The organism is Sphingomonas arenae (assembly GCF_016924655.1).
Taxonomy (GTDB): Bacteria; Pseudomonadota; Alphaproteobacteria; order Sphingomonadales; family Sphingomonadaceae; genus Sphingomicrobium; species Sphingomicrobium arenae.
Genome location: NZ_JAFFJU010000001.1, coordinates 223,890 through 333,730, shown reverse-complemented (window position 1 = coordinate 333,730; position 109,841 = coordinate 223,890). Strand labels below are relative to the sequence as shown.

The 109,841-nt window shown below is 65.5% G+C and carries 117 protein-coding genes, 3 tRNA genes, 2 pseudogenes and 2 riboswitches (2 of these 124 cut by a window edge); of the genes and pseudogenes, 44 read left to right on the top strand and 78 right to left on the bottom strand.

All coding sequences use genetic code 11. The annotated features are described in order from the left end of the window. A protein-coding gene (locus JT720_RS01690) for a PAS domain-containing protein (protein ID WP_237219611.1) crosses the window boundary here: on the bottom strand, positions 1 to 2,327 show its 5' portion. Its footprint begins 163 nt before the window's first position; only the first 2,327 of its 2,490 coding nucleotides appear in the window; the start codon lies at positions 2,325 to 2,327; the stop codon falls past the left edge of the window. Between the two features lie 251 nt (positions 2,328 to 2,578). Between JT720_RS01690 and JT720_RS01685 the strand changes: the two genes are divergently transcribed. Continuing rightward, the gene (locus JT720_RS01685) at positions 2,579 to 4,447 is read left to right on the top strand and encodes an ABC-F family ATP-binding cassette domain-containing protein (RefSeq protein WP_205478933.1); all 1,869 of its coding nucleotides are present in this window, start codon (positions 2,579 to 2,581) and stop codon (positions 4,445 to 4,447) included. A gap of 9 nt (positions 4,448 to 4,456) precedes the next feature. Here JT720_RS01685 and JT720_RS01680 read toward each other — a convergent pair whose 3' ends face one another. Continuing rightward, the gene (locus tag JT720_RS01680) at positions 4,457 to 5,203 is read right to left on the bottom strand and encodes a hypothetical protein (RefSeq protein WP_205478932.1); all 747 of its coding nucleotides are present in this window, start codon (positions 5,201 to 5,203) and stop codon (positions 4,457 to 4,459) included. 209 nt (positions 5,204 to 5,412) lie between these two features. Here JT720_RS01680 and JT720_RS01675 point away from each other — a divergent pair, with 209 nt between their 5' ends. From JT720_RS01675 to JT720_RS01660, 4 genes are all read left to right on the top strand, one after another. Further along, on the top strand, positions 5,413 to 5,955 hold the full coding sequence (locus JT720_RS01675) for an RNA polymerase sigma factor (RefSeq protein ID WP_205478931.1): 543 nt from the start codon (positions 5,413 to 5,415) through the stop codon (positions 5,953 to 5,955). 97 nt (positions 5,956 to 6,052) lie between these two features. Next, positions 6,053 to 7,729: a vWA domain-containing protein gene (locus JT720_RS01670; RefSeq protein WP_205478930.1), complete on the top strand. Its 1,677-nt coding sequence runs from the start codon at positions 6,053 to 6,055 to the stop codon at positions 7,727 to 7,729. A 111-nt stretch (positions 7,730 to 7,840) separates the two neighbouring features. Continuing rightward, complete coding sequence (locus JT720_RS01665; RefSeq protein ID WP_205478929.1) at positions 7,841 to 8,848, top strand: hypothetical protein; 1,008 nt, start codon at positions 7,841 to 7,843, stop codon at positions 8,846 to 8,848. A 51-nt stretch (positions 8,849 to 8,899) separates the two neighbouring features. Then, positions 8,900 to 9,325, top strand: coding sequence for a hypothetical protein (locus tag JT720_RS01660; protein ID WP_205478928.1), 426 nt, complete (start codon positions 8,900 to 8,902; stop codon positions 9,323 to 9,325). Between the two features lie 24 nt (positions 9,326 to 9,349). Here the strand turns inward: JT720_RS01660 and JT720_RS01655 are convergent, their stop codons facing one another. Both JT720_RS01655 and JT720_RS01650 read right to left on the bottom strand, forming a co-directional pair. Next, positions 9,350 to 9,628, bottom strand: coding sequence for a hypothetical protein (locus tag JT720_RS01655; RefSeq protein WP_205478927.1), 279 nt, complete (start codon positions 9,626 to 9,628; stop codon positions 9,350 to 9,352). Then, entirely contained in the window at positions 9,625 to 10,296 is a 672-nt protein-coding gene (locus JT720_RS01650) for a PspA/IM30 family protein (RefSeq protein ID WP_205478923.1), read from the bottom strand. The genes JT720_RS01655 and JT720_RS01650 overlap by 4 nt, the downstream gene beginning before the upstream one ends. 132 nt (positions 10,297 to 10,428) lie before the next feature. Between JT720_RS01650 and JT720_RS01645 the strand changes: the two genes are divergently transcribed. Continuing rightward, entirely contained in the window at positions 10,429 to 11,004 is a 576-nt protein-coding gene (locus JT720_RS01645) for a LemA family protein (protein ID WP_205478915.1), read from the top strand. A gap of 22 nt (positions 11,005 to 11,026) precedes the next feature. Beyond that, complete coding sequence (locus JT720_RS01640) at positions 11,027 to 12,931, top strand: M48 family metalloprotease (RefSeq protein WP_205478914.1); 1,905 nt, start codon at positions 11,027 to 11,029, stop codon at positions 12,929 to 12,931. Positions 12,932 to 12,972: 41 nt separating this feature from the next. Here the strand turns inward: JT720_RS01640 and JT720_RS01635 are convergent, their stop codons facing one another. Genes JT720_RS01635 through JT720_RS01620 form a run of 4 tightly spaced genes read right to left on the bottom strand, consistent with a single transcriptional unit; the run spans position 12,973 to position 17,245 of the window. Beyond that, complete coding sequence (locus JT720_RS01635) at positions 12,973 to 14,370, bottom strand: efflux transporter outer membrane subunit (RefSeq protein ID WP_205478911.1); 1,398 nt, start codon at positions 14,368 to 14,370, stop codon at positions 12,973 to 12,975. Further along, positions 14,367 to 15,374, bottom strand: coding sequence for an efflux RND transporter periplasmic adaptor subunit (locus JT720_RS01630; protein ID WP_205478909.1), 1,008 nt, complete (start codon positions 15,372 to 15,374; stop codon positions 14,367 to 14,369). The genes JT720_RS01635 and JT720_RS01630 overlap by 4 nt, the downstream gene beginning before the upstream one ends. A 3-nt stretch (positions 15,375 to 15,377) precedes the next feature. Then, positions 15,378 to 16,109 carry an ABC transporter ATP-binding protein gene (locus JT720_RS01625; protein WP_205478907.1) on the bottom strand — a complete coding sequence of 244 codons (732 nt, stop codon included), beginning with the start codon at positions 16,107 to 16,109 and terminating at the stop codon, positions 15,378 to 15,380. Then, the gene (locus JT720_RS01620) at positions 16,106 to 17,245 is read right to left on the bottom strand and encodes an ABC transporter permease (RefSeq protein WP_205478905.1); all 1,140 of its coding nucleotides are present in this window, start codon (positions 17,243 to 17,245) and stop codon (positions 16,106 to 16,108) included. Before JT720_RS01620 ends, JT720_RS01625 begins: the two co-directional genes overlap by 4 nt. 92 nt (positions 17,246 to 17,337) lie before the next feature. Here JT720_RS01620 and JT720_RS01615 point away from each other — a divergent pair, with 92 nt between their 5' ends. After that, entirely contained in the window at positions 17,338 to 17,979 is a 642-nt protein-coding gene (locus JT720_RS01615; RefSeq protein ID WP_205478903.1) for a TetR/AcrR family transcriptional regulator, read from the top strand. Between the two features lie 139 nt (positions 17,980 to 18,118). Here the strand turns inward: JT720_RS01615 and JT720_RS01610 are convergent, their stop codons facing one another. The 3 genes from JT720_RS01610 to JT720_RS13720 all read right to left on the bottom strand — a co-directional run bounded on the left by JT720_RS01610 (position 18,119) and on the right by JT720_RS13720 (position 21,228). Further along, on the bottom strand, positions 18,119 to 19,708 hold the full coding sequence (locus JT720_RS01610) for a sensor histidine kinase (RefSeq protein WP_205478901.1): 1,590 nt from the start codon (positions 19,706 to 19,708) through the stop codon (positions 18,119 to 18,121). A gap of 387 nt (positions 19,709 to 20,095) precedes the next feature. Further along, on the bottom strand, positions 20,096 to 20,821 hold the full coding sequence (locus JT720_RS01605; RefSeq protein WP_205478899.1) for a TMEM175 family protein: 726 nt from the start codon (positions 20,819 to 20,821) through the stop codon (positions 20,096 to 20,098). Next, the gene (locus JT720_RS13720; protein WP_237219610.1) at positions 20,782 to 21,228 is read right to left on the bottom strand and encodes a nuclear transport factor 2 family protein; all 447 of its coding nucleotides are present in this window, start codon (positions 21,226 to 21,228) and stop codon (positions 20,782 to 20,784) included. Before JT720_RS13720 ends, JT720_RS01605 begins: the two co-directional genes overlap by 40 nt. On the opposite strand from JT720_RS13720, the gene JT720_RS14200 reads away from it, so the two are divergent. Next, the gene (locus JT720_RS14200) at positions 21,217 to 21,354 is read left to right on the top strand and encodes a hypothetical protein (RefSeq protein WP_419555378.1); all 138 of its coding nucleotides are present in this window, start codon (positions 21,217 to 21,219) and stop codon (positions 21,352 to 21,354) included. The genes JT720_RS13720 and JT720_RS14200 overlap by 12 nt on opposite strands. A gap of 598 nt (positions 21,355 to 21,952) precedes the next feature. Here the strand turns inward: JT720_RS14200 and JT720_RS01595 are convergent. Beyond that, positions 21,953 to 23,431: an META domain-containing protein gene (locus JT720_RS01595; protein ID WP_205478897.1), complete on the bottom strand. Its 1,479-nt coding sequence runs from the start codon at positions 23,429 to 23,431 to the stop codon at positions 21,953 to 21,955. 453 nt (positions 23,432 to 23,884) lie between these two features. Here JT720_RS01595 and JT720_RS01590 point away from each other — a divergent pair, with 453 nt between their 5' ends. Continuing rightward, entirely contained in the window at positions 23,885 to 24,841 is a 957-nt protein-coding gene (locus JT720_RS01590; RefSeq protein WP_205478896.1) for a transferrin-binding protein-like solute binding protein, read from the top strand. A gap of 8 nt (positions 24,842 to 24,849) precedes the next feature. Next, complete coding sequence (locus tag JT720_RS01585; RefSeq protein ID WP_205478893.1) at positions 24,850 to 26,172, top strand: surface lipoprotein assembly modifier; 1,323 nt, start codon at positions 24,850 to 24,852, stop codon at positions 26,170 to 26,172. Positions 26,173 to 26,178: 6 nt separating this feature from the next. Here JT720_RS01585 and JT720_RS01580 read toward each other — a convergent pair whose 3' ends face one another. Together JT720_RS01580 and JT720_RS01575 are read right to left on the bottom strand one after the other, a co-directional pair. Continuing rightward, positions 26,179 to 28,551, bottom strand: coding sequence for a TonB-dependent receptor (locus tag JT720_RS01580; protein ID WP_205478891.1), 2,373 nt, complete (start codon positions 28,549 to 28,551; stop codon positions 26,179 to 26,181). Positions 28,552 to 28,580: 29 nt separating this feature from the next. Further along, positions 28,581 to 30,116, bottom strand: a complete 1,536-nt coding sequence (locus JT720_RS01575; protein ID WP_205478890.1) for a winged helix-turn-helix domain-containing protein — start codon at positions 30,114 to 30,116, stop codon at positions 28,581 to 28,583. Positions 30,117 to 30,307: 191 nt separating this feature from the next. On the opposite strand from JT720_RS01575, the gene JT720_RS01570 reads away from it, so the two are divergent. Continuing rightward, the gene (locus JT720_RS01570) at positions 30,308 to 30,619 is read left to right on the top strand and encodes a hypothetical protein (protein WP_205478888.1); all 312 of its coding nucleotides are present in this window, start codon (positions 30,308 to 30,310) and stop codon (positions 30,617 to 30,619) included. A gap of 78 nt (positions 30,620 to 30,697) precedes the next feature. Here JT720_RS01570 and JT720_RS01565 read toward each other — a convergent pair whose 3' ends face one another. Then, entirely contained in the window at positions 30,698 to 31,474 is a 777-nt protein-coding gene (locus tag JT720_RS01565; protein ID WP_205478887.1) for a PEPxxWA-CTERM sorting domain-containing protein, read from the bottom strand. 160 nt (positions 31,475 to 31,634) lie between these two features. On the opposite strand from JT720_RS01565, the gene JT720_RS01560 reads away from it, so the two are divergent. Next, positions 31,635 to 33,203 (top strand): winged helix-turn-helix domain-containing protein, encoded by a 1,569-nt coding sequence (locus JT720_RS01560; protein WP_205478886.1) that lies wholly within the window; start codon positions 31,635 to 31,637, stop codon positions 33,201 to 33,203. A gap of 442 nt (positions 33,204 to 33,645) precedes the next feature. On the opposite strand, the gene JT720_RS01555 is transcribed toward JT720_RS01560, so the two are convergent. The 7 genes from JT720_RS01555 to JT720_RS01530 all read right to left on the bottom strand — a co-directional run bounded on the left by JT720_RS01555 (position 33,646) and on the right by JT720_RS01530 (position 38,127). Further along, positions 33,646 to 34,539: an FtsW/RodA/SpoVE family cell cycle protein gene (locus tag JT720_RS01555; RefSeq protein WP_205478883.1), complete on the bottom strand. Its 894-nt coding sequence runs from the start codon at positions 34,537 to 34,539 to the stop codon at positions 33,646 to 33,648. Between the two features lie 138 nt (positions 34,540 to 34,677). Continuing rightward, positions 34,678 to 34,977 (bottom strand): hypothetical protein, encoded by a 300-nt coding sequence (locus tag JT720_RS01550; RefSeq protein WP_205478878.1) that lies wholly within the window; start codon positions 34,975 to 34,977, stop codon positions 34,678 to 34,680. Between the two features lie 92 nt (positions 34,978 to 35,069). After that, positions 35,070 to 35,408, bottom strand: coding sequence for a GFA family protein (locus JT720_RS14280; protein WP_473772548.1), 339 nt, complete (start codon positions 35,406 to 35,408; stop codon positions 35,070 to 35,072). A 184-nt stretch (positions 35,409 to 35,592) separates the two neighbouring features. After that, positions 35,593 to 36,144 (bottom strand): hypothetical protein, encoded by a 552-nt coding sequence (locus JT720_RS01545; protein WP_205478876.1) that lies wholly within the window; start codon positions 36,142 to 36,144, stop codon positions 35,593 to 35,595. 11 nt (positions 36,145 to 36,155) lie between these two features. After that, positions 36,156 to 37,304 carry a zinc-dependent alcohol dehydrogenase gene (locus JT720_RS01540; protein WP_205478874.1) on the bottom strand — a complete coding sequence of 383 codons (1,149 nt, stop codon included), beginning with the start codon at positions 37,302 to 37,304 and terminating at the stop codon, positions 36,156 to 36,158. Positions 37,305 to 37,536: 232 nt separating this feature from the next. Continuing rightward, on the bottom strand, positions 37,537 to 37,683 hold the full coding sequence (locus JT720_RS01535; protein ID WP_205478872.1) for a hypothetical protein: 147 nt from the start codon (positions 37,681 to 37,683) through the stop codon (positions 37,537 to 37,539). Between the two features lie 367 nt (positions 37,684 to 38,050). Then, positions 38,051 to 38,127 (bottom strand) — tRNA-Arg (locus JT720_RS01530). Between the two features lie 98 nt (positions 38,128 to 38,225). Here JT720_RS01530 and JT720_RS01525 point away from each other — a divergent pair. Next, a complete protein-coding gene (locus tag JT720_RS01525; RefSeq protein WP_205478870.1) occupies positions 38,226 to 38,444 on the top strand; it encodes a hypothetical protein in 219 nt (72 codons plus the stop codon). On the opposite strand, the gene purQ is transcribed toward JT720_RS01525, so the two are convergent. Both purQ and purS read right to left on the bottom strand, forming a co-directional pair. After that, a complete protein-coding gene (purQ, locus tag JT720_RS01520) occupies positions 38,441 to 39,109 on the bottom strand; it encodes a phosphoribosylformylglycinamidine synthase subunit PurQ (RefSeq protein ID WP_205478868.1) in 669 nt (222 codons plus the stop codon). The genes JT720_RS01525 and purQ overlap by 4 nt on opposite strands. Before the next feature lie 2 nt (positions 39,110 to 39,111). Beyond that, a complete protein-coding gene (gene purS, locus JT720_RS01515; RefSeq protein ID WP_205478866.1) occupies positions 39,112 to 39,345 on the bottom strand; it encodes a phosphoribosylformylglycinamidine synthase subunit PurS in 234 nt (77 codons plus the stop codon). Positions 39,346 to 39,471: 126 nt separating this feature from the next. Between purS and JT720_RS01510 the strand changes: the two genes are divergently transcribed. Beyond that, on the top strand, positions 39,472 to 39,618 hold the full coding sequence (locus tag JT720_RS01510) for a hypothetical protein (protein WP_205478857.1): 147 nt from the start codon (positions 39,472 to 39,474) through the stop codon (positions 39,616 to 39,618). A 15-nt stretch (positions 39,619 to 39,633) separates the two neighbouring features. On the opposite strand, the gene JT720_RS01505 is transcribed toward JT720_RS01510, so the two are convergent. The 5 genes from JT720_RS01505 to JT720_RS01485 form a co-directional block, all read right to left on the bottom strand. Continuing rightward, positions 39,634 to 40,335: a glycosyltransferase gene (locus tag JT720_RS01505; RefSeq protein ID WP_272873151.1), complete on the bottom strand. Its 702-nt coding sequence runs from the start codon at positions 40,333 to 40,335 to the stop codon at positions 39,634 to 39,636. A 94-nt stretch (positions 40,336 to 40,429) separates the two neighbouring features. Beyond that, positions 40,430 to 41,335: an NAD-dependent epimerase/dehydratase family protein gene (locus JT720_RS01500; protein WP_205478855.1), complete on the bottom strand. Its 906-nt coding sequence runs from the start codon at positions 41,333 to 41,335 to the stop codon at positions 40,430 to 40,432. Further along, positions 41,332 to 42,372 carry a GTPase ObgE gene (gene obgE / locus JT720_RS01495; protein WP_205478854.1) on the bottom strand — a complete coding sequence of 347 codons (1,041 nt, stop codon included), beginning with the start codon at positions 42,370 to 42,372 and terminating at the stop codon, positions 41,332 to 41,334. The genes JT720_RS01500 and obgE overlap by 4 nt, the downstream gene beginning before the upstream one ends. A gap of 44 nt (positions 42,373 to 42,416) precedes the next feature. Further along, positions 42,417 to 42,824: a DUF6356 family protein gene (locus JT720_RS01490; RefSeq protein WP_205478850.1), complete on the bottom strand. Its 408-nt coding sequence runs from the start codon at positions 42,822 to 42,824 to the stop codon at positions 42,417 to 42,419. 81 nt (positions 42,825 to 42,905) lie between these two features. Further along, positions 42,906 to 43,658, bottom strand: a complete 753-nt coding sequence (locus JT720_RS01485; RefSeq protein ID WP_205478848.1) for a sulfite exporter TauE/SafE family protein — start codon at positions 43,656 to 43,658, stop codon at positions 42,906 to 42,908. Positions 43,659 to 43,818: 160 nt separating this feature from the next. On the opposite strand from JT720_RS01485, the gene cysE reads away from it, so the two are divergent. Further along, positions 43,819 to 44,505 (top strand): serine O-acetyltransferase, encoded by a 687-nt coding sequence (gene cysE / locus JT720_RS01480; protein ID WP_237219609.1) that lies wholly within the window; start codon positions 43,819 to 43,821, stop codon positions 44,503 to 44,505. Beyond that, entirely contained in the window at positions 44,502 to 44,843 is a 342-nt protein-coding gene (locus tag JT720_RS01475; protein WP_205478847.1) for a DUF2794 domain-containing protein, read from the top strand. Before cysE ends, JT720_RS01475 begins: the two co-directional genes overlap by 4 nt. On the opposite strand, the gene JT720_RS01470 is transcribed toward JT720_RS01475, so the two are convergent. The 5 genes from JT720_RS01470 to JT720_RS01450 all read right to left on the bottom strand — a co-directional run bounded on the left by JT720_RS01470 (position 44,840) and on the right by JT720_RS01450 (position 49,386). Beyond that, positions 44,840 to 46,423 carry an MBL fold metallo-hydrolase RNA specificity domain-containing protein gene (locus JT720_RS01470; RefSeq protein WP_205478846.1) on the bottom strand — a complete coding sequence of 528 codons (1,584 nt, stop codon included), beginning with the start codon at positions 46,421 to 46,423 and terminating at the stop codon, positions 44,840 to 44,842. The two genes, JT720_RS01475 and JT720_RS01470, sit on opposite strands and share 4 nt — an antisense overlap. A gap of 81 nt (positions 46,424 to 46,504) precedes the next feature. Further along, positions 46,505 to 47,044 (bottom strand): transcription termination/antitermination protein NusG, encoded by a 540-nt coding sequence (gene nusG, locus JT720_RS01465; RefSeq protein ID WP_205478842.1) that lies wholly within the window; start codon positions 47,042 to 47,044, stop codon positions 46,505 to 46,507. A gap of 20 nt (positions 47,045 to 47,064) precedes the next feature. Continuing rightward, the gene (secE, locus tag JT720_RS01460; protein WP_205478835.1) at positions 47,065 to 47,262 is read right to left on the bottom strand and encodes a preprotein translocase subunit SecE; all 198 of its coding nucleotides are present in this window, start codon (positions 47,260 to 47,262) and stop codon (positions 47,065 to 47,067) included. 217 nt (positions 47,263 to 47,479) lie between these two features. Further along, positions 47,480 to 47,555 (bottom strand) — tRNA-Trp (locus JT720_RS01455). Positions 47,556 to 47,622: 67 nt separating this feature from the next. Next, complete coding sequence (locus JT720_RS01450; RefSeq protein WP_205478833.1) at positions 47,623 to 49,386, bottom strand: fatty acyl-AMP ligase; 1,764 nt, start codon at positions 49,384 to 49,386, stop codon at positions 47,623 to 47,625. 173 nt (positions 49,387 to 49,559) lie between these two features. Here JT720_RS01450 and JT720_RS01445 point away from each other — a divergent pair, with 173 nt between their 5' ends. The 5 genes and pseudogenes from JT720_RS01445 to JT720_RS01430 all read left to right on the top strand — a co-directional run. Further along, on the top strand, positions 49,560 to 50,060 hold the full coding sequence (locus tag JT720_RS01445) for a regulatory protein RecX (RefSeq protein WP_237219608.1): 501 nt from the start codon (positions 49,560 to 49,562) through the stop codon (positions 50,058 to 50,060). A gap of 72 nt (positions 50,061 to 50,132) precedes the next feature. Then, positions 50,133 to 50,693 carry a cold shock domain-containing protein gene (locus JT720_RS13710; protein WP_237219607.1) on the top strand — a complete coding sequence of 187 codons (561 nt, stop codon included), beginning with the start codon at positions 50,133 to 50,135 and terminating at the stop codon, positions 50,691 to 50,693. A gap of 149 nt (positions 50,694 to 50,842) precedes the next feature. Continuing rightward, the gene (locus JT720_RS13705) at positions 50,843 to 51,175 is read left to right on the top strand and encodes a DUF192 domain-containing protein (protein ID WP_419555410.1); all 333 of its coding nucleotides are present in this window, start codon (positions 50,843 to 50,845) and stop codon (positions 51,173 to 51,175) included. A 29-nt stretch (positions 51,176 to 51,204) separates the two neighbouring features. Then, entirely contained in the window at positions 51,205 to 51,588 is a 384-nt protein-coding gene (locus tag JT720_RS01435) for an NADH:ubiquinone oxidoreductase subunit NDUFA12 (protein ID WP_205478828.1), read from the top strand. A gap of 141 nt (positions 51,589 to 51,729) precedes the next feature. Continuing rightward, positions 51,730 to 51,972 (top strand): annotated as a pseudogene (locus tag JT720_RS01430) (DUF2155 domain-containing protein); the annotation flags it as partial. A gap of 35 nt (positions 51,973 to 52,007) precedes the next feature. Here JT720_RS01430 and aat read toward each other — a convergent pair. The 4 genes from aat to aroQ are packed head-to-tail and all read right to left on the bottom strand — an operon-like array spanning position 52,008 to position 55,135. Beyond that, positions 52,008 to 52,754 (bottom strand): leucyl/phenylalanyl-tRNA--protein transferase, encoded by a 747-nt coding sequence (aat, locus tag JT720_RS01425; RefSeq protein ID WP_205478827.1) that lies wholly within the window; start codon positions 52,752 to 52,754, stop codon positions 52,008 to 52,010. 52 nt (positions 52,755 to 52,806) lie between these two features. Beyond that, on the bottom strand, positions 52,807 to 54,159 hold the full coding sequence (accC, locus tag JT720_RS01420; RefSeq protein ID WP_205478826.1) for an acetyl-CoA carboxylase biotin carboxylase subunit: 1,353 nt from the start codon (positions 54,157 to 54,159) through the stop codon (positions 52,807 to 52,809). Between the two features lie 2 nt (positions 54,160 to 54,161). Beyond that, positions 54,162 to 54,671: an acetyl-CoA carboxylase biotin carboxyl carrier protein gene (gene accB / locus JT720_RS01415; protein WP_205478825.1), complete on the bottom strand. Its 510-nt coding sequence runs from the start codon at positions 54,669 to 54,671 to the stop codon at positions 54,162 to 54,164. A gap of 32 nt (positions 54,672 to 54,703) precedes the next feature. Then, complete coding sequence (gene aroQ / locus JT720_RS01410) at positions 54,704 to 55,135, bottom strand: type II 3-dehydroquinate dehydratase (RefSeq protein WP_205478824.1); 432 nt, start codon at positions 55,133 to 55,135, stop codon at positions 54,704 to 54,706. 37 nt (positions 55,136 to 55,172) lie between these two features. On the opposite strand from aroQ, the pseudogene thiS reads away from it, so the two are divergent. The 3 genes and pseudogenes from thiS (at position 55,173) to JT720_RS01395 (ending at position 58,159) form a co-directional block, all read left to right on the top strand. Further along, positions 55,173 to 56,190 (top strand): annotated as a pseudogene (gene thiS / locus JT720_RS01400) (sulfur carrier protein ThiS). Positions 56,191 to 56,222: 32 nt separating this feature from the next. Beyond that, positions 56,223 to 56,864: a protein-L-isoaspartate(D-aspartate) O-methyltransferase gene (locus JT720_RS13700; protein ID WP_237219606.1), complete on the top strand. Its 642-nt coding sequence runs from the start codon at positions 56,223 to 56,225 to the stop codon at positions 56,862 to 56,864. Continuing rightward, on the top strand, positions 56,861 to 58,159 hold the full coding sequence (locus tag JT720_RS01395) for an erythromycin esterase family protein (RefSeq protein ID WP_237219605.1): 1,299 nt from the start codon (positions 56,861 to 56,863) through the stop codon (positions 58,157 to 58,159). The genes JT720_RS13700 and JT720_RS01395 overlap by 4 nt, the downstream gene beginning before the upstream one ends. A gap of 4 nt (positions 58,160 to 58,163) precedes the next feature. Here the strand turns inward: JT720_RS01395 and JT720_RS01390 are convergent, their stop codons facing one another. The 3 genes from JT720_RS01390 to cmk form a co-directional block, all read right to left on the bottom strand. Further along, entirely contained in the window at positions 58,164 to 58,304 is a 141-nt protein-coding gene (locus JT720_RS01390) for a YgaP family membrane protein (protein ID WP_237219604.1), read from the bottom strand. Positions 58,305 to 58,429: 125 nt separating this feature from the next. Further along, positions 58,430 to 60,103: a thiamine pyrophosphate-binding protein gene (locus JT720_RS01385; RefSeq protein ID WP_205478818.1), complete on the bottom strand. Its 1,674-nt coding sequence runs from the start codon at positions 60,101 to 60,103 to the stop codon at positions 58,430 to 58,432. Continuing rightward, positions 60,100 to 60,756 carry a (d)CMP kinase gene (cmk, locus tag JT720_RS01380; protein ID WP_205478817.1) on the bottom strand — a complete coding sequence of 219 codons (657 nt, stop codon included), beginning with the start codon at positions 60,754 to 60,756 and terminating at the stop codon, positions 60,100 to 60,102. Before cmk ends, JT720_RS01385 begins: the two co-directional genes overlap by 4 nt. Before the next feature lie 97 nt (positions 60,757 to 60,853). Here cmk and JT720_RS01375 point away from each other — a divergent pair, with 97 nt between their 5' ends. Both JT720_RS01375 and JT720_RS01370 read left to right on the top strand, forming a co-directional pair. Then, on the top strand, positions 60,854 to 61,192 hold the full coding sequence (locus JT720_RS01375) for an FYDLN acid domain-containing protein (protein ID WP_205478816.1): 339 nt from the start codon (positions 60,854 to 60,856) through the stop codon (positions 61,190 to 61,192). Between the two features lie 64 nt (positions 61,193 to 61,256). Continuing rightward, positions 61,257 to 61,332: transfer RNA gene (locus JT720_RS01370), tRNA-Ala, on the top strand. A gap of 153 nt (positions 61,333 to 61,485) precedes the next feature. On the opposite strand, the gene JT720_RS01365 is transcribed toward JT720_RS01370, so the two are convergent. From JT720_RS01365 to JT720_RS01355, 3 genes are all read right to left on the bottom strand, one after another. After that, complete coding sequence (locus JT720_RS01365; protein WP_205478814.1) at positions 61,486 to 61,650, bottom strand: Flp family type IVb pilin; 165 nt, start codon at positions 61,648 to 61,650, stop codon at positions 61,486 to 61,488. A gap of 28 nt (positions 61,651 to 61,678) precedes the next feature. Further along, positions 61,679 to 61,840 carry a Flp family type IVb pilin gene (locus JT720_RS01360; protein ID WP_205478807.1) on the bottom strand — a complete coding sequence of 54 codons (162 nt, stop codon included), beginning with the start codon at positions 61,838 to 61,840 and terminating at the stop codon, positions 61,679 to 61,681. 144 nt (positions 61,841 to 61,984) lie between these two features. After that, entirely contained in the window at positions 61,985 to 63,955 is a 1,971-nt protein-coding gene (locus JT720_RS01355) for a transglycosylase domain-containing protein (protein ID WP_205478804.1), read from the bottom strand. A 131-nt stretch (positions 63,956 to 64,086) separates the two neighbouring features. Between JT720_RS01355 and JT720_RS01350 the strand changes: the two genes are divergently transcribed. Genes JT720_RS01350 through JT720_RS01340 form a run of 3 tightly spaced genes read left to right on the top strand, consistent with a single transcriptional unit; the run spans position 64,087 to position 66,346 of the window. Beyond that, positions 64,087 to 65,544, top strand: a complete 1,458-nt coding sequence (locus JT720_RS01350) for an ABC transporter substrate-binding protein (protein WP_205478798.1) — start codon at positions 64,087 to 64,089, stop codon at positions 65,542 to 65,544. Beyond that, positions 65,544 to 65,975, top strand: coding sequence for a DUF4112 domain-containing protein (locus JT720_RS01345; protein ID WP_336512021.1), 432 nt, complete (start codon positions 65,544 to 65,546; stop codon positions 65,973 to 65,975). Before JT720_RS01350 ends, JT720_RS01345 begins: the two co-directional genes overlap by 1 nt. A 50-nt stretch (positions 65,976 to 66,025) precedes the next feature. Then, positions 66,026 to 66,346, top strand: a complete 321-nt coding sequence (locus JT720_RS01340) for a CHRD domain-containing protein (protein ID WP_205478796.1) — start codon at positions 66,026 to 66,028, stop codon at positions 66,344 to 66,346. 312 nt (positions 66,347 to 66,658) lie between these two features. Here the strand turns inward: JT720_RS01340 and nadA are convergent, their stop codons facing one another. The 13 genes from nadA to JT720_RS01275 all read right to left on the bottom strand — a co-directional run bounded on the left by nadA (position 66,659) and on the right by JT720_RS01275 (position 76,399). After that, a complete protein-coding gene (nadA, locus tag JT720_RS01335; RefSeq protein WP_205478794.1) occupies positions 66,659 to 67,660 on the bottom strand; it encodes a quinolinate synthase NadA in 1,002 nt (333 codons plus the stop codon). Between the two features lie 143 nt (positions 67,661 to 67,803). Beyond that, complete coding sequence (locus JT720_RS01330; RefSeq protein WP_205478792.1) at positions 67,804 to 68,496, bottom strand: hypothetical protein; 693 nt, start codon at positions 68,494 to 68,496, stop codon at positions 67,804 to 67,806. 26 nt (positions 68,497 to 68,522) lie between these two features. Continuing rightward, positions 68,523 to 69,374 carry an MBL fold metallo-hydrolase gene (locus JT720_RS01325; RefSeq protein ID WP_205478790.1) on the bottom strand — a complete coding sequence of 284 codons (852 nt, stop codon included), beginning with the start codon at positions 69,372 to 69,374 and terminating at the stop codon, positions 68,523 to 68,525. 37 nt (positions 69,375 to 69,411) lie between these two features. Beyond that, on the bottom strand, positions 69,412 to 69,831 hold the full coding sequence (locus JT720_RS01320) for a hypothetical protein (RefSeq protein WP_205478788.1): 420 nt from the start codon (positions 69,829 to 69,831) through the stop codon (positions 69,412 to 69,414). A 73-nt stretch (positions 69,832 to 69,904) separates the two neighbouring features. Beyond that, the gene (locus JT720_RS01315) at positions 69,905 to 71,161 is read right to left on the bottom strand and encodes a glycosyltransferase (protein ID WP_205478786.1); all 1,257 of its coding nucleotides are present in this window, start codon (positions 71,159 to 71,161) and stop codon (positions 69,905 to 69,907) included. A 259-nt stretch (positions 71,162 to 71,420) separates the two neighbouring features. After that, positions 71,421 to 71,738, bottom strand: a complete 318-nt coding sequence (gene grxD / locus JT720_RS01310; RefSeq protein ID WP_205478784.1) for a Grx4 family monothiol glutaredoxin — start codon at positions 71,736 to 71,738, stop codon at positions 71,421 to 71,423. A gap of 1 nt (position 71,739) precedes the next feature. Then, entirely contained in the window at positions 71,740 to 71,979 is a 240-nt protein-coding gene (locus JT720_RS01305; RefSeq protein WP_205478777.1) for a BolA family protein, read from the bottom strand. Continuing rightward, a complete protein-coding gene (locus JT720_RS01300) occupies positions 71,979 to 72,308 on the bottom strand; it encodes a DUF1476 domain-containing protein (RefSeq protein ID WP_205478774.1) in 330 nt (109 codons plus the stop codon). Before JT720_RS01300 ends, JT720_RS01305 begins: the two co-directional genes overlap by 1 nt. A gap of 154 nt (positions 72,309 to 72,462) precedes the next feature. After that, positions 72,463 to 73,449 (bottom strand): outer membrane protein, encoded by a 987-nt coding sequence (locus JT720_RS01295; RefSeq protein WP_205478773.1) that lies wholly within the window; start codon positions 73,447 to 73,449, stop codon positions 72,463 to 72,465. Between the two features lie 118 nt (positions 73,450 to 73,567). Next, positions 73,568 to 74,566 (bottom strand): NADPH:quinone oxidoreductase family protein, encoded by a 999-nt coding sequence (locus JT720_RS01290; RefSeq protein WP_205478771.1) that lies wholly within the window; start codon positions 74,564 to 74,566, stop codon positions 73,568 to 73,570. 102 nt (positions 74,567 to 74,668) lie between these two features. Continuing rightward, positions 74,669 to 75,328, bottom strand: a complete 660-nt coding sequence (locus tag JT720_RS01285; protein ID WP_205478769.1) for a 3-oxoacid CoA-transferase subunit B — start codon at positions 75,326 to 75,328, stop codon at positions 74,669 to 74,671. Beyond that, the gene (locus JT720_RS01280) at positions 75,328 to 76,038 is read right to left on the bottom strand and encodes a CoA transferase subunit A (RefSeq protein WP_205478767.1); all 711 of its coding nucleotides are present in this window, start codon (positions 76,036 to 76,038) and stop codon (positions 75,328 to 75,330) included. Before JT720_RS01280 ends, JT720_RS01285 begins: the two co-directional genes overlap by 1 nt. Positions 76,039 to 76,102: 64 nt before the next feature. After that, complete coding sequence (locus tag JT720_RS01275) at positions 76,103 to 76,399, bottom strand: SCP2 sterol-binding domain-containing protein (RefSeq protein ID WP_205478764.1); 297 nt, start codon at positions 76,397 to 76,399, stop codon at positions 76,103 to 76,105. A gap of 158 nt (positions 76,400 to 76,557) precedes the next feature. Between JT720_RS01275 and JT720_RS01270 the strand changes: the two genes are divergently transcribed. Next, positions 76,558 to 77,985: an NAD-dependent succinate-semialdehyde dehydrogenase gene (locus tag JT720_RS01270; RefSeq protein ID WP_205478763.1), complete on the top strand. Its 1,428-nt coding sequence runs from the start codon at positions 76,558 to 76,560 to the stop codon at positions 77,983 to 77,985. Between the two features lie 53 nt (positions 77,986 to 78,038). On the opposite strand, the gene JT720_RS01265 is transcribed toward JT720_RS01270, so the two are convergent. The 8 genes from JT720_RS01265 to JT720_RS01230 form a co-directional block, all read right to left on the bottom strand. Continuing rightward, positions 78,039 to 78,356 carry a hypothetical protein gene (locus JT720_RS01265; protein WP_205478755.1) on the bottom strand — a complete coding sequence of 106 codons (318 nt, stop codon included), beginning with the start codon at positions 78,354 to 78,356 and terminating at the stop codon, positions 78,039 to 78,041. 99 nt (positions 78,357 to 78,455) lie between these two features. Beyond that, positions 78,456 to 79,451, bottom strand: coding sequence for a type II secretion system F family protein (locus tag JT720_RS01260; RefSeq protein WP_205478754.1), 996 nt, complete (start codon positions 79,449 to 79,451; stop codon positions 78,456 to 78,458). Between the two features lie 12 nt (positions 79,452 to 79,463). Further along, on the bottom strand, positions 79,464 to 80,435 hold the full coding sequence (locus JT720_RS01255) for a type II secretion system F family protein (protein ID WP_205478753.1): 972 nt from the start codon (positions 80,433 to 80,435) through the stop codon (positions 79,464 to 79,466). A gap of 74 nt (positions 80,436 to 80,509) precedes the next feature. Then, a complete protein-coding gene (locus JT720_RS01250; RefSeq protein WP_205478752.1) occupies positions 80,510 to 81,778 on the bottom strand; it encodes a CpaE/TadZ family protein in 1,269 nt (422 codons plus the stop codon). Next, positions 81,778 to 82,416, bottom strand: coding sequence for a CpaD family pilus assembly protein (locus JT720_RS01245; protein ID WP_205478751.1), 639 nt, complete (start codon positions 82,414 to 82,416; stop codon positions 81,778 to 81,780). Before JT720_RS01245 ends, JT720_RS01250 begins: the two co-directional genes overlap by 1 nt. A 26-nt stretch (positions 82,417 to 82,442) precedes the next feature. Next, entirely contained in the window at positions 82,443 to 83,918 is a 1,476-nt protein-coding gene (locus JT720_RS01240; protein WP_205478750.1) for a type II and III secretion system protein family protein, read from the bottom strand. 1 nt (position 83,919) lies between these two features. Then, positions 83,920 to 84,978: a Flp pilus assembly protein CpaB gene (gene cpaB / locus JT720_RS01235; RefSeq protein WP_205478749.1), complete on the bottom strand. Its 1,059-nt coding sequence runs from the start codon at positions 84,976 to 84,978 to the stop codon at positions 83,920 to 83,922. Positions 84,979 to 85,024: 46 nt separating this feature from the next. Continuing rightward, positions 85,025 to 85,495: an A24 family peptidase gene (locus JT720_RS01230; RefSeq protein WP_336511922.1), complete on the bottom strand. Its 471-nt coding sequence runs from the start codon at positions 85,493 to 85,495 to the stop codon at positions 85,025 to 85,027. Between the two features lie 61 nt (positions 85,496 to 85,556). On the opposite strand from JT720_RS01230, the gene JT720_RS01225 reads away from it, so the two are divergent. Next, positions 85,557 to 86,609, top strand: a complete 1,053-nt coding sequence (locus JT720_RS01225; RefSeq protein ID WP_336511921.1) for an NAD(P)/FAD-dependent oxidoreductase — start codon at positions 85,557 to 85,559, stop codon at positions 86,607 to 86,609. Here the strand turns inward: JT720_RS01225 and rnhA are convergent. Together rnhA and ispH are read right to left on the bottom strand one after the other, a co-directional pair. Next, positions 86,606 to 87,058, bottom strand: coding sequence for a ribonuclease HI (rnhA, locus tag JT720_RS01220; protein WP_205478742.1), 453 nt, complete (start codon positions 87,056 to 87,058; stop codon positions 86,606 to 86,608). The genes JT720_RS01225 and rnhA overlap by 4 nt on opposite strands. A gap of 6 nt (positions 87,059 to 87,064) precedes the next feature. After that, on the bottom strand, positions 87,065 to 88,012 hold the full coding sequence (ispH, locus tag JT720_RS01215) for a 4-hydroxy-3-methylbut-2-enyl diphosphate reductase (protein ID WP_205478740.1): 948 nt from the start codon (positions 88,010 to 88,012) through the stop codon (positions 87,065 to 87,067). An 80-nt stretch (positions 88,013 to 88,092) separates the two neighbouring features. On the opposite strand from ispH, the gene JT720_RS01210 reads away from it, so the two are divergent. After that, complete coding sequence (locus JT720_RS01210; protein ID WP_205478738.1) at positions 88,093 to 88,725, top strand: hypothetical protein; 633 nt, start codon at positions 88,093 to 88,095, stop codon at positions 88,723 to 88,725. 5 nt (positions 88,726 to 88,730) lie between these two features. On the opposite strand, the gene JT720_RS01205 is transcribed toward JT720_RS01210, so the two are convergent. Next, positions 88,731 to 89,966: a vanadium-dependent haloperoxidase gene (locus tag JT720_RS01205; RefSeq protein WP_205478736.1), complete on the bottom strand. Its 1,236-nt coding sequence runs from the start codon at positions 89,964 to 89,966 to the stop codon at positions 88,731 to 88,733. A 124-nt stretch (positions 89,967 to 90,090) separates the two neighbouring features. Next, a riboswitch (glycine riboswitch) is annotated at positions 90,091 to 90,185 on the top strand. 1 nt (position 90,186) lies between these two features. Continuing rightward, positions 90,187 to 90,282, top strand: a riboswitch (glycine riboswitch). A 61-nt stretch (positions 90,283 to 90,343) separates the two neighbouring features. Here JT720_RS01205 and gcvT point away from each other — a divergent pair. From gcvT to JT720_RS13690, 9 genes are read left to right on the top strand one after another with little or no spacing between them, the layout of a single operon-like run. Next, positions 90,344 to 91,462 carry a glycine cleavage system aminomethyltransferase GcvT gene (gene gcvT / locus JT720_RS01200; protein WP_205478734.1) on the top strand — a complete coding sequence of 373 codons (1,119 nt, stop codon included), beginning with the start codon at positions 90,344 to 90,346 and terminating at the stop codon, positions 91,460 to 91,462. A 6-nt stretch (positions 91,463 to 91,468) separates the two neighbouring features. Next, on the top strand, positions 91,469 to 91,840 hold the full coding sequence (gene gcvH / locus JT720_RS01195; protein WP_205478731.1) for a glycine cleavage system protein GcvH: 372 nt from the start codon (positions 91,469 to 91,471) through the stop codon (positions 91,838 to 91,840). Next, complete coding sequence (locus JT720_RS01190) at positions 91,837 to 92,586, top strand: class I SAM-dependent methyltransferase (RefSeq protein WP_205478730.1); 750 nt, start codon at positions 91,837 to 91,839, stop codon at positions 92,584 to 92,586. Before gcvH ends, JT720_RS01190 begins: the two co-directional genes overlap by 4 nt. Next, the gene (locus JT720_RS01185) at positions 92,583 to 92,951 is read left to right on the top strand and encodes a hypothetical protein (RefSeq protein WP_205478729.1); all 369 of its coding nucleotides are present in this window, start codon (positions 92,583 to 92,585) and stop codon (positions 92,949 to 92,951) included. Before JT720_RS01190 ends, JT720_RS01185 begins: the two co-directional genes overlap by 4 nt. Further along, complete coding sequence (gene gcvPA / locus JT720_RS01180) at positions 92,951 to 94,309, top strand: aminomethyl-transferring glycine dehydrogenase subunit GcvPA (RefSeq protein WP_205478728.1); 1,359 nt, start codon at positions 92,951 to 92,953, stop codon at positions 94,307 to 94,309. Before JT720_RS01185 ends, gcvPA begins: the two co-directional genes overlap by 1 nt. Positions 94,310 to 94,311: 2 nt before the next feature. Beyond that, entirely contained in the window at positions 94,312 to 95,922 is a 1,611-nt protein-coding gene (gcvPB, locus tag JT720_RS01175) for an aminomethyl-transferring glycine dehydrogenase subunit GcvPB (protein WP_419555387.1), read from the top strand. Positions 95,923 to 95,945: 23 nt separating this feature from the next. Next, positions 95,946 to 96,431 (top strand): CcdC protein domain-containing protein, encoded by a 486-nt coding sequence (locus JT720_RS01170; protein ID WP_205478724.1) that lies wholly within the window; start codon positions 95,946 to 95,948, stop codon positions 96,429 to 96,431. A gap of 39 nt (positions 96,432 to 96,470) precedes the next feature. Then, a complete protein-coding gene (locus JT720_RS13695) occupies positions 96,471 to 96,938 on the top strand; it encodes an ABA4-like family protein (RefSeq protein ID WP_237219602.1) in 468 nt (155 codons plus the stop codon). Further along, positions 96,935 to 97,528 (top strand): DUF938 domain-containing protein, encoded by a 594-nt coding sequence (locus JT720_RS13690; RefSeq protein WP_336511920.1) that lies wholly within the window; start codon positions 96,935 to 96,937, stop codon positions 97,526 to 97,528. The genes JT720_RS13695 and JT720_RS13690 overlap by 4 nt, the downstream gene beginning before the upstream one ends. Here the strand turns inward: JT720_RS13690 and JT720_RS01160 are convergent. After that, complete coding sequence (locus JT720_RS01160; protein WP_205478720.1) at positions 97,515 to 98,123, bottom strand: phosphatase PAP2 family protein; 609 nt, start codon at positions 98,121 to 98,123, stop codon at positions 97,515 to 97,517. The two genes, JT720_RS13690 and JT720_RS01160, sit on opposite strands and share 14 nt — an antisense overlap. 45 nt (positions 98,124 to 98,168) lie before the next feature. Between JT720_RS01160 and JT720_RS01155 the strand changes: the two genes are divergently transcribed. Beyond that, complete coding sequence (locus JT720_RS01155) at positions 98,169 to 98,582, top strand: PilZ domain-containing protein (RefSeq protein ID WP_205478716.1); 414 nt, start codon at positions 98,169 to 98,171, stop codon at positions 98,580 to 98,582. A 15-nt stretch (positions 98,583 to 98,597) separates the two neighbouring features. Here JT720_RS01155 and JT720_RS01150 read toward each other — a convergent pair whose 3' ends face one another. Further along, positions 98,598 to 99,236, bottom strand: a complete 639-nt coding sequence (locus JT720_RS01150) for a PilZ domain-containing protein (RefSeq protein WP_205478715.1) — start codon at positions 99,234 to 99,236, stop codon at positions 98,598 to 98,600. 140 nt (positions 99,237 to 99,376) lie between these two features. On the opposite strand from JT720_RS01150, the gene JT720_RS01145 reads away from it, so the two are divergent. Continuing rightward, complete coding sequence (locus JT720_RS01145; RefSeq protein WP_205478713.1) at positions 99,377 to 100,354, top strand: retroviral-like aspartic protease family protein; 978 nt, start codon at positions 99,377 to 99,379, stop codon at positions 100,352 to 100,354. Here the strand turns inward: JT720_RS01145 and eda are convergent. The 8 genes in view from eda to JT720_RS01105 are tightly spaced (at most 17 nt apart) and all read right to left on the bottom strand, a layout consistent with a single transcriptional unit that may run on beyond the window. Then, positions 100,343 to 100,936 carry a bifunctional 4-hydroxy-2-oxoglutarate aldolase/2-dehydro-3-deoxy-phosphogluconate aldolase gene (eda, locus tag JT720_RS01140; protein ID WP_237219601.1) on the bottom strand — a complete coding sequence of 198 codons (594 nt, stop codon included), beginning with the start codon at positions 100,934 to 100,936 and terminating at the stop codon, positions 100,343 to 100,345. The genes JT720_RS01145 and eda overlap by 12 nt on opposite strands. A 17-nt stretch (positions 100,937 to 100,953) precedes the next feature. Continuing rightward, a complete protein-coding gene (locus JT720_RS01135; protein WP_205478709.1) occupies positions 100,954 to 101,925 on the bottom strand; it encodes a glucokinase in 972 nt (323 codons plus the stop codon). Beyond that, a complete protein-coding gene (edd, locus tag JT720_RS01130; RefSeq protein ID WP_205478708.1) occupies positions 101,922 to 103,760 on the bottom strand; it encodes a phosphogluconate dehydratase in 1,839 nt (612 codons plus the stop codon). Before edd ends, JT720_RS01135 begins: the two co-directional genes overlap by 4 nt. Continuing rightward, positions 103,750 to 105,210, bottom strand: a complete 1,461-nt coding sequence (gene zwf / locus JT720_RS01125; protein WP_205478706.1) for a glucose-6-phosphate dehydrogenase — start codon at positions 105,208 to 105,210, stop codon at positions 103,750 to 103,752. The genes edd and zwf overlap by 11 nt, the downstream gene beginning before the upstream one ends. Before the next feature lie 10 nt (positions 105,211 to 105,220). Then, complete coding sequence (locus JT720_RS01120) at positions 105,221 to 106,129, bottom strand: alpha/beta hydrolase (RefSeq protein ID WP_205478704.1); 909 nt, start codon at positions 106,127 to 106,129, stop codon at positions 105,221 to 105,223. Then, positions 106,129 to 108,207 (bottom strand): glycoside hydrolase family 97 protein, encoded by a 2,079-nt coding sequence (locus tag JT720_RS01115; RefSeq protein WP_205478697.1) that lies wholly within the window; start codon positions 108,205 to 108,207, stop codon positions 106,129 to 106,131. The genes JT720_RS01120 and JT720_RS01115 overlap by 1 nt, the downstream gene beginning before the upstream one ends. Continuing rightward, complete coding sequence (locus JT720_RS01110) at positions 108,207 to 109,823, bottom strand: alpha-glucosidase (protein ID WP_205478695.1); 1,617 nt, start codon at positions 109,821 to 109,823, stop codon at positions 108,207 to 108,209. The genes JT720_RS01115 and JT720_RS01110 overlap by 1 nt, the downstream gene beginning before the upstream one ends. Beyond that, positions 109,810 to 109,841 carry the 3' portion of an alpha-amylase family glycosyl hydrolase gene (locus tag JT720_RS01105; RefSeq protein WP_205478693.1) on the bottom strand. It continues 1,774 nt past the right edge of the window, so the window shows 32 of its 1,806 coding nt (coding positions 1,775-1,806); its start codon lies off the right edge, out of view; it ends in the stop codon at positions 109,810 to 109,812. The genes JT720_RS01110 and JT720_RS01105 overlap by 14 nt, the downstream gene beginning before the upstream one ends.

Below are 109,841 nucleotides of genomic sequence, written 5' to 3'. Positions count from 1 at the left end.
AGGGCCGTTCCGGTCATTCCCGGCATCAGGTGGTCCGTGACCAGCAGGTCCGCCGACTGCCCATTCTCGACGAGCCTTAGCGCCTCCTCGGCGGAAGCGGCTTCGACGACCTCGTAGCCAAGGTCAGTGAGCATGTCGGCCGTGCTTGCCCGGACCAAGTCTTCGTCGTCCACCAGCAGCGCGGTCCCGTTTGCGGTGACGACACTGGCCGCGAGGTTGGGATCGGGGGTTTGCTCAGCATCCGCCGTGGTGGCCGGCAGGAACATCTCCACGTTGGTGCCCAGGCCTGGCTGGCTCTCGATCGTCAGTGCACCGCCCAGCTGCGACGCCAAGCCGTGGACCATGGAGAGCCCCAGCCCGGTCCCACGCCCGATGCCCTTGGTCGAGAAAAACGGCTCCACCGCCCGTTTGCAGGTCGCCTCGTCCATCCCAATGCCGGTGTCCGCGACCGAGAGGCGGATATACTGCCCGGGCTGGATTCGCTCCCGATTGCCCTCGGCCACCGTTTCAGTGTGAGCGGAGATTCGGAGCGAGCCCCCCTCCGGCATGGCATCCCGGGCGTTCACGCTGAGGTTGAGGATCGCCATTTCCAGTTGGTTGGGATCGGCGAAGGCCGCCGGCAGGCTATCGGCAACCTCGACCACGACCCGGATCTGGGGTCCCGTGGTGCTGGCGATGAGGTCGGCCATGCCGGAAACCAAGGCACCCACGTCGACCGACCTCGGCTGCAGCGGCTGCCGGCGCGCAAATGCCAGCAATCGCTGAACGAGCACGCGTGCGCGCTCGGCCGACTGCAGCGCGCCATTGATCAGCCGGCGTTCCCGCTCGCCTCCAACATTCCGCCTCTGCAACAGGTCCAGTGAGCCGACGATCGGGCTGAGCAGGTTGTTGAAGTCATGGGCAACGCCGCCGGTCAGGGCGCCCATGGCTTCAAGTTTCTGGCTTTGCCGAAGCTGCTCGTGCGCCTTCTCGAGCTCCTGGGTGCGCTCGGCCACTCTCTTCTCCAGGGTCTGGTTGAGATCCCGGAACGCGGCTTCGGTGGTCTTCTGCTCCGTCGTATCGATCTGGATTCCGTCCCAGATCAGCGAACCGTTCGGCTGCTTGCGAGGAGCCGACAGGATGCGGCACCAGCGCGTTTCTCCATCGGTCCGCCGGAACCGGACGGAGACATCGAACTGGCTTCCCTCCCGGATCGCCTCCGCCTCTGCGAGGACGAGCTCCTCGCGATCCTCCGGCAGGATCAGCTCGTACGGGATCGACGGGTTCTCGATCACGGCCGAGGCCGGGACCCCGGTCAGCTTCTCGTGACTCTGGGAAACATACAGGAAGCGGCGGTCGGTCCCATCCGGTCCCGTCGCAATCTGGTAAACCATTCCGGCAGGCAGATTATCCGTCAATGCGCGGAGCCGGGCCTCGCTCTCTCGCAGTTCCGCTTCTGCACGATACTGCTCGGTGACGTCATATCCTTCGACGAAGATCCCAGTCACCTTGCCCGTCTCGTCGGTAATCGGCTCGTAGATCAGGTCGACGTGACGCTCGTCCCATCCCCTGCCGGACTGCCGGGCGAGCCTGACGGGGATACGGGACGCGACGAAGCGCTCTCCCGTTTGGTAGACCCGGTCGAGGATGCCGAAGAACTCCTGGTCCGCGAGGTCGGGGAAGGTCTCGCGCACGGACCGGCCGACATAATTCCGATCCCCGAACAGGCGGCGGTAGGTCGCATTCGCGAACTCGAATACATGCTCCGGGCCGGTCAGGATCGTGATGAAGCCGGGGGCCTGTTCGAACATCCGCGCCAGGCGTTCGCGCTCCTCGGCTTTTCGACGTTCGGCGAGCACGGCCTGCGTCGTTTCCGTGCAAGCGCAGAACATTCCGGCGACTTTTCCGCTCTCATCGCGCACCGGTGAGTAACTGAACGTGAACCAAGTGGGCTCGTCGAAGCCCTTCCGGTTCATCAGCAACGGCAGATTTTCGCGATAAGTCGCCTCTCCCGCCATCGCCGCGTCCACCAGCGGCGAGATGTCCTCCCAGATCTCCCCCCAGATCTCCCGAAACGGTCGCCCAAGCGCCTGCGGATGCTTGATGCCGAGGATCTCGGCATAAGAATCGTTGTAGAGGAAGCCGAGTTCATCGCCCCAAGCCACGAACATCGGGAACTTGGAGCCTAGCAGCAGTCCGACAACGGAGCGCAGAGACTGAGGCCACGCTTCGGGCGCGCCGAGTGGCGAATTCGACCAGTCCCAGCTGCGCATCAGCGCACCCATGGCACCGCCGCTTGTCAGGAAGTCCGGTGCATCCGCCGCCTTTTCACCGATGCTCAAAGACATACGCGTACAACAACTTTCGAGTGGCCGCCGGACACCGGTCCGGCACCGCAGGCACCACCCTGCCGCATCCTTAAGGTACGAATAGCGGAAGGGGAAGCGTCGGCCTCGGTGCACTGCAGCGCACCTTTTGAGCCGATCGCAACAGCTTGCCTTGCCTCAGATCTGCCCACATCTGGGGAGCATCTCCGGCAGCGTTCCTGTCGCGCCGCCCTGTCTTGGGTTCGCCACGTTTGGCTGGTAAGCGGCCCGCCATGCTGACCATCAACGGAATCACGGTGCGCCTTGGCGGGCGCACGATCCTCGACCGCGCTACGGCTTCGATTCGACCGCGCAGCCGGGTCGGGCTGATTGGCCGCAACGGTGCGGGCAAATCGACCCTGATGAAGGTGATGATCGGCCAGCTCGAGGCGGATGAAGGCGAAATCGAGATGCCGCGCCGGACGCGGCTCGGCTACATCGCGCAAGAGGCGCCGAGCGGAACCGCGACGCCGTTCGAGACCGTGCTCGCGGCGGATCGGGAACGGGCCGAGCTGATGGCGGAGGCGGATACCTGCGCTGACACCGATCGCCTGGGCGACGTGCACGAGCGGCTCCTGGCGATCGACGCCTATGGCGCGCCGTCGCGGGCATCGCGGATCCTGCTGGGTCTCGGCTTCGACGAGGAGATGCAGGCACGGCCGCTGGACAGCTATTCCGGAGGCTGGAAGATGCGCGTGGCGCTGGCTGCGCTGCTGTTCTCCGAGCCCGACGTCCTCCTGCTCGACGAGCCGTCGAATCACCTTGACCTTGAAGCCACCCTCTGGCTCGAGAACTTCCTGAAGAGCTACGGGGGCACGCTCGTGGTGATCAGCCACGAACGCGACCTGCTCAACAACGTGGTCGACACGATCCTGCACCTCGAGCGGGGCAAGATCACGCTGTACGCCGGGGGCTATGACGATTTCGAGAGGCAGCGTGCTGAGCGCGCATCGCAGCTGGCGGCGGCCAAGGCGGCGCAGGACGCTCAGCGCGCGCGGCTCCAGGACTATATCGCACGCAACAGCGCGCGCGCATCGACCGCCAAACAGGCCCAGTCCCGCGCAAAGATGCTGGCCAAGATGCAGCCAATTGCAGCCGTGGCCGAGGATCCCAGCCTCAGCTTCTCGTTTCCCAGCCCGACGGAACTGAAGCCGCCGCTGATCACATTGGACATGGCCGCCGTTGGCTATGCTGACGCAGCGCCCGTGCTCCGCTCGCTCAACCTCCGGATCGATCCCGACGACCGCATTGCACTGCTGGGACGCAACGGCAACGGCAAGACCACGCTTGCCCGCCTCCTTGCTGCGCAGCTCGCGCCCATGGAGGGCGCCATCAATGCGTCGGGCAAGATGCGTGTCGGCTATTTCACGCAGTACCAGGTGGAGGAACTAAAGGGCGACGATACGCCACTGCAGTACATGAGCCGCGCCATGCAAGGGCAGACGCCGGGCGCCATTCGCGCCCAGCTTGGCCGCTTTGGCTTCTCGGGTGACAAGGCGACGACTGCCGCCAGCAAGCTGTCCGGAGGTGAGCGCGCCAGGCTCGCACTGGCTCTGATCACCAGGAATGCTCCGCACCTGCTGATCCTCGACGAGCCGACCAACCACCTCGATGTCGATGCTCGCGAGGCGCTGGTCCAGGCGCTCAACGATTATGAGGGCGCGGTCATTCTCATCAGTCACGATCGCCACATGGTGGAATTGACTGCGGACCGGCTGGTGCTGGTCGAGAATGGAGCGGCCATCGACTACCCCGGCAGCATCGACGATTACATCGACTTCGTTCTCGGGCGGAACCCATCCAAGGTCGCAGGCAAGCCGAACGCCGCAAAGACTGATCGCAAGGCGGAGGCGAAGGCCCGCGAAGAGGCCCGTGCGTTGCGGAAGGCGGCCGAGGCTGCGGAGGCGGAAAGCGCGCGACTCGCGGCTCAATGCTCCGCCATTGACCGGGCCATGTTCGATCCGGGATCGGCCGACCCCAGTCTGGCATCACTGCCGATGAGCGAGCTTTCGAGGCGGCGGGCGAAGCTGGCCGCGGACCTCGAGCGGGCTGAACAGCGCTGGCTGGAGGCAAGCGAGCAGATCGAGGCGCAGGCGGCCTGACTCGCTGGCTCAGGCGGTCAGCAATAGCAGCGCGGCGTAGAGAGCCGTGCCAAATGCGAAGGCTGCAAAGCGGCTTTCCCGTTCCTCGGGCAGCTCCTCCTTCAGCACGTTGAGGATCACGCCGCCCGCCAGGATCGCGAACAGGGTGCTGAGCAGGAGCGGGGAGACCTGCGTTGCGACACCGATGACCAGGCCGGCCACCGGAGCAACGGCCAGGACCCACCGGCCATATCGGTGGTATGTTGACCCGTGCTGCTCGCGCAGGCCCTGGTCGTTCACGACGAAATGAAGCGACATGGCAACGGCATAGATGATCAGCCCTCGGAGGTCCGCCTCCTCGCGATGCACAAGCAGGTAGCCGATCAGCACGTTGTAGATCGCAAAGGCGCCGAGATGAATCCAGAACACGGGCAGCGGCGTCTCCGCGCGCCCAGATCCGAGCCTTGCGCCGCCTGCAGTCCGCGCAAACCGCTCTACTCCGTAGAACAGAACGAGGCCGAGCAGCGCGATGAGATAGGCGTGACTCTCCACTGAAGCGAAGAAGCCGGCATCCCGGGCTCGCTCGCCAAGCGTTTCCTGATGCTCTGCGAGCTCGGGGAGCAGATGAACAAACACATAAGCGACAGAGACCCCGCCAGCGGCGGAGAGCCAGACGCTTCTCGGAGTGGTTGCAAGAAAACGAAGCCGGTTGCCGAAGACATGCACGAGCACAAACGTCGCGATCGTCGCCAGGACGATGACACTGCCAACACTCACGTCCACTTGCCGGTCGTCCCGCTCCCAACCGGCACGAGCACGCGCACCCGGTGCCAAGCACCTTGGCCGCAAGCGTCAATGTCAGCTACCTTCTTCACCAGTTCTCGCTCCCTCACGGTGGTCACGATCGTGAGCATCAACCCTGCTGGCGAGTGCCGCTCCCTTTGTTCATAACCGGCAAGGAGCAAGGGCGCGTCGCAGGACAACGGATGCTACAGATCGGCAACGATCCAGATCACAGTCTCGTTGCCGCGGCCTGCGCCGGCGACCGGGATGCGTTCGCCAGCTTGCTCGAGCGCCACTACGACCGGATCCACGCTCTCGCCTGGCAGCTGACCGGCACGCGCGCCGATGCCGACGATATCGCGCAGGACGTTTGCTGCACGCTGGTGGAAAAGATCGGCACCTTCCGCGGCGAGGCGAAGTTCGGCACCTGGCTCTGCGGCATCACGTACAACGCCTGCCGCGACCTGATGCGCCGGCGGCGGTCGATCTGGTCGCTTGGCGAACGGCTGACGGTACTAGCCGGCCTGGCACCGGCTCCGGATGGCCGCGACCTCCATGATGCCATATGGCTAAAGAGCGCCATTGCGCGGCTGAAGCCTGCTCTCCGGGACACGGTCGTGCTGGTGGCCGGGCAACAACTCACCCACGCGGAAGCAGCGGAGATCCTTGGGGTCGCGGAAGCCACCGTCGGCTGGCGGATGCACGAGGTGCGGCGGCTTCTCTCGGCGGACGGCGGCTCCGCCTAAAGCCAGATGATTTCGCTCCAGCTCAAAGGAAGTCTCCCGCTCCCACGTCACAGGAACAGGCGAGCGATGATGCGCGCCGGTTCTAAGGGAGGTCTTCATGGAGCATCAACTCCGCCACTCAGGTCTGGTCATCAGCGCCGTCCTGCTCGCATCGTGCGCTGGATCGAGCGTCAATACGCAGAGCACTGCGCAGCCGGAGCCCGCCATCCAGGAAGCTGCCGCCGACGAGCTGGTGGTGACCGGATCCCGGGTGGAAACCCGAATGGGCGCACCCTCGGCCCTGTCGGTCATGGCCCCGCCGGCACCTCCTCCCGGGGTGTGGAACGTCCCTTATCAGGACGTCGGCCGAGACAAGTTCACGACCGTAGCGGAGAACGCGTTCAAGATCGTGCGGGAGGCGCCCGTCTCGACCTTCTCGATCGATGTGGATACGGCATCCTATTCCTGGGTGCGCTCCTCGCTCAGTCAGAATGTGCTGCCCCAGCCCGCGTCCGTCCGCACCGAAGAGCTGGTGAACTACTTCCAGTACGACTATCCTTCCCCACGAAGCGCCGAGCAGCCGTTCAGCACCAATGTCGCGGTGTTCCCCAGTCCCTGGTCTGCCGGCCGCAAGCTCGTGCGGATCGGCATCAAGGGCTATGCGGTGCAGCGCTCGACACGGCCGCGCGCGAACCTCGTCTTCCTGATCGACACCTCGGGGTCGATGAACGCGCCGAACAAGCTGCCGCTCGTCCAGCAGTCGTTGAACCTGCTGCTGGATCAGCTGGACGAACGCGATACCGTTTCGATCGTCACCTATGCCGGTGGGGCGGGAACAGCACTCGAGCCGACGTCCGCGAGTCAGAAAGAGAAGATCCGGGCGGTCATCGACCGGCTCGGCGCCGGTGGCAGCACTGCGGGCGCCGAGGGCATCCGGCAGGCTTATGAGCTGGCTAAGGCGAACTTCGATCCGAAGGGCGTCAACCGCGTGCTGCTGGCCACGGATGGCGACTTCAATGTCGGCATCACCGACCAGAACGAGCTGAAGGGCTATATTGAGCGGGAGCGTGAGAAAGGCGTGTTCCTGTCGGTGCTCGGCTTCGGAACCGGCAATTACAACGACGCCCTAATGCAGACGCTTGCGCAGAACGGCAACGGCGTGGCGGCTTACATCGACACGGTCGGTGAGGCCAGGAAGACGCTGGTCGAGGAGGCGAGCTCGACGCTGTTCCCGATTGCCAAGGACGTGAAGATCCAGGTCGAGTTCAACCCGGCGGCCGTGGCCGAATATCGGCTGCTCGGCTACGAGACCCGGGCGCTCAACCGGGATGACTTTGACAATGACAAGGTGGATGCCGGCGACGTCGGTTCAGGCCAGACGGTGACTGCTCTGTACGAAGTGGTGCCGGTGGGCGGCCGACGTACGATGAGTGACCTGCGCTACTCGAAGCCGGTCTCCACCGGCCCCGGACCGGCCGGAGAGCTGGGCTTCGTGAAGATCCGCTACAAGCTGCCCAAGTCTGCCACGAGCCGGCTCATCACTACGCCGATCGACCGGCGCGCGGAGTTCGCCTCCTTCGCGCAGGCCCCTCGGGATGCACGCTTTGCCACGGCTGTCGCCGGTTTTGCAGAGCTGCTGCGCGGCGGCAAGTACACCGGCACGCTGACCTACGATGACGTGCTGCGGCTGGCACAGGCGTCGCGAGGCCCGGACGAGTTCGGCTATCGGGCCGAGTTCCTCGATCTGGTCCGGGCGGCGAAAGGCGCACGGACGATGGCGGGGCTCGAACGATAAGTCCCACGGCCGCCGGCGCTCGCGAGGGTTCCGGCGGCCAAAAGATGCCTTCGACACCCTCAACTTTGCCAGTATGGTCAGACCATGCTGCTCTTCGAAGGAACGCGGTAGATGGCGGTCCAGGCCGATGAACCGGTCCCGCTGCCCCGGGCTCCGCCTCCGCGCCCTGCCGCACGGCAGGCCGCAATCGATGCGGCGCTTCGCAAGTTCGATGGCCGGGAGCCTTCACCGACAGGCTCCGACGTCCCGCGGCGGCGGGCGGGCTGGATGGGTTGGGCCAGGACGCACCAACGGGCGGCAGGCGCGTTTGCGACCGCGGCCTTGGTCCTGGTCGTAAGCCTTCCCGTTGGCCTCGGCACGCTGCGCGAATCCGCTCCAACCAGCGCTCCAGCCTCGCCCGACGCCATGGCTGCTGCGCCGGCCTGCACCGGCCCGGACTGCGCTAGCCAGCAGGCTACCCCCGAGACGGCCGATGCCGTGGAGGAACGGCTGGCGTTCGAGCCGCCCAATTCGGTGGCTCCGGCCGCCGTCCCGCCGGCTGCAGGACCTTCCGATCCGCAAGTTGCGGACGTGAGGAGCGATCGCGTGGCCGCGAGGGCGACTTCCCCGGCCCCGGCCATGGTCGCGGCCGCACCGCCGGCACCCGCTCCGCCTCCCTCTGCATCGAACCTGTCGGGTGCCGATCGACCTGAACCAAACGAAGAAAGCGACGTCGTCGTGACGGGGTCCAGAGTCCAGCGGTCCAACCTCTCGGATGGAGCGCTGGCGCAGGCCAGCCCGCTCGCCGTTGTCGACCGTCGCGGCGAGTTCATGTCTGACCTGCGCGCCGCTCTCCGATCCGGTGACCGTCGGAGAGTGGTTCAGCTGACCCGCCTCCCGCTGCGCGTACACAGAGACGGCGCCACCGAGACCTATCGTTCAGCCACGGCGCTCGAGCGGGATTTCGACCGGATCTTCACACCCGCGGTCCGCGCATCGCTGGCCGACCGTGGCGAAAACCGGAAGGCCGAGGCTGCCGACAGCGCGGTGAGCGTCGGACGCATCCTGATCGGGCCTGCGTGCGAGGGATCTTCCTGTCCTCCGACAAGCCCCCTCCGCATCACAGAAGTCACGCCTTGAGCGGCATCGCGGGTCGGAGTTTCACCTTTTTTTGAGAGACCTTCGCTAGCAGTGGCCGCGGTGATTGCCACCGGGGTGACGAACATGCGCAGCTGGCCCTCATTTCTCATTGGCACTGGGCTTCTGCTTTCAGCAGGCTGGCTACTCGTTAGTGGATCGGCGCAATTCGCTCTCGCCTGCCTACTGGCTGGTGGGTATGTCCTGTACCAAGGTTATCAGAAGGCCGGCAGCACGGGTGGTGCGGACCCCCTGGCGCTCGTGGATCTCGTCACCGATCCGGCGGGAGCGCTCGTCGATGCCGCAATCGAGCGGGCTGACGGGTGGCTGGAAGACAAGTCCGAACCGGCCGCGCATGAGAAGCCGCAGTTCGACGTGGACGGCGCCTTCGAGCGCTACATGGCTGGGCGGGCGGACCCTTCGACGGTTGACTCTGCCCCGGCGGCACGCGGGTTCGGACGCAAGGGCCTGCCATCGTGACGCTGAACGGCTAAAGCACTTCGCTCAAAGTCGCCGGCCCCACTTTCGCCAAGCCAGGTAGTAGAAGGGTGACATCAACAGCAGGCCAAACAGTTTTGCACCCGTGCTGCTCGCCGTCAGGGCGCCGAATGTGAACATTGCCAGCAGCCACAGGCTCGCAGCCTTGCTGGCACCACGTTTGGCGACTTCGCTTGTCGCGCGACCCGCCTCGTGCAACTGGCGACCGCTGCGCAAACCCGCTTCCGCGGCCCGGCGGAGCGGGCTGGCCTGCTCCGCCGCCGTCGGCTTGCAGATCAGGCTCACGCCGCTTTGCCGGCCTTGAGTGCCGCCAGTCGTTGCTGCACGGACGCGTTCTTCTGCAGGCCGTCAAGCTCAGTGACCTTGTTGATGGTGTCGGCGTCGGCACGCGTGAAGTTGACCCCGCCAGCGCCGCCCATTGCCCGATCGAAGGCCGCCTCGGCGCGCTCGACCTTCTGTTCGACCTGGCGCTGGACCTGGAAGCCCTTGTCCCCGCCCATGCTCGCCTCGGCCTGCGCTTCGCCAAAGGCGCGGAGCGCATCTTCCATCTGGGTCTTGCGCGACCGCAGCGAGGCGAGGCTGTCCTCGAGCTTGGCCTGTTCCTCGCCAGTCGACTCCTGAACCTTGACGAGCTTGCCGATCTCCGCCTCGAAATCCACCTGGCGGACGAGGGCCGCCTCGGCGAGATCGTCACGGCCTTCGTTCACCGCGAAGCGCGCCTTCTCGCCCAATTCCGCGATCTTGGCTTCCACCATCTTCTGCTGCTTGGCGGCTTGCAGCCGGCGAGCCATGGCGCTCTGTTGCTGGCTGCGGATTTCATCAATGGCCCGGTCGACCTCGCGGATAGCTTCGCGCATCACGCCGTCGCCGCCGTTCCGCTCCATCTGATCGACCGTGTCCTCGATCCGCCCGGACAGAATTCTGCGGACACGAAGAAAAACTGACTCGGCCATCTTACGCTCCCCTTGCTCGTTTGCGGGCACTTGTCTGACGGGACCCGCTAATAAGCAGTTAAATCGACCCCGTTTGGCAATTCGCAACCAATTGTCGGTTAGCAGGACGTCGTTTGGACCTGGGGGAAGAACATGACCGGCGTTGTCATCTTGCTTATCGTGTTGCTGGTGGCGATCGTCGCTGTCCCGCTGATGATTGTTTATTCAGGCTACAACCGGATCATGGCGTTGGATGCGCGCTGCGATACCGCGCTCGCCGACATCGACGTCCAGCTGAAGCACCGGCACAGCCTGATCCCCGGCCTGGTCGAGACCGTGCGCGGCTTCGCCAAGCATGAGACTGCGGCGATCGAGAACGTTGCACAGGCCCGTGCCGCGGCGCTCGGCGCTGCCTCCCCGCAGATGAGGCTGGAGGCCGAGCAGCAGCTTGGCCAGTCGATCAACGCCATGCTCAGCATCGCGGAGAGCTATCCCGACCTGAAGGCATCCGGCCACTTCCGCGACCTCTCCGGACAGCTGACGGACATTGAGAACCGCGTCAGCGCCGCGCGCCGCTTCTACAATCTGGCGGTCGAGGAATATAACACCGCCATTCGCCAGTTCCCCGGCAGCCGCATCGCCAGCTATCGCCGGCTGAGCACCCGCCGACCCTATGAACTCGGGGTGGAGCGGCTGATCATGGACGAGCCGGTCGCCATCCAGTTCTGATCGGGCGAGCGGGGCACAAGCCATGAACCTGATGCGAGGTCCGGTTCGCGCAATGGCGGCGCCGGTCGGGCTGTACAGCCATGTGCGGTCCAACCAGTTGCGGTCACTGGTACTGTTCGCAGGCTTCCTGGTCGCTTTCCACCTCATGGCCGCAGCGGTTCTGACCTTTCCGCTGCTGATCTTCGACCCGGCCCACACCCCCGTGTTCGGCGGGGGTGGGTACAGCCGGCGCTACCTCTTGCCCCTGACCGCGGTCGGGGCCGTGATCTTCCTGCTCCGCTACTGGTGGCACGTCAGCGCGGTGCACAAGGATACGGGCTTTCGCTACGTCGATGGCACGGACGAGCCCCGGCTGGTTCGGCTGCTGGAGCCGCTCATCATTGCGGCGGGGATCAAGCCGCCCTTCGCCGGCGTGATCGAGAGCGGAGCGATGAACGCGTTCGCGGTCGGCGTGCGTGACTCCAATATGGTCATCGTGGTCACTCGCGGTCTGCTCGACGGCCTGGATGACGAGGAACTCGAGGCGGTCCTCGCGCATGAGCTGATGCACATCCGCAATCGCGATACCCGGCTGATGGCCGCGGCCAACGCGTTTCTCGGCAACCTCGGCGCGCTTCGTGGGCAGCTCCTCGACGACGAAAAGCTGGAAAATGGCCGGTCGATCGTCGGCTTCATCATCTTCCCTGTGGCGCTGCCGCTGATGCTCGCCCTTTGGTTCATCGGAAATCTCGCCCACCGCATCGGCTATGTGTCGCGCGCCGCGATCAGCAGTTCGCGCGAGTTCATCGCCGATGCCGAGGCCGTGCGGCTGACGCATAACCCGGCCGCGCTCGCCTCCGCCCTGCGCAAGGTGCACGGCCGCGATCGCATTGCGGGCCTTGCCGAGAGCCATGACGCCATGCTGATCGCGGGGGCGGTCGAGGGCCCGGCCGCGACCCATCCGAGCATCGCCCAGCGAATTGCCGCGCTGGTGCAGACCACCGGACCGGCCATGGCCTATGCGCCGCTCCGGCGCGACACCCGCCCGCCGGAGCAGCGGCAGCGCGGCGGCTTTGGACGCGCGATGGGCGAGGACCTCATGGCCGAGGTCGTCGCCGCCGAGCGCCCGGGCATCTGGGGCATCTTCCGGCTGACTCGCGATCCGGAGCGGAACATGTTCGGCCTGAGACCGCGCGGAGCCACCATCGTCTGGGCCTCGGCGGGCGGCGCTCTGGCGCTGTGGGGCGGGCTGTTCGTCGCGACCGGCCGAACGGCGGATCCAGCGAGCCTTCTGACCATGACGGAAGGCGTCCGCATGGCCGTTCGGTGCCAGGTATCGGCCTATGGCTCGGTTCTGGGCCTCTCGGGCGAACCAAATGGATGCAGCGAAGAAGCGATCGACGCCCTTGCCAGCCGATACGCCAAGCAGGTCGGCGCATCCTACAAGTCGCCGGTTGCGGCTGAGCGGATCGAGAAACAGGCATGGCAGCGGACTTGGCGGGCGAACCGCTGCTTCCCCTACAGTATCCACAACTGGGACAGGCCGCCGCGGGCGGGCTTCGGTGACGAGAGCAAGTGGAACCTGGATACCATGCGCCGCTATGCGGAACAGCCAATCGCCGGCATCGAAACGCCGCTCGGGCCGGGCAAGACCTCGGCGGACGCCCTGATCGACTACATGGAACTTCGGCTGATCATGGCCGACAACGCAGCTTACTATCTGGGGACGGAAGCGCAGCCGGCGGTGATCCGCCTGTTCCAGACACCGCGCCACGAGGCGGTAGTGGCCAAGTTCCGAAACGCACTCGGCGCTTCGGGTTTCTCCAGCTACTTCGCGCAGAAGGCCAGCAACAAGGACAGCCTGCGCGTCCTCGCGGACATGCCGGATGCCGTGCCCTGCGACATGCGCATCGCCGAGGGACGGTTCCGCAAGGATCCAGCTCTATGATGCCGGTGTTCGTGCGTTTCCGATGATCGTGGTCGACCTGCTCAAGACCCGCCGAGCGCTTGCCAGAGGACGATGCGCGCCCGAAGCGCACGCCCTCGGGCTGCAGCCGCCCGCTCACCGGCCGCGAGCGCCAAGCGCCGGGCGTCGAGCACCAGGAGGAAGTTGCTGAGGCCAGCCCGAAAGCGAGTCTCGGAAAGCCGCGCGGCACGATCGGTGGCCTCCGCCTCGGCCAGTGCGGCGGCAAGTTCGCCGTCGGCGGCTGCAACCAGCGCATAGCTCCCTTCCGCGTCCCCCAGCGCGGTGAACACCGCGTCACGATAGCTCGCGAACGCGCTCCGGGTCTCGGCCTCGGCAATGTCGATGTCCGCCGCGATCCGTCCGAAGTGGAGCAGTGGGCCGGCCAGTTCTCCGCCTACGGAACCGCTCAGCGCCTCGCCATCCAGGAGACCACCGAGCGACAACGTTAACAAGCCCAGTGCGCTGGACAGGGTCAATCGTGGATAGCGGGCCGCGGCCGCCGCGGCGACCTGCTCGTTGGCCGCTCGCAGGCGGGCTCCTGCCGCCAGCACATCAGGGCGGTTGGTCAGGAGGGTCGAAGGCAGGGCAGGGGGCGCCGCCGTCAGGGTCGCTTGCGGCTGCGAGCTGGCGAGGAGTTGCTCCACCTCGGTTGCAGGGCGCCCGACCAGCGTCACCAATCGCCCGATGATGCGCGCCCGCTCACCGTCAAGCGCTTGCACCCGGGTGCGGCTGCTCGCCGCGACGGACACGGCCTGCACCCGATCCAGCCCTGGCGCGATGCCTGCCCGTTCGCGAACCCCCGCAAGCTCGATCAATCGCTCAGCAGCGGCCAGATCCTGCCTAAGCCGGTCCTCACGCGCCGTCAGGGTGCGCCAGTCCGTGACGCTGCCCGCGATCTCCGCGCGCAGGGCCAGCCGAACGGCGGCGGCGTCCGCATCGGCGGCATCGATCCGGGCCAGTGCCGCACGCTGGCGCGCTCTAAGGCCCCCGAACAGGTCGGCGTCCCAAACGGCGGTCAGGTTCGCGCCGAAGCTCGTCCGAGTGCGATCGATGTCCACGCCCGGAATGTCAGGTGCGGCGGTCTGGGCGGCGCTGGCGCGAGAGCGCTCGGCAGAGAGCGCGCCGTCCACTTCGGGCAGTCGGTCAGCCCGCGCCCGACTGGCTTCGGCCCGTGCGATGTCGATCCTTGCAAGGGCAGCGGCAAGGGTCGGCGAGTCGGCCAGCGCAGCGGCGGACAGAGCGACATAGGCCGGATCGGACAGGGGCAGCAAAGATTTGACGTTGGCCTGGGTCGCTTGATCCGGAGCGAACCGGAATGCAGACGGCAAGACCACCTCGGTGGCACTCGGCAGCGGCCCCGGGCCCGTCGCGCACCCCGCCAGCATCAGGGTGGCGGCCCCCAGAAGAAGCCGTCGGGTCATTGCGCGCTACCCTCGCGCCGGACGGCTGCCGGGCGCGCTGCGATGAACGCATCGACCTGTTGACCCACCCGGAACAGGCCGTCGGCCCGAGGCAGCTCGTAGATCAGCTGCAGCACGCGGACGTCCACCCGTTCCGCAGCGCTGTTGGTGAGCGAGCGCTTGGGGACGACCTGCGGCTCCGCGCGGATAAACCGGGCTCGGACCTGGCGATCCGCGGCGCCGCGGGGGCTGACGATGGCGGGGCTACCAAGCGCGACACGGGTGGCTTCGTCCTCGTCAATGTCGATGCGAACGTGCAGCGGACGCGTCTCACCCATCTGGATGTAGGGCGTGCTGCTGTTGCCCTGCTGACCGGCCTGAACGAACTCGCCCGGGCGGACGTCAATCCGCAGAATCTCGCCGGAGATCGGCGCCGTCACCACAAGCCGGTTGAGCTCAACACGAGCTCGGTTGCGCGAGGCGCGCGCGGCCGCAAGCTGGGCCTCGGCAAGCTGGCGCCGGCCACGTGACACGGAAGCGTCACCCTCTGCCCGGATCACCTCCGAACGCGACACGGCGGCCGGATCGGCGATGTCACGATAGAGCGACAGCTGCCGGACTGCGACGGCTTCGGCGGCACGCGCTTCGGCAATGGCCGCGCTCGCCTCCCGGATGCTCGCCTCCGCCTCCAGCAGTCGGGCGCGAACATCGCGGTCGTCCACCTGGAAGAGAGGCTGGCCGCGGCTCACATAATCGCCGGGTCGCACCAGCACCGCGGTGACGAGGCCCGACAGTGCGGTGCCCAAGTCGATGACTTCGCTCGAGGGCTCCACCACGCCGGCACCCGCCACCCGCGGCGCATTGGCCAGGGCGCCCGTCGCCCGGGCCGGGGTTTCGTCCGGCTCTTCCAATTGCCGGTCGGGCAGGCCGCGCCAGATGAGGAAGGCGGCAACGGCAAGACCGATCACCGCCACGATCGGCAGGATGTTGCGGGAGAAGCTCGGGCGGGATCGGAACAGAGCCATATGTTATCTCTCGTGTGCGGGCACTTCGGTACCGTCATGGGTGATCCGGCCGTCCTCCATCACGAGGATGCGGTCGGCGAGATCGAAGATCCGGTTGTCGTGCGTGACGATGATGACCGAACGGTCGCTGGCCACCGCCACATCTCGAAGGAGGTCCATGACGCGCCGGCCGGACTTGGCGTCCAGCGCCGCCGTCGGCTCGTCGCAGACCACCAGCTTGGGTTGGTGCACCAGCGCGCGGGCGATTGCCACGCGTTGCATCTGGCCACCCGACAGCTGGCTCGGAAGCTTGCTCGCCTGATCGCCAATGTTCAGCCGCTCCAGCATGACGCGGGCGCGCTCGGTCGCCTCCAGCCGGTCCATGCCCTGGGCGATCAGCGGAACGGCCGCATTCGAAGCAGCGTCGATCGTGGGGATGAGGTTGTACTGCTGAAAGATGAAGCCGATCGTGTTCAGCCGGAACTCGACCAGTTGGCGGTCGCTCAGCGCATAGATGTCGGTCCCGAACACCCGCACGCAGCCTTCTGTGGGGTAAAGGATTCCGGCGATGATGGAGATCAGCGTCGTTTTGCCCGACCCGGACTCGCCGACCAGGTAGGTCAGCTGTCCGGCCGCCACATCCAGGTTGATCCCGTGCAGCACCCGCAGCACCTGCCCGCCGGCTTCGAAGTCGCGGGCAATGCCGGTAACGCTGATCGCGGCGCCGTTGTCCGGAACCGTTGCACAACCGCTCATCGGAACACCGCCGCCGGTTCGGTCTTCAGCACCCGCCGCAAAGCGAGCCAGCCGGTCGCAAGGATGATCAAGGTCACGCCGAGCAGGGTCAGCAGCGGGATCTGCCAGGGCGTGTAGAAGCCCTTGAAGTCGACACTGGTCGCCCCGCCGATGCTGATGAACAAGGTCGCCATCAACACGCCCAGGCCATAGCCGATGAGCCCGACCAACCCGGCTTGCGCCGCAACCATCATGCGGATCTTGCCGTTGTGAACGCCGATGGCTTTCAGCGCGCCGAACTGCTTGATGTTGTCGCGGATGAATAGGCTGAAGGTCAGGCCGACGATGGCGATCCCGACGATGAAGCCCAGCGCGACCGTGATCCCGAAGTTGATGGGGATGCCCGTGTTCTCGATGATGAAGTTCACGCCGTCCTGCGCGAAGTCTGTACGCGTGCGCGCCTTCAGCCCCGTCTGAGCCTCGATGCGGCGGACGAGCTCCTCGGGCGTCACTCCGGGTGCTGCCCGGGCGAGGACGAAGCTCAGGCGGTTGCGGGTGCCCGGAACATAATTCAGCGCATTGGAATAGCGGGTGTAGAGCACAACCTGGCTGGTGAAGCTGGGGTCCACGTCCACGATGCCGCGCACCACCGCGCGTTGATCGTTGAGCTCAAGCCGCGCGCCGATTGGCTCCGCATCTTCGGCAAACAGGCGGGTGCGGCCCACACCATCGACAAACACGCTGTTGGGAAGAAGCAGCTGATCGCGAGTCCCTGCGATCATCGTCGGCGGAAGTCCGATCAGCGTGGAATCGTCGACCCCGACCACCGTCACTCCTTCCAGGTCGCCGTCCGGGGTTCGAACTGCCGCATTGGCCCGCAGGTGCGGCACCGCCCACGCGACGCCCGGAACGGAGCGGACCTGGTCGAGCGCGGTGGAGGGCATCGGATAGATGACGTCCTGCGTCCGGCTGACCGGGTCCATCACCCAGACGTCCACCGTGGCGATGTTGTGGACCGCGGTGGCGCCACGGTTGAGCAGGTTGACGAAGATCGTCAGCTGCTGCGTGATGAGCAGGGTCGAAAAGGCAATGCCGAACACCAGGCCGTAGAATTTCTGGCGGTCACCCGTCAGCATTCGGATCGCGATCCAGGTCATGGCGCCACGGCCTTGAGAGTGTTGAACTTGCCAGACGCAGAACGGACGCTCATACCTGAACGTAGGCGTTCAAGTGAACGGAGCCGTTCAATTTGTCAACTGGACGAAAGCCCAGGCGTGGTCGCACCGCCGACCTGCAGAAGCGGGAAAGCGTCGTGCTCGCCGCCAAGCGCGCCTTCTTTGATCACGGTTACGCTGCAACGAGCATTGAGGCCGTCGCTGCGGCTGCGGGCGTGTCAAAGGTTACGGTCTACAACCACTTCGGCGACAAGCGCGGCCTGTTCATCGCGGCCGTTGAGCATGAATGCGAGAACATCCGCGGGCAGTTGCTGTTTGACGACAACCAGGGCTCGGTCCGCGAACGGCTGATCGCCTTCGGCCAGTCCATGGTCGCCTTTCTGTCTCGGCCGGAGATGATCCGTTTCGAGCAACGCATCGCCGCCGAAGTGGAGCTGGAGCCGGAGCTTGGTCAGTGCTTTCTCGATGCTGGTCCACGGCGCATGCACAAGGCGCTCGCCAGCCTCCTTGAGCGCGAGCAGGCCCGCGGCAAGCTCAGAATGGACGACCCGATGCAGGCCGCCGAGCATCTTGCCGCGATGTGCAAGGGCCTCGCCGACATGGAGCGAAGGTTCGCCGGAAAGTCCGACCCCGCCGCAGCAGAGCGCCGAGTCCAGTCCGCCGTCGACCTGTTCCTGCGCGGATACGAGCAGACCAGCGCCAACGAAGGCGCATGACGCCGCTGGATGGCTGGATCAGGCTGCGTCGAAGGCCGCGAAAAGAACTTCTGAACCGGAGAGCAAGGCAGCCTCGGAACGCATGGGTTCAGATCATTTCAAAACTCTGCTCGACAGAGCCGCCGACGCGCACGGCGACCTACTTCGCCGCGTCACTTTCATAGGCCTTGAACAGGTTCTCGGGTGCCGGCACGGCGCCCTTGATGATGCAGACGATGCCTTGGTCCTCGAACCGGACGTCGACGCTTTCAAACTCGCTTGTCAGCAGCCGCTTGATCAGGCGCATGCCGAAGCCTTCCCTGTTCGGAGGCGATACCGTGGGCCCACCGATTTCCTGCCATTGCAGTTCGAATCCACCGCTCGAAACTCGCCAACTGACCAAGATCAAGCCGGTCGGAGTTGATAGTGATCCGTACTTGGCAGCGTTGGTCGCAAGCTCGTGCAGGGCGAGCGAGAGGCTCACGCCTGTTTGGGGTGCCAAGGTGACGTCAGGCCCGTCCATCTGGCAGCGATCCGCTGAGCAGAACGGTTTGAGAGCCGTCGAAATCACGTCCTTCAGCGAGGCGGACACCCAGCGTTCTCGAGTGAGGATTTCATGTGCCCCAGCCAGTGCTCCCAGGCGTCCCTCGAACTTGTCGAGAGCGGTCTCGGGGGACGACCCATTCCTGAAGGTTTGGTGAGCGAAGCTCTGAACAATCGCCAAGGTATTCTTCACGCGGTGGTTTAGCTCGCCGATGAGGACTTGTTTTCTCATCTCGGCCTTGAGGCGGGCAATCGTGGCCTGCTCAACGGCCGTCGTGGCCTCATCCAATTCTCTGATTCCGGAGAGTTCGGCAGTCTTGCCCTGTCCCGCCGCCTCCATCGCCTTCGTCATGAGAGCGACGCCCCGCACCAGTCGTCCCGCAAGAAAGACCGCAACTGCACCGCTTATGACCAGAACGAGAAGAGCAAGGATGGATCCCCGCCATAGGGCGCCGCGGGCTGCCGCCTCGACTTGATCAAGCGGAACGCCCACGATCACGGACCACCCCGATAAAGAGGATCGGTCGTAGGCGGACAGCATGCGTACGTTCTCCAGGCTCACGGTACGCTTGACCCCGCTGGCTGTTTTTGAGCTTATCGCTGCCAGCATGCTGCCGGTTGCCTTCTGACCGATGAACTCGTCCGGCTTACGGTTCCTCCAGATCACCGTACCCGTTCGATCGACGAGAGTAGCGATGTCGCCATTTTGAGCTCTGTCGCGCGTCACCAGCGACCTGAAGAGCGCCGGCTCGAAGACCATGGACACTGCGAACTCTGGTTTGGTCGTTCCAAGCGGGGCATCGATGCAGACGATCCAGGGAGCGACCTGGCCACCTGCGAGATTGCAGACCCGGGGCTTGCCGTTCTCAAGTTCGCGCCACATGTCGACCGGAGCAGGGGCTCGCGGAAGCTTGGTCCCGGGTGGCAGGCGCGTGTTGACCAGTTGCTGGCCAGACCGATCCTGAACCAAAATCCAGGCGCCATCTTCGACGAGTGTTGAACGTGCCTGCTGATCAAGCGCCTTCCAGTCGCGGTCCTTTGCAGCCTTTGAAGCGCTAAGCGCAGTGACCACCCCGATGCCGCGTTCCAATTCACGATCGACGCTTCGAGATATTGCTTTTGCTGTTTCGAGAACCTGACCTTCGGTCTGCCCTCGGCTCACGTCTTCGACATTGAGGAGGATCAGAGCGAAGGCTCCGCTGGCCAAGAGGACGCTGATGGTCGCAAGCGCAACCAGGTACGATCTTACGGAATGCACTTGCCAGGTGTCCTTCGCGCCAACCTTGATTGGCGGCGGCTCGCCTCTCAATCGCCGACATTGGGCTAGAAGGAAAGAGAGGCAGCTTCGAGGCTCAGATCCTGGGTTTACGCCTTCAACCGAACTTCACCGCTGCGACAACTAGGGCAAATTGAGCGGCCAGCCCCTGGTGATCCTTAGTCTGTCTCACCCAAATGCCTGTCCATGGTGGAAATCGGAACGGCGGCTTTCGGGTGAGCAAGGGCGAATAGCTGACGCTCGGCACTGGGGAGTGAACATCGGAACGGCGTATGTCCCTCGGCCTTGGACTGCAGGAGCCTCTGACCCGTTGGTGACTTATGCCGGCGAGGCGTCTCCGACCTTCATTCTTAGGTCGGCACGAACGTTCCGCAGGCCCTCGCTGGTCATGGCGTGATAGAACAGGATTACGAGCAAGAGCGACATCCCCGCCCATGGCGAGAACAGTAGGCTGGTCGCGATTGCGGTCAGATAGCAGATGACCCCAACCCATGGACGGCTTCGCTGTGCGGCAAAGTAGCCGGCTGGGACGTCAGGCGCGAGGCGCTCTCGATGCCGTTCGAGGTACGGAAATATCGGTGCCCATGCGAAAGACATGAGGGCTGCCAGCATACCGTACAGCACCACCGCTGATGTCTGATCGGCAACATTCCCGGCCTGCAACGCTTCGGCAAGTACCCGGGTTGGAAAGGGGATCAGGGCTGAAGTGCCCAGGATCCCGAGGTTAATCCAGTTGAGCCGGGTGTCCGTGCGGCTCACCCGTCGAAACAGCCCATGATGATTGAGCCAGATGATGCCGACATAGATGAAGGCCAGGGCGAAAGCGGCATATGATGGCCAAGCTTCCAGCAAGGCATGACCCAGAGCGCCAGGAGGTGCTTCGGGCACGTGAATTTCGATCACCAGCAAGGTGATGATGATCGGGAAGAAGGCGTCGCTGAAGCCAAGCAGCCTGGTGAGGTCGACAGTGTCCCGAGTGGAGACTTTGGTGTCTTGCTCGGCCGTCATTGTCCCATGCTCTCTAACGGCTTCACCCGCTTCCACAGATCATCAAAGGCAATGCTGTCGAAGAACGCATTGGCGCGGACGATCTTGCCGCCACTCATCTCCAGGATCCAGGCGTAGGTGTTGGTGTACGGCTTCCCGTCACGGGCCGTGCCAGCCGCGTCGAAGAAGGCGATCACGGTGTCGTCCTCGGCATAGAGCCTGCGCACCTTGGGGATCAGCCGCGAGCTCATCCGGGCGTTAAAGGGACGGATCACCTCATCGATGAACGCTGCGCGGGTTGGATAGGTCTTGGCCCCGGCGGAGTTGCCGGTAATCGTCCAGCTCGCATTCTCGGCGAGCAGGTCGTACGGGCTCCCCGTACCGGCAGCCCAGGCATCGAAGCTTCGCGCGACAAGACGATCGCGAAGGCACTGGGGATCAGCCCTCGCACCGTGGAACTTCATCGCGCCCAGGTCATGAGCCGCCTCGCCGCAAGCAGCCTCGCCGAATTGCTTCAGATCGCTCTTGCAGCAGGTATTTCCCCATCTGCTCGCGCACCCGGCAAGATACGGTCGAATATGCCGACATAGGCGCCAGCCTCACGAACAAGCGTGGTTAAGCAGGTGACACACCGGCGGATGGCGGCATTCGACCGGCGCATAGTGAATTGCAGATGGTCCGCTTTCGGCCACTTCCAGCCGCTCAGGCCAGCTCTCCGCCGAACGCCTGCTCCTGGTGGAAAGCGGCACGGCGGCTTTCGGGTGAGCGCGGGCGAATAGCCGACGCTCGTTCATGCGGAGCGGACGCCGGCTTAGAGCCCGCTGTGGACCCTCACGGCTGTTTGGCTCGCCTGAAAACCGCAGAGTGGCTCGGCGCACGAGCGATCAGTAAGTTTGCTCTACGGGTGTGAGAGGCTCCGTGACCGGTGGCAAGCGACCAATAAGCGTCGCGCATGGGATCAGGAGGACATTCCTGAGCATCGGACACAATCATCCCGGGTTGGCCCGAAAGGCCCCAGCCGTTGCATCCGTCATGCCCCCCGATCACGACCTCAGCACGAGTGACCAGCACGAAGCCTGATGCAGGTCGACCGTCAATGGTAACTGCTTCCCACCTCTGGGTTCGCTCGTGTCCACAGGCAGCGAGCAAGCAGCAGCAGCCAACGACCGGATAAGGCCACCTCATGCTTCAGCGCTCCAGACGAGCGCGTACCGCACCGAACCGGCCGGCGAACAAGGCTATGTCGCGGTTGGGGCCGATCGCCACGTCGACGTTGCCAAGGAAGGAGTGTTGCAGAAGCCTCGCGGCTGGGTCTCGATTGCAGGCCTCCGCAGGACTATCTGGCCCGAAGCGAACTGAGCCGTCCCGCTCCCCCCGAGCTTCCCGCCAGCGTCCCTCAATGTTGCCGCACGGCTGGGTTAGACGGAAGCGGTTACGAGGCATGATCGCCAGGGTGCCACCCGCAGCCCCCAAGATGGTGAACCGCATGCCGGCTAGGAGGCGGGTCGTAACGCTGCCGGTGCCCGGCAGAGCATCGCCCGTGCGGCGCAAGCGGATGGTGCCTGCTGGTGAAGACAGGAGCAGCCCTGTTGAAGTGCGACCGATACGCGGTTCGGAGGTGACAACTCGCTTGAGGTAGGCGTCGTCACGGCGCGGCATGCAGTTGGCGAGAGTGGTCACACCGCTGCCATGGAGGAACAGTTGCCGTTCGAACAGGATCGCCAGCCCTTCGGTGCGATTGCAGCCGTCCCACAGATAGTAAGCGTTGCGGGTAAGGATCAGCTCGGCAGGCTTGGCGCCGTTGCGCTGCGCTGCAGTCGGGCCACCCTCGACCTCGTAGCGACCGGCAAGTGAGGCCGCCTCTCTGCTGCCACGCCGCACAAGGTCACCGATCATCCAGTGCCCACCCCCGGCGAGCAGAATCTCACCATTGGGTCCGTTGCTGTACCGCAGGGCACCGCGCATGGCTTGCGCCCAGGCCTCACTTTGGCTCCGTGATGCCGCGTTGCAGTTGCGCTCGGTTCGGCGGTCAGGGGCTAGGCTGATCGCTCCCGACCCAGACTGATGCCACCGGCCTTTTGTTATCAAGCACGGCGTCTCGAGCGTGAAATCATCTCCTTCAACCGTCAGCGTCGGCCCGGATTGCGCGCCGGGCATCTCGATCGCTCGCCCGTCAAGTGCGCCGAAGCTCCACACGGAGCCAATGAAGGGAATGGGCGCGACCGGCACCCGATCGGAGGGCAGCGGTCCGGTTCGAGCCAGCTCCAGCTTGCGATCAGCAGCTGTGAGCACAAGGCGGTCTGGTCCTGCGAACTCCACGGTTGGCGCACTGGCGAGAAGGCTCTGAACACCGTTCTCCTGTGTGTCGAATGGTGCTCCGCACGCCATGGCTGTGGACAGCGCAAAGCCGCCGTAGAACCGGCTTTCGTGCGCCAGCCCAAGACCACCGAAGGAGTTGCACCCGACGTAGCCGCCATACCCGTGCTCGTCGAAGGTGAGCACTGGGGGCCTGCCATCGCGTCCCATCACCGCAGGCCGGCCGTCAACCGCGATTACTCGCCATTGGCCGAGCAGGTTTTGTTCCGATGGCTCGAACTGCGGTTGTCTTGAGGGGGCGGCCGAGCAGGCAGCAACGGCGATTAGCAGGGCGGCGACATTCTTACCCATTGCCGCATAACGCCCGAGCATGGGCGAACGAGAGCTTAACAGGAGCGGCTGCTTCCGCGTGTCTGCTGAGGTAAGCAGTCCTTCCGCAAGCGGCCACGTGCTTTCGGTCAGGCTGGCCTAACATCGATGGGCTGCTGGTGGTGGATAGCCGAACGGCTGCTTGTCGATGACCGGACGGTTCAAGCGGACGCTCTCTTGATGAGCGCACCCTATCGCTCCGGGTCCTTTCGGGGTCATCGCCTCGGACGATGCAGCGCATCCGTAGGCGGACGGCTGCCTTGATTGCGCAATCCTGCCAGTGGCTCCGGATAACAACGGTAGTTGTCCAAGTTGCCGCGTATACAGCAGCTGCTGGCGACCGTCGGCTGAACATCAGCTTTCCATCACATGATCATCATCGTCTTGGCCGTGAGATGGAGCCATTCTCCTGCACGCTGAATGAGGGAGGCTGCAATGGGAATCCGTGTCTTGGGTCGTCTGGCGGGCGTCACCACGCTTGCCCTTTCCGTCGCGGCCTGCGGCGGTGGCGGCGGTGGAGCGGGGCTCGTAAACACTCCGCCTCCGCCTCCACCTCCTCCGCCCCCGGCGGCCGCGGTAATCTCCATATTCGCCGATCCGGTCGCAAACGAATATGCCTCCGTCGGCGCGTCGATTGCAGGTCCGGGCGGAAACCTGGACACCTACGACACGACGGATGTGAGCTTCACCCCAGTTTCGAGCGCTTCGGCCGATCAGCCGAGAATACGGTACACCGGAACCAGCTACGAGATCGAGATGCCCGGTGACAGTTGGGACAAGCTTGTCCCATACGGCGGTCTCTCCAACCCGGGGCCTGACAACAACTATTTCGAGCCGGACAGCATCAACTCTAACGAGGGCTTTCTGGTCACCTCCAACTCGAGGACGAGGGGTTACACGCACGTTGAACTCGGGTCATGGGGCTCCCAAGCTGCCGGACGCTGGGGCTATGTAGCTTTCGGAACTCCCACACCCGGCTCAGACATCCCGGTGACCGGCTCAGCCACGTTCAGCGGCTCCATCATGGGCAGCTCGGACGTGTTGGTCCCTGACTTCTTCTATGGCGGGTACGTGCCCCTGCCTGTTAGCGGATCCATCGACTTCACCTTCGACTTCGGCAGGTCGAGTCTGTCGGGCTCCTTATCTCCGATATTGTCCACGCCCAATGGAGATCAAAGCCTCGGCACGTTCGCGTTCAGCGATACGGTCTATTCCGCCGGAAGCACGACCTTCTCGGGGAGGTTCGACACTCCGCTGACCGGCGACAACTTCTTCCTAGGCCGCTTCTTCGGCCCGGACGCCAAAGAGGCGGGTGGCGCCTGGGCCCTGCCGTTCCAGTATGACGGCTCTTCGCACCAAGCCTTCGGCGGCTTCATCGCCAAACGTAATTGAGCGGTGCGATGCTTGCGCTTCTCCTGTCCGGGGGGCTGGTGGACGCGGTGCCCGCGGGCGGCCAGGCTGCCGCGCGCACAATACCGGCGGCGCATCGGCAAATGACCTCTCGCCAGTTGCTTGCGCTTGCCGAGCGGGCACGCGCAAGCGGCGAGCGGCAGATTGCAGAGAGCGCCTACGTGGCACTGTCCGGAGACCCAGATGCCGACGTAAGGGCGGCTGCCTTGTTCGGGCATGCGATGCTGCTGTCCAGGGTTGATCAGCATGCGAAAGCGGCAACTCTGCTTCGCAGGCTGCTGGACGAGCGTCCGGGCGCCACTCGAGCAAGGCTCGAACTCGCCGGCATCCTTGTACACCTCGGCGACGAACGCGCCGCCGCCCGGGAACTGCGGTCGGTCAGTGCAGGCAAGCTTCCGCCCGACGTGGCGCGCCTGGTGGAGCGGTGGTCCGAGGCCTTGCGGGCACGTAAGCCATCGGGCTTCTCACTCGAATTTGCCCTCGCGCCGGACAGCAACATCAATCGGGCAACCCGCTCTGATGGCTTAGACACTGTTCTTGGGGATTTCGACATCGTGGAGGAAGCCAAGGCAACCTCGGGCGTAGGTGTGGCTTTGCGCGGACGTGCATACCGGCGGGTTGCGCTGAATGACGATTTCAAACTCCTTGCACAGTTGACGACGTCCGCCGACCTGTACCGCAAGAGCGACTTCAACCTGGTGAGTGCCGAGGCCTCCATCGGTCCGGAATTTACGGCTGCCGATATCCGTTTTCACGCGGATGTTGGCGTTGGACAGAGCTGGTTCGGCGGGAAGCCGCTGGCCCGCTCATTCCGGTTCTCGACATCGGCGCGACGGTCCTTTGGCGCGCGCACGGCGGTCAGCGTCAGAGGGACGGTTGCGAAGATCGATCACCGGATCAATCCCTTGCTCAGCGGCCGACAGGCGTCGCTCAGCCTCTCCGCCGAACGTGCACTCAGCAGCCGGAACGGGGTGGTCGCAAGCGGCGCTATTGACCGGTTCAAGGCCCGGGATGCCGGCTATTCAACCGCAAGCTGGAGGGCAGGTCTCCAGTTTTGGCAGGACATCGGCCGTACCACGGTGTTTGCGGGTATCGAGAGCGGCCGCCTCGAAGGGGACGAGCGCCTCGCACTTCTGCCGGAGGCGAGAAAAGATCGGCTGTCCCGCCTCAGCGTCGGTGGGGTTTTCCGGTCATTGACCTTCCGAGGCCTCGCACCCTTTGTGCGGCTGAGCCGTGAGAAGAACAGGAGCAACGTCGCCTTCTACGACTACGCACGCACCCGCACCGAGTTCGGCTTCAACCGGGCCTTCTGATCTCCGCTAGAACCGGCGGGAGGCGCGCAGGCCGAACTGGCGGGGCGAACCGGGCACCGCCACCAGCGCATTGCTGACCGGATGGAAGATGACGAACTGCGGAGTGCGCTCGCCTTCGAGGTTACGGATGAAGGCGCCGAGTTCCCAGTCCTGCCCCTCCTGGGACAGCACCAGTTGCACGTTGCTGGTCCAGGTCGGTCCCACCCTCTGCTCCGGCAGGAACGCCGACCCAACGGTTCGAGCCGAGCGGTAGTGCCTGTCCGCGAAGGCGGTCAGCCGAAAGCGGCCGAGCCGGACCTCCTGCTGTGCCTGCAGGCTGAGACTCCAGCGCGGGCTGTTGTACGGCTGCTTGCTGGTGCAATCGACCGTGTACAGGTTGGTTGCCACGTCCAAGATCGCATCACAGCCGGTGAGTGGTGGCGCGCCGCTATTCCCTTGCAGGTAGCGGAACGAGCCGTATCGGGCATGAAGATATTGGACGGTGCCGCCCACCAACGCGCCGCGCCAGAGCCGATAACGAGCTTGTGCTTCGAGCCCGGAGATGCGCGAGTTCCCGACATTGTCGGTGATCGTGACGACGCGCGGAGGGGTGGACAGGTCCGGCCGCGGTGCGCTGACTTGCTGGTCGCGGTACTTCCACCAGAAGGCCTCGAGGTCGAACTCCAACCTCCGATCGTCCGACCGATGCCGAAGTCCGAGCGTGAATGCGAGGATCCGCTCCGGATCGTAGGTCTCGAAACCGGTGGCCGGATTGAAACCGCCGGGCCGGTATCCCCGCTCAACTGCTCCGTACAGCAGAGTCCGGGGGGCGAGGTCGAGTTCCGTTCCCAGCCGCCAAGTCATGGCCTTGTCGGCGAGGCGGCCGTCGGTGACCACCAGGGAACGGGTCGCTACCGCACCAGTCGGTACGCCACCTACCAGGATGGGCAGGCCTGAACCGGGCGTCGCAGGCACGGCGAACGGCAACTCGGCCGGGCTGTCCACCAGCGCGAACAGCGGCACTGTGGGGCAGCTGCGACGGCCGGCGACTACCTGCTGGCACAGGAGGGCAAAAGTCTCGCTCTCCCGCTCGTACTCCTTGCGGTCGTGCGTCCAGCGCAAGCCTCCGGAGAGGCGAAGGGCGCTCGTGATATCCACAGTCAAGGTCCCGAACAGTGCCCGGCTGCGTGTTCGATACTGCTCGTCGGAATAGTTTAGCGACGTCGACAGATTCGTGATCCCGCCGACGTTCAACCGCTCGTTCATGAGAAAAGCGCCCGTCAGCCAGGAAAGGCGGCCGGTCCGCCCGGTGAGCCGTGCTTCCAGGCTGGTCTGGCGCGATTTCTCATCCTGTTCGAAGCCGAAGGGCGAGCTGGCCATCACGGCGTCGATGACCGAGCGCCGCCAGGCCGGGATGACGGTCAGCTGTCCGAAACCGAGATCGGCATCGAACCGGGCGTGCAGGCCCGTGAACCGGTTATCCTGGCGGGGCCGTGAACCGATCGCGTCCAGGTTGCGGCCGGCGCCCGGAAGGAAGATGCTCTGGCGGTACGCCTGGGCATCCGCCGAATAAAGGCCTTCCGACAGGGACGTGGGAGCTTCGTTGAACGCATAGCGCCCCTCCGCCGGTACATAGACGTAGTTGCCGATGTAGCTGCTGCCGAAGCTGACCCCGCCCAAGTGGGTGTGGTCGGCAGAGACGCGCACGGTGACGTCGCGGCCGAGCTTCAGCTTGACCTGAGCCCGAGCGGCCTGATGACGGGGACCGGTGCTGTAGCCATCGAGGAAGTGTTCCTGGCTCCCGAGAGAGCCGGCAAGCCGGACGGCCGCCGCGGGTCCGACTGGCAGGTTCAGGGCGGCTTCCGCCTTGAAATCGTCGCTGGTCGCCGCGCTCCCTGCAACAAGTGCGCCGAGTTCACCAAAGACGGGCTGTCGGGGCTCGATGTTGATCGAGCCGCCCGAGGCGTTCCGACCGTAGAGCACTCCTTGCGGTCCCTTCAACAGCTCCACCCTCTCGAGGTCGAAGAACGGCGACATGGTGGCATTCGGGCGAGTGATGAACACGCCATCGTAGCTGAAGCCGATCGCCGGATCGCTGTTGGCCAGCAGCGTGAAGTTGCCGACTCCTCGAATGAAGACGAGGTTGCCGGTCGCTGTGCCGAGAACCGTCAGTGCCGGGAACAGCTGGTTGAGTTCGTCAGCCTGCCGGACCCCCGCCCGCGCGAGTTCGTCGCCGCGAGCGACACTGAGCGGCACCGGTGTGTCCTCGAGCAGCTCCTCCCGCCTTCGGCCCGTGACGATGATCTCTGCAGGAGGGGCAAGTCCGTCCGGGCCGGAAGGTTGGTCAGGTTGGGCACGGGCACCAGCCGGAAAGAGCAGGGTTGCCGAGACGATCGACAAGCGCGCGAGCGGTGGCAAGCTTAACGATCTCATCGGCGCAGGAAGTCCGGGGTGATGCCTCGCTGCCGCCAGTAGCTGACCAGCCCGATTTTCCGCATCAGCGGCAGGAAGCGGGGGTCGCGCTGCATAGTCGCCGCGTTGGGCGTAAACAGCATGTTGGTCTTGCGGCCCCGCACATCCGGAACTCGCGGCTGCCCTGGTCGCCACTGCATCGCTGCAAGGATCGGCCCGCGCTCAAGATAATAAGCATCGGCCAGATCGAAAGCGGCGTCGGTTGCGCCCATGATGTTGAACAGCATGATCGCGTTGACAACGCCATTCACGCTGCGTTGCACTCCCGCCATCACTTGTCTGACCGCCGCATCGATCTCACTGCGGTCACGGCTCAGCGCTGCGATGAGACCCGCGCGCAGGCTCGCGACCGTCGAGGCGGGAAGCGGCGGGCGGCCGTAAGCATCGTCAACAAGGGCCAGGGCCCGCTCGATGCGGCCGGTGCTTGCCAGGAGCCAGAGTCGGCCGAACCAGACGCCTGGGTGTCGCGGGAACATCTCCATGGCTCGACCCGAGATCTGGTCGGCTTCAGCAATCCGGTCCAGCATCCAGTGAGCATAGATTTGGCGATAGTGGAGCCGAACGTCGAACGGCTCACCGCTGAGGTAACGGAGCCGCACCTCGGAGCTTTCGCGCGGGCGACCAGTCGCTGCCATCAGGAACGCTTTGGCGTCAATCGTCGCCAAATGACGCGGGTGCTGCGCCAGAACGGCGTCGAAGCGGCGCTCGGCCGACAGCCAATCCCCATAGTAGGGGATCGCAATCGCCAGGGCCGCCTTGGCGTCGGCGTTTGCGGGATCGAGGCGTAAGGCCCGCTGCGCTGCGCGTTCTACGTCCAGGGTCGGCGAGGTGGTTTGGGCCAAGGAGGGATGTTCGGACCGGGCCACTGCCAACGCCAGAGCGCCCCACGCTTGAGCGTTGTTCGGCGATACGGCGACAGCTCGTCGTAGTAGTGCCAGGGCTTGGGTCGTCGATTCCTGTTTTCCCGCGCGCGCGATCGCGTCGCTCTCCGTGATCAGCTGGGCAGCCAGGTCTTCCTTCGACTCTCCTGCCTGCCAAATCGCGGCGCCGCCCGCCGCGGCCAGAGCGAGGCCCCCACCGAGCAGCCTGCGCCTTGACCAGGACGACCGGGCGATTTTCTCGTCGGCCGTCACTGGCTCTGCCGCACAAAACGGTGTTTCAGCCGCCCGCAGGATCAGCCGGTAGCCGGTGCGGGGAATGGTTTCGATGTCCACGGCACCGGGTGCCACCTGGGTCAGCACACGGCGGAGTCGCCCGATTGCTCGGTTGATGCTGTCGTCCCCGACGATGGCCCCGCCCCAGCATTCGTCGAAAAGCTGGTTACGAGTGACGACTGTCTCACTGGCATCCAGTAGAAGCAGAAGTACCTGCATGATGCGCGGCTCAAGGGACGTCTGCCCGGCCGGACCCGCTATGATCCTGCGCGATGGGCTCACCCTCAGGGTGCCTTCGGTGAAATCTGACCGGCTGGCGAGATCCCGAACTTTCAGCACCAAGCCCTCCACCGTCTGGGTTGCTCGTGAGGCCTTGTCGAAAGTCTCAGGGACGAGTGACAGACTGTCAACAGGCCACAAGCGATCGGCAGATCATCGTGTTTTGGTGAGATGATCATCATGGCAAGCCGACGTCACCACGGTTCATCTGATGGGGCCGCGAACGGCGGCAGAGATGGACGGAGACAGTCATGAAAACCACTCTTTGCGCGACTGTGCTGGGGTCGCTGCTACTTGCATGTCCGGCGGCTGCGGATCACATCTTCAATTCGACGGAGTTTGCCACCCGTGGCGAGTGCGAGGCTGAGAATGCACGTCTCAGCAACGAAGACGCCGAGCGGCAGTTTGCGCTCCGCCCGGACCGGTTCTCGAGCCTGGGCGAAGCGCGCAGCTTCATGACGCGCGCGTTCACCTGCGAGTACGATCCAGACACCGACACCTGGTACTTCGCTGATCATCGCCGCGAAGTCCTTAATAGCGAGTGGTTCCTGCGCCGGCAGTGACTTAGCCGGATTGTAGGCCCTGCCGGTTCCTGATGCGACATCGGGAACCGGCAACCTGACGCGAGCTCCGGGGACACCTCAGGACGGGCAAGCTGAGACGTGCTTTGCGGGGCGCCGGCGCCGCATGATCGTGCCGACGAGTCCGAAGCCGAGCAGCATGGTCGCCCATGTGCCGGGTTCAGGCACGGCGGAGGCGACGTCATGGCGGAACCCGGTGAGGCCGAACCCGGTCGGATCGTCGTTCCAGATGGTTACGCCGCGAATGTCGTGAACGCCTCCGGTTCGCGTGAAGCCGAAGCGACTGACTAGCGGAAGGCTGCCCAGAGTCAGGGCCTCGATCAGCGATCCGTCACCACGGAAGAAGCTGACATAGGCGTTGCCGCCGTGACCGCCGGCGAGGATGAAACCAAACTCGGACTGGTCGGTGGAGAACAGCAGCGACACCGCGCCTTCTCCGATGGCGTCGAACACGGGATAGCCTGACGTCCCGATGCCACTGAGCACGATCCCCGCGGGGCTCTGAAGCGCGGCGAGGTTTTGGCCCGGTGCCCCGGCTTGGAGGTTCAAGGCTCCGGACGGAGTGCCGCTGACCTGATCGAATTCGCCAGAGGGCGATACCGTCTGGCCTTGGAAGTGCTCGCCGAAACCGACGCCATCAACGATAAGCAGGCCATCGTAGTTCGTGCCCGCACCCGGCGCTGCCGTGAGTGAGGCGAACGACACGAACTCCGTGCCGGTCAAGCTTCCGTAATTGACCTGCGTGATCTCGGCTGCCCTTGCGTCGGCGGAGAACAGGCTGATGCCGAGTGCCGCAATCACAGCCTCCTTGCGCAATCCGTTGTGCTGCTTCACCATCGAACGGTCCTTTCGTCATTCGGCACAAGCCGGTGATCGGGTGGGCGGACGAGAGGGTCAGCTTTCCCGTGCCGCCATCCTGACGCATCGGCTCATCGGGCGGCATTACGGAAGGCTGACGGTTGGCTGACGATGTGCCGACGGAGGGTCGATCACTCCAATGGACATGAAGAGCAGCGTGCTGATTACCGCCGCGTCCCTTGCCGACGTTCCGGATTTCACGGTCGGACTCGTGCACGTCTCTCCCTCCACCCGCACGGTCAGCGGTCCAGGCGGCAGGGGGCAGGCGGAACCCAGGGTCATGCAGGTACTGATCGTTCTTGCAGACGCAGCCGGCTCGGTGGTCACGCGCGAGACGCTGCTGGAGCGGTGCTGGGGTGGTGTCTACGTGGGGGATGACAGTCTCAATCGAGCCATTGCAGGTGTCCGGCGCCTCGCCGCCGGCATCGCTGCGAACAGCTTCGAAATCGAGACCATTCCACGGACCGGCTACCGCCTGCTCACCCGGGTCGAACCCAACGAAGAGGCAGACATCCGAACCGCACCTACCGAGGCCACGTCCGGCCCAGCAGCTCCAAGGAGCTTAGGGCGGAGAGGAGTGCTCGCCGGCGGGTTGGCCGCAGCGGCCGGTCTCGGAATATGGCTTGCGCGCAAGCCGGCGGCTGATCCCGCCGAACCGCTGGTCGAGGCTAGCCGTACGGCCATGCGCAGCGGAACGCCGCAAGGACAGCGCCGCGCCGTCGCGCTGCTCGAACAGGCTGTGCAGCAGGTGCCCGGAAGTGCCGCCGCATGGGGTCTGCTCGCGCTCACCAGAGCGCGAATCGATGAGCACAACACGGCGCCCACGACCTCACAGGCCAGCAGGATCGAGGAAGCCGCTCGGACCGCCTTGCGGCTCGACCCGGACAATGCCGATGCAAGTGCCGCGCTCGCAGTTGCCATCCCTTACTATGGCGACTGGCTCGCGGCCGAACGGCGCTTCGATGCCGTGCTCGCTAGGCATCCTGACCACCTGTTCGTGAAGGACTCCCGCGCGTTCCTGATGGGCGCCGTCGGGAGAATGCGCGAGAGTGCCCGCTATCGGCTGGAGTTCTCGGCCGAGGACGCGTTCGACCCCGACCTCCGGACCCGTGAGATCTACGCCTACTGGTTTCTCGACCGGATTGCGGAGGCGGATCGCGCTGCGCACCGGGGGCTGGCGATGTGGCCCAGGCATGCCGGAATCTGGTTCGGGAGGCTGTGGGTGCTGGCCGGTACGGGGCGGTTCGACCGTGCGCTGGCCCATATCGAGGATGGCGTGCAGCGCCCGGCGCTGCCTCCGCCGATGGTTGCGACCTTGCGCAACGCGATCAACGCCGCCGGGACCGGCAGCCCCACCGACATCGCGGCGGCATCACGTCAGGTGATGAGCGGGGTAGAACGAAGCGTCGCGGCCGTGGTGAACGCTGTTATGCTCCTGAACCTGATGAAGCAGACGGACACCGCTTTCTCGCTCGCACGAGCGTATTATCTGGAGGAAGGACCAGTCATCGCGGCCGTGAACTGGCGGCCGGGGCAACCGCTGGTTCCTGACCAGCGTCGACGCAAGACCAACATGCTGTTCACGCCGACGGCCGCCCCCATGCAGCGCGACCGGCGTTTCATGCCGCTGATGCACGACATGGGTCTAGAGAACTACTGGAAGCAGAGCGGCTTAACGCCCGAATTCCTGCAGCGGCTCCAGGCTTAGCAGCTCGGAGCGGAGGAGGGTGCCGGCCGGGGATGCCGCTGGTCGCCGGTCCTAGCTGTCCTCACGCGCCCTTCCTCTCGGGTGGCGACAACGCCGTTCACGTTCATGGCCTGGTGCTGATGAAGCGGGCAACCTGTTTCGGGTGGCTCGGCGCTCACCGCGACCTCGCCGAAGACGCAGGGTTGGCTTCCGCAGAAGCAAGCTGGCGCTCCTGGGTCTCGAAGTGAAACAACTGGTGGGGGTCGGCATCGTGGTTCTCGGCCCCACATTCTTTCCGACCGCTTAGCGCCCATGCCGGGCGGTCAGAGCGGTGTTGCGGACACCCGAAAGCGGACGCTCCGCCAGCTACATAGGTAAGGCCCGATGCCTACCCAAGACGGACAATGGGTGAATGATCCGCCGCTTACCCCGAACGCATCGACCTGTGAGGTGAACACTTGGGTTAGACGGGTTCCATGGAATGCTCGCGACGCTCCTCAAGTCGCTCCTGAGTGGCAGCGCTGTCGCGGCCGAACCTGAGGGCGGATGCTTGGCTTCGAAGCGCAATGGAACACAGCAGATAACCCAGGATGGCGCTTCCGCCATAACCGACGAGCGGGGTGGGATAGTTGCCCAGTGCCGCTGCAATGACGAGCGCGGCCCACACCGCGCCGAATACCGCGTGGCCAAGCGCCGTCGGGGGAGCTTTCCGAAGGCCGATCACCGCCGGCATCAGCGAAATCAGCGATCCGGAGATCACTGCCACACCCGCCGCCGGGTGCACATCAAACGACGTCAGGAGAATGCCGTCGACGAAGGGCATGGCTCCTTGCGTGTCGGGCCGCAGCATCGCTGTGGCGAAGCCGGTCAGCGCGGCAGCCGCGGCGCTGAGCGTGCGGGGGTCCGGCCGCATGAAAGCCAAGATCAGTGCTCCCGCTGCCAGCCCTCCGCTCATCGCCCGGTCAGGCTGCAGCGCGAGGACGATCGCGGTCAGCGTTACGCCAATCGCTCCAGTCCAGTTCCGAGCAGTTGCGAAGGTGAGAACCAGGACTGGCAGGAGTATGAGGCTCGGTTGAATGATGATGTTTCCGAAACGAAGCCAGCGCGTTGCCCCGTTCACCGTGGTCCCGAGCAGAAAGCTTGTCAGCAGCACGACGGCAAGACCCAGGCACACCGCACCCGCACTTACTCGCCATGATCTCTGAGAAAGGATGACCACTATCACGACGCCGATTGCAAAAGCGGCGCCGTTCATGAGCAGGTAGGATAGAGGCGCACCACCTGCCGCCATGTATCCGAGGCCCAGTGTCGTTGCGGCGAACCCGCACAGAAGTACCGCGTGTTGGGCCACCCTCATCGATCCACTCCCCGAGTTTGCCGCATAATGGCGACAAAGCCGCGGCTTCAGCAAGGCCGTCGTAAGGCGCTTTGGTCGAGATCCAGAAAGGAGCTGATCAAGTCCGCCTCGTGTCGATCTCAGAAGCTCGGCCTGAACCTAGCGAATGGGTGGGAAACGGACCTTCTGCTGACGGCTGAAAGCAACCGTCTCGCTGTTTTTGAAGGGCGGCTGGGACACGGCTGCAAACCAACCGCCATTGAAGGTCGGAAGCTGCTGTAGGTGACCGGTGACAGCCTCCCAGCCGTCGAGTTCCTCATGAAACGTCCACATCTGCTCACCCACCAGCACGTCAACGCAGATTAGGTCCGTAGTGAGTTCGTCCCGCTTGTAGAACGTCACCTTGGCAATGTCGGACAGCGGAAGCTTGGCGATCAGATCTGCATCGATAGCGGACATCGGGGCGAGTTTGGCTGCGTCTTCCAATCTGCGCAATCGGGTCGGGCTTAGACCTTTGGCCTGGATGGCTAGGAACGGGACGTAGAGAAGCGCTAGTAACTTGCGCCGTCGATCAGGCGACGGGGAAGCTCGCGCCACAGTTCGGGATCAAACATCCTAAGATTAACCGCCATGCGCGGGTAAGATGGATCGGTCGGCGTCCAATGGGTCGTGCAACCGCAAGTTTGGCAGTGCCACAGATCCAGTGCGCGATCGCCCTGCTGGTATGAAACGCCTTCGCCGTGCACGGTGATAGCGCCGGGCGGGCAATGGTGCCACAGACCACCGATGCGCCGACATATTGAGCAGTTGCATTCACCCGCATTCGCCGGCGCTTCTCGGAGGATCAGGTGGATACGCCCGCAATGGCAGCGTCCGTGGTGCTCGCTCATCTTGGCAGCATCCGAGATTTGGCGGATGTCCGCAACCGGTCGCCTTGCGACATTGGCTACTTAGCTAGATGGAGGTCTGCTTTCCGGTTCCAGCCGCCAGAACCGGATTAGCCGCAAACGGCCAGATTGAGCCACAAAGCCGTGCGGACTCGATCACGGGATTGGCCGTTCCACCTCGGCCTTGTCACGGGTTTAACGCGTTCCTCATCTCTGGCTCCCTAGCCTTCTTCTGGGCGAGGAAGAGGGCGGTCACGGTCCCGACAATGGCGGCGGTCACGCCGACCTTCTTTATGAGACCAGTTTTGTTGTGCCGCCATTCGGCCGGTACGCCCATTTCTTTCGGGATGTTTGGAATCTGACTGTGTGCCAGGTCCTCGATCACTCCCTCGATCATGTTCACGCGGTCCGCACCGATCAGCAGCAGCCAGTGAGCCCAGTTGGACTCGCTCCACCTGAAAGCCAGGCGCCGCATCGATCCGCTGAGCCCTGATGGTGGACTTGCCGTGCCGAAGACCGCCGGCAGCCACTTGTGCTCGACAGACTTCAGTAGCTCGATGTCGGGCTCTTGCTGTGTGGGACGCTGCCACTCGCCGCTATGGTCATCCTCCGACCGGTCCCGATAAGGGTAGGTGGGATCGTTCTGCGGGTTGGCATCCACACCCCATCCGACGATCATCGCGTGATCGACCGTTTTCGCCGGATTGCTGGTCCGCATGGCCACTCTGGTTTCACTCACGGCCATGCTCCTCATGCAGCCGACGGCAGCAGGACCGGCTTGATGCACTCGTCCAGCTTGTCCGAGAAGATGTGATACGCGTCCGCGATGTCGTCGAGCGGCACGCGATGGCTGATGATTGCCTTGGGGTTGAGATTGCCGACACGGACATGCTCGATCAGCCTCGGCAGCAGCCGCTTCACACTCGCCTGATTGGCGCGGATGGTCAGGCCCTTGTTCACGACATTGCCGATCGGGACCATGTTTCCGGTCGGACCATAGACTCCTACGATCGACACCACGCCGCCCTTCTTGACCGAGTTGATTGCCCAGTGGAGCGCGATGGCCGAGCCTGACTCCAGCTTCAGTCGCTTGCCAAGAATCGTCTGGAGCATGCTGCCCGTAGCCTCCGCGCCAACTGCATCGATGCAGACGTCGGCGCCAAGTCCGTCCGTGGTCTTCTTCATGAAGACGACCACGTCATCCAGCTCCTTGAAGTTGTAGACCTCGGCCGGCGCGAAATCGCGGACGAACTCCAGCCGATAGTCGATATGGTCGATGACGATTACTCGCCCGGCACCGAACAGCCAGGCACTTCGGGCTGCAAGCATACCGACCGGGCCGGCGCCGAAGACGACCACGGTGTCGCCCTTCTGGATGCCGGCCATCTCCGCGGCCTGATAACCGGTAGGCACCACGTCCGTCAGGAGCACGGCATCATCAGGATCCATCCAATCCGGGATGATGGTCGGTCCGAAGTCAGCGTAGGGCACTCGGGCATATTCCGCCTGGCCCCCGTCATAGCCGCCTGCCGTATGCGAATAGCCGAAGATGCCGCCCACTGCCGTCGCCTGCGGATTGGACTCGTGGCAGTTGCCGAACAGGCCCTGCTTGCAGAAGTGACATTGGCCGCAGGCGATGTTGAAGGGCACCAGGACATGGTCGCCTGCCTTCAAATTCTCGACCTCGGGCCCGACCTCTTCAACGATCCCGCAGAATTCGTGGCCGAAGGTTTGCCCCACCCGGGTGTCGGGCACCATGCCGTGATAGAGGTGCAGGTCGGAGCCGCAGATGCAGCTTCTCGTAACCTTCACGACGGCGTCGCGCGGATGCTCGATGCGCGGCATGGGTTTTTCGTCCACGCGGATCCGGTATGGTCCGCGATAATTCATCGCGCGCATGAGCCGTCCTGTAAGCAGTCTGTCATCTCTTGGAAGGCGAACGATCTTGGCAGGCCGCAGTTGCCGCCCCCCTAAAAAAGCGGGTCATGTCCGTTTAGAATGGTAGCTTCCCAAGGGCGGAACGGCTGGAGCCGGTCAAGAACGACGGCTCGGGTATCTGCACGGACGACCGTTGCAACGGGCGTCTGCTGTGTTCTTCGGCAAGAGCGGGCAGTATCAGTATTACGCCTGCTCAGACCGCGCCCGGGCCGGTCTCAGCGTATGCAAGGGGCGGCGGATCGGCCGCTCCAAGCTCGACAACATCGTGCTCGATGCACTGGAGCCGAAGCTGCTCACGCCAGAGCGGCTGCGCGATCTGCTCTCCGGCTGGCTGGATCACGCGTCTGACGTCATTGATGCCCGGCGGCAAATTCAAAGCGTCCGACCCGTTGTTCTCACGCAAGCACGGCGAACTTGTGGAGCAGATCGCCCAGGTGAAAACGGATGTGGTGCTGCTTGAGAGACAGCTGGCCAACTCTGAGCGCCGCATCACTACCCAGCTAATCGAACGCTTCGGTGAGATGATGCGCGAAACGCTCCGGGGCGACGACCCTTCCCTTCGTCAGTATTACACCCGTGCCATTGTCAGTCGCGTCGAGGTTGGTGATGACCAGATCAGAATCTCGGGGTCGACCAAGGCGTTGGAGCATGCCGTGGGGAGGACTGCTGATGCGCCTGATGGGCCAGTACCCAACATTGAACGGGAATGGCGCGCCCGGCAGGATTCGAACCTGCGACCACAAGCTTAGAAGGCATGTGCTCTATCCAACTGAGCTACGGGCGCGTCTTGATCTCGCTAGGCGGCTTGACCCGGCCGCTCAAGTGTTCATCGTCCGTTCAAGCGGGGAGGGTGAGCCTTGCTTCACCAGACAGGGGAATGTCATGGGTTGGTCGACACGGGCTCTTCTCGCGCTCGCGTGCATGGTGGTGGGTCATTCGCCCGCCGCTGCCGCGACCATCATCATCCTGACCGATCCGATGACGCTCGACCGGCGGATGGTGGTGATGGAAACGCCGGGGCGTGATCGCTTCCTGCTCTGCAATGCCCCGCCCGCGGTTGCTGGCTGCAGGGAGGTGCCGGTAACGCGGCGCAAGCGCTAGGCGGCGACCGTCTCCAGCAGCCCTTCGAACAGCCGTCGTCCGTCCGTGTTGCCGTGCGCGGCCTCGACCGCCCGCTCGGGGTGCGGCATCATGCCGAGCACATTGCCCGCATCGTTGATGATCCCCGCGATGGAGTGGGCCGAACCATTGACCTCGCCCGAGTAGCGGAAGGCCACCCGTCCTTCGCCCTCCAGCCGAGCGAGCGTATCCGAATCCGCCTGGTAGTTCCCGTCATGATGCGCGACGGGAATCGTGATCTCCTCGCCGGCGCGATACTGGCTGGTGAACAAGGTCTGCGTGTTCTCCACCTTAAGGTGGACCGGACGGCAGACAAAAGTCAGCCCGCTGTTCCGCATCAGTGCGCCGGGCAGCAACCCAGCCTCCGTCAGCACCTGAAAGCCGTTGCAGATGCCCAGCACCGGAACGCCGCGCCCCGCCGCGTTTGCCACGGCGCGCATGATCGGCGAACGCGCCGCCATCGCTCCGCTGCGCAGATAATCCCCATAGGAGAAGCCACCCGGAATGCCGATGAAGTCCACGCCGGCGGGCAGCTCGGTCTCGCGATGCCAGACCATGTGCGGCTTGCGCCCGATAACGGTCTCGAGCGCCACCGCCAGATCACGGTCGCAGTTGGAACCAGGAAAAACGATGACCGCGCTGTTCATGGTCAGGCCACCCGCTCGATACGAAAATTCTCGATCACCGTGTTGGCCAGCAGCTTGCGGCACATCTCCTCGACCGCCGAGTCCGTCGTACCATCCGCCAACTCAAGCTCGATGAGCTTGCCGGCGCGAACGTCGCGGACTCCGTCGAACCCGAGACCTTCCAGAGCGTGGTGAATGGCTTTCCCCTGCGGGTCCAGCACGCCGGCTTTCAAGGTGACGAACACGCGCGCCTTCATGGTGCTCCTCGACGATCTCGTGAGTGGGGGCCAACGTGGGCGCTATGCCGCCAGCGGGCCGCTCGGGCAAGCTTTACCGCCTGTTTACCTTGGCTGTGCGATCATCGGAGCGGAAAGGAGCAGGCCATGGGCCTTCTCGCGATTGCCATGTTCGTCGCCCTGTTCGGGTTCGGCCAGCGCTACTTCGGGTGGAGCGATCCCGAGGGGAAGGTGCAGCTTGCGCTGATCGCCAGCTTCGTCATGGGGCTGATGGCGGGCTTCAAGAACCGCTGAGCGCGCTCTGATCGGCTACTCAGCAGCCTGCACGGCCGACGGTTGGCCCATCTCCTGAGCTTGCCGACCTGCGGTCAGGGCCGCAATCCGGTCCGGCGCCACCCCGGCGTGCCACAAGCCCAAGCGCACCAGGGTGCGGCTCGAACGGCGCACCCAACCATCGCGGCGGATCCCTTCGCCGGACACGAACGCCTCGTCAGGTAGCTGAACGACGGCCGGTAGCCGGTGCAGCAGGTCTTCGTGGCTCATCACCGGCAGCGGGCGGTAGCCACCTGCCGCCATGTAGCGATCCTTGCGAACGGCCAGTCCCTGCGAGAGCGAGGGAAGCTGCAGTAGTCGGGTGCGCAGGTCGACAGCCTTCTCCACCAGGCGCGCCCGTCGTGCGTCATCCTCGATGCAGAGCCAGAAGCAGCCCGGCCGCAACGAGCGATTGAGGTGCTTCCTGGCACGCCAGACCGCCAGTGAGTCCAGCACCGTACCCGGCGGCACGAACAGCAGGCCACCATAGCGCGAAGCCTCTGCCCCCCGCGCCAGCTGTGCCGCCAGCCCGGGCGATCCACGAACCATGGTGGCACCCGCTGCGCTGGCCAGGCTCACGGTCGCGTCGGTGGACCCGCCATCCGCAACGATGATCTCATCAGCCTCCGACAGGGCGGACAGACATGGCTCAAGCCGATGGGCATCGTTCAACGTCGGAACTACCGCACTGATGCGCAAAACGCTCTGCCCCCCTTCAGCCTCTCGGCAGTCCGACTTGGAGCATAACGGCCGTCGGAGGAAAAGGCCCGGGCGTGCGCCGTCCCCGAACGGCTCAAAGCCAGCCGTGCTTGCAATACCATTCCGCGGTGGCGCGCAGCCCTGCGTCGGCGTCGATCCGCGGCTGCCACAGCTCGGCGGGCGGGCGCTTGTCCGGAGACACGACCCAGTCCGGGTGGCAGAAATAGGCGGCACGGTCGGCGGTCAGCTTGGACTTGGATCGTCGCAGCAGGCCGTCGATACGGGCACCGGCCCGGATCAGCGGAGCGGGCACATGGAAGCTGATGGCGCGGCGATCCTGCGCGTCGGCCAGGGCGCTGGCGAATTCCTTGTGGGTATACCCGCCGGGCCGCCCGTCGTCGGGTTCCAGCACCCGCTGACTGGGCGCTGATGGGTCGGCGAGCGCCAGGAGGAGCCGGGCGAGGTCGTCGACGTGGATCAACGACAACCGGCCCGCGGGAGGAAGCGGGACCACCCCCATGGCCGCCGCCTTGAACAGCTCCAGCGTCTCGCGGTCGCCCGGCCCGTAGACCGCCGGCGGGCGGACGACGATCCAGTCCAGGCCCGAGCGCATGACCAGCTCTTCGGAGCGGGCCTTTGAGCCGCCGTAATGCGACAGAGCAGGTTCACGGGCAGCGAGCGAGGAAACATGCACGAACCGGCGAAGGCCGGCCGCGGTGGCCGCGGCGAGCACCGCCAGGGTTCCCGCGACATTTCCAGTCTCGAAAGCGGCGGGATCGCGCGCGGTGATCACGCCTGCCACATGGATGACTGCATCGGCGTCGTCGACCAGCCGAGTGAGGGCGCCGCGGTCCTCCAGCGATCCGTCAATCCAGCGGATTCCTTCGCGGTCCTTCCGGGGACGACGGGTGAGGGCGTTCACCTGGTGCCCCGCCGCCACTGCCAACTCCAGCAGGCGAGCGCCTACGAAGCCGGTGCCCCCCGTCACCGCCAGCCTCATAAAGGAGACCAGTCCGCTTCCGTTGACGCTTCCTCGATCTTCTCCTGCGGAGCGCCCAGCCGATCGATCAGGGCATCGAGCAGCGCCTCGACACCGTCGCCGGTGGCAGCCGAGATCACCCAGGGTTCGCTCCCGCACACCTCGGACAGGGCAGTCCGGACCTCGGCAAGCTGTTCCTCGTCCACCAGGTCCGCGCGGCTGAGTGCCACTACCTCCGGCTTGTCCTCGAGGCCCGCGCCATAGGCTTCGAGCTCCCCGCGGACCACTTGATACGCCTCGACCGGGTCCTCGCCCGCCGCATCGACAAGATGCAGTAGGACCTTGGTTCGTTCGACATGGCCCAGAAAGCGGTCGCCGATCCCGGCGCCTTCCGCCGCGCCCTCGATCAAACCCGGAATATCGGCCAGCACGAACTCCCGTCCCTTGTGCTGGACCACGCCCAGTTGCGGCCGCAGTGTCGTGAACGGATAGGCGCCCACCTTCGCCACGGCGTTGGTCGTGCGGTTCAGCAGGGTCGACTTGCCGGCGTTCGGAAGCCCGATCAGGCCCACGTCGGCAAGCAGTTTCAGCCGCAGCCAGACCCACAGCTCCTCACCCGGCCAACCCGTGCCATGCTGGCGCGGAGCACGGTTGGTGGACGTCTTGTAGCTGGCGTTCCCCCGGCCACCGTCGCCGCCTTTCAGGAAGACAAGCCGCTGGCCTTCCTCGGTCAGGTCCGCCAGGAGGGTGCGGTCCTCGTCGTCCGCCAGGATCTGCGTGCCCACTGGCACCTTGATCACTAGGTCCTCGCCACCCGCGCCGGTTCGATTGCTTCCGGAGCCACCCTTTCCGCGTGGAGCCCGGAAATGCTGCGTGTAGCGGAAGTCGATCAGCGTATTCAGGCCCGGAACGGCCTCGAAGATGATATCGCCGCCCTTGCCGCCTTCACCGCCGTCCGGCCCGCCATACTCGATGAACTTCTCACGCCGGAAGCTGACGGCTCCCGGGCCGCCCGCGCCGGAGCGTATGTAGATCTTGGCCTGGTCGAGGAAATGCATCGCGCCGACTTAGGCGCAGACGCTCCGAATTGCCACCGACGGGGCTATTCCACCGGGTCCAATCCGGGGTTGGTCCACAGATAGGCGATCGGAACCCCCAAAGTCAGACAAACGATCGGCGCGGCGAAGGCAGCATGCATGCTCAACAGCGACATGGCCGCAACCACCGGCGTTGCGAGCGCAACCAGGAGCACGAGGGTCAGGGCACCCGAGGACTCGCGCGCTGCCTGTTGCACTTGGGACCGGTCACCGAACAGCCGGGTCAGCCGATCTACCATGCGGCTCGCCGTGGTGGTGCACAGGGCGGGCACCAACGCATGGACCACGCAGGCCAGTCCCGCGCCGATCAGCATCAGCCCGACAAGCACCGCAAACCGCAGATGCTGAAAATATCCTTCGCCCGCTTGCTCCAGATGGAGCTGGCTCTCTGACAATGCGCTACGCTGTTTCATCGCCCTCATGCCAGCGGCAAAACGCCAAGGGGTCAACCGGTTCCACGCTGGCCTGCCGACTGGCGACGACGAACGGTCCGCTCACGACAGCAGGAACCGGTACAACCCGTAGCCGCTGGTCGCCGTCAGCACGATCCCGACCAGGACGAGCAGCTTGTCCGCTTCGACCCGCTTGGCGATGATTGCACCCATGGGTGCCGCGATGATCCCCCCGATGAGCAGGCCGAGGATCGCCACCGTGAAGGCTTCCCAGCCGATCGTCGCGAGAAAGGTCGCCGAGATGGTGATGGTCAGGAAGAATTCGGCGGTGTTGACGGTCCCGATGGTCATGCGCGGCGTCGTGCCCTGGACCATCAGGTTGGACGTTACGATCGGCCCCCATCCGCCGCCCCCCGCCGCATCCAGGAACCCGCCGGCCAGGCCGAGCGGCTCGACGATCTTGGGCTCGCGTTCGACATGGCGGTGGGTCGCGCCGCGCCACAGGAGATAGATGCCGACTGCCAGAAGGTAGCCCAGCACGAACGGACGCGCCTTCTCCGCGTGGATGTTGCTGATGACATAGGCTCCGGCGATCCCGCCGATCACGCCCGGGATGACGATGCGCGCGAACAGCCTCCAGTTGACGTTGCGGTGCGCCACGTGGCTGATCGCGCTCACGCCCGTGGTGAAGCTCTCCACCGTGTGCACGCCGGCTGAAGCCGCCGCCGGGGGCACTCCCATGCTGACCAGCAGGGTCGAGCTGATCACGCCATAAGCCATGCCCAGCGCGCCATCGACCAGCTGCGCCGCGAACCCGATCAGGATGAAGGGAAGCAGAACGGCCGGGTCGGCCATGATCTCGGCAAAGATGGGCGGACCCTTTCCGCAGGATGCAAAACGGAGGGGCTTGTGCCCCAAGCCGGCACGTTCGCCAAGCACTCCTTCGGCGACATGCTGGCAATTGCGGTTATGGCGAATTACATTGCCTGCGGTTTGTCGCGAAGGACTTCGAGAGTTGGCGCTCGCCCTGTTCAACTATCTGGATAGCGTGAAGGCCCGCGACCCGGCTGCGCGAAGCCGCTGGGAAGTGCTGCTGTACCCGGGCGTGTGGGCGCTTGCCTTCCACCGCGTCGCGCACTGGCTCTACGGGGGGAAGCTGTACTTCCTCGCCCGCTTCGTGAACCATCTTGCGCGCTTCCTGACCGCGATCGATATCCATCCGGGTGCCAGGATCGGCAAAGGGTTCTTCATCGACCACGGCTTCACCGTCATCGGCGAAACCGCCGAGATCCACGATGATGTCACCATCTACCAGAACGTGACGCTGGGCGGGACCAACCCGTCGACCGGAGTCGGCGGCAAGCGGCATCCCACGTTGCGCTCAGGTGTCGTGATCGGCTCGGGTGCACAGGTGCTGGGACCGATCGAGGTCGGCGAGGGCGCTCGCGTCGGCGCGAATGCCGTGGTTACCAAGGACGTGCTGCCCAGCACCACGGTCGTCGGCATCCCGGCCAAGCCCGTGCCGATGGACGTGGTCCATTACAGCCCCGGCTTCGTGCCCTACGGCACGCCATGCGGGGAAGATTGTGATCCCGCCCGCGTCCGCCTTGCCGAGTTGGAGGCGCAGATCGACGCCCTCCGCAGCGAGGTCCAGGTCCTCAGAGCCATGCGCCAGGAGGCGCCGGAGAGCAAAGTTTCGTGAGCGTGATTGCGCCCTTTCCGGGCAACCCCAACGGCCGAGCCGTTGCCACCTTCGACAGACTGGAACTGCAAAGGATCCTCGATCTCTATGGCCGAATGGTCGCGGCGGGGCACTGGCGTGACTATGCGATGCATTTCGATCGCGATCTCGCCAGCTTCGCCGCTTTCCGGCGCGCGGCCGAGCGCCCCGACGTCCGCATCGAAAAGCGTCCTTCGCTGCGGGCGAAGCAGGGCGTCTGGGCCCTGATCGGCGAACATGGCGCCGTTCTCAAGCGCGGCCACGACCTGCAACCCGTCCTCGCTCCGCTCGAGCGGCGCCTCATCCGGCTGGTCGACTAGACCTTCCGCATCCGCTCATATTCGTCGAGCATGGCGCGCATCCGGGCCAAGGCTTCGCGCCGCCTGCCGGCATCCTCGATGTTCCGGAGCTTGCGCTTCAACTGCACGCTGAAATCCGCATAGTCGTTCTGCCAGTCCCGGCTCAGCATCTCTCTCAGGTCCGTGCGGCCGGTGGCAAGCCGTCGCGCGGCCGAGCCGGGAGGCAGCTCCCACAGTTCCCCGATCTCCGGCAGGATGACGCTGGTCGCCGGGCGGCCCTTCGTCAGAGACTTCTCGAGCGATCGCATCGCGGGCTCTTCCCCGTGGGTCAGGAACACGCTCCCGGCGATCGGCTGCCGTCCCGCGATCCAGCGCAGCAACTCGCTGCGGTCCGCGTGGGCGGAATAGCTGTCGATTCGCCGCACCTCCGCCCGGACCGCCACTTCCCGTCCGGAAATGCGGACGCGGGAGGCACCGTCCAGGATCTGCCGCCCAAGTGTCCCCGCGGCCTGGAAGCCGACGAACAGCACCGAAGAATCCCGCCGCGGCAGGTTGTTGACGAGGTGATGACGGATGCGCCCCGCCTCGCACATGCCGGACGCCGCCATGATGATCGCGCCCGACATGGCATTCAGCCGGATAGATTGCTCCACCGTCTCCACGAAGTGGAAGGCGGGATGGCGGAACACATCCGTCCCCCCAAGGTCCTCCAGCTCCCGCGCGTGGCTCGCGAAGACGTGGGTGATCCGGCTCGCCAGCGGTGAATCGATGAACACCTGCGGGCGGGCGACCTCGCCGCGGTTGATGAGCGTCGCAATGTCGAGCAGCAGCTCCTGCGTGCGTTCCAGCGCGAACGTCGGGATCACGAGGTTGCCGCCCTTGGCCAGAGCTCGTTCAATCTCCGCCTTCAGCAGCCCTCGCCGCTGGTCGATCGGTACGTCCTCCCGCTCGCGGTCCCCGTAGGTGCTCTCGCACAGCAGGTGATCCAAGCCGCGCGGCGCATCCGGATCGGCATGGAAAGCCTTGTTGTCCGGCCCCAGGTCGCCGGAAAAGAGCAGCCGCGACCCGCCCGCCTCGATCTCGGCCGACGCTGAGCCGAGGATATGCCCCGCGTTCCACAGCCGCGCGCGGATGCCGGTTGCCGGCTCGAACCAGTGCTTGAGGTCCACCACCTCGATCAGCTCGCATGCGCGCAGCGCATCTGCCTCGGTGTAGAGCGGCTCGATCGGCTCCTCGTCGCGCCGGTCCGGTCGCCGGTTTCGGCGCTCCGCTTCATATTCCTGGATGCGGCCGGCATCCGGAAGCATGTGGCCGAGCAGGTCTGCCGTCGCGCGCGTGCAGATGATCGGCCCACGGAACCCTTCTGCCGCCAGGCGCGGCAAGAGGCCGCTATGATCGATATGCGCGTGGGTCAGGATCAGCGCATCCGCCGCCCGCGGGTCGAACCCGAGCGGCTCCCGGTTCAGCGCTTCGAGCGAGCGGGGCCCCTGGAACAGCCCGCAGTCGATCAGGATGCGGCTGCTGCCGATCCGCAGCTCATAGCAGGATCCCGTGACGGTCTGCGCAGCGCCGTGAAAGGTGAGGGTGGGGACGTCGACCATCCCTTGCTGCTAGGCGAGGCGGACCGAACGGAAAAGGGCCGCCCGAGCGGACGACCCTTTGTTGATCCAGATCAGAACAGCTTACTTGACCAGCTCGACCTGCTCGAACTCGAGCTCGACGGGGGTCGCACGGCCGAAGATCGACACCCCGACCTTGACCCGTCCGCGGTCGAAATCGAGCTCCTCGACCACCCCGTTGAAGGTCGCGAAGGGGCCGTCGAGCACCTTCACCGCATCGCCGATCTCGTAATCGACGCTGACCTTCTGCTTCGGTGCGTTGGCGGCCGCCTCTTCCTTGGTGCTGAGCATCCGCGCGGCCTGCGCGTCCGGGATCGCCTGCGGCTTGCCGTTCGGCCCTAGGAAGCCCGTCACCTTGGGCGTGTTCTTGACGAGGTGATAGACCTGGTCGCTCATCTCCAGCTTCGCCAGGACGTAGCCCGGCATGAACTTGCGCTCGCTCTCGACCCGCTTGCCGCGCTTCACCTCGGTGATGGTCTCGGTCGGAACCTCGATCGCCTCGACGAGGCGCTCCAGGCCAAGGCGCTTCGCCTCGGACTGGATCGAGTCCTTCACCTTGTTCTCGAACCCGGAATAAGCGTGGATGATGTACCAGCGGGACATGGCAGCCTTCGTGTCTTGGATCAGCCGAGCAGGCCGAGGAGGAACTGAACGATCGCCGAGAAGGCGGAATCGACCGTGAAGAAGAACAAGGCAAGCAGCGCCGTCATGATGAACACCATCACAGCCGTGACCCACGTCTCCTTGCCGGTGGGCCAAACGACCTTGCTGGCTTCGACGCGCACCTGCCGGATGAATTCACCGGGAGAGACTTTCGCCACGTTCGTGCTTCCTCGCGAGAGATAGAAAAACGAGGTCCGCGGGGGCTTCCCGCCGGACCTCGGACTGGCGCGATGTAGCGCGGAACCCCGGAAGCTTCAAGCAGCCGTCACGGAAGTGAATTCCATGACGTCGAAGCTCGCTCCGCGAGCCGGGCCGGCTGCTCCGCGTCGGCTTCGCCGACCGGCTCCGAGCTTCGCTACTCGCCTCGCTTCGGCCTGGCAGGGGCAGAGGGACTCGAACCCACGACCCTCGGTTTTGGAGACCGATGCTCTACCAACTGAGCTATACCCCTAGGCCTGGCTTGGCCCCCTTGAGGGCCGGGCGCGAGTTAACCCCGACGCCCACTCCGCGCAAGGCTGTTACGCGGCAATATCGTACGGCTGGATCTCGCCGGAGAGATAGAGGTTGCGCGCCTTGGTCCGGCTGAGCTTGCCCGAACTGGTGCGGGGCAGGGTGCGCGGCGGGATCAGCTCGACGACGGGCGAGATGCCGGTGATAGCCCGCACCCGCTCCTTGATATCGTCGCGCAGCTTGCCCCGCTCCTCGGGGTCCGACACCCGGCAGTGCACCAGGACGGCCGGCTGCTCCTCGCCCGTTGGGCCGGTGATCGCGAACGCCGCGATGTCGCCGGACTTGAAGCCGGGCAGCTGCTCGACCGCCCACTCGATATCCTGCGGCCAGTGGTTCCGGCCGTTGATGATGATCATGTCCTTGGCGCGGCCGACGATGAAGATGTAGCCGCCCGACAGATACCCCATGTCGCCGGTGTCCAGCCAACCGCCCTGCATGCACGCGTCGGTGGCCTCCTGGTCACGGAAATAGCCGACCATCACGCTGGCGCCGCGAACCCAGACCTTGCCGATCGCCCGATCGGGCAGGGGCGAGCCGTCCGCGTCCCGGATCTCGATCTCCATGCCCTTCACGGCCTTGCCGCAATTGACGATGGCACGGTAGCGGCGCGGACGTTCCTGGGCCGGGGTGCCCACGCCCGAGAGCTCGCTTTCCTCTACCAATTCGATCCGGATGCCTTCGCCCGGCGGCATCAGGCTAACGGCAAGGGTGGCCTCGGCCAGTCCGTAGCTGGGGCAAAAGGCCTGCGCCTTGAAGCCGGCGTCGGCGAACGCATCCACGAACGCCTGCATGACGTCGGGCCGGATCATGTCGGCGCCATTGCCCGCCACCCGCCAGCGCGACAAGTCGAACCGCTCGGACGACTTCAGCTGGCTCGACATGCGGCGGGCGCAGATATCGTAGCCGAAGGTCGGCGAATAAGAGACGGTGTTGCCGGGATTGCGGCTGATCATGTCCAGCCACGCTAGCGGACGGCGCGCGAAATCCTCCGTCTTAAGATAATCGACGCTGATCTGGTTCGCGAGCGGCGACAGCATGCACCCGACCAGGCCCATGTCATGGTACCACGGCAGCCACGACACGCAGCGGTCGCGCTCCTCGACCTGCAGGCCCGTGCCATGGGCGTGAAGATTGTCGAGCAGCGCATGGTGCGTGACTGCCACACCATGGGGAAAACGGGTCGAGCCGCTGCTGTACTGGAGATAGGCGATCTCCTGTGGGTCCGCGGCCGGCAGGTCGCCCGTGCTCGGCTCGATTGCCGCCAGGCTTTCCCAGACGCGACCGGCGACGCCCTGCTGGCGAGCGGCCTCGGCGCAGAAGCCCTCAAGCTCGGCCGGATAGAGGAAGAGCGCCGGATCGCTGCTCTGCAGCATCACCTTCAGCTGCTCGACGTACGCTTCGCGCCCGCCGAAGCTGGTCGGCAGGGGCAGGGGAACAGGCCACAGGCCGGCGTAGATCGCGCCGAAGAAACAGGCGGCAAACTCGGGCCCGGTCTCCGCGATCAGCGCCAGTCGATCCGACTTCTTCAGGCCCAGCGCCATGAACCGGCGGGCGGCGGCCAGCGCATCCTCGCGCAGTTCGGAATAGGGATAGGCACGGGCCAGCGACCCACGCGCATCGTGAAAGTTCATGCCCCGCGATCCTTGCGCGGCATAGTCCAGCGCCTGCCCGAGCGTCTCGAAATCCGCGATCCGCCGCGGCAGCGTATCAAGGGTGGGGGTCGCGCCCGCAGGAGCGAGGCCGGCTGAGCTGAGGGTCTGACGGTCGAGCACGCCGATCTTTCCTGAAAACTGAATTGCACTCAAGCTGGGCGACCCAAACAGGGACGCCGGTTCTCTCTCCCGGGACACTGTGGCACAATCAAGGCGTGGATAAGGACGGAAACGGCGAGAATCGGCGCAGCGGTGGGCGCAAGCGACCACTCAGGCCGCTTGGCCACACGAGCTTGAGCGAGCTTGCGCTGCGCTATGTGTCGCGCTTTGCGACCACCCGCGCGAAGCTCCTGTCCTACCTGCAGCGAAAGCTCCGGGAGCGGGGCTGGGAGGGCACAGACGAGCCCGACATCGAGGGCTTGGTCTCGCGCATTGCGGAGCTCGGCTACGTCAATGACGAAGCTTATGCGCTCGCCAAGGCCGGTTCACTCTCCGCTCGGGGCTATGGTCAGGCAAGGGTGCGGCAGGCCCTGCGTGTCGCGGGAGTCGACGAAGAGGACGGAGCTTCAGCCCGAAATCTTGCCAGGGAACAGGCCGCGGATGCCGCCCTCCGCTTCGCTCGCCGCAAGCGCATTGGTCCCTTTGCCGTATCGCCAGCGGACCCTCGGATGCGAGAGAAGTCCCTGGCAGCCATGATCCGGGCCGGCCATGATTTTGCCCTCGCCCGGGCGATCGTCAGTGCCGAACCAGGGGAGACCATTACCTCCGAAGAATTGCTGGAAGCACGGTCATAACGTCGCCTTAACGTTTTGTAACTCGGGAGCTGCCGTGTTATGGGTAGCATTGTGCAACCGGAAGTGGCGTCCATGACAGACATCGCGCGTCCCGAGCCTTCCATGGAGGTTCCTGGGCCGGATCCTGTGCACGTCTCCGGCCAGGTGAAATGGTTCGATGCCACGCGCGGCTTCGGCTTCGTGATCAGCGATGGTTGCGAGGGCGACATCCTTCTTCATTTCAGTGTGCTGAAGGAACACAAGCGCCGCAGCCTGCCTGAGGGCGCCCTTGTGGAATGCGAGGTCGTGCGGCAGAACCGCGGGCTTCAGGCGACCCGTGTGCTGTCGATCGACCTGAGCACTGCCACCGTTGTTCGCCCGCCGACCACTGCGAGTCCGGCGGACCGGGCGGACCGCCAGGCGCTGATCGACGAAGCCGGGGCGTTCGAGCCGGTGGAGGTGAAGTGGTTCAATCGCGTCAAGGGCTATGGTTTCGTCAATCGGCCTGGCCAGCCCGAGAACGATATCTTCCTCCACATGGAAACGGTTCGCCGGGCGGCGGCGGGGGACCTGCAGCCGGGTCAGACGCTCGAAGCGCGGATCGCGAAGGGCAAGAAGGGGCTGACCGCCGTCGACCTTCGCTTGCCCGAATAGCCGCGGCCGCTCTCGTTCTTCCCCTTACCCTCGGCGCGGCCGCGTGCCAGCCGCAGGCGAGCGACACCCCCGTCGAGCAGAGCGTCGCCGGCCTCGAGCAGGTCCCGCTCACCATCCGCACCAGCGCCGGCCGGGAGCACCGCTTTGTGGTGGAGGTCGCGCGCAGCGATGCGGAGCAGGCTCAGGGCCTGATGAACCGGGAAAGCCTGGCGGCGGACCGGGGAATGATCTTCCCGTTCCCGGCTCCCAAGGAGGCGAGCTTCTGGATGAAGAACACGCTCATTCCGCTCGACATGATCTTCATCCGGGAAGACGGCACGATCGCTCGCATCGAATCGAACACCGTTCCCTTGAGCCTTGAGCCCGTCCTCAGCCTCGAACCCGTGGCCGCGGTCCTGGAACTGGCCGGCGGCCGCACCGCCGAACTGGGGATTCAGGCCGGTGACCGGGTGACCTGGCAGGGCGGACCTGCCTTGCGCTGACGGGCGTTACGCGCCAGAGGCTGCCGGCCATGGGACTCTTGGGATCGATCTTCACCTGGTGGAACGGCGCAACCATTGGAACTGCGCTGTGGACTCGCCGGCATGGCGAGGAAGTCGGCCGTGACGAGAACGGCAACATCTACTACCGCCACCGCAAGGATCCTGGCCGCCGCTGGGTGATCTACAGCGGCAGCAACGACGCCAGCCGCACGCCTCCGGGCTGGTCGAGCTGGCTTCGCGGACAGATCGAAGACGTGCCCTCGAAGTCGCTCCCTCCGCGGCGCCCCTTTGAAAAGGACGGCAAGGAAAACTTGACCGGGACCGATGACGCCTACCGTCCCGCCGGTTCCCTGTCCCGCGGCGGCAAGCGCGCGGCGGCGACCGGCGACTACCAGGCCTGGACTCCCGAATAGGTGCGCACGCCCGTCCTGACCGCCTGTCTGGTCCTGGCGCTCGCCGGCTGCCGACAAGGCCAGCAACCTTCCGGAGAGCCGGGCAATGACCAGCAGCCCGCGGCAACGGCCGTGCCGATCCGGGAAGCACTGCCCGCGGGCATGACCCCGATGAACGAGCGGGTCGCGGTGCTCGGGTTTCTGAACAAGCGAAACGGCATCGCGCGGGACATCACGCTCAAACCCGGTCAATCCATTCGAATTCGGGATGCAATCGTGCGACTTCGGGCGTGCGAAACGACGCCGCCGTGGTCTTTTGACAAACTTACGGGCGCGTTTGTGCAACTCGACGTGTCACAACCGGGCGGTGGTTGGAGCCGCGTCTTCTCCGGTTGGCTCTACAAGGAATCGCCTTCGCTCAACGTCGTCGAGCACCCCGTCTACGACGTCTGGCCCAAGAGCTGCGTGATGAACTTCCCTGATGCCGCCGAGTCGGCCGCGGCTCCCGCTTCCTCGAGCAGCCGCTCCAGTGCACGGAACTCCGGAGGTGCGACTCGGTCCGCGCCAGCGCCCGCTGACGCTCCGGCTGCGGCACCTCCACCCACTCCGGACCCGCTGACCGAAGTCCCCACCGCGGCGCCCAGCAACGCCACGTAAGCCGACCTCGGGATTGTCACGGCGCCCAGGCTGGCGAGGTGCTCCGTCATGAACTGGCAATCAAGCAGCGCAAAGCCGCCGACCTTCAGTCTCGCAACCAGCCAGGCGAGCGCGACCTTGGACGCATCGGTCCGACGGCTGAACATGCTTTCACCGAAGAACGCGCGACCGAGGCGCACGCCGTAAAGCCCACCCACCAGGTCAGGCCCCTGCCAGACCTCCACCGAATGGGCGCGGTCCCGTCCATGCAGCTCAAGCACGGCCTCCTCGATGGCTGGATTGATCCAGGTTTCCTCCCGGTCCGCGCAGGCCACCACCACCTCATGGAAGGCGCAATCCAGGGTCACCCGGAACCTGCCCGACCGCAGCCGCTTGGCGAGGGAACGCGACAGGTGGAAGCCGTCCAGCGGGAGAATCGCCCGATAGCGGGGTTCCACCCAGTAAAGGTCCTCGGCCTCCCGGCTGTCAGCCATGGGAAAGACCCCGGTCGCATAACCTTGCAGCAGCAGGCGGGAATCGAGGCGAGTCATGCCGCTCCCGTCTATGACGGCTTGGATGCGCGTTGTCAGCGCACCCTGCAGGTCAGTTGCGCTGATCCTCGAGCCAGCGCTCCAGCCACTTGATGGTGTAGTCACCAGATTGGAACGCTTCGTCCTGGATCACTCGCTGGTGGAGCGGGATGGTGGTCTTCATCCCCTCCACCACGAACTCCTCCAGCGCCCGCTTCAGCCGCATGATGCAGCGTTCGCGAGTGGTGCCGTAAACGATCAGCTTGCCGATCATGCTGTCGTAGTAGGGCGGCACGCGGTAGCCGGCGTAGAGGCCGCTATCCACGCGGACGTGCATGCCGCCGGGCGCGACATAGTTCTTCACCAGGCCGGGCGAGGGAGCGAAGGTCTGCGGGTCCTCGGCATTGATGCGGCACTCGATAGCGTGGCCGTGGAGGCGAATGTCCTCCTGCCGGCAGCTGAGCCCCTCGCCCTGCGCAACGCGGATTTGCTCGCGCACCAGGTCGATGCCGCTGATCATCTCGGTGACCGGATGCTCGACCTGGAGGCGGGTGTTCATCTCGATGAAGTAGAACTGGCCGTCCTCGTAGAGGAACTCGATGGTGCCCGCGCCGCGATAGCCCATGTCAGCCATCGCCCTGGCGACGATCCCCCCCATCTCCGCGCGCTGCTCGGCGGAGATGACCGGGGAGGGGGCCTCCTCTATGACCTTCTGATGGCGGCGCTGGATGGAGCAGTCGCGCTCACCGAGGTGGATGGCGCTGCCTTCGCCGTCGCCGAACACCTGGAACTCGATGTGCCGCGGGTCGCCAAGGTACTTCTCCATGTAGACGGTGTCGTCGCCGAACGCCGCCTTCGCCTCGGATGCGGCCTGCATCATCAGGCTCTCGAGCTGATCCTCGGACGGCACCACCTTCATGCCGCGGCCACCGCCACCGGATGCGGCCTTGATCAGGACGGGGTAGCCGATTTCCTTGGCGACCGCGTGCGCCTCCTCAACCGTCTCCAGCGGTCCCGGCGAGCCGGGCACCAGTGGCAGGCCAAGCCTGGCGGCGGTGCGCTTCGCCTCGACCTTGTCCCCCATGACGCGGATGTGCTCGGGCTTGGGGCCGACCCAGATAAGGTTGTGGAGCTCGACGATCTCGGCGAACTGCGCGTTCTCGGACAGGAAGCCGTAGCCCGGGTGGATGGCGTCGGCGTGGACGATCTCGGCTGCAGAGATGATGTTGGGGATGTTGAGATAGCTGTCGGTCGCCGGCGGCGGGCCGATGCACACCGTCTCGTCGGCGAGGCGGACGTGCATGGCGTCGGCGTCGGCAGTGGAATGCACGGCGACGGTCTTGATGCCCATCTCGTGCGCCGCGCGATGGATGCGCAGCGCGATCTCGCCGCGATTGGCGATCAGCAGCTTGGTGATCTTGCGCATGGTTATTCGATGACAACGAGCGGCTGGTCGAACTCGACCGGCTGGGCGTTGGCGACGAGCACCTGCCTGACCGTGCCGGCACGGGGGGCGGTGATCGGGTTCATCACCTTCATCGCCTCGACGATGAGCAGTGTGTCGCCTTCCTTGACCGGCTGGCCGGGGGTGACGAACGGCTTCGCGCCGGGCTCCGGCGTCAGGTAGCAGGTGCCGACCATCGGCGAGCGGACGAGGTCGCCGGCGGGCAGGCTCTCGGCCGCGGCGGATGCCTCGCTGGCGGCGCCGGTGGGAGTGGAGGGATGCGCGGGAGCCGCGACTGGGGCGGCAGCCATGGGCACCGCGTGCACTGCGGGCCCGGCCGTGAACAGCTCGCGCCGGACCTTGATCTTGCGATCGCCGTCTTCGACCTCGATTTCCGTCAGCTCATTCGCGCTCAGCAATTCTGCGAGTTCGCGCACCAGCGCGCTGTCAACGCGCATCTGGTTTCCGCCGCTGCCGGTCTTTTCGTCAGCCATGGTGTCTTCCCTGTGTTTTGGCGGCGCTCCTGTCAGAGCCGGGCCGCCGCGTCCAGTGCCAGCAGGTAGGAGAGAGCTCCGAAACCGCTGATGCAGCCTCTGCAAACGCCCGAGATCAGGCTTCGGCGGCGAAAGCTCTCGCGCGCCTGGGGATTGGAGAGATGCACCTCGATCACCGGCGTAGTCACCGCCGCGATCGCGTCCCGCAGCGCGACCGACGTATGGGTGAACCCTCCCGCATTCAGGATCACGGCCTGAGTTTCCGGCTCGCCGGCCTCTTGCATCCAGTCGATCAGATGCCCCTCATGGTTGGATTGACGGATGTCGACCTCGAGGCCCAGTTCTTCGGCGCGGGCATGAAGCCGCTGGGCGATTTCGTCGAGCGTGTCGGAACCGTAGACCTCCGGCTCGCGGGTACCGAGCAGATTGAGGTTGGGACCGTTGAGAACCAGAACCTTGCGCATTGCGGCGCTGCCTTCCGCCACCTAGATGCTCCAGTCAATGACGACCGAAACCGAAACCCACTCGATCAGCGTGAATGGCGAGCACCGGCGCGTCCCGGCGGGGACCACGGTGGCAGGTCTTGTGCAGCTGATCGGCTTCGATCCGGCCCGCGTCGCGGTGGAGCGCAACCTCGCCGTAGTTCCCCGCTCTACGCTGGGCGAGGTGCAGGTCGAGGACGGCGATGACTATGAGATCGTCCACTTCGTGGGCGGAGGTTGAGCCCATGAACGCACATCACCCAGTCGATGCCGACACCTGGACCGTCGCCGGGCGGACCTTTCGCTCGCGGCTGATCGTCGGCACCGGCAAGTACAAGAGTCTGGAGCAGAATGCCGCGGCTGTGGAGGCTTCAGGCGCGGAGATCGTTACCGTTGCAGTGCGCCGCGTGAACGTCAGCGATCCGAACGCGCCGATGCTTACGGACTATATCGACCCGAAGAGGGTCACCTACCTGCCCAACACCGCCGGGTGCTTCACCGCCGAGGAGGCGATCCGGACGCTGCGCCTTGCGCGCGAGGCGGGAGGCTGGACGCTCGTAAAGCTCGAGGTGCTGGCTGAGGCTAAGACGCTGTACCCGGACATGATCGAGACTGTCCGCGCCACGGAACTGCTGGCCAGAGAGGGTTTCGAGGTCATGGTCTATTGCACCGATGACCCGATCATGGCTCGTCGTTGCGAAGACGCCGGCGCAGTCGCAGTTATGCCGCTCGGCGCTCCGATCGGATCCGGCCTTGGCGTGCAGAACCCGGTAACCATCCGGTTGATCGTGGAGCAGGCGAAGGTACCGGTGCTGATCGATGCGGGCGTCGGCACCGCCAGCGATGCAGCGGCAGCGATGGAGCTTGGCTGCGACGGCGTGCTAATGAACACCGCCATTGCCGAGGCCAAGGACCCGATCCTGATGGCACGCGCAATGAAGGCAGCGGTCGAGGCGGGGCGTCTCGCCTACCGCGCCGGCCGCATGCAGAAGCGCCGCTACGCCGACCCATCAAGCCCGCTCGCCGGCCTTATCTAGGAACGCTGTCGGGGCTTTCGTGTTGAAGCCCCATGACGGACTTTGCCAGGCTGCGGGCGGCCATGGTCCGCGATCAGTTGCAGGCGCGCGGCATCCACGATCCGGCGGTGCTCGCCGCTTTTCACGAGGTTCCGCGTGAGCTGTTTGTCTCGGAGCAGCTGCAGGGCGAAGCGTACCAGGATCGAGCGCTGCCGATCGAAGCCGAGCAGACAATCAGCCAGCCCTTTATCGTGGCGGTCATGTTGCAAGCTGCCCACCTGTCTCCGCGCGACCATGTCCTCGAGGTAGGCGCCGGATCGGGTTACGCGGCAGCGCTGATGGCGCATCTTGCGCGGAGCGTTGTCGCTGTCGAGCGCCACGCGGAACTTGCCGAGCTTGCCCGCTGCCGCGTGCGGCGGCTCGGCATTCCGAATGTCCGGGTGGTGCATGGGGACGGCATGCTCGGCTACTCGGAAGCAGCACCCTACGACGTCATCCTCTGCGCCGCGGCCAACCCCGTGGTGCCCGCCGCATGGTTCGAGCAATTGGCGCCCAATGGCCGCATCATCATGCCGCAGGGCGCCCATGACGGTCCGCAGCGGCTGGTTCGCCTGACCGTCTTTGCCGACGGGCGATTGCGGGAGGAGGAGCTTGAGCCGGTCCGCTTCGTTCCTCTCTTGAGAGGTGAGGCATGAGCACACTGGAGCAGGCGCGGCCTGTCGAGCTGCTGTACGACATGGCAGAGCCGCTGCCCCAGATCGACGATCCGGGCTTCGCCAAGTGCTTCGACCGGTATGCCGATGCCCGTGTCGTGCTGCTCGGCGAGGCAAGCCACGGCACCAGCGAGTTCTATCGCGCCCGTGCCGCCGTCACGCGGCGCCTGATCGAGCAGCATGGCTTCACCATCGTGGCCCTGGAAGCAGACTGGCCCGATGCGGCACATCTTGACCGCTTCGTTCGTCACCGCCCGCGCCGCGAGGGTGAGGAGGTCGCGTTCGAGCGCTTCCCGACCTGGATGTGGCGCAACCTCGAGTTCGACCAGTTTCTTCGCTGGCTGCGCATCCACAATACCGAGGTTGCCCCCGAGCGGCAGGCGGGGCTGTTCGGGCTCGACCTCTACAACCTGCACGGGTCCATGCGGGCGGTGATCGGCTTCCTCGAGGAGAAGGACCCCGCGCTCGCCGCCGAGGCCCGCCAGCGCTACGACTGCCTCGCACCGTTCAGCCGCGATCCGGCTCGCTACGGGGCAATGGCGCTGTCCGCGGGCTATGCCTTCTGCGCGGACGGGGCGGTGGCGGTGCTGAGGGATCTGCTGGAGCAGCAATGCCTCGGCGGGGACTGTGACGAATGGCTGGACGCGGCGGCCAACGCCCGGCTCGTGAAGAATGCGGAAGGCTATTATCGCGCCATGTTCCACGGGTCGGACGACAGCTGGAATTTGCGGGACACGCACATGTTCGAGACGCTCTGCCAGCTGCTCGATGCCAAGGGGCCGAGCGCAAAGGCCGTCGTCTGGGCGCACAACAGCCACATCGGCGATGCCCGCGCCACAGGCATGGGACGGCAGCGGGGCGAGCTCAACATCGGGCAACTGGCCAAGCAGAAGTTCGGGGCGGAGGCACGGCTGATCGGGTTCGGCACCCACACGGGAACGGTGGCGGCGGCGGACGACTGGGACACGCCGATGAAGGTCAAGCCGGTGCGGCCCTCGCTGGAGGGCAGTCAGGAGCGCCTGTGCCACGACACGGGGTTGCCGCGCTTCCTCCTAGACCTGCGCGAGGACGCGCCCGAGCCACTCATGGCCGAGCGGCTCGAGCGCTTTATCGGCGTGATTTATCGACCCGAAACGGAGCGCTGGAGCCATTACAGCGAGGCCGTTCTGCCCGAGCAGTTCGATGGCTGGATCTGGTTCGACGAGACCCGCGCGGTGACGCCGCTTACCGACATCCACGGCAAGGGTGAGCACGAGATGTGGCCCTTCGGGCTCTAGCCGGTCAGCGCTTCAGCGGACCGGTATTGAGGCGCAGCAACCTGTAGACAGGGCAGTAACCCACCAGGCCGGTGACGAGCGGGATCAGGTCAAGATAGCCCAAGCTGGTCTTGTGGCCGATGAAGACCAGCGAAAGGGATGGCAAGGCCCCAGAACAACCCGGAGCACTCGGTCGAAAGTACCTTAGTTCCAAACGAACGTGGCATTTCTCCTGTTCGAGACAGGAGTGCGATGCGCTTCGGCGCGGTCGTTGCCGATTTGGTTTGTTCCTTAGCCCCGTGCGCGTTCACGCAGCGCCGAAATCGTGGTCTGGTTGCTGATCACCTCGACGTCTGTCTTCACGTGCAGCAGGCGGATTCCCCTGCGCTCCTGGGCGAGGGCGAGGGCAGGGGCGAAGTCCTCGGTGCGCTCCACCGTCTCGGCCCACCCGCCGAATGCGCGGGCAAGGGCGGCAAAGTCGGGGCTCTTCAGTTGGGTGGCGCTGAGCCGCTCGGGATAGTCGCGCTCCTGGTGCATGCGGATGGTGCCGTAGCTCGAGTTGTCGACGACGATCACCAGCAGGTCCGCGCCATACTGCGCCGCCGTCGCCAACTCCTGCCCGTTCATCAGGAAGTCGCCGTCGCCGGCCACGCACAGCACCTGCCGGTCGCGGAAGCGAATGGCGGCCGCCACTGCTGCCGGCAGACCGTAGCCCATGCTGCCGCTGGTTGGCGCGAGCTGCGACGGCGTGCTTGCGTAGCGCCAATAGCGGTGCACCCAGCCCGAGAAATTGCCTGCGCCGTTGCCAACGATGGTGTCCCTGGGCAGCGTCTCCCGCAGGACCTTCATGCAAAAGCCGAGGTCCATCGCCACGCCATCGCGTGGCTGCGGTTCGCTCCACTCCAGCCATTCGGCATGGGCCTCGTCGCCGGCGCCGAAGCGGACGAGGTCTGGGTCAGTCCACAGGTCCACGGCCTGCGCGAATTCGCTCATGTCCGAACAGATGGGCAGGTCGGCGTGATAGACGCGGCCAAGTTCGTTGGGGTCGGGGTGGACGTGAACCAGAGTCTGACCAACGTGGTCGGGGGTGATCAGCTTGTAACCGTCGGTCGTGGACTCACCGAGGCGTGCGCCGACCACCAGCAGCAGGTCCGCCTCACGGATGCGCTGCTGCAGCTTGGGATTGGGGCCATAGCCGAGGTTCCCGGCATAGACCCGGCAGTCGTTGCCGATGGCATCCTGCCGTCTGAATGCGGCGGCCGTCGGGATCCCGTGGCGCGCGGCGAAGTTGGCGAAGTGGTGCGCCGCGCATGGGCTCCAGTCGGCGCCGCCGACGATGGCGACTGGGGCGGCGGCCTCCTTGAGCAGCTCGAACAAGGTGGCGATCGCTCCGGGATCGGGGCTCTCGCACACGGAAGGAACCGCCGGCCGATCGACCGCTTCGACCTCGTCGCGGAGCATGTCCTCGGGGATCGCCAGCACCACCGGACCGGGCCGTCCCGCAGTCGCTACCCGCCAGGCGCGCGCGACATACTCGGGAATGCGGCGAGCGTCGTCGATCCGAGCGGCCCACTTGGCGACCGGGGCGAAAAACGCCGCCATGTCGATCTCCTGGAAACCCTCGCGGTCACGGTCGCCGCGGTCCAGGTCACCGACAAACAGGATCATCGGGGTCGAGTCCTGGAACGCGACATGGACGCCTGCGCTGGCATTGGTCGCGCCCGGCCCCCGGGTCACAAAGGCCACGCCCGGGCGGCCGGTGAGCTTCCCATCCGCGTCGGCCATGTAGGTGACGCCGCCTTCCTGACGGCAGACCACCACATCGATCTCTGGCGTATCGTGAAGGGCATCCAGGACCGCCAGGAAGCTTTCGCCTGGCACCGTGAAGACCCGGTCGCAGCCCTGGATGCGCAGCTGATCGACGAGGATCCGTCCACCGGTCCGGAGAGAAGGCGTGTCGGTCATGCAGGTTGGCTTTCCGCTTTGATCTTTCGTTCAACCAGACGAACGGCTTGCGCGACCGCCGAGTCCCGGTCGAGCGCACTGGTATCCAGGAGGAGCGCGTCGTCTGCCCTCGCCAGGGGAGCTGCCGAACGATGGCTGTCCCGCTCGTCACGCGCGCGGATATCGATCAGCACATCGGCCAGATGGGCATGGAGACCGCGGGCAAGCAGTTCGGCCAATCGCCTTTCGGCCCGGACCTCGGGTGAGGCGGTCACGAACAGCTTGGCCGTAGCGTCCGGCGCGATGACGGTGCCGATGTCGCGTCCATCCAGCACGGCGCCGCCGGGCTGTTCGGCGAAGTTCTGCTGGCGCTGCAGCAAGGCCTGGCGAACCATCGGATAGGCGGAGATGCGGCTGGCGATCCCGCCGACGGCTTCGCTGCGCAACTCTGGATCGTCCGCCAGCCCAGCGATTTCATCGCAGGCACGCAACGCTGCGAACTCGCTCTCCGGATCGCCACCCCAACGTAGCAGGTGGAGTGCCACGGCTCGATACAGCGTGCCGGTGTCAAGGTGGGGGAGACCGAAATGCTTGGCGAGGGCACGGGCAATCGTGCCCTTGCCACTGGCGGCTGGTCCGTCGACCGCGATGACGAGGGGCTTTGGCGCGGGCATGGGCGCGGCTTTGACAGCCACCCCCCGCTATGGCAAGGCGCCGCCCGATTTGGCCGGAAGACCCTCTTCCCGGCCCCCATGATCGTTGGAGTTGTCCATGGTGAAGCCCGAGTGGGGCCACAAGCGAACCTGCCCCAAGTGTTCGACCCGTTTCTATGACCTGGGCAAGGACGACCCGGTGACCTGCATTTCGTGCGGCACGGCGTTCGTGCCGGAGCCGGTGCTCAAGTCCAAGCAGCCCATGCCGTTCGAATCCCCGGCTGTGGCCGCGGGCGTCGTGGCCGACCCGGCTGCGGCGGACGAGGATCTCGGTGCAGAAGATCTCGCCATCCCGGACGAGGACGAGGAGCCTAGCGCGGACGACGAGGTCGATCTCGGCACGGGTGATGATGACCTGGGAGTCGAGACCGGCGACACGGACGAAGAGAACAACTAAGCGTCGGGGGATGCATTTTCCCGTTTGCGGAACGGGAAAGTTCGCCTAAAGGCGCGCGGGACAAGGGGCCGTAGCTCAGCTGGGAGAGCGTCGCAATGGCATTGCGAAGGTCAGGGGTTCGATCCCCCTCGGCTCCACCATCCCGCTTTTGAAAAGACCGGCTGGGCACTCGGTGCTCGGCCGGTTTTTCGTTGTGGCCTGCCTCATGTGCCGAAGCGCTGGTCTGCGGTCAGCACAAACGAAAAGCGGCGGCGCCTTTCGACGCCGCCGCCCATCGTTCAGGTAAGTCGGTCTTACTTCGCCAGTTCAGTGGCAACCGTATTGAACTTACCCGACAGGTTGGTCCCCACGCTCGACATGGCGCCAATCGCGGCGACGGCGATGAGTGCGGCAATGAGGCCATACTCGATGGCGGTTGCGCCCTCTTCGTTCTTCATCAACCGAAGGAAATTGTTCATTTCCGGTCTCCTAAACTGGCTCGTCGACTTACTTGAGGTTCGTCGCGACAGTGTTGAACTTGCCCGACAGGTTGGTGCCGATGCTGGACATCGCGCCAATGGCGGCAACGGCGATGAGAGCGGCAATCAGGCCGTACTCGATCGCGGTGGCACCCTCTTCGTTCTTCAGCATCTTCAGAAACTTCGACATGTCCGATCTCCTAGTTCCACTTTGTTCGGGATTTCTCCCGCCACCGGCGGCTTCGGGAGCACGTCGGTCATCGGTGGTTTACGGTGGAATGGGTTGATGAATCGCTAAAGGCGCGGGTTAAGGAATCTTAACGATTCAACCACTTCAGAACTGATCGAGCAGTCGCTCCAGAGCCTCGGCCGCATCCTCGATCCAGTCCGGTTCGGTCCAATCCGAAGGGATTGGGCTCCGACGCTCCTCGGCAGCTTGTCTGCGGGGCGGCTGATAGTCGCGCGGGAGCGCGGTTGCGGAACGCCCATCGATGCTGACGGAGGGCGCCATGAACGCGCGCCAGATCTGGGCAGCCGCAGTGCCGCCGGACATGGATTTGCCCAGCGGCTTGTTGTCGTCGCGTCCCACCCAGACGCCGACAACCAAGTCTCCAGCGAAGCCCACGAACAGCGCGTCGCGATTGTCCTGGCTCGTTCCCGTCTTACCGAAGGTTGGCGTTGCCAGCGCGGCCCGGCGCCCCGTGCCCTCGTTGGCGGCAGCCCACAGGAGATCGAGCATTGGTTTCCAGTCCCGTCCGCGCTCGAGGCTCCCGCCGCGCATGAAAAAGGCATCCGTGAGGTCGCCCTCGTCACGAACCGTCGGCTGCAACCCGGTCGCCTTCACGGGATAGCGACCGCTGGCGACCGCGGCGTAGGCGCTGGTCAGCTCCAGCAGGCTGACCCCCGCAGTGCCGAGCGCCACGCTTGGCGAATTGGGCAAAGGGGTCGAAATACCCAGGTCCCGCGCGGCGCGAAGCACATTGCTCCGACCCACTGCCTCGGAGAGGCGAACCGTGGCCGCATTGCTCGATCGCGCGAATGCTTCCTTGAGGGTGATTCTTCCACGGTACACCCCGTCGTTGTTGGCCGGTGTCCAGCCGTCGATCGTGATTGGAGAGTCATCGATCAGGGACTCGGGCGTCCAACCCGCCCGGAGCGCCGCGAGATAGACGAACAGCTTGAAAGCGGACCCCGGCTGTCTGCGGGCCTGAGTGGCGCGGTTGAACGGCGACTCGCCGTAGGAGCGTCCGCCCACCATGGCGACCACCCGTCCGTCGGGCCGCATGGCCACCAGTGCGGCCTGCGCTCCGTCGATGGGAGCGCGGGTAATCGCGCGAACCGCCAGTCGCTGGAGATCGGCATCGAGCGTGGTGGGGACTTTCACCTGGCCGAAGTCGCTCTCGAACGCCTTGCTCGCGGAAGGAGCGACCCAGTCCGCGAAGTAGGTGCCGGTGGGCACACGCTGGCCGGCGATGATGGGCCGAGCGGAGCGGGTCGCCCGGGCGCGCGCAGGCGTAATGACGCCAGTGTCCGCCATCGCCTGCAGGACCAGCCGGCTACGCTTCTGGGCTCCTGCCAGGTTCTTGGTGGGCGTCAGGCGGGACGGAGCCTGAACCAGGCCCGCCAGCATCGCCGACTGCGCCAGGGTCAGCTTCTCGGGTGAACGGTTGAAGTAATGCCGTGCCGCAGCCCGGAGCCCATAGACCCCGTCCCCGAAGTAGACGGAGGAGAGATAGCGCGAGAGGATCTCGTCCTTGGTCAGCCAGCCTTCAAGCCAGAAGGCGATGATGACTTCCTGCGCCTTGCGCTTCAGGCTGCGGTCCGAGGACAGGAAGCTCGTCTTGGCGAGCTGCTGAGTGAGGGTGCTGCCCCCCTGCCGGACACCGCCCGCCGCCATGTTGGCGACCATCGCCCGGCCGATCGCCCGTGGATCGATACCCCAATGGCGATAGAACCGTCGGTCCTCGATCGCCACGAAGGCCGCCGGGGTGAGTGGATCGAGCTTAGCAACCTCCACCGGGCGGTCCTTGATCGCTCCTCGCCGGGCAATCGGCCTTCCCTCGGCCGAAACCAGCAGCATGGCTGGATCGGGAAGGGGCTCCAGCGCCCGGCCTAGCGGCGCGGTGATGACCAGCCACAGGATCGTGATCAACAGCAGCGCGCCGGTGACCGTGAACCCCATCCTAATCCACCGCCGCTTCCGACGGACCGGGGGCGGCGCATGGTCGGCTGGCGGAGCAAAGGGGTCGGGGAGTTCCTCGATATTGAGGCCGTCGCGCTGCCACGGAGAATCACGATCAGCCATCGACGTGGACCGGCACCCTTGTTGTTCGCAGCAGCACGCTGCATTGCCCCACTAATACAGTTGAGCGTGCATGGCTAGAAGCTGAACGCTTGGGTTGTGCCCTCGGGCTCGCTACATCGCTGCGGATGAGGATGCGGTTTCCGCTCGTTGGATTGCTGGTGCTGACGCTGCTGATGAGCTGTCGGCAGGCGGAAGAGGGCGCCGTGCACGTAACGGTGCTCGGCGACACGCCGAAGGTCGTCGACCCCGCTGCCGGACCGCTCGACGCGGGAGAGGCGGTGCTGCTCGCCAGTGTGGCGCAGGGGCTGGTGCGGTTTGACCCGGTCGGAAATATCGAGCCTGGCCTCGCCGAGCGCTGGAACGTCAGTGATGACGGCCTCAGCTACATCTTTCGCCTGGCGACCGGCGAGTGGCCCGATGGGCGGAAGATTGTTGCGCGTGACGTCGCTCGCATCCTGAAGCGTCAGCTCGCGCGGACGAGCCGCAATTCACTCAAGGACACGGTTGGCGCGATTGCGGACGTGGTGCCCATGACTGAGCGCGTCATTGAGGTGCGGCTGGTCGCACCTCGGCCGCAGTTGTTGCAATTGCTTGCGCAGCCGGAATTCGCCCTGGTGCGCGAAGGAGTGGGGACCGGACCCTTCCAGCTTAGGGATGGAGCCGCCGTCAATGGTGCGCTTCGGCTCAGACGCGAGATCCCTGCGCCAGACGGACGCGAAGCGGAACAGGAGCGGGTCGACCTGCTCGGACGTGATGTCGGCGCGGCGATCAAGGCGTTCATCGCCGGGGACACCGACCTCGTGCTCGGCGGAACCTTCGCGAACCTGGGTTCGGCCCTGGGAGCTTCGCTACCGCGCGGGAGCCTGCGCTTCGACCCCGTTGCCGGCCTGTTCGGGCTGATGCCGGCGCGCTCCTCCGGCCCTCTCGCCGAGCCGGAGGTCCGCTCCTTGCTGGACCGCGCGATTGATCGCCCCGCACTGGTTGCCGCCCTTGGTGTTCCCGACCTGGAACCCCGCGCGAGCATCCTGCAGCCGGGCCTGGAAGGCGTGGTGAACGCCGCTGTGCCGGACTGGGCGGCGCTTCCCCTGGCTGAACGTCAGGCGGAGCTGGTGGCGGAGGCAGAGCGTCTGTTCGAGGCGGAGCGCCCCACCATCCGGATCGCACTTCCGGACGGCCCGGGTGCAGCAATCGTTCTTCAGCGGCTCAGGACGGACTGGGCCCCGCTGGGGATTGCGGTCGAGGCAGCCGGCCGCGACGCGCCCGCGGATCTCCGGTTCGTCGATCTTGTGGCGCCCTCGCTCTCCCCCGCTTGGTTCCTGCGCCAGTTCCGCTGCGAGGTCGCCCCGATCTGCTCCGAGGAGACGGACAAGTTGCTTGCCGCTGCCCGAACCACGCCGTTCGCACCGCAACGGAACGCCCTCCTCGGAGAAGCCGAGCGACAGATGCGCCAGCAGGTCCTGTTCATGCCCATTGCAGCACCGGTCCGCTGGTCGCTGGTCGGGCGTGACATTCCGGGCTTCGCCGAGAACCGTTTCGCCCGGCATCCGCTCACCAACCTCCGCGAGCGGCCGGGACAAGGGAGGGAATAGTGGCTGTCCGACCCGAACCGTTAAAGAGACCACCGCTCCCGCTCGGCACCGACCCAGCGAGCGTTCGCCAGCGGGTGGAAGCAATGGAGCGCGTCATGGAGCGCCTGTTCGTCATCCCCGGCACCAACAAGCCAGTCGGTCTGGACGTGGTGCTCGACCTCGTGCCGTTCCTGGGCTCAACCGCCGCCGCTGTGCTCGGCACCTACATGGCCTGGGAAGCCCGCAACCTGGGCATGGGGAAGTGGCAGATGACCCGCATGGCGGGGAACATCGGCGTGGACTGGCTGCTCGGCCTCATCCCGTGGATCGGCGCCGTCCCCGACTATTTCTTCAAGAGCAACACCCGCAACCTGCGCATCATCAAGCGCCACCTCGACAAGCATCATCCGGGAACGAAGGTGGTGGATGCGACGGCGGAGCGGCGGGGGTGAGGTCTGCTTCCGACCCATTGCGGACATAAGCCGCAACGCTATCGTGCTTGATGGGATGGTTCAGAAAGAGCGAGGCGACCGGCCATGAGTTGCTTGGTCGATGGAAGGTAGATCCGACTGATACCGCTGCCGTTGAAGCCTACGGGGACGCGGCCCTTGAGTTCGATGAGCGCGGTAATCTTATCTACATCGTCAAGGGGCAGGAGAAGGATCAAATCATACTGCTAACATATCGTGTCGTTGGGAATGTCTTGATCACTGATCAGCCGTCGCACCCCGACCGGCAATCCACGCACTTCAAGGTGAGCGGTGATGCACTCGATCTGACTTTCGGCGGTCAGCCAGCCCGCTTCCGGCGCGCTGCTGCTTAGATCCGCTTTCCACCCATAACGGACATTCACACGATCATTGAACAATAGGATCGCGTCTGCTCGAAGCTGTCCCGCGGCTCGGCCGTAGGCTCTTTCGCATCACCAAACCACTCGGGCGCAAACCCGCACGACCGTGAACATTGTGAACATTCGCGCGGCTGGCCACGCCACCAGCTGATACTGCTTCAGCTGATACTGCTTCAGCAGATCATAAAAGCGTCGCCCGGCCGATCCCACGGCTCGGACCCGATTGCACAAAACTCCCCTCACCAGGAAAACTTCGGGAACTTGTTCAGGAAAGCGACTGCTGAGTCAGGTGCTTGCAATCACCGGTCGCCCGACGTCACCCTGGCCCACCGTCCGCCCCGCCATCTCCAGCATGCGCTCCAGTGGGACGCGAGCGCCGTCCATGATCTCGGGCTTGAGCTTGATCCGCGGTTCCAGGTCGCGGAGGGCCACGTAGAGCTTCTCCAGCGTGTTCAGCGCCATGTACGGGCACATGTTGCAATTGCAGTTGCCGTCCCCGCCGGGCACGCCGATGAAGGTCTTGTCAGGCGCAGCCTTCTCCATCTGGTGGATGATATGCGGCTCCGTCGCGACCAGGATCACCTTGCTCGGGCTGTGCGTCGCGAAGTCGAGGATCGCCTTGGTTGAGCCGACGAGATCCGCATGGTCGACGATCTGCGGCGGGCATTCGGGGTGGGCGGCGACCGGCGCATCCGGGTACTGCGCCTTGAGCTTCAGCAGCTCCGTTTCGCTGAACGCCTGGTGCACGATGCACACGCCGGGCCATAGCAGCATGTCGCGCCCGGTCTTGCGCGCCAGATAGCCGCCGAGGTGCCGATCCGGGCCGAAGATGATCTTCTGCTCCTTGGGGATCTGCGACAGGATGATGTCCGCGCTGCTCGACGTAACGATGATGTCCGAGAGCGCTTTCACAGCGGCCGAGCAATTGATGTAGGTCAGCGCGATATGATCTGGATGGGCTTCGCGGAATGCCTTGAACTGGTCGGGTGGGCAGCTGTCCTCGAGAGAGCAGCCCGCGTCCATGTCGGGCAGGATGACGGTCTTCTCGGGTGACAGGATCTTGGCCGTCTCAGCCATGAAGCGCACGCCGCAGAAGGCGATCACGTCGGCGTCCGTCGCGGCCGCCTTGCGCGACAGGTCGAGGCTGTCGCCGACGAAGTCGGCGAGGTCCTGGATCTCGGGTTTTTGATAATAGTGCGCCAGGATTACGGCGTTGCGCTCTTTCTTCAGGCGCGTGATCTCGCCGAGCAGGTCGACGCCCTTCAGGCTTTGGACTGGTGCGGTCATGCGCGTCATATGGTTTGCCGCACGAAGAAACGAAAGGGTCCTCCGACCCGTCCACCCTGAGTAGCCGAATAACCACGTATCGAAAGTGGCTGGTGCTTCGACATGCCGCTTGCGCGGCTATTCAGCATGAGCGCCGATGCTTGTCAGCGGGACGCTGCGCGTTCCTCCAGCACCTCCGCGATGGAGCGGCTGACATCCCAGCGCTCTGCATTGCCCTGTTGGCCATCCGTCGGCGCGCGCACCACCACCTTGATGTCGCCTAGCCCCGCCGCCTTCAGCGGGGTCTGCAAGTTGCGCCCGACCGCCTCCCGCGCGGCGCGCGTCGCCGCAGCCAGGTTTTCCGCCTTGGCCGCCTCCGCTTGGGCCTGCTGGCGCGCGCCGATCGCCACTCCTTGGCGCAACTGCGTCTGCATGTCGCGCGTGATCAGCGGGCCATCATAGGCGACCACTTGCCGGCTCTCGTCGATGTTCGGGGTCGCGGGCCGCACCGCCGGCGCCCGCACCAGCAGCGTCCGCGTGCGCTCGTCCCAGACATAACCATCGAGGCCAAGGTCGCCCATGTCGACGAAGTAGCTCACCGACCAGGGCTGTCGTACGGTCATCTCGCCTTCCAGGATGTTGCCGATACCGCCGCGGGTTTCGCGGTTGGTCGTGACCTGCCCTGATAGGCGATACACCTCCAGCCGATTCCGGTTCTCACGAAGGGCAACGACCAGCCTGTCGAGTTCACTTTCCTCGACCTCCTGCTGCACCTGCCGGTCTTCGTGCCGCGCCAGATAATAGCCGAGACCAATCAGTGCCGCGATCGCTAGCGCGCCCCAAATCAGGGCTCGCACGGACAATCCCTTTCGGGAGGAGGGGGTTAGTCGGAAGGGGTCCATTGCTCGTCTTGCGACTGAACGAGTCCACGCTCCCGAAGGTCCAGGAGGTGCGCGAGAACCGAGGCACCCGCCGCCGGAACGAGCCGCGGGTCGATTCCGGGATAGGCCGCGTGCACGATCATCTCGACTGTCCGATTGCCTTCCCCGACCAGACGCAGAACCTGCCGTTCACGCTGGACGCGGTGGGTCAGCATGCCGCGGACCAGCCGCTGCGGATCGGTCACCGGCTCTCCGTGGGCAGGGTAGTAGATGCGATCCGACCTTTGGCGGAGCTTCTCCAGGCTCCGCATGTAATCGCCCATGTTCCCGTCCGGCGGAATCACCACGCTGGTGGACCAGCCCATCACATGGTCGCCGGTGAACAGCGCGCCGCTCGCTTCGTCGGCGAAACACAGGTGGTTGGAGGTATGCCCCGGCGTGAACACCGCAGTCAGCCTCCTGCCATCCACTTGGATCCCGTCCCCTTCGCCGAGCACCCGGTCGGGCGAGTAATGGTGATCGAAGCCCGCATCCGCTCGCGTGCCCTCATCCAGCGTCAGCGGGGCGCAGCCCATGATGGGGGCACCCGTTGCTTGCCCAAGGGCCCGGCTCGCGGGGCTGTGATCGCGGTGGGTGTGAGTGACCAGGATGGCAACAACCGGCCGGCCGGCGATGGCTGCGAGCAGCGCGTCGACATGCTGGGGGATCTCCGGTCCGGGATCGATGATCGCCAGTTCCGACTCGCCGACCAGGTGAACCTGCGTGCCGGTGAACGTGTAGGCTGACGGATTTGGCGCGAGCAGCCGGGCGATCCCCGGCTCCGCGATGATCAGCTCTCCGGCCGGCGCGTCCATGACCCTGCCCTGCCACGGACACACAGGTGAGGCAAAGTCAGCTTCGGCTCTTCAGCTCCGCGGCCTTGGCCCGGATGTCCGACACGATCTTGTCACGGTTCGCCGCTGGAAGTTGCTCGTTGCTCTCCAGCCTGCGGGCCGCGTCTTCGAGCATGGCAATGATGCGTGCGTTGCTGGCACCTTTCTCGCTGCACAGGACGATGCGACTCTTGTGCCGCTTCGCCGGATCGTCGCCGCTGGCGGCGGTGAACTCGAACTTATGACCCTCGCAGGTGACCGGGCGGCTTCGAGCTGGCGGCAGTGGCGAGGTCTTGCCGTTAGAACCGTCGACGCGGTGGATCTCGACGATGGTTGTCTTCGGCCCCTCTCCAGCAAGCGGGGCTTCAGGCACGGGCGGAACAGGCGGGGTCGGAACCTCCTGCGCTGCCATGGCCATGGCTACCAACAGATGAAGCATGCTGCCCTCCTCGATGCGTCGCGTCAGCGCAGAGGTGCCGCCCGCGATCTAAACCGCGGCTGAACGGCTCTCGTCAGGCGGCAGCCAGCGGTGCAGTTGCTGGTGTCGCCGCAATCGTTTCATGACCATGCCGGCGAGCCATAGCTGCAGGGATCACGTTCCCAAACAGAACGTCCATGCTGTGGCGCCACGTGAACTCGCCCGCGACATAATCCCGCCCAGCTTCTCCCATCGCGCGATGGTCACCGCGCCAGACCTCCAGGATGTTGGCTGCCATTGCCGTACTATCCCCCACAGGTCCCAAGCGACCCATCCCAGGCAAGACACGCTCCAGCATTGCTCCGGCAGCAACGCCCACGACCGGAAGACCGGAGGCCTGTGCCTCGATGACCGAGACCCCGAAGGTCTCGTTCGGCATGGCGGACACGTAGATGTCGCTGCTGGCGAGCCACCGGGCGAGTGTTGGGCGGTCGTTTACGAATCCGGGGGTGATAATCCTGGAATCCTTGAGAGCCTCAAATTGCTGGCGGAACGGGCCGTCTCCCAACACCACCAGCTTCGCCCCGAGTTCGGACGGCAACTGCCGCAGCGCCTCGACCACGATGTCGGGACGTTTCTCGATGTCGAGTCGGCCCACGTAGATCAGGAGCGGCTGATCATCGCCGACCCCCAGCGAGCGGCGCAGTTCCCAGTCCCTCAGGGACGGAGAGAAGTCCCCCATCTCCACACCGAGCGGAAGGATGAAGACATTCTCGACGCCGAGCCCGCGAAGCGTGTTGCCTCCGCCGTAATTGGACAAAGCATAGACCGCGTCGAACTGGCGGTAGAGATTTCCGCAATAGCGGTAGCACAGACGTCCCGCGGCCCGTGCTGCCGCCCGCCCGACCACTTTCTGGAACGGCCGTTCGACGTAAACCGTCGGAAAGTCGGTCATGTAGCCTGCGACCAGGGCGGTATGGGGATGCTGCTCGCGGTGGCCCAAGGCCGCCCATGGCAGGTTGTAGGCGTCCTGGCATTCGATCACGTCCGGCATGAACTGGCCCAGCACGCGTCGAACGGCTCCATTGCGGAGGAGGAGGCGGTAGTTCGGGCTGAACGGAACGTTCGGCGACCGGACCCAGGCGGTGATCGCGCGACCATCCTCTTCGATGCGATCCTGCGTCCCGGGCAAGATCATCAGGTGCCGATGCGAAGTATTCTCCAGAATGTGGGCCCGCTTTCGGCGGAGATAGGTACCCACACCACCGCCGACGGCTGACCAGCTCTGCGTCAGGTCGCAGAACAGGCGTTCGGGGCTATGATCCAAGGGAAAAGCTGGCTTCAGCATCATGCGTGCAAACCGTCGAGCGCGGCCGAAGTGCCGTAAACCCTCAACCGCACGATCTGTCGGGAAAACTGACACTGCCGAGACAGATCATGCGAACTCAAATCAGAGAATTGGCGGTTTTCTAACGTTCTCTCGAGTTTGGCACGACGCGTGCTACTCTGATGGCGTCCACTTTGGTTCCACGCCAAACAAGAAGGGACGGTGCAGCGGTTTCTGGTCCCGCGCTCCGTCCCTTCTTCGTATCCAATCCTGGCGATGACGATCAGGCCTCGGTCTTGCCGACAAGCTGCTGCAGCTCGCCGTTCTGGAACATTTCCATCATGATGTCCGAGCCGCCGACGAACTCACCCTTCACATAGAGCTGAGGGATGGTCGGCCAGTCGGAGTATTCCTTGATGCCTTGCCGGATCTCCTGATCCTGCAGCACGTCAACCGTCTCGAACGGCACGCCGAGATGGTCGAGAATGGCCACGGCTCGGCTGGAGAAGCCGCACTGCGGGAACAGGGCGGTGCCCTTCATGAAGAGCACCACGTCATTGCTGCGGACGATCTGGTCGAGCCGCTCCGTCACATCACTCACTTCACTCTCCTTGCGGCACTGCGGTTTCGAGTTGCAGTGCATGAAGCTCTCCGCCCATGCGCCCCCCAAGTGCTGCGTAGACTTTCTGGTGCTGACGCACACGGCTGAGCCCCGCGAAGCTCGCACTCACCACGCGGGCCGCGTAGTGATCGCCATCGCCCGCCAAATCTCGGATCGTCACTTCCGCGTCCGGGATGGCGGAGCGGATCAGTTGTTCGATTTCGGTTGCCGGCATGGGCATCAGAGGTTGGTCGCCTCGATGATCTGGCGGCGAGCTTCCACTTCGCGATGCCCCAGCTGTTCGCGGATACGTGCTTCATCCATGTCCACCCCGGCGCCGGTCAGATCGCCGAGCACCTTGCGAATGACGTCCTCGTCCCCGGCTTCCTCGAAGTCGGCCCGGACCACGTCCTTGGCGTAGGCCTCGGTTTCGGCAGGCGAGAGCTGCATCAAGCCGGCAGCCCACTCGCCGAGCAGCCGATTGCGCCGCGCAGTGATCCGGAACCGCATGTCCTCGTCGTGCGCGAACTTGGTTTCGAATGCGCGTTCGCGATCGTCGAAGGTCGTCATGGCTCTGCTCCCCGGATGATGATTGGGGCGGAGATAGGCGGTGCCTCGCATGGAGGCAACGGCACGAAAAGGGCCGGACGTCCGAAGACGCCCGGCCGAAGGTTGGACACGCCACATGCGTTGGACGTGCCGGTAGGGATGGTCGGTCCGACCGTTAGCCGCGCTCAGGTGCCGGCGGCGGCGGAGGCGGCGGAGGCGGCGGCACGGGGCAGGTGTCCGTTGCCAGCACAACCGAGCCATCCGGGCAGGTCTGGGTTGCCGGAGCCGGCGGAGGCGGCGGCGGCGGGGGTGGCGGTGGCGGAGGCGGCGGGGGAGCGGCCTCGGTGCCACCGAAGTTGAAGATCAGGCTCGCCAGCAGGCTGTGCGACCGGAACTTCTGCTCGGCATCCGCGAAGATGTCCGCCGTGGTGGTCTGCGTCACCGGGGTGATCACGCCTCCAACGTCGACGTTCGTCGTCAGCGGTGTGCCGGTGAGCGTCGTGAACCCGTCGTTCGTGAAGTTCAGGTTGCGTGTCCGGAAGTAGCGATACTTCAGGCCGAAATCCACGTTCGAGCTGAGCGCATAGCGAGCACCGGCGATCAGCTGGCCCGCCCAGGCGCTGTCCTTGTCGCCAAGCGCCTTGACGCGCGCGCGGCCAAGACCCGCACCGGCGTAGAAGGACAGACCGTCCTCGTCACCGAAGTCGAGCAGGGCGTTGACCATGCCGGACAGGACCTTAACGTCACCATCCAGGTCGAAGTCGGTGGCAACCAGCGCGTCGGTACCGGTGTAGTTAAGGCCGGTGTTCAGGCCAGTGACAAAGGTGCTGCTGACGCCGAGTTCGTCCAGCTTCGCGCGCTTCCAGCCAAGCTCGCCTTCGAGGCGGATCAAGCCGAAGTCGTAACCGACGATCGCATCGAGATCGAGGCCGCGCTTGTACTCGATGCCGAATGCATCATTGTACGTGGTGTCCAGCGGACCGGCCGGACCCGCCGGCGTCGCAGGAGTCTGGGTCGTCGTATAGTCGACGGAAACGTCCGCATCATTGTCACGCGGGAAGAGGATGCCCCCTTCGACGCCGAAATATGGCGAGCCGTCGCGGGCCAGTGCTGGCGTGGCGATGGCCGCGCTCGCAACTGCCGCAAGCAAGATTTTGCGCATGGTGGATACCCTTCTCTATGTGAAATCCGCACCGCCGAAACGGGAGGGGTGATGGAAGGTTTCACCCGCAGACCCATCTGGCGGGTTACTGATGCACAAAGGCAACAGCTGGAAAGGGCTACGCAATCTCCACGACAAGCTTGCCGATCACCTGACGGGCGGCCATGGCGGAGATAGCCTCTCCAGCCTTCTCAAGCGGATAGGTGGCGCTGACGAGCGGTTGGATCTTGCCCTCGTCCCAGAGCCGGAACAACTCCTCGACATGCGCGGCATTCGCCTCCGGGTCGCGCATTGCGAAGGCCCCCCAGAAAACCCCGCACACGTCGCAGCTCTTCAGCAGAGTGAGGTTGAGCGGGAGTCTCGGAATGCCTGCCGGGAACCCGACGACCAGGTAGCGGCCTTCCCACGCGATCGCACGCAGGGCAGGTTCGGAATAATCGCCACCCACCGGGTCATAGATGACGTCGGCCCCGGACGCCCCCACCGCTTTCTTGAATAGGTCCGCGAGAGCCTTGCGCGCATCTCGATCGAACGGGCCGCGCGGGTAGACGATGGCCTCGTCAGCGCCGGCGTTACGGGCGGCCTCGGCCTTTTCCTCGGAGGACACGGCTGCAATGACCCGCGCGCCGCGAGCCTTGCCGAGTTCAACGGCCGCCAGTCCCACTCCGCCCGCCGCGCCTAACACCAGCAGGGTCTGGCCTGCCTGCAGCCGGCCCCGATCCCAGAGGGCGTGAATGGAGGTCGCGTAGGTCAGCAGCAGCGCTGCGCCTTCGGTGTAGCTGCGGCTTTCGGGCAGCCGGAACGCACTCCTGGCGGGGATGACGATCTTCTCGACCAGTCCACCAAAACCGGGAACCGCGATCAGGCGGTCGCCCACATTCCAGTCCGTCACTCCTTCACCGACGCTGATGACCTCACCGGCAATCTCGCCCCCTGGAGCGAACGGCCGAGGCGGTTTCAACTGGTACTTGTCCTCAATGATCAGGACATCGGGGTAGTTGATGGCTGCCGCATGCACGCGGACTAGGAGCTCGCCTGCGGACGGCACCGGGTCATGAAGGTCCGCAAGCTTGAGGGTCTCGGGACCGCCGGGCTCGTGGGAAAGCAGTGCGCGCATGGATTGGCCTCCGTCATCCCGGCCTCGAGCCGGGATCCGCCTTGTTCTTCTGCTCAGTGGAAGGCAGGCAGACCCCGGGTCAAGCCCGAGGTGACGGAAACCTCACCCTTCGTACTTCGCCGTCGTTTTCTCCCGCACCTCGTCGGCAGTCACCCCTGGCGCGAGTTCGATCAGCTTGAACGGGCTCCGATGATCCGGCCGCTGGAAAACGGCGAGGTCCGTGATGATCATGTCGACCACGTTCTTGCCGGTGAGGGGCAGAGTGCATTCCGGAATGAACTTCGGATCGCCGTTCTTGGAGGCATGCTCCATGACGACGATGATCTTCTTGACCCCCGCGACGAGGTCCATGGCGCCACCCATGCCCTTGATCATCTTGCCCGGGATCATCCAGTTGGCGATGTCGCCGCCCTGGCTGACCTCCATGGCGCCGAGCACGGTGAGATCGATATGTCCCCCGCGGATCATAGCGAAGCTCGCGTCCGAGCTGAAGTAGCTCGATGAGTCCAGTTCGCTGATCGTCTGCTTGCCGGCGTTGATGAGATCGGGATCGACCTCGTCGTCATAAGGAAACGGGCCAATGCCTAGCATTCCGTTCTCGGACTGCAACGTGACCTCGAGCCCATCTGGGATGTGGTTCGCGACTAAAGTCGGAATGCCGATGCCCAGGTTCACATAGAAGCCGTCACGCAGCTCCTTGGCTGCACGGGCCGCCATCTCGTCGCGCGTCCAGCCCTTGGTAAGGTGGTCGTGGGCGGTCATTATGCAGCCTCCCGCTGGCGAACGGTCCGAAACTCGATCTTCTTGTCGTAGGGCGAGCCTAGGATGAGCCGCTTCACGTAGATGCTGGGGAGGTGGATACCGTCCGGATCGAGACTGCCAACAGGCACGATCTCCTCGACCTCCGCAACGCAAATCTTTCCGCAGGTTGCTGCCGGCTGATTGAAGTTGCGGGCGGTCTTGCGGAAGACGAGGTTGCCGGCCTCGTCCGCCTTCCAACCCTTGATAATCGATAGGTCCGCGCGAATGCCGCGTTCGAGGATGTAGTCCTCGCCATCGAAGCTTTTCACCTCCTTGCCCTCGGCCACCTTCGTGCCCACTCCGGTCTTTGTATAGAAGCCCGGAATGCCCGCACCCCCGGCTCGCATCCGCTCGGCCAACGTGCCTTGTGGGCAGAACTCGACTTCGAGCTCCCCCGAGAGGAATTGTCGCTCGAATTCCTTGTTCTCACCGACGTAGGACGAAATCATCTTCGTGACCTGACGCGTGCGCAGCAGCTTTCCGAGCCCTTCGTTGTCGATGCCGGCATTGTTTGAGGCGATGGTGAGGTCCTTGACCCCGCTCGCTACCACAGCGTCAATCAGCCGCTCGGGAATACCGCACAGCCCGAAGCCGCCGGCCGCGATGAACATGCCGTCATGCAGCAGACCATCAAGCGCCGCCTTGGCGTCGGGATAGATTTTTCTGGCCATGAGCCCTCCTCGGGGCGCGGTTAGGCGAACTTGAAAGTAGGTTCAACTTCGCCTGTCACAGCGTCTAACGCAGCTTCGCGAGTACGCCCTGAAGCTGCATCGCATTGCTCATGTCGCCCTCGACCTTGAGCTTGCCGGTCATGAAGGCGGTCATCCCGTCAAGCTGGCCGGCAGCCATGGCCTGCCAGTCGGTCCAGCTGACTTTGATAGTGGTATCCGCCGCGCCATTATCCTCGGAAACCTGGTTGGCCTTGCCGTCCAGCATGATTGCGCCTTCGTCGCCGAAGTCGAGCTTGACCGTCTTGCCCGGCAGGTAGGCGCTGTTTTCCTGCATCTTCTGGACGAGTTCCTGCTTGGTCATTCTCTCGATCTCCTACGTGCGCTCACCCTAAGCCTGTCGAAGGGCGCGAAGTCACAATGAGTGGCGATCACGCTTCGAAGGCTCAGCGTGAACGCGGACTGGCTCGGCCTAACCGGACCCCGCTTGGCGGGCAAGGGCGAGAGGAGTAGGCAGGGGCCATGACCTATCAAGCAGACCTCAAGCTCTTCATCGATGGTAGTTGGCGTGCGGGCGAGAACCGCGACGCCATGCCGGTTATCAACCCTGCCACCGGCGGAACCATCGCCGAGGTGCCGCTGGCCAGTACCGGCGATCTCGACGAAGCTCTGGGTGCGGCGGACCGCGCCTGGCCGCTCTGGCGGGCCACGGACGTCGAAAAGCGCGCGGCGATCCTGCACAAGACCGCCGATTTGCTGCGCGAACGTGCCCAGGAGATCGGCGCGCTCCTGACTCAGGAGCAGGGCAAGCCGATCGCCGAGTCCGTCGGAGAAGTCATCGGCTCAGCGCAGATGTTCGACTTCTTTGCGGAAGAGGCGAAGCGCGCTTACGGCCGCGTGCTGGTCCGCCCGACCGGTCAGCGCTCGATCGTAATCCCGCAGCCGGTCGGTCCCACGGCGACCTTCACGCCCTGGAACTTCCCGATCTACCTTCTGGCGAAGAAGGTGGCCGCAGCTTTGGCGGCTGGTTGCTCGGTCATTTCCAAGCCGCCCGAGGAAACACCTGGAAGCACGGGCGCCATGGGTCGGGCGCTTGCGGACGCGGGTATTCCCAACGGGGTCTTCCAGCTGGTGCACGGCGTTCCGGACACGGTCTCGCGCCATCTCATCGGGTCGCGCGTGATCCGCAAGGTGAGCTTCACCGGGTCCATTCCCGTGGGCAAACACCTGATGAAGCTCGCGGCCGATGGCATGAAGCGCATCACCATGGAACTGGGCGGTCACGCTCCGGTGCTGATCTTCGACGATTGCGACCTCGAGAAGACGCTGGACGCCGTGGTGCCGCAGAAATTCCGGAACGCCGGACAGGTGTGCGTAAGCCCCACCCGCTTCTATGTGCAGGAAGGGATCTACGACGCTTTCCAGCGCGGCTTCGCGGAGCGCACGCGCGCGCTGAAGGTCGGCAACGGCCTCGAAGCAGACACGCGCATGGGCCCGCTTGCCAACGAGCGCCGCATCCCGGCGATCGCCGGGCTGGTCGAAGATGCCAAGGCCAAGGGAGCCAAGGTGCTGGCCGGTGGTGAGCGCGGGGAGGGCGGCTACTTCTTCCAGCCGACCGTGCTGGCCGACGTGCCGCTGGACGCCGAGGCGATGAACAACGAGCCGTTCGGTCCTCTCGCCCTGATGCGCTCCTTCGCGACGGTCGACGAGGCGATCGAGCAGGCCAACCGGCTGCCTTACGGCCTCGCCGCCTTCGTGTTCACGGAGAACGGCCGCCGGGCCAACCTGCTAGGCGACGCGATCGAGAGTGGGATGGTGGGGATCAACACCTTCGCCATCTCCGTCGCGGACGCGCCCTTCGGTGGCATCAAGGATAGCGGGTTCGGCAGTGAAGGCGGCGTCGAGGGTCTCCAGAGCTACCAGGTGACCAAGGCCATCCACCAGGCCTGAACGCAAGAACAGGCTCCCGCCGCAACGGGAGCCCGTTTGTGAACTGGGTGAGGTTAGCGGCGCTCGTCCTCTGGATGACGACCTATGATCGGTCGTTCATCGCCACGCCGATCGGGGTAGCCGTCGCCGTCGCGATCCCGGCGGCCCGCGGCCATCAACGTCTCGCGCTCACGCCATTCCTTCTCGCGCGAGTTCCAGTGCGTCTCGCGATCCTTCAGGTCGCGTTCGAGCACTCGCCGCTTTTCGAGTTCCTCGTTGTAGCGGGTCTTCCACTTGCGCCGTCCGCCGGACGTCATCCACATGCCCACGAGCAGGCCGAGGACGAAGACCAGGCCGATGATGACCCATTGGTCCGTCGTGAAGGTCAGCATCCGTCCATCCCTCATTGCGTCGCCGATACGAAGTCAAAGCGAGGGAGCGGGATATTTGTTCCTCTCCCAGCGCGAGCCGGGAGAGGAATGAATCTGACCTTACTTGGCGTTCAGGAAGCTGTCGCTGATCGAGCAGGCCGCCGGACCGAGGATCACGACGAACAGGGTCGGCAGGATGAACAGGATCAGCGGAACCGTCATGATCGCCGGGAGCCGCGCGGCCTTCTCCTCCGCGCGCATCATGCGTTCATTGCGGAACTCGGCCGACAGCACCCGCAGGGCGGAGGCGAGGGGCGTGCCGTACTTCTCCGTCTGGATCATGGTAGTGACCACGCCGCGGATCGCTTCCAGGTCGACGCGGGTCGACAGGTTTTCGAAGGCCTGACGGCGCTCGTTGAGGAAGCCCAGCTCGATGGCGGTCAGGCCGAACTCGTCACCCAGTTCAGGGTAGGCCTTCCCCAGTTCGCGGGAGACACGGCCGAATGCGGCGTCCACGGTCAGGCCGGCCTCGGCGCAGATGACCAACAGGTCCAGCGCGTCCGGCAGGCCCTTCCGCACGGCATGGCTGCGCTTTGTAACCTTGTTCTTCAGCCAGATGTCCGGCGCCTTGTAGCTGAGCACCAGCGTGCCGGCGGTAACGGCATAGCGCTTGATCCCGCCCCAATCGGGGAAGAAATCGAGCACGTAGATGAACAGGATTGCCAGCGCCCCGAGGACCACCGGGAGCACGAAACGGGCGAAGATGATGAAGAAGGCCAGGTCCTTGGCGCGGATGCCCGCCTGCATCAGCTTGACCTGAGTCTTCTTCAGCTGATCGTCCTGGATCATCTTGAAGCTGGACAGGATGCCGCGGACCTTGTCCGCCGCCGCATTCTGATTGGTCAGCTTCTTGCGCTTGTTGGTGGACGCGACGATGCCTGCCTTGAGCTGCTCGCGCCGCTCGTTCAGCGCTTTGACCCGGCGGGCCATCGGATCCTTGACTGTCGTTGCGGCGTAGATGGCGATCAGCACCGCCATGGTCGCCACCCCCGAGAGGATTGTGGCAACCCAGATGACATCGACGCCGAGAAGGGTGGGGCCTGCTGCAGGCTGCATGTCGTTGGTCCCTTAGATCTCGAAGTTGACCATCTTGGCCATGACGAAGACGCCGATGCTCATCCAAAGAAGCCCGCCGAGGCCTGCGATGATCAGTCGGTCATCCGTGAAGAAGCCGGCCATGTATCCGGGGTTCATCATGTAGACGAGCCCGAAGACGATGAAGGGCAGTGCGCCCACGATCATGGCCGAAGCCTTCGATTCCGAACTCATGGCCTTGATCTTCAGCTTCATCTGGGCGCGCTTTCGGAGCACGTCGGCAAGGTTCGACAGCGTCTCGGCAAGATTGCCGCCGGTCTCCCGCTGGATGGCGAGGGTGATGACGAAGAACTGGAACTCGGGAGTGCCGAGGCGGTCCGCCGTTTCCTGAAGAGCCGCTTCCATCGTGCGACCAATCTTCATCTTGTCCGCGACAGCGCGAAACTCGGACCCGACCGGATCGGGAACCTCGCTGGAGACGATGCCCAAGGTTTCGGTGATCGGGAGACCCGAACGAAGGCCGCGAACCATCAGTTCAATGGCGTCAGGGAAGTTGGCGGTGAACCTAGCAATGCGGCGGTTGATCAGCTTCCCGACCACAAAGTGCGGGAGACCGACCCCGACGAAGCAGCCGACCAGGATAGCCAGCGGGATCGGCGCGCCGCGGGTGAGCATCAGAAGCGTGACCGTCACCACGATGCCGCCGCAAACCATGGCGAACTGAGCGAGGCTCCAGCTGCGGCCGGTGCGTTCCAGGCGCTGCCGCAGCAGTGCGGGCTTCGGGAGCAGGGTCGAGGCCCAGCTATCAGCGCGGCTCTGCTGTTTCGCGAACAGCTTGCGAATCTGCGCATTGGCGTGGGCGGCAATGCCTTCGGCGTGCCGTTCCTTGATCATCTCCAGGCGGCGCTTGGTCGCCTTGGACGCCGAGGGACCCTGGAAGGCGTTGATGAGCAGCGCGAGTGCACCCAGCACTCCCCCCGCCAAGATGATGACCATGATCGACATCAAGCCCGTCCTTCAATTCAGGGTCGTGGGAAGGACCGGACGGGTTTCGAACCCGTCCGATGCCTTCCGGTTCGTCACGCTGCCGCCGCCTGCTTCGGCTTCGACAACATGGACTTGAGGTTATCCACCAGCGACTTGGCTGCGGCTGCACCCTTCGCTTCGGATGCACCCTCTTCCGTGGCATGGCTCAGGACCATGTTGCACAGCGCCGCGTAAGGGGCAGCGGCCTTGCCGGCTGCAACCTCCGCAACCGGCTTGCCGAGCTTGGCAGCCTGCGCCGCAAGCTTGCCATCCTCCGCGATCACGACATCCACCGAGCGCTCGATCGACTGTTCGAAGTCCTTGCGGCTGATCTCGAGCGCGCCGCCCGAGGGAACCCGGTTGGCGACGACAATGACCTTGGTCTGCGGTGCGTTGGACTTGAGCCAAGCCAGGATCCGGATCGTGTCCCGGGTCGCGGCGAGGGTCAGTTCCGCCACGACCACTGCGACATGCGCGTCATGAACCATGTGCGGAAACTGGATCAGCATGTGGCGCGGCAGATCGAGGACCGTCGACTCGAAGGCGTTCCGCATTTCTTCCTGGAGCTGGAAGAAGGCGGTCCCGTCCGTGATCAGCGGCTGGTTGATCGGGGCCTCCGCCGAGAGGACCGACAACCGCTCATTGGCGCGGACCATGGCCCGCTCGATGAACAGACCGTCGATACGGCTCGGGTTTTCGATCGCATCTGTCAAGCCGCGACCCGGCTCCAGGTCGAGCGCCAAGGCGCCCGTCCCGAAGTGAATATCGAGGTCGAGCAGCGCCGTCGTGCGATGCGCCTTGTCCCCGAGCAGCCATGCGAGCGATGTCGCGATCGTCGATGCGCCCACGCCTCCGCGGACGCCGATGACCGTGGACATGACATGCGGCTTGTCGACCTGCGCTTCCCCGCGCGGCCCCGACAGGATCGCCTGGGCGTTCGCGAAGGTGTCACGCAGCTGGTCCACGCTGAAGGGCTTCAGCAGGTAATCGTGGATGCCACTGGCAACGAGGTCCCGATAGAGACGCACGTCATTTACCTGGCCGGCCGCGATCACGATCGTGCCCGGTTCGCAGACTTCTGCCAGCGCATTGATGTCGTTCAACGGGTCAGCCGATTCCGACAGGTCCACGAACAGGATGTTCGGGGACGCCGAAACGGACAAGGACTGGACCGCATTGCGCAGCCCACCCTTGTTGACCTTTTCCGGACTCCAGCCGTGTTCGACAGCGACCGGCCGCAGCATGTCGGCAGTGGCGTCGTCGCACACGAAGGCGGTGAACGGGTCGCGAAGGCCCGCGCGGGCCTGAAACGGCGCGTTCATTACTTGCCCTCCTTCTTCGTCTGAATGTCTTGCAGACCCTGCTCACCCGTCGGGCGCTGGGTCCGGTACGACTGGACTGCACGGGAGGCGGTGGCGGCGTCGGTGACGCCGCTACCCTCCCGGCCATGGATCAGGTCGTTGGGGTTCGCAACCATGGCGGCGAGGTTGCCGTTCACGCTGCATCCGTAGTTCGACATGGTCCGATTGTTGTAATTGGGGAGTGCCGGGTCGCTCCAGTTGGGGCAGCCGGGCACATCCGCGCGGGTCCGGCTGACCACAACCCTGACCGACCCTTCGGGGATTATGCCCGCGGTGACCGGTGCCCCGCTCGTCACCAGCATTCCAAACTGGCCGGCGATCCGCGCGACATCGGCCCGAGCTGCGTCGGCGTAGGGCCCATCGACACTGATCGTGTCACCATAGCCCAGATCGAGGCCGCGGAACCATGCTTCGAGGCGTGCGGCTTCGCTGACCGGCAGACTGCCGCCAGGTGCTGCCGCATCGAACACATAGTCGCTGCGGGCGACCACCGGTTCGTTCACGGCGGACAGGCCTCGCGCCGGATCATCACCGGGCTTGTAGGCGCACGCACCCACCGAAGCGGAGGCGAGTAGCACCAGGAGAAGGTTGGTACGCATCGTCGATCCTCTCTTTGCGCGCGGCATCACAGCTTGAAGCCCGGGCTGGCGGGGGCGGAAGTGGCTGCGGCCGGAGCCGCACCTGCGGAAACGCTGACGCCGGGGCGGGCAACCGCGTTGGCGGCCGGGCGTGGACCCGAGGTCCCCTTGAAGGTCTGCCCTTCCCAGTTCAGCTCCGGATCCGTCGGAGCCCGGTAGCCGTCGGTCGGCAGCGCGAGCTGACCCGACACCGGGCGAACCAAATACGGGGTCACCACGATCACGAGTTCCGTTTCCGCGCGGCGGTAGCGCGTCGAGCGGAACAGGGCGCCGAGGATTGGGAGGTCGCCAAGGAAAGGCGCCTTCTCGACATCGTTCGCGTTCGCATTTCGGAGCAGGCCGGCGATCATGAAGCTCTGGCCGGAGCCCAGCTCCACCGTCGTTTCCGCTCGACGTGTCGTAATGGCCGGGACCAGAAAGCCGTTCAACCGAACGGCATTCTCGTTCGACAGCTCACTGACTTCCGGCCGGACCCGCATGGAGATGCGGCCGTCGGCAAGGACGATCGGCGTGAAGGCCAGCCCGACGCCATACTGCTTGTACTCGATCGAGATCGCGCCAAGCGATTGGCTGACCGGCACCGGGAACTCACCGCCGGCCAGGAAGCTGGCAGTCTCACCAGAAAGAGCGGTCAGGTTCGGCTCGGCCAGCAGGGTGACGACACCATCCGTGGCGGCCAGGTCGAGCGAGCTGATGATATCCATGCCGAACAGCTTGCCGACACCGGAGATGGTGGAGCCGATCGGGCTCCGGATGATCGATCCCGCGCCGTCCTGCTCTCCACCGGGCTCCGGCAGGTAGATGCCCTGGCCCTGAAGAACGCCGAGCTTGAAACCGCCCTGCGTGCTGGTGAGGAGGTTCACGCCAATCTGCTTCAGCAGGGTGCGGTTCACCTCGGCGATCTTCACCTTGAGGTTCACCTGCAGCGGCGTAGCGGTGCGAACCCGGCTGACGATCTGCGTACCGTCGCCCACATAGGCCTGGACGAGCCGCTGAGCCTCGGCCGCATCTTCAGGAGACGCGACGGTGCCGGTCAGCAGGACCAGGTTGTTCATCGGGGTCGCCTGGATGCTCGCTTCCGGCATGGCCATGCGCAGCATCTCGTCGACCGAGCTGATGTTGTTTCCGACGCGGACGTTGGCGGCATAGACTACCCGGCCATTCTTGTCCGTGGCGTAGACAGTCGTTTCACCACGCTCCTTGCCGAACACGTACAGCTGGTTGGAAGACCGGACCTGCACATCGGCGATCTTGTCGTTGGCGACGAAGAGATCGCTCATCGGCGAGGACAGGCGCACCAATGTCCCGGTGTTCTGGCTGAGGTTCAGCGTTTCCGACGGTCGCGCGGCCATGGGCTGCGCGGCGGCCGGGCTGGCGAGGGTCGCGGCGGTGCCGAGGCCGAGGGCCAGGGCGGCGAGGGCAGTGCCCAGGCGCGACTGGCGGCGGGTCTTGTTGGCGATCATCTTAACGAGCCCCCACTGGAACGTAGCTGACGTTGTTGCCACGAGCGACGCGGACCACCGGGCCGGCGGGAATGCCTGCGCCGCCGGCGCCGGTCGCCGCGACCGGGTTGCCGGACAGGGCGCCGGCGAACTTGGTGAGCGCATCCGCGGCCTGGGCCGAGCGGTCGGCCGGCTTGGCCGGAACCGTGCGACGCTGGAAGCGGGACACATCGCCGCCGGTGGTATATGTCGTCGCCGTGTCGATCGGACGGTTGGCAAGAGCAAGCATCATGCTGCGCTCTTCGGCCGGAGTCCGGCTGTTAGGCAGCTTGACCTCACCCGAGGCGACCGCCCTCTCGAGCTCCGCCGTGGTATCGGCAATGGAGCGGAGCGAGAGGGACAGCTTGCCCATCGCCTGCGACACAGCGATCTTCTCGGCGATCCGGGGAGTTGCCTCGAGCGTCACCGTATCTGGCTTCAGGATCTCTGTCTTGCCGTCTTCGCCCTTGCTGTCGACCTTCTGGTCGATGGCGAGGACCCGCAGGTTGCGGACGATCGTCTCGGAAACCTTCAGCGGCGGACCATCGCCTCCACCCTCGACCTCCTGGGTCAGGACGAGGTCGACGCGGTCACCCGGGAAGACGAACCCGCCGACACCGCCAGTGTCGCTGTCGGTCTTGATGGTGATGGCGCGCATGCCCGGGCCCAGCGCCGCGGCCAGGAAGCCACGGTCCTGCGGACCTACCAGGGTGCCGCGGGTCAGCGGCTGGCCTGCGGTCACGGGATTGCGAACAACCGTACCGATCAGCTTGCTGGGATCTGAGTCAGGGCTGCCTTCCGTATAGTAGGCACTCTGCATCAGCTCCTCCGGCCAAGGCTGGTAGGTGAAGGACTCCGCATCCACGATGGTGCCGACCGCTAGTGCCTTGCGGGCCACCAGGATCTTGGGCCCCACGGGAGCCGCAACAGCAGCGGTGGCCTCAGGCGCGCTGGCCCCGGCAAACATGTTCTTGGCCAACACGGCGGTCACCGCGGCAACCAGCAACGCTCCGACCAGAAGCGCGATCTTCTTCACATCCATGGCGCAAACGCCTCCCCAGAAAGGGTCCACTCAATGGTGTCAGACATCAGGCAAAATGGTTAAGATATCGTTCGGCCAGAATCGTGAGCGCGGCCGTCGCAATTGCGATGCCGTAAGGCACTTTCGGGCGCCCTGGTTGGCGCCGGACCCGATGAGCGAGCAGGAGGGCGAGCGTGAGCAATCCGCCTGCGATCGACATCCAGACCAAGAACTTCGCGACAAAGAAGGGCGGGAACCATAGCGACACGGCGGCCGCGAGCTTGACGTCCCCACCGCCCATCATGCCCGCGTAGAAAGCGCCCGCCAGCAGCCCGAACACCAGCGCGGCAACGCCTAGCTGCACCGCCACGTCTGGCCAGAGCGGCAAACCCAAAGCCCACCAGTAGGCGGGGGCCAGCGCACCGATCGTGAAATTCAGGCGATTGGAGATGCGGTAGGTTCGCGCGTCGATGATCGCGGCGACGACCAGCAGAACCGCGAGAATAGCAGGCAGCAAGACGGTGAACGGCAGATTCATCATTTTCACCGTCTAGACGGCGGGGCTTTCCAAACCGTAACCAGCACGGGACGTGACTTCAGTGGACATCCTCATCGTTGGAGCCGGGATCGCCGGCGCCAGCCTTGGCGCCGCGCTGGCTCCGCACCGCCGCGTACTGCTGGTCGAGACGGAGGATCAGCCTGGGCATCATTCCACCGGCCGTTCGGCAGCCTTCTGGCACGAGGGTTATGGCGGCGCACAGGTCGCGCCGCTGACCCGGGCAAGCCGGCCGATGCTCGAGGCCGGGGGATACCTCTCGCCGCGTGGCGCTATCCATATTGCCCGTGCCGGGGAGAACATCGAATTGGTCGCCGGGTGCGTTGGCGAGCCGCTGAATCGGAGCGCGCTGGACAAGGTGTTGCCAGGTCTCCGACCCGACTGGAGGCACGGACTGCGTGAGCCATCCCTTGCCGACATCGATGTTGCCCGGCTGCATGCCACTTTCTTGGCCGCAGTCCGCCGACATGGCGGGGAGGTTCGCACCCGCGCGGGCCTCGTCCAGGCGCGGCGGCAGGGGGAGGAGTGGGCCGTCCGCCTGACCGATGGCAGCGCAGTCCATTGCGAACTGCTGGTCGACGCTGGAGGAGCCTGGGCCGACGAGGTCGCGAAAAGCAGCGGGGTGAGGGGACTTGGCCTTGCTCCGAAGCGCCGGACGATGGTCCAACTGCGTGTCGGACGATCGGGCCTGTCACGGCTCCCCCTGATCGTTGGTGCGGATGGAAGCTTTTACTTCAAGGGGGAAGGGGATCGCTCGATCTGGCTCAGCCCGCACGACGAAATCGATACGGACCCATGTGACGCGGCACCCGAGGAGCTGGATATCGCTGTCGCGATCGATCGGTTCGAGCATGTCGTGGACTGGCCTGTGGAGCGGGTGGAGCGCAGCTGGGCGGGGCTGAGGACCTTCGCGCCGGACCGGCTGCCCGTATTCGGCCATGATGTGCGAGAGCCCCGCTTCTTTTGGTGCGCGGGGCAAGGCGGGTTCGGCATCCAGACCGCTCCCGCTGCAGCGGAGCTCTGCGCGGCGCTGATCCTGCGGGACCGGGTACCGCCGGTCGATCCGTCGCCTTACGATCCAGCGCGGTTCGGTTAGGCGCTTTTCCTGAAGGTATCGGCGGCGGCGCAGGCAAGAACGTCCACCCGCTCGTTCTCGGGGTGTCCCGAATGGCCGCGAACCCATCGCCAGTCGATCCGGTGCCGTTCGGCCGCGGCGCAGAGTTCCTGCCAGAGTTCGGCATTTTTGACCGGCTTCTTGTCGGACGTGCGCCAGCCGTTGCGGCGCCAGTTGTGCACCCACTTGGTGATGCCGTCGCGGACGTACATGCTGTCCGTATGAAGCAGGACATGACACGGTCGAGTCAGCGCCTGAAGCCCCCGAATGGCAGCGAGCAGTTCCATCCGATTGTTGGTGGTCAGCGGCTCGCCGCCGGAGAGCTCCTTCTCCCGCTCACCGGAACGGATCAGCACCCCCCAGCCGCCGGGACCGGGATTCCCCCGGCAAGCGCCGTCCGTGAACATCTCCACCTTAACCATCTCGCTCATGAAGATTCACGCGACCAGTTCGCGGGGCAGCTTGAAGGTGAGCGCCTCGCGCGTGTGCTCGGCTTCCTCGGCATGCACGTCGAATCGGGTGCCGAGCGCCTCTAGCACCTCCTGCACCAGAACCTCGGGTGCCGAGGCACCGGCTGTCAGGCCAAGGCTGGCCGGCTGTCCAAGCCACTCCCAGTCGATCTCGCTTGCGCGCTGGATCAGCCGAGCGGGCACGCCCTCCCGCTCCGCCACCTCGACCAGCCGGAGCGAATTGCTGCTGTTGGGAGCGCCGATCACCAGCATGCGTTCGCAGCGGAGCGCGATCTGCTTCACGGCTGCCTGACGGTTGGAGGTCGCATAGCAGATGTCTTCGCCCCGAGGAGCGCGGATGGACGGGAAACGAGCTTGCAATGCACCGACGATAGCGGAGGTGTCGTCCACGGAAAGCGTGGTCTGGGTGAGGAAGGCAAGGTTCTCGGGGTCCGCGGGCTCGATCCTCGCCACATCCTCGATGGTTTCGACGAGGGTCATGCTGCCCTCCGGAACCTGGCCAAAGGTGCCGATTACTTCGGGGTGTCCCGCGTGGCCGATGAAGATGATGTGCCGGCCGGTCTCGATCAGCCGCTCGGCCTGGCGGTGGACCTTGCTCACCAGGGGGCACGTGGCATCCAGGTAGTCGAGGCCACGGTCCTGCGCCGCCGCAGGCACGGACTTCGGCACGCCGTGCGCCGAAAAGACTACCGGCACGCCGTCGGGAACTTCTTCCAGCTCCTCGACGAACACCGCGCCGAGGCCCCGCAGCCGGTCCACCACAAACTTGTTATGAACGATCTCGTGCCGGACATAGACCGGTGCGCCGTAGCGCTCGATCGCCAGCTCCACGATACGGATGGCGCGGTCCACGCCCGCGCAGAACCCGCGCGGCGCGGCGATGATGACCTGGAGGGGCGGGCGGGAAGACGGCATGGCGGCGATGTAAGCGATTGCTTGCCTGACTGCTAGGCGGTTCCTAGAAGGCCGGCGACCGACTGCAAGGAATTACCCACGTGAGAGCGCTCTTCGTTCCCCTGACGATTGCCCTTCTGCTGACCGGCTGTTCCCGGCAGGGCGAGATCACCGCGGGGGGCGTCTACGTAAAGCGCACCGGCTGTCCGCAGGTGGCCATCCCGGCCGCTACGGGCGACATCACCCTGTTCGATCCGGTGAACTTCCGTACGGCGGCTGCGATCGACGTTAGCGCGGCAATCACCAACGTACGCTCGAATTGTACCGAGGAGGGCGCCTACCTTGTCTCGACCGCGAGCTACGATGTCGTGGCGACGCGGCGCGATCCGACCCAGGCGCGTCAGGTGGTGCTGCCGATCTTTTCGGTCGCCACGCAGGGTGGGACCAATGTCGTGGCCAAGCGGGTCGGCGCGGTCGCGGTCGATTTCGCGGCCGGCAGCGTCCGGGGTCAGGGCCGCGGGCAGTCCGTTATCCGCGTTGCGCGCTCCGCGGCCGCGCTTCCTGCGGATGTTCAGCGCGAGCTCACGCGTGAGCGGCGCCCCGGGGACGCCGATGCGGCAATCGATCCACTGTCCGATCCCAAGATCCGGGATGCGGTTGCCACCGCTACGTTCGAGCATCTCCTGGGTTTTCAGCTGACCCAGGACCAGCTGCGCTACAACGCGACGCGCTAGGGCACTTACCTAGTTCCGGGCAGCGGGCGCATGATGGTGGCGAGCGCCTGTCGCGTAATCTTGCGACCCATGTCCTCGCCAGCCTCGTTGCTGAAGCGGTAATGCACTCCGCCAAGCGTGCGGGAGAGATTCACTTCCTCCGCCCACTTGTCCCAGCTTGGCAGCACCTGGATGGCTGCCGTCGGGATCGACCGGGATGCAACGCGCACGCCCCAGGCGGGACTGTCCGCGTCGACGCTCTTCATCAGCTCGGCGGTAGCCCCTGCAAAGATGCAGTGACCGCAAGGGTACTCAGGATGATTGGGCGTCCGGATCAGCGGCTCCCATGAGGGATCGGCCTGCGTTGCAGGGTTGCCGTCCTCCGCGGCGTTACGGATCGCGGTGATGGGCCTCCAGTAGTTGTAATGGAGCTTGGCGTCGGCCATCGCCATGCCGGCATCGTCCCCGATCATCTGGTACAAGGCGAACAGACGGGCGTTGTCGACCGCGCGCCGGCCCTTCTGGTCGGCAATCAGTCGCAGCGCCGGCATCATGTCGGGCGTGATCCGATAGCGCGCCATCAGGGTCTGGTGAGCGCTGCGTTCCTTGCTCACCTTGCCGCCAAGACGCTGCACTTCCGCAAGATCGTGGGCATAGCGTTTGCTGGTCACCGGCGGCGGGGGAGCAGGCCGGAACGCGTTCGCCGAGCCGATGAACCAGGGTTTGAAGGCCGTGGACCATGGCTGAAAGACGGGAAGTGTCGTGGGTACCCAGACGCCGGCCGGCGCAACCGGGCGGTAGGGCTGCTGCGTTACGGCGGGATCGATCAGCCCAGCCTTCAGGGCCGCCGCGGCAGCCCGCTCGCCCAGGGACTTGCCCGCCACCTTGGCCGGGCTGTCCGCGATTGCGTCCATGGCGATGGTGTAGCTCTCTTCCAAGGCGCTCTTCTGCCCCGGGTAGTGATCGAGCAGGATCTTGTAGGCCGCAGTGGTGGCGGCAGCGTCCTGCGAGGCCTTTGGGTCGCCAGCCGGCAGCTTCAGATAGGGCTCGTACCGGCGGTCGATGGCGTTCAGTGCCTCGAACATGGCAAGGGCGACCTGGGCCTGCGCATGGGCGTGCTCGGGGCCGATCGGTACATCGGGCGGTGGTGCGGCAGCCTTCTCAATCTTGTCGGCGAAGTCCATCCACTCGCAGACCGTGTCGGCAGATGCGGACCCTGTGAAAAGGAAGGCGGAAGCAGTGAACAGTAGAAGGTGACGCATGATCGACTCCGCTTGTCGATAGCTGCCGGCCTTTTACCACGAGCGGTGGTGCAGGCCGAATCCGCGTTGACTCGGCCAGCCGGCACGGCCAAGGCTCGCCTTGTCGCCGACGGCTCGCCGTCGGGGGCCCAGCGCGGGAGAGTTGTGGCGGGAAACCGCTGCCGCCGAAGGAGCAACCACCCCCGGAATCTCTCAGGCACCCAGGACCGCGCGGGGCCGACAGTCTGGAAAGTGCTCCGGCTCATGGCCGGGGCCGCCGAAGGGGTAACCTCGCTTCTCAGCGGGGGAAAGCTCTCAGGTCCAAAGTGACAGACGGGGGTTCGTTGGGGAGGGCGCTTGTGCCGCCTCGCACGGACTTGCCCGGGAGCGCTTGATCGATGGCCGACGTTGCCGACACCCCGCTAGCTACCCTGCCGCTGGACACGTGGCACCGCGCGCGTGGCGCGCGCATGGTGCCGTTTGCCGGCTATCTCATGCCCGTCCAGTACGAAGGCATCATGGCCGAGCACCTGTGGACGCGGCAGTCCGCGGGGCTGTTCGACGTCAGCCACATGGGACAGCTGGTGGTGTCCGGCCCGGATGCCGACGCGGCACTGGAGACCTTGCTGCCGGGTGACCTCAAGGGGCTGAAGGATGGGCGGCTGCGCTACTCGCTGCTGCTGAACGAGGCTGGCGGGATCGTCGACGACCTCATGGCGACGCGTCAGGGCGAAACCTTCTACGTGGTGGTCAACGGTGCAACCAAGCATGGCGATATCGAGCAGCTGCGGAGCCGGCTGCCGCAGGGGACCGTCGTCGACTATCTCGAGAGCCAGGCCCTACTGGCCCTGCAAGGCCCACGGGCCGCCGAGGTGCTGGAGCCGCTGGCGCCCGGCGTGTCGGAGCTGACTTTCATGCAGGGCGGGCGGTTCACCATTGCCGGCGTGGACGCGTGGATCAGCCGCTCCGGCTACACGGGGGAGGACGGGTTCGAGATCTCGGTGCCCGCATCGGTAGTCGAGCAGGTCGCAGATGCACTGCTGGCAAGCGAGTTCGTCAAGCCCATCGGCCTCGGCGCACGGGACTCGCTGCGGCTCGAGGCGGGGTTGCCGCTTTATGGTCATGACCTCGACGAGCAAACGACACCGGTGATGGCCGACCTTGGCTTCGCCATTTCCAAGCGTCGCCGCGCCGAAGGCGGTTTTGCGGGCGCCGAGCGCATCATGTCGGAGCTTGAGAACGGCCCGGTGCAGAAGCGCGTTGGCTTCGTTGTCGAAGGGCGCCAGCCGGTGCGTGAGGGTGCCCGCATCTTCGACGGCGAGGGTAACGAGGTCGGCCGCGTAACCAGCGGCGGTTTCTCCCCTTCGCTGCAGAAGCCCATCGGCATGGGGTACGTCGCGGCCGCGCTCGCTCAGCCGGGCGGCGCGCTGACGCTGGAGCAGCGCGGCAAGCTGTTCACCGCCACGGTCACGCCAACATCTTTCGTCCCCCACCGCTACCATCGCAAGGGAGCCTGAACATCCATGAGCCTCTACTTCACTAAGGAACATGAGTGGATCCGCGTCGAGGGCGACACGGCCACCGTGGGCATCTCCCAGCATGCGCAGGGCGCGTTGGGCGACATCGTGTTCGCGGAGGCGCCGGAGCCGGGCAAGACGCTGAACAAGGGTCAGGAAGCGGCCGTCGTGGAATCGGTGAAGGCGGCGAGCGACGTCTATGCGCCGGTCAGCGGCGAGGTGGTCGAGGCCAATCCGGCGATCGCCGACGACCCGTCGATCATCAACTCCGATCCGGAAGGCGAGGGCTGGTTCTTCAAGCTGCGGCTCGCAGACCAGGGCGAGCTGGAAGGCCTGATGGACGAGCCCGCCTATCGCGCATGGTGTGAGACGCTTTGAACCAGGCGGTCGCCTCGACCAGCAGCTGGAACGCGGGCGATTACGCCCGCGTCGGCGCGTTCGTCCCGGCCTTGGGCGCGGCGGCGCTCGACCTGCTGGATCCGCAGCCGGGTGAGCGGGTGCTCGACGTCGGTTGCGGGGACGGCGCGCTGACGCGGCACATCGTAGCGCGCGGTGCCAGCGCGGTGGGTGTCGACAGCAGCGCGAGCATGGTCGAGGCAGCCAGTTCGGCCGGGCTCGACGTGCGGCTGATGGATGCGGCCGACATGACCTTCAATGGCGAGTTCGACGCGGCCTTCTCCAACGCGGCGCTGCACTGGATGCTGGACAAGCGGCGGGTCGCCGAGGCGGTGTTCCGCGCGCTGAAGCCCGGAGGCCGGTTCGCCGGTGAGATGGGCGGCGAGGGCAACCTCGCCCGGTTGCGCGAGGCACTCGACACCGAGTTGATCGCCCGCGGCTACGTGCCGCCGCTTGAAGCTGCCAACTGGTATGCGCCGGCAGAGGAGTTCGCCGCGCTCTACGAGACGGTCGGCTTCGACGAGATCGATGCGCGGCTGCTGGAGCGCCCGACCGAGCTCGAGCATGGCGTGCAGAGCTGGGTCACGGTGTTTCGCGCCGGCTGGCTTGACCGTGCGGGTGTCCCGCAGGAGGAACGTGCTGCCTTGGCGGATGTCGTGGCCGAGCGGGTCGGATCGAACCTCGCCGACTATGTTCGTTTGCGCTTCCACATGCGGAAGCCCGCATGATCGCGCTTGCCGCTTTTCTCATTCTGGCGCCTGCGAGCCCGCCTTCTGCGTCCATCCAGGCCGTGCGGGAGGCTCCTGCGCGTTATGCAGGCAAGCGGGTGGTGCTCCAGGGCTGGGTCACGCGCTGCAACGCGCTCGACTGCGCAATCAGCGAAACTGAGAAGGGCGGCGCTCGCCTGTCGCTCGAACCAAGCGCGCGCGTGGACTCGCAGCTGACCGCTCTCGTCCCCACATGGATTGAGTTGGAGGCCATCGTCGATCCCGTCTGCCTCGATGACGAGGTCTGCACGGACCGACCGCCACAGCTCCGCAACGTTCTTCTCCGCTCCATCCTTGCCACTCCGGCCCCGCCAGAGGACCAATAATGCGCTACCTTCCCCTTTCCGATGCCGACCGCCGAGAGATGCTCGGCGTCATTGGTGCTGCAGCGATCGACGAGTTGTTCCGTGACGTGCCGGAGGAGGCGCGGCTGACGGGGCCGATCGACGGCCTGCCGATGCATGCGTCGGAGCTGGCGGTCGAGCGGCACATGACCAAGCTGGCGGCCAAGAACATGGTCGCGGGGCAGGTGCCCTTCTTCCTCGGCTGCGGTGCGTACAAGCACCACATCCCGGCCAGCGTCGACCACCTGATCCAGCGCGGCGAGTTCCTGACCGCCTACACGCCCTATCAACCGGAGATCGCGCAGGGCACGCTGCAGGTGCTGTTCGAGTTCCAGACCCAGGTCGCGCGGCTGTTCGGCTGCCAGGTGGCGAACGCGTCGATGTACGATGGCTCAACCGGCTGCTGGGAAGCAATCGGCATGGCCCGTCGCATCACCCGGAAGAAGAAGACGATCATCTCGTCCGGGCTGCATCCGCATTATGTCTCCGTCTGCAACACCATGGCGCGATTTACCGGCGACGTGCTGGAGACGGCGACGCCCGAACTGACGGCCGAGACCGACGCCGAGCGGCTGATCGCGGCAATCGATGGCGAGACCAGCGCGGTGGTGGTGCAATATCCGGACATTCTGGGCCGGATCACGGACCTCAAGCCGATTGCCGAGGCGGCGCAGGCAAAGGGCGCGTTGCTGATTGCCGTCGTGACGGAGCCGGTAGCGCTGGGAGCGATCAAGTCTCCCGGCGAGATGGGCGCGGACATCGTGGTCGGCGAGGGGCAGAGCCTGGGTGTCGGCCTGCAGTTCGGTGGACCGTATGTCGGCCTGTTCGCCTGCCGCGAGAAGCATGTCCGACAGATGCCCGGACGTCTGGCTGGCGAGACGGTCGATGCCGAGGGCAAGCGCGGCTATGTGCTGACGCTCTCCACCCGCGAGCAGCATATCCGGCGCGAGAAGGCGACCAGCAACATCTGTACCAACTCCGGCCTCTGCGCCCTGGCCTTCTCCATCCACATGACATTGCTGGGTGAGAAGGGGCTGCGGCAATTGGCGGCGCTGAACCATGCGCGGGCGGTACAGGTGGCGGAGCGGCTGGCAGCGATCCCGGGCGTGCGGCTGGTCAACGACAGCTTCTTCAACGAGTTCACGCTGGGATTGCCCGTCGAGGCGCGGCCGGCGGTGCATGCAATGGTGGAGAAGGGCGTGCTCGGCGGGGTGTCGCTGGCGCGTCTCTACCCGAATGTTGATGCGCTCAGGAACGGGCTGGTGGTGGCGGTCACCGAGACGGTCACCGACGAGGATGTGGACGCGCTCGAAGCGGCGCTGAAGGAGGTTGTGGCGTGACGATCAACCAGAGCGGATGGAAGCCCGCCGCGCCGATCGCGGGTCCCGGGGACATCGGCACCACCACCGGCAATCGCGCGCTGATGCTGGAAGAGGCGCTGATCTTCGAGATCGGCGACACCGAGACGACGGGCGTTGATATTGCCGGGGCTCCGGCCGTGGAGAGCCGGCTGGGCGCGCTGGCGCGTTCGGCTGAGATCGGGCTGGCGGGCCTCAGCGAGCCGGAGACGGTGCGCCACTATACGCGGCTGTCGCGGCAGAACTATGCGATCGACCTTGGGCTGTTTCCGCTCGGATCGTGCACCATGAAGCACAACCCGCGCCTCAATGAGAAGATGGCTCGGCTGCCGGGCTTCGCCGACATCCACCCGCTGCAGCCTCGCGAGACGGTGCAGGGGGCGCTGGAGGTGATCAACGAGCTGGCCTTCTGGCTGATCGATCTCACCGGCATGCATGGCGTGGCGATGAGCCCCAAGGCCGGTGCGCATGGCGAGCTGTGCGGCCTGCTGTGCATCCGCGCCGCGCTGGAGGCGCGCGGCGATGCCCGCGAGGTCGTGTTGGTGCCGGAGAGCGCGCATGGGACCAATCCTGCGACCGCGGCTTTCTGTGGCTACCGCGTTGAAAGCATTCCGGCGACCGATGCAGGCCGGGTGGACTTGGAAGCCCTGAAGGCGCGGCTGGGCCCCGACGTTGCCGCGGTGATGATCACCAATCCCAACACCTGCGGGCTGTTCGAGCCGCAGATGAAGGAGATCAGCGACGCGGTGCATGCGGCGGGGGGGTTCGTCTATTGCGACGGCGCGAACTTCAACGCGATCGTTGGCAAGGTGCGGCCGGGCGATCTCGGGATCGACGCCATGCACATCAACCTCCACAAGACCTTTTCCACGCCTCACGGCGGTGGTGGACCGGGCTCTGGGCCGGTGGTGCTGTCCGAAGCGCTCTCGCCCTTCGGACCGTTGCCTTACACGGCGCGGACCAAGGATGGCGTGGTGCACCTGATCGAGGAAGAGCAGGCCGACGAGTTCAGTGAGGAGCATTTCGGCGGTGCCTTGCAGAGCTTCGGCCGCATGACCGCCTTCCATGGGCAGATGGGCATGTTCACCCGCGCGCTGAGCTACATCCTCAGTCACGGCGCCGACGGCCTCAAGCAGGTGGCCGAGGACGCCGTGCTCAATGCCAATTACGTGCTGCGCAGCCTGGAGGACGTGCTCGACGCGCCCTTCGCGCATTCGGGGCCGTGCATGCACGAGGCGCTGTTCTCAGATAAGGGCTTCGCCGACGGGGTGAGCACGCTGGACCTCGCCAAGGCGCTGATCGACGAGGGCTTCCACCCGATGACCATGTACTTCCCGCTGGTGGTGCATGGCGCGATGCTGGTGGAGCCGACGGAGACGGAGTCCAAGGCGGCGCTTGACCAGTTCATTGCGGCGCTGCGCTCCATTGCCGAGCGGGCTCGGGCGGGCGACGCGGCGCTGAAGTCGGCGCCGGTCCATGCTCCGCGGCGGCGGCTGGACGAGACGCTGGCGGCGCGCAAGCCGGTCATTGCCTATCGCACGCCGGCGCCGGATGGAGCGGACCTGCCGACGCCAAGTCCCGTGGGGGACCGCTGACCTGGCTCGCTCCGGATGGCCTGATGATGACCGTCATCGGGCCGTTGCTGACGCTGGCCCTGGTTCTTGCCATCCGGGTGCGGCGACCGCAGTCGGAGCGACCATTATCCAAACGTTTTCTGTGGCTTGCGCCGACCCTGTATCTGGCGGCGGTCACGGCCATGCTGGTCCGGCATCCGCCGACTCTCGTGGGCTGGTTCATGGTTCTGGGTGGCGTTTTGACGGGTGCCGTGATCGGGTGGGTTCGAGGTCGAATGTTCGCCTTGCGGGTGGATCCGGAGAGCGGCCTCGTCCTTCGTCGGCGATCGCGGGCGGCTGTGGTTTTGCTGGTGGGAGTGGTGTCGCTGCGCTTCATCGCGAACCTATGGGTGGGTCCCGGCACGGGAGTGGATCCGGAGACTTCGCCGACCCTGATCGTGACCGATTTCATGATGGGTTGCGTGTTCGGCTTGCTGGCCGTGACCCGCATCGAGATCGCGATCCGAGCTCGGCGGCTGCTCGCCAGGTGACACGTTGAGCGACAAAAAGCCTCCGTCTAGGCTCCGAAAATGAGCTGGAATTCACTCTTTGTCGTCACAAACGTCGTCGCAATGACCGGATGGGCCGCGCTTGCGTTCCTTCCGCGCCGGCCAGGTGTGTTGTCCCTGATTCTGTATGCGGGAGTGGCCCTGCTGTGCCTCGCATACGCCGCGATGTTCGTCGGATTGTTCGGCGGATTGGCCGACCCCGTTCGCGTGGCGGGGGCGCCGCCGGCGGATATCTGGGACTACAGCCTGCCGGGGCTTCGAGCGCTGTTCATGAGCGATGGCGGGATCGTGCTCGGCTGGACTCATTACCTGGCCTTCGACCTGTTCGTCGGGCTGTGGATCGCCCGGGATGCGGATGCGAAGGGCTTCGGACGGGCCATCCAGCTGCCGGTGCTGTTCGTCACGTTGATGGCAGGGCCGATCGGGTTGCTCCTCTGGCTCCTCATTCGGGAGCGGCGTGCACGGAAGCTCGCGCGGGCGCGGCCGTGAAGCTGGCGTCACCGTCCGTCGCGCGGAACACGACGCCGATCCTGGAGGTGCTCGCCGACTGGCTGCCGGCCTCCGGTCGGATGCTGGAGGTCGCGAGCGGTAGCGGCGAGCATGCGGTGGCGTTCGCGCGGGCCTTTCCGCAGCTGGAGTGGCAGCCGAGCGATCCGGACGGGATGGCGGTGGAGTCGATCTCGGCCTGGTGCGAGGAGGCGGGGTGCACGAACCTGCTTCCACCGCTTCGGCTGGATGTCCGGGCGGAAGATTGGGGGGTGAACGCCGCCGATGCTCTGCTGGCCATCAACATGGTCCATATCAGCCCATGGGAAGCCAGCATCGGGCTGCTGGACGGGGCGGCGCGTCTGCTGCCGAGCGGAGGGCCGCTGATCCTCTACGGGCCATGGCTGGTAAAAGGGGAGCCGACCGCGCCGTCCAACCTGGCGTTCGATGCGGACCTGCGATCACGCAATCCGGAGTGGGGCCTGCGAAAGGTCGAGGACTTCCGGGCAGAGGGGGCGGAGCGGGGGCTGAGCCTGGTCGACCAGCGAGCGATGCCGGCGAACAACCGGATGCTGCTGTTCAGGCGGTCCTGACGCGCGATTTGGCGAGTCGCCATGCTGCGAGCATCCAGGCTGCCCCGAGCGCCCAGCCGCCGATCACGTCGGTGGGCCAGTGTACCCCGAGAAACGGTCGCGTGGCGCCGATCGACAGGCTGAGGAGGATCGCCGCGCCGAGGGCCTCTTTCCTCCAGCGGTCCGGAACCGCGAACAGGGCGATGGCAAGATAGGTGATCATCGAATTGCCTGCATGTCCGCTCGGGAAGGCCTGCGAGAGGACCGTGACCGGGTGAGCATCAAAGCTGGGGCGAGGGCGGTCCGTCCACCACTTGGTAAGCTCGATCAGCAGACGGCCGCCGAGCACGCTGCCGACCAGCCATAGCGCTTGGCCGCGATGCCCCCGGAACCAGGTGAGAGCCCCGGCAACCGCCATGAGGGGGAGGAGGACGAAGGCGCCGCCGAGCTGGGTCCACCAGATGCTGACCGTGGTGAGTCCGGGCCTCGGCTGTCGGAAGATGGTGGCGCTCTCGATGACCGCGCGGTCCCAAGGGGACTGAGCCCCGCCGAGCCATCCGGCGAGCAGGAAGGCGGTGATGCAGGCGATGAGGCTGAGAAGCAGAATTGGACGCATGCCGCGTTAAACGAAGTTTTACCTCATTTGACTACGCCAAGGCTCATGTACGAAGGCAGCACCATCCAGAGTCGTCGTCAGCGGCGTTCGAACGTGCTGATGGCGGCAGCGCTCGAGCTGTCGGGCACCTCCGTTCCCGTGAAGCTTCGCAACCTGTCCGCAGACGGCGCGCTCGTGGAAGGCGAGCATCTGCCGGTGGAGGGCGCGGAGGTCATCTTCCGTCGCAACGACCTGGCCATGCCAGCGCGAGTCGTCTGGGTGCGTGGCGGGCGAGCCGGTGTTTCGTTCAAGGACGAGCTGCCTCCGGAAACGCTGCTCCGTCACGTGCCGACCCCGCGGCCGCGGGTCCTCCCGGAATTTCGCCGGCCGGGCCTGACCGAACGTCCGCTGTCGTCCGCGGAGCGCAAGATTGCGTCCGAGTGGGCGTGGCGCCCGGGCATGGACCTGCAAGGCGAATGAGCCGGCCGGACCGGCTCAGGCCGCGTAACTCGCGTCCCGCTGGCTGCGCAGCCACTCCACCAGCGCGGGGAGCGCCAGCAGCCGGTTGAAGGTGATCCCGATGTAACCCCGCTCCGCCCAGCGCACCGAGCCCGGTTGCGGCGACAGGCCGGGCAGGGTCACCACGACTTCGGTTCCGACCGGCAGCGAGATGGTGCTGGCGACTTTCACCCCACCTTGCGAGATGTCGCAGGTCCGCATGTGAAAGGTTCGCGCGCCATCACGAACCGTGGCGTAGGTTTCCGTTTCGATGCGGGGCATGCGGGGCTTGGGGCCGTCCGTCACCGGAGCAAGGACGGCGAGCACGTCAATCGGCTCGTCGAAGGTGAAGCCCACCTGCTGGTCCCGGATCCAGCTGATCTGACCGCCGAGCGGCTGCCCGTGCTTGAGTTCGACGGAAATGGACTGGCCGACCGCAAGGTCGCGATAGGCCCGCAGCATCATGCCGCCTGCCGAGATGTTCTTGATCAGGCAGAGCTCGCGCTGATCGTCGATCACCAGCGTCCCGACCCGGAACAGCGTTAGGTGACGCTCCCCATCACGCCGTTCGAAGGCGGGCCCGGGAGGCTCCGCCCCGAGCGAATATTCCGTCGTTTCGACCCGCAGTTCGTCCACCACAGCACTCCACGCTGACCGCGACCCAAGCGGTCGAAACATCTCGAAACTTGAGCCTATTCCGACTTCCTTTCCCAAAGGTTGCGAGCTTCTGGCAGTTGGACGCTTTCGGGCGTAGAACGGGGTGGACGGAGATGCCCATGCGACCCTGGATGCTTGCTGCCGCTGTTGCGTTCGGATGTTCGGCGCCGCTTGCCGCGCAGACGGTGACCCATGTGGAGACGGTCAGCGGACCGATCCCGGTGGACGATCAGACGCAGGCGCAGGAAGTCCGGTTCAAGGAAGACGGTCACCAGCGCATGACCGTGCCCGTGCGCCTTGCGGGATCGGGACCGTTCCGCTTCCTGGTCGATACCGGTGCGGACCGCACGGCCGTGTCCCGCGAGCTGGCCGGCCAGCTGCGCCTGCAAGCAGGCCCGGGGGGACAGCTGCACAGCGTTACCGGCGTCAGTCCGGTGGAAACTGTGACGGTGAAGCAGCTTCAACTCACCGCCCGGACGATCAGCAGGATCGACGCGCCGGTGCTCGAGGGTGAGCATCTCGGTGCACAAGGCATCCTTGGGACGGACAGCCTGCGGGCCCAGCGGGTGATGTTCGATTTCAAGAACCGGCTGTTGTCCATCACGCCGTCGCAACCGCGCAAGCAGAAGGACGAGGCAGGCACGATCGTGGTCCAGGCGAGCCGTCGTGCCGGGCGCCTGATCCTGACGGACGCGTTCGCCGACACGCAGCGGCTGACGGCGGTCCTGGATACGGGATCCGAGGTGTCGATCGGCAATTCCGCATTGAAGAAGGCGCTGTTGCGGAAGCGGCAGCTGGAGCGGAACGGCAAGATCGAACTGCTGTCGGTGACCGGCGAGAAGCTGGTGGGCGACTATACCGTGCTGCGCGAATTGGAGATTGGCGGCGTTACGTTGAAGAACCTCGCAATCGTGTTCGCCGATGCGCATACGTTCCGGCAGATGCAGCTGGACGAACGGCCGGCCCTGCTGCTGGGCATGAATGCGCTGCAGGCGTTCGACAAGGTGTCGATCGACTTCGCCAACAAGAAGATGCGGGTGCTGCTGCCGCAGGGAAGCTCCGTCGACCGCACGCAGCTTGCGTCGCTAGTGCCCTAATCCTGCGGCCCTGCGGGCGAGGTCCGCGATGATTTGGAGGTCCGTCTCGCCGCTTGAGACCAGCCAGCTGCCGCCGATGCAGGTGACCATTGGAAGAGCCAGCCAGTCGCGGGCCGTGTCCGGCTTGATGCCGCCGGTCGGACAAAAGCGGACGTTGCCGAATGGTCCGCTGAGTGCCTTGAGCGCGGGGATTCCGCCGCTGCTTTCCGCCGGGAAGAACTTGAAGCGGTCGAGTCCGAAATCGAGGCCGCGCATGATGTCGCCCGCGGTGGCGACGCCGGGCAGGTAGGCGAGGCCGCTGTCGAGAGCGGCGCGGGTCAGGGGTTCCGTGAGACCGGGCGCGACAATGAACTGCGCGCCGGCGTCCTGCGCCTGGGCAAGCTGTTCGCTGTTGAGCACGGTGCCCGCGCCGACGATGGCGCCGGGGACGTCGGCCATGGTGCGGATCGCGTTCAGCGCCTGCGGAGTGCGCAAGGTGACCTCCAGCACCGGGAGGCCAGCCTCCACCAGCGTTTCGGCGAGGGCGCGCGGGTCGAGGGTGCCGTCGAGCACGAGCACGGGGATGACGGGCGCTGCCGTCATGACGTCATCGATGGCAATCATCCGTGCTGACTCGCGAAGGCCGCCGCGGCGCCGAACAGGCCGGGCTGCGGGTGGGTGATGAGCTTCACCGGCATGTCGTCCATGCGCCGCTCGAACCGGCCCTTGGCGATAAAGCGGTCGCGGAAGCCGGATCTGGGCAGGTGGGATGCCAAGCGCAGGCCGAGGCCGCCGGCGATGACCACCGCGCTGCTGCCTTGCGCGAGGGCAAGGTCACCGGCCACGGCGCCGAGGGTGAGGCAGAGGCGATCCAGCGCGGCGGCGGCGAGGCTGTCGGTGCCCGCCATGGCGGCGGCCCACAGCTGCTTTTCGTCGCGGATCGCGAGCGGGCGGTTCTCGATCGCACCCAAGGCCTCGTAGATGTTGACCAGGCCGCGACCAGAGATGAGGCGCTCGACCGACACGCGGCGGAAGCTGCGGCGGAGTTCCTTGAGAATGCCGTCCTCAAGGCTGTCGAGCGGGGCGAAATCGATGTGCCCGCCTTCGGTTTCGATCACGCGATAGGCGGTGCCTTCGCGGGCAAGGACCGCGACGCCGAGGCCGGTACCGGGGCCGACGATGCTGACCACGCCCGGGTTGGGCAGCTCGACATCGGGCCCGCACAGATGGGTGTAGGCGGAGCCGTCCAGAGCGGCGACCGCGTGGCCGACCGCACCGAAGTCGTTGACGATGGTGTAGCGCTCGACGCCGAGCTTCTCGCCGATCAGCGCGGGGCGGATCACCCAGGGGTTGTTGGTCAGTTTCAGCAGTTCGCCGCCGACCGGACCGGCGAAGGCGATGGCGAGTTCGTGGGGCAGGGGCTGGCCGGTGCGACGACCGAACTCCTCCCAGGCGGTCTGGAAGCTGGCGTGCTCGGCGGTCTTGAGGGTGACCGGCTCGGACAAGTCGGTGACGCGGCCGCCGGTAATGGTGGCGAGCGCGAAGCGGGCGTGGGTGCCGCCGATGTCGGTGGTGACGATGCGGCGGGTCATGCGTGTTCAAGGCTCTCGGTGACCGGCTGTTCCTGCTCCATCAGGTGGAGCATGGCGGAGGCGCCGCGCTCGGCGTCGTCGGCGTGGAGGCGCATCATGGCGAACAACTCGCGGCCGGTGCCGGCGGGTGGCGGTGGGGCGATGGCGAGCTCGCGGGTGGACAGGTCGATGCCGACGGCCTCGAGCGTGCCGTCCTCGGCGGACAGACGAACCAGGTCGCCGTCGCGCAAACGGGAGAGCGGTCCGCCGCCCAGCGCCTCGGGGGAGACGTGGATGGCGGCGGGGACCTTGCCGCTGGCGCCCGACATGCGGCCGTCGGTGACCAGCGCGACGCGGTGGCCGCGGTCCTGCAGCAGGCCGAGCGTGGGCGTGAGCTTGTGCAGTTCCGGCATGCCGTTGGCGCGCGGGCCCTGGAAGCGGACGACCACCACGACGTCGCGGTCGAGCTCGCCGGCCTGGAACGCCTTCAGGACCGCGTTCTGGTCGGAGAAGACGCGGGCGGGGGCCTCGACGGTCCACCGCTCTGGGTCGACAGCGCTGGTCTTGAAGGTCGCGCGGCCGAGATTGCCCTGGACGAGGCGCATGCCGCCGTCGGGGAGGAACGGGCTGCTCACCGGACGGAGCATGGTGTGGTTGCGGCTTTCGGTCACTTCGCTCCAGACGAGCTGGTCGCCGGCGAGCTCCGGGTTGGCGGTCCAGGCGGAGAGGCTGTCCGCGCCCGCGGTGACCACGTCGCCGTGGAGGAGGTCCGCGCCGAGCAGTTCCTTCGCGACGAAGCCGATGCCGCCGGCATAGTGGAAGTCGTTCACGTCGCCCGAGCCGTTGGGATAGACGCGCGCGATCAGCGGGACGGCGGCGGAGAGGGCGTCGAAATCCTCCCAGTCGATCAGGATGCCGGCGGCGCGGGCGATGGCCGGCAGGTGGATGGCGTGGTTGGTGGAGCCACCGGTCGCGAGCAGGCCGATCATGGCGTTGACGATGCTCTTCTCGTCGACGCACTGGCTGAGCGGCCGCTGCCGCGAAGCGGCGAGTTCGGCGACGCGGTGGACGGCGGCGCGGGTCAGCGCCTGACGGAGCGGGGTGTTGGGCTGGATGAAGGCGGCGTTGGGGATGTGGAGGCCCATCAGCTCCATCATCATCTGGTTGCTGTTCGCGGTGCCGTAGAAGGTGCAGGTGCCCGGCGCGTGGTAGCTGGAGGCCTCGGACGCGAGAAGTTCGTCGCGACCGACCTTGCCTTCCGCATAGAGCTGGCGGACGCGCTGCTTCTCCTTGTTGGGGATGCCGGTCGGCATGGGCCCGCCGGGGACGAGCAGCATCGGCAGGTGGCCGAATCGGAGGGCTCCGATCAGCAGCCCGGGCACGATCTTGTCGCAAATGCCCAGCAGCGCCGCGCCCTCGAACATGCCGTGGCTCAGCGCGACCGCCGTGGAGAGCGCGATGGTGTCGCGGCTGAAGAGCGACAGGTCCATTCCGTCCTGGCCCTGCGTGACGCCGTCGCACATGGCGGGAACGCCGCCCGCGACCTGCGCCGTGGCGCCAACCTCGCGGGCGAAGATCTTCATCTGCTCTGGGAAGCGCGCATAGGGCTGATGCGCGGAAAGCATGTCGTTGTAGGCGGTGACGATGCCGATGTTCGGACCCGCGATGGTCCGAATCCGGTCCTTGTCACCTTCCGCCGCTGCGAAGCCGTGGGCGAAGTTCCCGCAGCTCATGCGGGGGCGGGAGATGCCACGCTCAGCCTGCTCGGCCATCAGGTCGAGATAGCGGCGGCGGGTCGGGCGCGACCGCTCGATAATGCGGTCGGTTACCGCGGCGATGCGCGGGTCAAGTGTCATTCCAGCTCACTCCATCGCGCTCGGCCAGCGCGATCGCTGCGGACGGGCCCCAGTTGCCGGCGGCATAAGGCTTGGGCGTCATGCCGGCCTGGGTCCATGCCGCCCGGACCCCGTCGATCCATTGCCATTGCGCCTCGACCTCGTCGCGGCGCACGAACAAGGTGGGGTCGCCCTCGATCAGGTCCAAGAGCAGGCGTTCGTAAGCGATGCGGCGGCGAACGTCGCTGAAGGCATGCGGCTGGTCGATGTCGAGCGAGACTTCCCGCAGGCGAAGGCCTCCGCGGTCGAGGCCGGGAACCTTGGCCATCAGTTCGAGGCTGATGTTCTCTTCGGGCTGGATGGCGATGATGAGGCGGTTCGGCTGCGTCCTGGCGCCGCGCGCCGCGAACATGGAGTGGGGCACGCCGCGGAACTGGACGACGATCTCCGTCTTGCGTTCCGGCAGGCGTTTGCCGGTGCGAAGATAGAATGGCACGCCGGCCCAGCGCCAGTTGTCCACATGAGCCTTGAGCGCGACGAAGGTCTCGGTCCCGCTCGTGCTGCCAAGCTCGTCGGCATAGCCGGGGACCGGTTGACCGCCGACGGCGCCCGCACCGAACTGACCGAGCACCGCATGGGTGTCGATCGTTTCCGGAGTGATCGGTCGGAGGGACCGCAGCACCTTCACTTTCTCGTCGCGGACGGCAGTCGCATCGAAGCTGGCGGGCGGCTCCATCGCAACGAGGGCGAGCAGCTGGAGCATGTGGTTCTGCACCATATCGCGGAGCGCGCCGGCTCCGTCATAATAGCCGCCGCGGCCCTCGAGGCCGATCGTCTCCGAAACGGTGATCTGGACGTGCTGAATCGCGCGGGCATTCCACAGCGGTTCGAAGATGACGTTGGCGAAACGCAACGCCAGCAGGTTCTGGACCGTCTCCTTGCCGAGATAATGGTCGATGCGGAACGTGCGCTCTTCGGGGAAGGCGGCCCCGACCGCGTCGTTGATCTCACGGCTGGAGTCGAGGTCGGTGCCCAACGGCTTTTCCAGCGCCATGCGGACGTGCTCGCCTGCGAGGCCCGCAGCCTCCAGGTTGTCGATGGTCGGCTTGAAAAGGGAAGGCGCGGTGGAAAGGAAGATCGCGATCTCGCCGGCGTTGTCGCCGACTTCGGCTGCGAGCCGCTTGAACCCGGCGGCATCGGTAGCATCAAGCTGCACGTAGCTCAGCCGCTCCACGAAGCGGTCGAGCTTGGCGACGTCGACGAATTGTTCCGGAACATGGTCGCGGACTGCGGCCCGGGCGTGTTCGCGAAAGCTGTCGCTGGTGCGTTCGCTGCGGGCGGTTGCGACGATGCGCAGGTCGCCCGGGAGCAGAGCGTCGCTGTCGAGACCGTAAAGCGACGGGAGCAGCATTCGCGCGGCGAGATCGCCGGTCGCGCCGAACAGGATCAGGGTGGTGGCTTTTTGCGGCATCAGGACCTTCTTAGCCGCGCCAATCACTCAACAGCCAGCCGAAGATGTCGTCGAGGCGCGCCGCCCACGCATTCTCCTCATGCTCGGCGCCGAGATAGATGCGCGTTTCGAAGTCCTTGCCCGGCCGCCAGCCGAGGCGCTTCACTTCGGCGTCGATGACCTGCTGATAGGGTGCGTAGTGCTGGTCGAGAGTGGCGGTGCCGTGGTCCATCCACAGCTTGCGGCCTTGGGGCGCGCCGAGCTGGTTGTAGAGGTAGGTGCGCCAGCTGCCCTTGATGGTGTCGGTCAGGCCCGGCGCCTTCTCGATGTTGTCGGGGCCGATCAGGGGCGAGTGGGTCGAGACGGCGGCGGCCTTGCCGAACACGTCGGGCCGCTCCGCCAGGGCATAGAGGCTGATGAGGCCGCCCATGCTGGAGCCGGCGACGGCCGTGTGCCGGGGCTCGGTGCGGGTACGGTAACTGCGGTCGATGAAGGGCTTCAGCTCGTCGGCGAGGAAGCGGATGTAGGCGTCGCCCTTGAGCGGCCCCGCGAACCCGGCGATCCCTTCGCGGAGGGGAGCGCTGGCGACCTTGGTCGGGAAATATTGCTGGTAGCGTTCCTTGCCGGGGTGATCGACGGCGACGATGATGAAGGGGGCCACCTTTCGGGATTCGATCAGGCGCAGGGCGGACTGATCGGCTGCCCAGATCTTGTTGTAGCCGGACCGCTCCTTCAAGAAGAGGTTCTGGCCGTCGTGCATGTAGACGACCGGGTAGCGCCGCTTGCCGCTGTCATAGCCCGGTGGAAGCCAGACCACGACATGCGGCGGGGCGATGTTGGTCGATGGCACCGCCTGGTGCTCGACGAAGCGGCCCTTGTCCTGTGCCAGCGCCGGCGTTGCCAGAGCCAGCCACAGGAGAAGCGAGCACAACCAGCGCATCAACGACCCAGCGGCACGAAGCGAACCGCAATGCCGCCACCCGCCGCCAGTCGGACCGGCAGGCTGTCGGTACTGCGGACTGTGCGCTGCTCGATGGCGATGCTGCGCGGGTTGGTGCGGAAGTCCGCGTCGTCGCCGTCGCTGTAGATCTCCGCGCGGTAGCGCCGCCCCGGTTCGAGGAAGGAGAGCGGCACGGTCATGGAGCGCGCTTCCTCGTCGGTGATGCCGCCCAGGAACCAGGTCGGCTTGCCCCGCTCCTTGCGGGCGATCACCGCATAGTCGCCAACGGAGCCGGCGAGCATCCGCGTATCGTCCCAATCGACCGCGACGTCCTTGATGAACTGGAAGGGACCGGGGTTCGCCTCGTAGTTCTCGGGCAGGTCGGCGGCCATTTGAATGGGCGAGTAGATGGTCACGTAATAGGCAAGCTGCCGCGCCAGCGTCGAGGGAATGGGCGTGTTGCCGCGGCCCATCAGGCTGAGGATGCCGGGCGTGAAATCCATCGGTCCGGCGAGCATGCGGGTGAACAGAAGTTCGGTGTCGTAGTGCGGCGGGTTCTTGGGCTCTCCCCATGCATTATATTCCATCCCGCGCTGGCCTTCGCGAGCGATCCAGTTGGGATAGGTGCGGCGCAGGCCGGTGTCCTTGATCGGCTCATGCGCATTGATCGCGATCTGACGCTTGGCCGCTTCGGTGACCACTTTCAGGTGGTGACGGCTCATGACCTGGCCTTCGTGCCATTCGAACACGCGGCCGCCATTCGGACCGGGAGCCTGCACCCCTCCCGCATCCGAGACATAGCCGGTCTTGATGCTGTCGATGCCGAGCGAGCGCGCGAAGTCCAGGGCGGCGGGCAGCTGGCTCTCGTAGTTGATGATGTTGGCGCTGGTCTCGTGATGGCCGATGATGTGCACGCCCTTGGCGAGACCGTAGCGGCTGACTTCGCGGATGTTGAAGTCGGGGTAGGGCTCGGTGAAGCTGAAGTCGTCGCCCGTGGCGAACCAGTCCCCGTCCCAGCCCTTGTTCCAGCCTTCGACCAGCAGGCCGGAAAAGCCGTTCTTCGCGGCGAAGTCGATCATCCGCTTGGCGTAGGCGGTGGTCGCGCCATGCTTCGGGCCGGAGTTCCAGCTCTGCGTGTCGAGGTGCATGCCCCACCAGATGCCGACATATTTGCGCGGCTTCACCCAGCTCACGTCGCCCAGCTTGTTCGGGGCGTTCAGGTTCAGGATGACGGTGTTCGCATGATAGAGGGAGGGCGCGTCGGGGGTGATGAGGATCACGCGCCAGGGTGTCTCGAATGGCGTGTCGCGCACGACCTTGGGGCCGCTCGAGGAGGGGGTGAGCGAGGCCTTCAGCAGGCCGTCCTGCACCCGCGCGATGTTCATCCCGGAATAGTCGATCAACGCCGCTTCGTGGATCGCGACGTGCAGCCCGCTCCTGGTCCGCATGGTGAAGGGGGTTTGGGCGGTGCCGATGCCGTCGATCGGCGTGTGGTTGTAGAGATATTCCTCGCGGTTGCTCTCGTAGGCCGGGGCCCACCAGGCCTCGCCGGGCTGGACCACGCGGAACTGCGTCAACTCCTCGACGATGTTGGCGGTCTTGAGGTTCGGCTGCTCTGGAAACTCGTAGCGGAACGCCACCGCATTATCGAACAGCCGGAAGCGCACGCGCATGGTGCGGCGGAGCTTGTCCTTTTCCTGGAACGTGGCGACGAGCTCGTTGTGGTGGTCGCGCACGCTGCGCCACTCGCCCCAGGGTTGCTGCCAGCTCTCGTCCTTGCTGCTTTTGGAGGTGCCCTGGAGCTCCATGTTGCGGAGCAGCTGGCGGCTGTCGGCGAAGAGGAATCCCAGGTGGCTCTCGCCGATGACAGGCTGGCCTTCACGCGAGACGGCGTAGCCGACGCGGCCCTCGCCGTTAATCGTGATCGCCAGCGCAAGCTTTCCGTCCGGAGATGTCGCCGTGGCGACCGGCCTGGAGGCGCTGGGCTGGGCGACATCGGTCTGGGCCGTATCCTGAGCGGGGGCCGGTGTTGCCGCCAGAACCACGAACCCGGCGAGCAGCAAGCCAAGCAAACGCATCAGGAAATCTCCTCAATCAGGGCAGCATAGGGGCCGAGCGCGTCGGCGAGGACGGGGCCGGTCGTCATCATGGCTCCATTGTGCCGCCGCAGCGGCGCTTCGGTATCGCTGAGGTTGAAGGTGCAGCGCACCGTCTGGGAGCCGTAGGTTCGTTCGAAGACGAGCAGCTGAGGGCCGGCTTCGTTGACATCGAGGCTGCCCCAGCGGAGCGCCGGCGTGCGGCTCCGCAGCGCGATGACCGAGCGCGTGAAGGCGAGCATGGAGGTCGGGTCGGCGGACTGGCGATCGACCGCGAGCTCCGCGTGATCGGGGCCGAAGGGCAGCCACGGCTCGCCGCTCGTGAAGCCGTGCGCGGGCCGGTCGGCGTGCCACGGCATGGGCGTCCGGACCCCGTCGCGGCTCAGGGTCTGCGGCCAATTGGCGATCGCTTCGGGGTCCTGCAGCCGTTCGAACGGCACGTCGACCTGGGTCAGGCCGAGCTCCTCGCCCTGAAAGAGGATGATGGAGCCGCGCAAGCTGCCGAGGAGCAGCATCTTGGTGCGGGCGAACTGGTCGGCGTGGTCGGGCGCGACCCAGCGGGAGATGGCGCGGGGGGCGTCGTGGTTCTCGAACGCCCAGCTCGGCCAGCCGACGCCGTCGCGGTCCGGCCAGTGTTGTGCGGCTTGTGCCACGATCTGCGGCGTCAGCTGGTCGGCGTAGAGGAAGTCGAAGCCGTAGGCGCTGTGAAGGCGGCGCGGACCTTCGGTGTATTCGTGCATCTCCTTCAGCGCCTGCTCGCCGCCGACCTCGGCCAGGGCGAAGCGGTCGCCGTAGCTGTCCACCACGCTGCGCAGCCGCTCGAGGAACAGCGCGATTTCCGGCTGGGACTGGTTGTGGATGTGGTGCTGGAAGTCGAACGGGCGGGTGCGCTTGGCCGGGTTCTCGACCGGCGGATTATCCGTGAGCGCGGGATCGTGCATCATGAAGTTGATGGCATCGAAGCGGAAGCCGTCGACGCCGCGATCCAGCCAGAAGCGGGTGATGTCGAGCAGTGCCTCCTGCACGGCCGGAAGGCGGCAGTTGAGCTGCGGCTGCTCCTTCAGGAAATTGTGGTGGTAATATTGCTCCCGCCGCGCGTCCCAGGTCCAGGACGGCCCGCCGAACACCGACTGCCAGTTGTTGGGCGGAGACCCATCGGACTTCGGATCGGCCCAGACGTACCAGTCGGCGCGCGGATTGCCCCGGCTGGAGCGGCTTTCGATGAACCAGGGGTGCTGGTCGCTGGTGTGCGAATAGACCTGGTCGATGATGACCTTGAGGCCGAGCGCGTGGGCGCGGGCGACCACGGCGTCGAAGTCGGCGAGCGTGCCGAAGATGGGGTCGACGCCGCAGTAATCGGCCACGTCGTAGCCGAAGTCCCTCATCGGCGAGGTGTAGAAGGGCGAGATCCAGATGCAGTCGACGCCGAGGCTCGCCACGTGATCGAGACGCTCGGCGATGCCCTTGAGGTCGCCGATCCCGTCGCCGTCCGTATCGGCGAAGCTGCGCGGATAGATCTGGTAGATGGTCGCGCCCTTCCACCAGGGCTCCGGTGACGTTCCGACGCGCGACACGGGGGCAAGCTCAACGTGCGGCATGGCAGATGGCGTATCCGA

Coding starts and splice junctions, on each gene's coding strand:
- JT720_RS01685 (WP_205478933.1), top strand. CDS start 2,579: ATGCTGACCATCAACGGAATCACGGTGCGCCTTGGCGGGCGCACGATC.
- JT720_RS01675 (WP_205478931.1), top strand. CDS start 5,413: ATGCTACAGATCGGCAACGATCCAGATCACAGTCTCGTTGCCGCGGCC.
- JT720_RS01670 (WP_205478930.1), top strand. CDS start 6,053: ATGGAGCATCAACTCCGCCACTCAGGTCTGGTCATCAGCGCCGTCCTG.
- JT720_RS01665 (WP_205478929.1), top strand. CDS start 7,841: ATGGCGGTCCAGGCCGATGAACCGGTCCCGCTGCCCCGGGCTCCGCCT.
- JT720_RS01650 (WP_205478923.1), bottom strand. CDS start 10,296: ATGGCCGAGTCAGTTTTTCTTCGTGTCCGCAGAATTCTGTCCGGGCGG.
- JT720_RS01645 (WP_205478915.1), top strand. CDS start 10,429: ATGACCGGCGTTGTCATCTTGCTTATCGTGTTGCTGGTGGCGATCGTC.
- JT720_RS01640 (WP_205478914.1), top strand. CDS start 11,027: ATGAACCTGATGCGAGGTCCGGTTCGCGCAATGGCGGCGCCGGTCGGG.
- JT720_RS01635 (WP_205478911.1), bottom strand. CDS start 14,370: ATGACCCGACGGCTTCTTCTGGGGGCCGCCACCCTGATGCTGGCGGGG.
- JT720_RS01630 (WP_205478909.1), bottom strand. CDS start 15,374: ATGGCTCTGTTCCGATCCCGCCCGAGCTTCTCCCGCAACATCCTGCCG.
- JT720_RS01625 (WP_205478907.1), bottom strand. CDS start 16,109: ATGAGCGGTTGTGCAACGGTTCCGGACAACGGCGCCGCGATCAGCGTT.
- JT720_RS01620 (WP_205478905.1), bottom strand. CDS start 17,245: ATGACCTGGATCGCGATCCGAATGCTGACGGGTGACCGCCAGAAATTC.
- JT720_RS13720 (WP_237219610.1), bottom strand. CDS start 21,228: ATGAAGTTCCACGGTGCGAGGGCTGATCCCCAGTGCCTTCGCGATCGT.
- JT720_RS01595 (WP_205478897.1), bottom strand. CDS start 23,431: ATGGGTAAGAATGTCGCCGCCCTGCTAATCGCCGTTGCTGCCTGCTCG.
- JT720_RS01590 (WP_205478896.1), top strand. CDS start 23,885: ATGGGAATCCGTGTCTTGGGTCGTCTGGCGGGCGTCACCACGCTTGCC.
- JT720_RS01585 (WP_205478893.1), top strand. CDS start 24,850: ATGCTTGCGCTTCTCCTGTCCGGGGGGCTGGTGGACGCGGTGCCCGCG.
- JT720_RS01570 (WP_205478888.1), top strand. CDS start 30,308: ATGAAAACCACTCTTTGCGCGACTGTGCTGGGGTCGCTGCTACTTGCA.
- JT720_RS01565 (WP_205478887.1), bottom strand. CDS start 31,474: ATGGTGAAGCAGCACAACGGATTGCGCAAGGAGGCTGTGATTGCGGCA.
- JT720_RS01560 (WP_205478886.1), top strand. CDS start 31,635: ATGGACATGAAGAGCAGCGTGCTGATTACCGCCGCGTCCCTTGCCGAC.
- JT720_RS01555 (WP_205478883.1), bottom strand. CDS start 34,539: ATGAGGGTGGCCCAACACGCGGTACTTCTGTGCGGGTTCGCCGCAACG.
- JT720_RS01550 (WP_205478878.1), bottom strand. CDS start 34,977: ATGTCCGCTATCGATGCAGATCTGATCGCCAAGCTTCCGCTGTCCGAC.
- JT720_RS14280 (WP_473772548.1), bottom strand. CDS start 35,408: ATGAGCGAGCACCACGGACGCTGCCATTGCGGGCGTATCCACCTGATC.
- JT720_RS01540 (WP_205478874.1), bottom strand. CDS start 37,304: ATGCGCGCGATGAATTATCGCGGACCATACCGGATCCGCGTGGACGAA.
- JT720_RS01525 (WP_205478870.1), top strand. CDS start 38,226: ATGGGTTGGTCGACACGGGCTCTTCTCGCGCTCGCGTGCATGGTGGTG.
- purQ (WP_205478868.1), bottom strand. CDS start 39,109: ATGAACAGCGCGGTCATCGTTTTTCCTGGTTCCAACTGCGACCGTGAT.
- purS (WP_205478866.1), bottom strand. CDS start 39,345: ATGAAGGCGCGCGTGTTCGTCACCTTGAAAGCCGGCGTGCTGGACCCG.
- JT720_RS01510 (WP_205478857.1), top strand. CDS start 39,472: ATGGGCCTTCTCGCGATTGCCATGTTCGTCGCCCTGTTCGGGTTCGGC.
- JT720_RS01500 (WP_205478855.1), bottom strand. CDS start 41,335: ATGAGGCTGGCGGTGACGGGGGGCACCGGCTTCGTAGGCGCTCGCCTG.
- obgE (WP_205478854.1), bottom strand. CDS start 42,372: ATGCATTTCCTCGACCAGGCCAAGATCTACATACGCTCCGGCGCGGGC.
- JT720_RS01490 (WP_205478850.1), bottom strand. CDS start 42,824: ATGAAACAGCGTAGCGCATTGTCAGAGAGCCAGCTCCATCTGGAGCAA.
- JT720_RS01485 (WP_205478848.1), bottom strand. CDS start 43,658: ATGGCCGACCCGGCCGTTCTGCTTCCCTTCATCCTGATCGGGTTCGCG.
- JT720_RS01470 (WP_205478846.1), bottom strand. CDS start 46,423: ATGGTCGACGTCCCCACCCTCACCTTTCACGGCGCTGCGCAGACCGTC.
- nusG (WP_205478842.1), bottom strand. CDS start 47,044: ATGTCCCGCTGGTACATCATCCACGCTTATTCCGGGTTCGAGAACAAG.
- JT720_RS13710 (WP_237219607.1), top strand. CDS start 50,133: ATGACAGACATCGCGCGTCCCGAGCCTTCCATGGAGGTTCCTGGGCCG.
- JT720_RS01435 (WP_205478828.1), top strand. CDS start 51,205: ATGGGACTCTTGGGATCGATCTTCACCTGGTGGAACGGCGCAACCATT.
- aat (WP_205478827.1), bottom strand. CDS start 52,754: ATGACTCGCCTCGATTCCCGCCTGCTGCTGCAAGGTTATGCGACCGGG.
- accC (WP_205478826.1), bottom strand. CDS start 54,159: ATGCGCAAGATCACCAAGCTGCTGATCGCCAATCGCGGCGAGATCGCG.
- accB (WP_205478825.1), bottom strand. CDS start 54,671: ATGGCTGACGAAAAGACCGGCAGCGGCGGAAACCAGATGCGCGTTGAC.
- aroQ (WP_205478824.1), bottom strand. CDS start 55,135: ATGCGCAAGGTTCTGGTTCTCAACGGTCCCAACCTCAATCTGCTCGGT.
- JT720_RS13700 (WP_237219606.1), top strand. CDS start 56,223: ATGACGGACTTTGCCAGGCTGCGGGCGGCCATGGTCCGCGATCAGTTG.
- JT720_RS01395 (WP_237219605.1), top strand. CDS start 56,861: ATGAGCACACTGGAGCAGGCGCGGCCTGTCGAGCTGCTGTACGACATG.
- JT720_RS01385 (WP_205478818.1), bottom strand. CDS start 60,103: ATGACCGACACGCCTTCTCTCCGGACCGGTGGACGGATCCTCGTCGAT.
- cmk (WP_205478817.1), bottom strand. CDS start 60,756: ATGCCCGCGCCAAAGCCCCTCGTCATCGCGGTCGACGGACCAGCCGCC.
- JT720_RS01375 (WP_205478816.1), top strand. CDS start 60,854: ATGGTGAAGCCCGAGTGGGGCCACAAGCGAACCTGCCCCAAGTGTTCG.
- JT720_RS01365 (WP_205478814.1), bottom strand. CDS start 61,650: ATGAACAATTTCCTTCGGTTGATGAAGAACGAAGAGGGCGCAACCGCC.
- JT720_RS01360 (WP_205478807.1), bottom strand. CDS start 61,840: ATGTCGAAGTTTCTGAAGATGCTGAAGAACGAAGAGGGTGCCACCGCG.
- JT720_RS01355 (WP_205478804.1), bottom strand. CDS start 63,955: ATGGCTGATCGTGATTCTCCGTGGCAGCGCGACGGCCTCAATATCGAG.
- JT720_RS01350 (WP_205478798.1), top strand. CDS start 64,087: ATGCGGTTTCCGCTCGTTGGATTGCTGGTGCTGACGCTGCTGATGAGC.
- JT720_RS01340 (WP_205478796.1), top strand. CDS start 66,026: ATGGGATGGTTCAGAAAGAGCGAGGCGACCGGCCATGAGTTGCTTGGT.
- nadA (WP_205478794.1), bottom strand. CDS start 67,660: ATGACCGCACCAGTCCAAAGCCTGAAGGGCGTCGACCTGCTCGGCGAG.
- JT720_RS01325 (WP_205478790.1), bottom strand. CDS start 69,374: ATGGACGCGCCGGCCGGAGAGCTGATCATCGCGGAGCCGGGGATCGCC.
- JT720_RS01320 (WP_205478788.1), bottom strand. CDS start 69,831: ATGCTTCATCTGTTGGTAGCCATGGCCATGGCAGCGCAGGAGGTTCCG.
- JT720_RS01315 (WP_205478786.1), bottom strand. CDS start 71,161: ATGATGCTGAAGCCAGCTTTTCCCTTGGATCATAGCCCCGAACGCCTG.
- JT720_RS01305 (WP_205478777.1), bottom strand. CDS start 71,979: ATGCCCATGCCGGCAACCGAAATCGAACAACTGATCCGCTCCGCCATC.
- JT720_RS01300 (WP_205478774.1), bottom strand. CDS start 72,308: ATGACGACCTTCGACGATCGCGAACGCGCATTCGAAACCAAGTTCGCG.
- JT720_RS01295 (WP_205478773.1), bottom strand. CDS start 73,449: ATGCGCAAAATCTTGCTTGCGGCAGTTGCGAGCGCGGCCATCGCCACG.
- JT720_RS01290 (WP_205478771.1), bottom strand. CDS start 74,566: ATGCGCGCACTGCTTTCCCACGAGCCCGGCGGTCCCGAGACCCTCAAG.
- JT720_RS01285 (WP_205478769.1), bottom strand. CDS start 75,328: ATGACCGCCCACGACCACCTTACCAAGGGCTGGACGCGCGACGAGATG.
- JT720_RS01280 (WP_205478767.1), bottom strand. CDS start 76,038: ATGGCCAGAAAAATCTATCCCGACGCCAAGGCGGCGCTTGATGGTCTG.
- JT720_RS01275 (WP_205478764.1), bottom strand. CDS start 76,399: ATGACCAAGCAGGAACTCGTCCAGAAGATGCAGGAAAACAGCGCCTAC.
- JT720_RS01270 (WP_205478763.1), top strand. CDS start 76,558: ATGACCTATCAAGCAGACCTCAAGCTCTTCATCGATGGTAGTTGGCGT.
- JT720_RS01265 (WP_205478755.1), bottom strand. CDS start 78,356: ATGCTGACCTTCACGACGGACCAATGGGTCATCATCGGCCTGGTCTTC.
- JT720_RS01260 (WP_205478754.1), bottom strand. CDS start 79,451: ATGCAGCCTGCAGCAGGCCCCACCCTTCTCGGCGTCGATGTCATCTGG.
- JT720_RS01255 (WP_205478753.1), bottom strand. CDS start 80,435: ATGTCGATCATGGTCATCATCTTGGCGGGGGGAGTGCTGGGTGCACTC.
- JT720_RS01250 (WP_205478752.1), bottom strand. CDS start 81,778: ATGAACGCGCCGTTTCAGGCCCGCGCGGGCCTTCGCGACCCGTTCACC.
- JT720_RS01245 (WP_205478751.1), bottom strand. CDS start 82,416: ATGCGTACCAACCTTCTCCTGGTGCTACTCGCCTCCGCTTCGGTGGGT.
- JT720_RS01240 (WP_205478750.1), bottom strand. CDS start 83,918: ATGATCGCCAACAAGACCCGCCGCCAGTCGCGCCTGGGCACTGCCCTC.
- cpaB (WP_205478749.1), bottom strand. CDS start 84,978: ATGGATGTGAAGAAGATCGCGCTTCTGGTCGGAGCGTTGCTGGTTGCC.
- JT720_RS01230 (WP_336511922.1), bottom strand. CDS start 85,495: ATGAATCTGCCGTTCACCGTCTTGCTGCCTGCTATTCTCGCGGTTCTG.
- rnhA (WP_205478742.1), bottom strand. CDS start 87,058: ATGAGCGAGATGGTTAAGGTGGAGATGTTCACGGACGGCGCTTGCCGG.
- ispH (WP_205478740.1), bottom strand. CDS start 88,012: ATGCCGTCTTCCCGCCCGCCCCTCCAGGTCATCATCGCCGCGCCGCGC.
- JT720_RS01205 (WP_205478736.1), bottom strand. CDS start 89,966: ATGCGTCACCTTCTACTGTTCACTGCTTCCGCCTTCCTTTTCACAGGG.
- gcvT (WP_205478734.1), top strand. CDS start 90,344: ATGGCCGACGTTGCCGACACCCCGCTAGCTACCCTGCCGCTGGACACG.
- gcvH (WP_205478731.1), top strand. CDS start 91,469: ATGAGCCTCTACTTCACTAAGGAACATGAGTGGATCCGCGTCGAGGGC.
- JT720_RS01185 (WP_205478729.1), top strand. CDS start 92,583: ATGATCGCGCTTGCCGCTTTTCTCATTCTGGCGCCTGCGAGCCCGCCT.
- gcvPA (WP_205478728.1), top strand. CDS start 92,951: ATGCGCTACCTTCCCCTTTCCGATGCCGACCGCCGAGAGATGCTCGGC.
- JT720_RS01170 (WP_205478724.1), top strand. CDS start 95,946: ATGATGACCGTCATCGGGCCGTTGCTGACGCTGGCCCTGGTTCTTGCC.
- JT720_RS13695 (WP_237219602.1), top strand. CDS start 96,471: ATGAGCTGGAATTCACTCTTTGTCGTCACAAACGTCGTCGCAATGACC.
- JT720_RS01160 (WP_205478720.1), bottom strand. CDS start 98,123: ATGCGTCCAATTCTGCTTCTCAGCCTCATCGCCTGCATCACCGCCTTC.
- JT720_RS01155 (WP_205478716.1), top strand. CDS start 98,169: ATGTACGAAGGCAGCACCATCCAGAGTCGTCGTCAGCGGCGTTCGAAC.
- JT720_RS01145 (WP_205478713.1), top strand. CDS start 99,377: ATGCGACCCTGGATGCTTGCTGCCGCTGTTGCGTTCGGATGTTCGGCG.
- eda (WP_237219601.1), bottom strand. CDS start 100,936: ATGACGGCAGCGCCCGTCATCCCCGTGCTCGTGCTCGACGGCACCCTC.
- JT720_RS01135 (WP_205478709.1), bottom strand. CDS start 101,925: ATGACCCGCCGCATCGTCACCACCGACATCGGCGGCACCCACGCCCGC.
- edd (WP_205478708.1), bottom strand. CDS start 103,760: ATGACACTTGACCCGCGCATCGCCGCGGTAACCGACCGCATTATCGAG.
- zwf (WP_205478706.1), bottom strand. CDS start 105,210: ATGCCGCAAAAAGCCACCACCCTGATCCTGTTCGGCGCGACCGGCGAT.
- JT720_RS01120 (WP_205478704.1), bottom strand. CDS start 106,129: ATGCGCTGGTTGTGCTCGCTTCTCCTGTGGCTGGCTCTGGCAACGCCG.
- JT720_RS01115 (WP_205478697.1), bottom strand. CDS start 108,207: ATGCGTTTGCTTGGCTTGCTGCTCGCCGGGTTCGTGGTTCTGGCGGCA.
- JT720_RS01110 (WP_205478695.1), bottom strand. CDS start 109,823: ATGCCGCACGTTGAGCTTGCCCCCGTGTCGCGCGTCGGAACGTCACCG.